Annotated in this window: 32 protein-coding genes and 2 pseudogenes (2 of these 34 running past the window's edge); 11 read left to right on the forward strand and 23 right to left on the reverse strand. The window is 63.1% G+C overall.

The annotated features are described in order from the left end of the window. On the reverse strand, window positions 1–410 hold the 5' end (the start) of the coding sequence (locus M1D99_RS17630; RefSeq protein ID WP_458130517.1) for a HAMP domain-containing sensor histidine kinase. It extends 844 nt beyond the left edge of the window; only the first 410 of its 1254 coding nucleotides appear in the window; its start codon is at window positions 408–410; its stop codon lies off the left edge, out of view. A 402-nt stretch (window positions 411–812) separates the two neighbouring features. Between M1D99_RS17630 and M1D99_RS17635 the strand changes: the two genes are divergently transcribed. From M1D99_RS17635 to M1D99_RS17660, 6 genes are all read left to right on the forward strand, one after another. Then, window positions 813–1979 carry an ABC transporter substrate-binding protein gene (locus M1D99_RS17635; RefSeq protein WP_434570721.1) on the forward strand — a complete coding sequence of 389 codons (1167 nt, stop codon included), beginning with the start codon at window positions 813–815 and terminating at the stop codon, window positions 1977–1979. A gap of 26 nt (window positions 1980–2005) precedes the next feature. Beyond that, window positions 2006–3010, forward strand: a complete 1005-nt coding sequence (locus M1D99_RS17640) for a YVTN family beta-propeller repeat protein (RefSeq protein ID WP_458130518.1) — start codon at window positions 2006–2008, stop codon at window positions 3008–3010. Continuing rightward, window positions 3007–3738 carry an ABC transporter ATP-binding protein gene (locus tag M1D99_RS17645; protein ID WP_458130519.1) on the forward strand — a complete coding sequence of 244 codons (732 nt, stop codon included), beginning with the start codon at window positions 3007–3009 and terminating at the stop codon, window positions 3736–3738. Before M1D99_RS17640 ends, M1D99_RS17645 begins: the two co-directional genes overlap by 4 nt. After that, window positions 3735–4526, forward strand: a complete 792-nt coding sequence (locus M1D99_RS17650) for an ABC transporter permease (RefSeq protein WP_458130520.1) — start codon at window positions 3735–3737, stop codon at window positions 4524–4526. The genes M1D99_RS17645 and M1D99_RS17650 overlap by 4 nt, the downstream gene beginning before the upstream one ends. A gap of 266 nt (window positions 4527–4792) precedes the next feature. Continuing rightward, window positions 4793–5326 (forward strand): PQQ-dependent catabolism-associated CXXCW motif protein, encoded by a 534-nt coding sequence (locus M1D99_RS17655; protein WP_458130521.1) that lies wholly within the window; start codon window positions 4793–4795, stop codon window positions 5324–5326. A gap of 59 nt (window positions 5327–5385) precedes the next feature. Beyond that, entirely contained in the window at window positions 5386–6051 is a 666-nt protein-coding gene (locus tag M1D99_RS17660) for a response regulator transcription factor (protein ID WP_186731030.1), read from the forward strand. Between the two features lie 170 nt (window positions 6052–6221). Here M1D99_RS17660 and nahK read toward each other — a convergent pair whose 3' ends face one another. The 9 genes from nahK to M1D99_RS17705 form a co-directional block, all read right to left on the reverse strand. Beyond that, on the reverse strand, window positions 6222–8864 hold the full coding sequence (gene nahK / locus M1D99_RS17665) for a hybrid sensor histidine kinase/response regulator NahK/ErcS' (protein ID WP_434570731.1): 2643 nt from the start codon (window positions 8862–8864) through the stop codon (window positions 6222–6224). Next, window positions 8794–9951, reverse strand: a complete 1158-nt coding sequence (nosP, locus tag M1D99_RS17670) for a nitric oxide-sensing protein NosP (protein ID WP_411384821.1) — start codon at window positions 9949–9951, stop codon at window positions 8794–8796. The genes nahK and nosP overlap by 71 nt, the downstream gene beginning before the upstream one ends. Window positions 9952–10841: 890 nt before the next feature. Further along, on the reverse strand, window positions 10842–11369 hold the full coding sequence (locus M1D99_RS17675; RefSeq protein ID WP_458130522.1) for a nitrous oxide reductase accessory protein NosL: 528 nt from the start codon (window positions 11367–11369) through the stop codon (window positions 10842–10844). Between the two features lie 32 nt (window positions 11370–11401). Next, a complete protein-coding gene (locus M1D99_RS17680; RefSeq protein WP_434570735.1) occupies window positions 11402–12232 on the reverse strand; it encodes an ABC transporter permease in 831 nt (276 codons plus the stop codon). Further along, on the reverse strand, window positions 12229–13146 hold the full coding sequence (locus M1D99_RS17685; RefSeq protein ID WP_434570737.1) for an ABC transporter ATP-binding protein: 918 nt from the start codon (window positions 13144–13146) through the stop codon (window positions 12229–12231). Before M1D99_RS17685 ends, M1D99_RS17680 begins: the two co-directional genes overlap by 4 nt. Then, window positions 13143–14456, reverse strand: coding sequence for a nitrous oxide reductase family maturation protein NosD (locus tag M1D99_RS17690; RefSeq protein WP_458130523.1), 1314 nt, complete (start codon window positions 14454–14456; stop codon window positions 13143–13145). The genes M1D99_RS17685 and M1D99_RS17690 overlap by 4 nt, the downstream gene beginning before the upstream one ends. A 25-nt stretch (window positions 14457–14481) precedes the next feature. After that, window positions 14482–16401 (reverse strand): TAT-dependent nitrous-oxide reductase, encoded by a 1920-nt coding sequence (gene nosZ, locus M1D99_RS17695; RefSeq protein WP_186710342.1) that lies wholly within the window; start codon window positions 16399–16401, stop codon window positions 14482–14484. Between the two features lie 53 nt (window positions 16402–16454). Continuing rightward, the gene (gene nosR, locus M1D99_RS17700) at window positions 16455–18605 is read right to left on the reverse strand and encodes a transcriptional regulator NosR (RefSeq protein WP_434576531.1); all 2151 of its coding nucleotides are present in this window, start codon (window positions 18603–18605) and stop codon (window positions 16455–16457) included. Between the two features lie 609 nt (window positions 18606–19214). Then, window positions 19215–20693, reverse strand: a complete 1479-nt coding sequence (locus M1D99_RS17705) for a hypothetical protein (RefSeq protein WP_458130524.1) — start codon at window positions 20691–20693, stop codon at window positions 19215–19217. A 192-nt stretch (window positions 20694–20885) separates the two neighbouring features. Between M1D99_RS17705 and M1D99_RS17710 the strand changes: the two genes are divergently transcribed. Continuing rightward, window positions 20886–23540, forward strand: coding sequence for an excinuclease ABC subunit A (locus M1D99_RS17710; protein WP_458130525.1), 2655 nt, complete (start codon window positions 20886–20888; stop codon window positions 23538–23540). 389 nt (window positions 23541–23929) lie between these two features. Beyond that, window positions 23930–24658: a helix-turn-helix transcriptional regulator gene (locus tag M1D99_RS17715; RefSeq protein ID WP_186730805.1), complete on the forward strand. Its 729-nt coding sequence runs from the start codon at window positions 23930–23932 to the stop codon at window positions 24656–24658. 36 nt (window positions 24659–24694) lie between these two features. On the opposite strand, the gene M1D99_RS17720 is transcribed toward M1D99_RS17715, so the two are convergent. Beyond that, entirely contained in the window at window positions 24695–25294 is a 600-nt protein-coding gene (locus M1D99_RS17720; RefSeq protein WP_434570745.1) for a LysE family translocator, read from the reverse strand. A 627-nt stretch (window positions 25295–25921) separates the two neighbouring features. On the opposite strand from M1D99_RS17720, the gene M1D99_RS17725 reads away from it, so the two are divergent. Both M1D99_RS17725 and M1D99_RS17730 read left to right on the forward strand, forming a co-directional pair. Beyond that, complete coding sequence (locus M1D99_RS17725) at window positions 25922–26695, forward strand: acyl-homoserine-lactone synthase (protein WP_434570747.1); 774 nt, start codon at window positions 25922–25924, stop codon at window positions 26693–26695. Between the two features lie 29 nt (window positions 26696–26724). Continuing rightward, window positions 26725–27591: a helix-turn-helix domain-containing protein gene (locus M1D99_RS17730; protein WP_186710335.1), complete on the forward strand. Its 867-nt coding sequence runs from the start codon at window positions 26725–26727 to the stop codon at window positions 27589–27591. 23 nt (window positions 27592–27614) lie between these two features. On the opposite strand, the gene M1D99_RS17735 is transcribed toward M1D99_RS17730, so the two are convergent. From M1D99_RS17735 to M1D99_RS17745, 3 genes are read right to left on the reverse strand one after another with little or no spacing between them, the layout of a single operon-like run. Further along, window positions 27615–30725: an efflux RND transporter permease subunit gene (locus M1D99_RS17735; RefSeq protein ID WP_458130526.1), complete on the reverse strand. Its 3111-nt coding sequence runs from the start codon at window positions 30723–30725 to the stop codon at window positions 27615–27617. After that, the gene (locus M1D99_RS17740) at window positions 30722–31825 is read right to left on the reverse strand and encodes an efflux RND transporter periplasmic adaptor subunit (protein WP_434570750.1); all 1104 of its coding nucleotides are present in this window, start codon (window positions 31823–31825) and stop codon (window positions 30722–30724) included. Before M1D99_RS17740 ends, M1D99_RS17735 begins: the two co-directional genes overlap by 4 nt. Further along, window positions 31822–33216, reverse strand: coding sequence for an efflux transporter outer membrane subunit (locus M1D99_RS17745; protein ID WP_458132150.1), 1395 nt, complete (start codon window positions 33214–33216; stop codon window positions 31822–31824). Before M1D99_RS17745 ends, M1D99_RS17740 begins: the two co-directional genes overlap by 4 nt. Before the next feature lie 294 nt (window positions 33217–33510). Here M1D99_RS17745 and M1D99_RS17750 point away from each other — a divergent pair, with 294 nt between their 5' ends. Continuing rightward, the gene (locus tag M1D99_RS17750; protein ID WP_434570754.1) at window positions 33511–34851 is read left to right on the forward strand and encodes a diaminobutyrate--2-oxoglutarate transaminase family protein; all 1341 of its coding nucleotides are present in this window, start codon (window positions 33511–33513) and stop codon (window positions 34849–34851) included. Window positions 34852–35657: 806 nt separating this feature from the next. Here M1D99_RS17750 and M1D99_RS17755 read toward each other — a convergent pair. The 9 genes and pseudogenes from M1D99_RS17755 to M1D99_RS17795 form a co-directional block, all read right to left on the reverse strand. Further along, window positions 35658–36860 (reverse strand): annotated as a pseudogene (locus M1D99_RS17755) (ABC transporter permease); the annotation flags it as partial. Between the two features lie 62 nt (window positions 36861–36922). Further along, a pseudogene (locus M1D99_RS17760) lies at window positions 36923–37619 on the reverse strand (ABC transporter ATP-binding protein); the annotation flags it as partial. A 2-nt stretch (window positions 37620–37621) separates the two neighbouring features. Continuing rightward, the gene (gene macA, locus M1D99_RS17765; RefSeq protein ID WP_186710323.1) at window positions 37622–38773 is read right to left on the reverse strand and encodes a macrolide transporter subunit MacA; all 1152 of its coding nucleotides are present in this window, start codon (window positions 38771–38773) and stop codon (window positions 37622–37624) included. A gap of 78 nt (window positions 38774–38851) precedes the next feature. Further along, on the reverse strand, window positions 38852–69787 hold the full coding sequence (locus tag M1D99_RS17770; protein WP_458130527.1) for a non-ribosomal peptide synthase/polyketide synthase: 30936 nt from the start codon (window positions 69785–69787) through the stop codon (window positions 38852–38854). Between the two features lie 328 nt (window positions 69788–70115). After that, on the reverse strand, window positions 70116–83291 hold the full coding sequence (locus tag M1D99_RS17775) for an amino acid adenylation domain-containing protein (protein ID WP_458130528.1): 13176 nt from the start codon (window positions 83289–83291) through the stop codon (window positions 70116–70118). Further along, window positions 83288–112408: a non-ribosomal peptide synthase/polyketide synthase gene (locus M1D99_RS17780; RefSeq protein ID WP_458130529.1), complete on the reverse strand. Its 29121-nt coding sequence runs from the start codon at window positions 112406–112408 to the stop codon at window positions 83288–83290. Before M1D99_RS17780 ends, M1D99_RS17775 begins: the two co-directional genes overlap by 4 nt. Then, window positions 112405–112533, reverse strand: coding sequence for a hypothetical protein (locus M1D99_RS17785; RefSeq protein ID WP_434570767.1), 129 nt, complete (start codon window positions 112531–112533; stop codon window positions 112405–112407). The genes M1D99_RS17780 and M1D99_RS17785 overlap by 4 nt, the downstream gene beginning before the upstream one ends. A 246-nt stretch (window positions 112534–112779) precedes the next feature. Then, entirely contained in the window at window positions 112780–114489 is a 1710-nt protein-coding gene (locus M1D99_RS17790) for a cyclic peptide export ABC transporter (RefSeq protein ID WP_186710154.1), read from the reverse strand. Between the two features lie 34 nt (window positions 114490–114523). Further along, window positions 114524–115343: the 3' portion of a TauD/TfdA family dioxygenase gene (locus tag M1D99_RS17795; RefSeq protein WP_434570769.1), read on the reverse strand. It continues 242 nt past the right edge of the window; only the last 820 of its 1062 coding nucleotides appear in the window; the start codon falls outside the window, past its right edge; the stop codon is at window positions 114524–114526.

Below are 115343 nucleotides of genomic sequence, written 5' to 3' on the forward strand. Positions count from 1 at the left end.
ACGTACAACAATTGCACCAATGAATCGAGGATTTCGTCGATTTCATCCCGTGGATCGACGGCAATCCACGCCCGTCGACCGCCGGGCAAATCCACCACCTGGGCCGCCGGGCCGTCGTCCAGCAGCCGGCGGCCGAGCCAGGCCTTCACCCCTTCCTCATCCGCCGGGAACAACTCGCCGGGAACCAACCAACGGACCCGCACATGACGCAGACTGCCGGTCAACCGTGGCTGGAGACTGGCCGGGTCGCGCTCGGCGGTTTCGCGCAGGTAATGCACCACCGACTCGGCCGATTGCAATTCGCGTTTCACATCGGCCGTGGCCTGGTGCAGCAGCAGGACGGCACAGGCCAGGGTTACCAGGGCGAAGAAGGCGCAAACCCAGAGGTTGATTCGCCAGAGGGCTGACATGTTCAGTGGCCCATTTCCGGAATGAACTCGCAATTCATATGCACGCCACAGATCCCTTGTGGGAGCGGGCTTGCTCGCGAAAGCGGTGGATCAGTTAGCATAGGTGTCGACAGTACGGCCCCCTTCGCGAGCAAGCCCGCTCCCACAGGGGGTTGTGGGTGTTTATAGGGTTCAGGCAACCGATCCACCCCGACCAAACTCAGGATCAACAGGAACGGCAGCAGCAGCGCTTTGAGAATCCGCATGGTCTGTCCACTCCTGGTCAATGACGATTGCCTTGCATCCTAAAACCCCGGCCGCCAAGGTGAGTTACTACCTTGGTACTGCCCCGGCGGTACTTTCTGCATATTTCCCCTTGGCCGTGGCCTTCCTATGCTGGCGCTACCCGCAATGGAGGACGTCATGCGCCGGCTCGTCAGTTACGCCCTGGTTTTTCTGCTGGCAGCGACAACCGCTCACGCCGGCGATGCCGCGCCGTTGCAAGTGCGTATCGGCTACCTGGGTTATCGCCCCGACCCGGGCCCGCTGCTCTCCAATGTCATCGCCGAACCGGCCGATGCCGGCTTGCGCGGCGCTGAGCTGGCGATCGTCGACAGCAACAGCACCGGACGCTTCCTCAAGCACGACTACCGGCTGGAAAGCGCAAGCGTCGACACGCCCGAAGCCCTGCTCCAAGCCGCCCGAACCCAACACGACCAGGGCCTGCGGTTGTTCGTGGTCAACGCACCGGCCAGCAGCATGCGCGATCTCAGCGCCGCCCTGCCCGACAGCCTGCTGTTCAATGCTGGCAGCCCCGACGACAGCCTGCGCACCACCGACTGCCTGGGCAACGTGCTGCACAGCCTGCCCGACCGCGCCATGCTCGCCGATGCCCTCGTGCAGTTCAGCGTCGTGCGCAAATGGCAGCGGGCCTTGCTGGTCGTCGGCCAGATGCCCGAGGACCAGGCGTACGCCGCCGCATTGCGCCGGGCCATGAAACGCTTCGGCATGAAGACCGTCGCCGAGAAGGCCTGGCAGTTCGACAACGACCAGCGACGCAGCGCCCAGGCCGACATGCCGCTGTTCACCCAGACCGCCGAGTACGACGTGGTGCTGGTGGCCGACGAACGCGGCGACTTCGGTGAATACCTGCCCTACCAGACCTGGTACCCGCGCCCGGTGGCCGGCACCCAAGGGCTGACGCCCACCGGCTGGCACAAGACCGTGGAAACCTACGGCGCGGCGCAGTTGCAAAAACGCTTCGAAGCCCTGGCCGGGCGCTGGATGAACGACCGCGACTTCGCCGCCTGGATCGCCGTGCGCAGCATCGCCGCCGCCGTGAGCAAACTGCGCCAGGACGACCCGTTCGCCATCCGCCAACTGGCCCTCAGCGACCAATTGCCGCTGGACGGTTTCAAGGGTCGCAAGCTCAGCTACCGGCCATGGAACGGCCAACTGCGCCAGCCGATTCCCCTGGTCCAGCCCCGGGCCCTGGTCAGCACTTCGCCCCAGGACGGCTTCCTGCACCCTTCCAATGAAATGGACAGCCTGGGCTATGACCAGCCCGAAGTGAGCTGCCGTTACCCCTGATCGATAACAACAATAAGGAAACCGCCATGCACCGCGCCTTGATTTACCCGGCCCAGCTCCGCCCGACACGGCTATGCAAAGCCCTCGCCCTGGGCGCTGCGTTGCTCGCCGCCGGCCCCGCCGCCGCCAGCATCGCCTGGGTCTCCAACGAAAAAGACAACAGCCTGAGCCTGATCGACCTGCAGCGCCTGGAAGTCATCGACACCCTGCCGGTAGGCCAGCGTCCCCGGGGCCTGCTGCTGTCCCATGACAATCGCCTACTGTACATCTGCGCCAGCGACTCGGACCGGGTCCAGGTGATGGACGTCGCCACCCGCAAGATCATCAAGGAACTGCCGTCCGGCAAGGACCCGGAGCAGTTCGCCCTGCACCCCAACGACCGCTGGCTCTACGTGTCCAACGAAGACGATGCCCTGGTCACGGTGATCGACACCCAGACCTCCGAAGTCCTGGGCCAGATCGGCGTGGGGGTCGAGCCCGAAGGCATGGCTGTCAGCCCCGACGGCAAGTGGGCGGTCAACACCAGTGAAACCACGAACATGCTGCACTGGATCGACACCAGTACCCAGACCCTGGCCGACAACACCCTGGTGGACCAGCGCCCGCGTTTCGTCGAATTCAATCGCGACGGCACGCAGCTCTGGGCCTCGGCGGAGATCGGCGGCACCTTGACCATCCTCGACGTCGCCACGCGCCAGGTACTCAAGACCTTGACCTTCCAGATCAAAGGCGTGCACCCGGACAAGGTCCAGCCGGTGGGCATCAAGCTCAGTGCCGACGGCACGCTGGCGTTCGTCGCCCTGGGTCCGGCCAACCATGTGGCGGTGATCGACGCCAAGACCTTCGAAGTGCTGGACTACCTGTTGGTGGGCCGGCGGGTCTGGCAACTGGCGTTCACCCCAGACCAGAAGCAACTGCTGGCGACCAATGGCGTCAGCGGCGATGTCTCGGTAATCGATGTAGAGCGCCGCAAAGTCCTGAAGTCGGTGAAAGTCGGACGCTATCCATGGGGTGTGGTGGTGACGCCATGAACGCCCTGGAGGTCAGCGACCTGAGCTTCGCCTATGGCGCACGGGAAGCCCTCAAGCAGATGAGTTTCCGCCTGCCCGCTGGACGTTTCGCCGCGCTGCTGGGACCCAACGGTGCTGGTAAGTCGACGCTGATCGCCCTGCTCACCCGCCTGTACGACCTGCAGCGTGGCGAGATCCGCATCGGCGGTCATTCTCTGCAAAAATCTCCGCATCCGGCCTTGCGCCAGTTGGGTGTGGTGTTCCAACAAAGTACCCTGGACCTGGACCTGAGCATCGAACAGAACCTGCGCTACCACCTGGCGCTGCATGGTTTTTCCCGACGCCAGGGCAGCGTCCGCCTCGACGCCGAACTGACTCGCCAGCACCTGATCGAGCGGCGCCATGAACGGGTGCGCGACCTCAACGGCGGCCATCGGCGCCGGGTGGAAATCGCCCGGGCCCTGCTCCACGAACCGCGCTTGTTGCTGCTGGACGAACCCAGCGTCGGCCTCGATCCGACCAGCCGCCTCGCCCTCGGCCTGCACATCCGGCAACTGTGCCGCGAGCAAGGCATCAGCGTGCTCTGGACCACTCACCTGCTGGACGAAGTGCAGCCCAGCGATGACCTGTTGATCGTGCACCAGGGCCGCGTGGTCGCCAGCGGCCAGGCCGACGCGGTAAGCCAGGAACACGGCGGCACCCTCGGTTCGGCCTTCACCCATTTGACCGCTTCGGGAGCCCGGCCATGAGCGCGTATTGGCACTGTTTCAGCGGCATCGTCATGCGCGAATGGCTGCGCTTCGCGCTGCAACGCACCCGGCTGCTCAGCGCCCTGGTCCGGCCACTGCTGTGGCTGCTGGTGTTCGCCGCCGGCTTTCGCGCGGCACTGGGCATCGCCATCATCGCCCCCTACGACACCTACATCCCCTACGAGGTATACATCGTGCCGGGGCTGGCCTGCATGATCCTGTTGTTCAACGGCATGCAGGGCTCGCTGTCGATGGTCTACGATCGGGAAATGGGCAGCATGCGCGTGCTGCTTACCAGTCCCCTGCCCCGGGCGTTCCTGCTGGCGAGCAAGTTGCTGGCGACCTCGCTGATCTCGCTGTTGCAGGTCTATGCCTTTCTCGCCATCGCCTGGCTGTACGGCATCCAACCGCCGGCCATGGGCCTGCTGCTGGCCTTGCCGGCCCTGCTGTTGGTAGCGCTGATGCTCAGTGCCCTGGGCCTGTTGTTGTCCAATGCCATCCGGCAACTGGAGAACTTCGCCGGGGTGATGAATTTCGTGATCTTCCCGATGTTCTTCCTGTCCTCGGCGCTGTACCCGCTGTGGAAAATGCAGGAAGCCAGCCCGTGGCTGTACTGGCTCTGCGCGGTCAGCCCGTTCACCCATGGCGTGGAGTTGGTGCGTTATGCGCTGTATGAGCAGTTCAACCTGCTGGCGATGGCGGTGTGCGTGGGCTTGACCCTGGTGTTCGCGCTGTTGGCGGTGTGGACGTTCAATCCGCAGCATGCGGCGTTGCGCAAGGCCAGCTGAACTGCTCCGCACAAATCCCCCTGTGGGTGAACCTCCCTGTGGGAGCGAGCCTGCTCGCGATTGCGGTGGTTCAGCAAGTAAAAATGTGACTGGGGGACCGCTATCGCGAGCAGGCTCGCTCCCACAGAGACCGTGCATGACTTCAGGATCACACTTGTCTTAAAGACCGAAATTACTACTTTAGTACCGGTTTTCCTGTCCATGGTCGCATTCACAAGACCTCGACCCTGGCATGTAATGGGCGCATAACAAAAAGGATAAATCCTATGCCCCGTTTGCTGGCGATCCTCCTGCTGGGCCTGGCGCTGAATGTCGCGCAGGCCGAGACCGCGCTGTTTTCAGCCCAGGGCTATCGCATCGCCCAATACCGCAGCCCGACACCCGCCACCGTCGACGGCGCCCAGACCCTCGACACCCAAGCCCTGCAACGCCTGCTCGATCAAGCCCAGCCCCCGCTGCTGATCGACGTCTACCGTCGTCCATGGGTCCAGGGACGTTTCATCGACAACGAACCCCACGCCAACCTCCCCGGCAGCCTGTGGCTGGCCAATACCGGGGATGGCGATCTCGACCCGACCTGGCAGGACTACTTCAGCCATCACCTGCGCACGGCCACCGGCGGGCGGCTGGAGCGACCGCTGGTCTTTTATTGCCGCTCGGATTGCTGGCTGAGCTGGAACGCGGTAAAACGCGCCGCTGCCATGGGCTATAAGCATTTGTATTGGTATCGCGATGGCCTGGACGCCTGGGAGGCGGCGAACCTGCCCCTGCAAGCGGCCCGGCCCGAACCCCTTCCCTGAATGTGCAAGAAATGCGTGCAACTGCCCTGCCCCACACGACAATAACGAGGTGAATGGCCATGTATAAGATCCTGATAGCCGACGATCACCCACTGTTTCGCGAAGCCATCCACAACGTCATCAGCGACGGTTTTCCTGGCAGCGAGGTCATGGAGACCGCCGACCTCGACAGTGCCCTGGCGTTGACCGCCGAGCACGACGACCTGGACCTGATCCTGCTGGACCTGAACATGCCCGGCATGCATGGGCTCAATGGCCTGATCAACCTGCGCAACGAAGCACCAACGATCCCCGTGGTAATTGTTTCTGCCGAGCAGGACAAGCAAGTGGTGTTGCAGGCCATCACCTATGGCGCGGTGGGTTTCATCACCAAATCCTCGCCACGCTCGCAAATGACCGACGCCATCGAACAGATCCTCAACGGCAACGTGTACCTGCCGCCCGACATCATCCGCACGCAAAAAAGCCCGACGGGCCGCCGCCTGAACGAAACCCCGGCGTTCCCACCGGAGCTGCTCCAGGCCCTGACCCGCAAGCAACTGCTGGTGCTCGAACGCATGACCAAGGGCGAGTCGAACAAGCAGATCGCCTACACCCTGGACATCGCCGAAACCACGGTCAAGGCCCACGTCTCGGCGATCCTGCGCAAGCTCAATGTGCACAACCGGGTGCAGGCGATCCTCAGTGCCGGGGATATTGATTTCGGGGCTTATTTGCGGCGTTGATCAGCTGAACACTATAGGGACAGGTGTACACCCCCGTGGCGAGGGAGCTTGCTCCCGCTGGGCTGAAGCAGCCCCATTCTGAACAAGCCTGACACACCGAGGTGTCTGGATTTTGGGGCCGCTTCGCGCCCCAGCGGGAGCAAGCTCCCTCGCCACAAAAGCCGTTCGGTTCAATGGCCCTGGGATTGGCCTAGCAGATGACTCATCGCAATCTTGAGTTTCATCGGCCGCACCGGCTTGTGCATCAGGGTGTGGCCGCGCTCGCGGATCTGCTGCTTGAGTTCGTTGCTGTAGTTGGCGGTGATCATCATGGCCGGGATCGGTGAGGCCCGGCGGGCGTTGATCCGGGCCACGGCGTCCACACCGTTCTGATCGTGGTCCAGGTGATAATCGGCGATCAGCAGGTCGGCCTCGGCGTGGTAGTTGTCCACTTGGCGGGCCAGGTCCTGCTCCGACAACGCCGTCACCACCTGGCAACCCCAGCCCTCCAGCAAGGTGCGCATGCCGGCGCAGATCGCCGCATCGTTATCCAGCACCCAGACCCGTGCCCCCCGCAGTTTTTCCAGCATCGGCTCACTCATGTCCAGGCACGGCAACGGCTTGGGTGCGGTGGCGCTCAGTGGCACGTCGATGGCGAACATCGAGCCCTTGCCCGGCCAGGAGCGCACCTGGATCCGGTGTCCGAGGATCCCGGCGATTTTCTCGACAATCGCCAGGCCCAGGCCCAACCCACGGTCCTGGTTCGGGCGCTGGACGTCGCCGCGCTTGAATTCCTGGAATATTTCCTCCAAGCGATTCTCGGCAATGCCGATGCCGCTGTCCCAGACTTGGATCGACACGCGCTGGCGATACCTCCGGCAGCCCAGCACCACCCGACCGCTGGGGGTGTAGCGAATGGCATTGCTCAGCAGGTTGCGCAGGATCCGCGCGAGCAATTGCATGTCGCTGCGCACCAGCACCGAACAGCCGACATAGTGCAGCTCCAGCCCTTCGCTGCGGGCGATCTGGGCGTATTCGGCGGCCAGGTTGTCCAGCAACTCGCTAAGGCCGAACGGCGCGACATCGGCCTTGATCACCCCGGCGTCCAGCTTGGAAATGTCCACCAGGGTGCCCAGCAGGTTCTCGACGTCCTGCAGCGAATTGCTGACGTTGCGCACCAATTGCGCGTTGGCCACCGGCTCGCGACGTTCGAGCAGGGCACTGGTGAACAAGCGTGCGGCGTTGAGCGGTTGCAGCAGGTCATGGCTGACCGCTGCGAGAAACTTGGTCTTCGACAGGTTGGCTTGCTCAGCCTCGCGCTTGGCCTCCCGCAGGCGCAATTCCACTCGGCTGCGCTCGTCGATCTCCCGCAGCAACTGGTCGTTGAGGGTGGTCAGTTCGGCCGTGCGCTCCTGGACTCGCTGTTCCAGGTTCTGGTAAGCCTGGTGCAATGCCTCGGCGGTGCGGCGGCGTTCGGTGATGTCGCGGATCAGCACGAAGATCCCGACCACTTCGCCGTTGGCCAGGCGGTTCGGCACGTAGGAGCGCAGCATGTAGCGCTCCTGGTTGTTGATGTTGGTCTCGGCGAATTCGAAGGTGACGCTCTCGCCCGCCAATGCCCGGGCCACGTAGGCTTCCAGGCGCTGGTAATGCTGCTCGCTGTGGGCTTCACGCAGGCTCTGGCCGAGCATCACGCCACGGGGCCAGCAATACCACTGCTCATAGACCTTGTTGGTGAATTCGTAGACCAGGTCGGCGTTGAGGTAGGCGATCAGCGCCGGCACATGGTCGGTGATCAGGCGGATCCAGCGCTCGCTTTCGCTCAGTGCCTCGGCGTGCTGGTAGCGCTCGGTGATGTCAGTAAACGTGTTGACGTAGCCGCCGGTGGGCAATGGATGCGTGCGGATTTCCAAGACGCGGCCATCGGACAGGCGCTGCTCGCATTCATGGATCAACCGGCCGTTGCTGTCGCGACTGGCCGGGGTCAGCAGCTGCAGTTCACTGTCGCCGATCACTTCGTTGAAGGGCCGGTGGGCCGCCACCGGGGCCAGGCCACTGAGTTCAAGGAAGCGCCGGTTCCACAGCTCCAGCACACCTTGGGCATTGACCATCGCCACACCCTGGGACAGGTTGTCCACCGCCCGCTGCAACAGGTGGGACTTCTGCGCGATGGCCTGCTCGCGGAGCACGGTTTCGCTGAGCTTGACGTCGGTGATGTCAGTAAACAGGATCACTCGCCCGCCTTCCTGGGTCGGCCGCTCGCTGACTTGCAGCCAGCGTCCGTCCTGCAAGCGATACAACACATGCTCGTCGGCCTGGCCGCGGGGCTCTTCGCTGAACAAGCCGTTGGCGGTCATCAAGCGCTTGACCTCGGAAAGACGCATCCCGGCGATGATGCGCACCCGACTGTTGGCCCAGAAGGCCTTGAAGCGGCTGTTGAACAGGACGATGCGTTGCTGCTCGTCGAACAGCACAAACGCATCGGAGATGCTCTCGATGGCGTCGATCAGGTGCCGGTGGGCAGTTTCCGCCCGCAGTCGCGCCTCGCCCAGCAAGTGATTGCCGGCCTTGAGCTCGGCCATGGCCTGGTTCAGCGCGTCGGTGCGCTCACGCACCTGCTCGGCCAGCACCACCGAGTGCTGGAACGCCGCATAGGGGTCGTTGCCGCGGGTCACGCCGGACTCCACCCGCTCGATCAGCGCCGCGTTGATGCGCCGCAACTTGCGGTTTTCGTGTTGCAGGCTGGCGAGCTGGACCTGCAGGTCAGCGATGGCCGGGAACGCGATGTCGGGCAATGGCAACTCCGGTGAACGTCTGGTTGATGTGCATGCCATTGAACTGTTCTCCATAGGTGTTGAACCCCATCACCCGTTGTTCGCGCAGGAATTCGCCGATCTGTTCCAGGCCGCCGCGGTCTTCCAGCTCCAGGCGCCGCAGGAAGCAATCGCAGCCGATGGTCAGCAGCAAGTCGCCGAGGCGTGCCTGCAAACCGTCGAACAGTGTTTGCAGGTTGTGCAGCAAGGGACCGGGCGTCATCGCGGTGAGGACGATGCCGTTCTCCACCGCACAGTAGAAACTCAGGCTCAGGTCCGGGTGCACCTGCTGGATCGCCCGCACGTAGTACTGGTCGTTGATCCGCACCGCCAGGGGATGGGCGGCGAAGACTCGGTAGTCGAGGGCGCTCACTGGGACGCCGATGTGCCGGGCGTATTCCTCGGCGGCGGGTTCGGCGTTGAGCTCATAGACCCGGCGCGAAGCACTGTCGGCGCCGGTCACCACCAGTTTCTCGTCCCGGGGCAGGATGTGGTGGGTGGTGAAGACCTCGAACTCCAGCCAGGTGTTGATCAGCACCACCACGGCCGCGCCACTGTGGAACTGGCCTTCGAAGTAGACGTGGGTGTGGGTCAGGTAGTTGTCATCGCCGGCCGAGCCGCCGAAATGCGGGATATCCCCCAACGCGGCGCTCAAGGCCGCCAGCACCATTTCCTCGCGGCTGGACAGGCCGTCGAGCAGGGTCAGGGCGAAACTGTGGCCCTTGATCGGCGCCAAGGCGTTGCTGCGACAGCCGCTGGCCAGGCGCTCGACCATTTGCTGGGCGTCGATCAGGCTGAAGTGCTCCATTTCACCGATCAGCTCGGCGGCAATGGAAAAGTGTCGATGATCGAACCCCACCGCCGTCACGCAGTTGCGACCGTAGCCCTGGGCGGTGATTTCCCCGGCGCTGGTGCAGCCCACCAGGCGAATCCCGCCGAAACTCTGGGACAGCGCCTGGCCCAGGGCCGGCAAGTCGTATTCGGCGGAACAGAAAAACAGCACGAAACCCAGGTGCGGGTGCAACAACTGCCGCGCCAGCGCCTGGGCCACCTGCTGGACGTCGGTCGCCTGGGACATGGCGCTCACCACACCTTCGCTCTGCTGCATCATCGCCTCCGGCGGGTGCGTGATAGGAGCCCTGAGTGTACGAAGCCGCGCCGGGGCGACGAATGCTACTTGGGTAGTGGGTGGACACTTCCATGGGATGAGAAGGTGATGCGCACCGCGCGCCCTCCTCCTGGTTTGGAATACCTTTGTGGCGAGGGAGCTTGCTCCCGCTGGGGCGCGAAGCGCCCCCATGAGGCTGACGACACCAGCCCGACACACCGCGGCGCCTGGCCTTGGGGCTGCTGCGCATCCCAGCGGGAGCAAGCTCCCTCGCCACAACAGCCGTTCAGCCGTGTTTCAGGGGCTGTCGATCGTTCCCTCGCTCCTGCGTGGGAATGTCGCCAGGGACGCTCCGCGTTCCACTTCTTCAAAAACTAAACTCCCCATCCGTGAGCACACCCCGACGTCCAGCAAGATGAAGGCCGCTTTTGTGGCGAGGGAGCTTGCTCCCGCTGGGGTGCGAAGCGCCCCCATGAGGCTGACGACACCAGCCTGACACACCGCGGCGCCTGGCCTTGGGGCTGCTGCGCATCCCAGCGGGAGCAAGCTCCCTCGCCACAACAGCCGTTCAGCCGTGTTTCAGGGGCTGTCGATCGTTCCCTCGCTCCTGCGTGGGAATGTCGCCAGGGACGCTCCGCGTTCCACTTCTTCAAAAACTAAACTCCCCATCCGTGAGCACACCCCGACGTCCAGCAAGATGAAGGCCGCTTTTGTGGCGAGGGAGCTTGCTCCCGCTGGGGCGCGAAGCGCCCCCATGAGACTGACGACACCAGCCTGACACACCGCGGCGCCTGGCCTTGGGGCTGCTGCGCATCCCAGCGGGAGCAAGCTCCCTCGCCACAAAAAGCGGTTCGGTGCTGGCAATAGAGCGGTTCGGTACGCGGGCAATATCAGTGGTTCATCGGCGCCATGGCGCTCACCTGCCCCAGCAGTTTCTGGTCGATGTCTTCCAGGCGCAGCACCCGGCCGCCGCTATCGCTCGCCAGTTTTTCTGCCGCCTGGGGATCGGAGAACGAAGCCAATACCACGCCCATGGCGCCTTTGAGCCCGCTGCCAATGACGAAGTACGCAGTACGGGCGTCGATCAGATGGGCATCATCCGGCGCATCCCAATGGCTGCGCCCCATGTCGTGGACATACAGCTTGACGTCGGCCCGATGGTTTTCCGGCTGCAACCACCAACCCAGCATTTCCGCCGGCGAGCAGAACTTCTTCACGCCTCCTGTCCCGACCGCCGCGCCCTTGGGCCCGGGAAAGTCAGTGATGACCATGCCGCACACATGGCACTCATCACTGGAATGGAACGCCAGCGCCGCCTCGCTGGCCGCAAGTGGCTCGGCCTTGTCGCACGCCGCCAACGCCAGGCACATCAATAACCCGGCCAAGAGGCGGCCCGTCTTCAAAGACACTCTATTCATCGTTGCATGCTCCCTTGATCAAGATCAGACATTCACGGGCACCGGCGATTGAACAACCGATAGGCCAGCCACAACGGGATTGCCATCCACAGGCCCAGGCACAACCAGAGCAAAGGCGCCGACACCGGCAAATCGCTGCCCAGGGTCAACACCGCGGCACCGCTGGAAGCCGCATCGAACCCAGTTAGGTTGATCAGCCGATACACGTCCGTAGGATTGAACAGCAGCAACCATGGCAGCAGCTCCGGGCTGAACCGCCCCTCGCTCAGCACCAGCAGCGCCAGCAAGGCCAGGTCGAACACCAGCACGAAGAAAAACCACACCCCGAGCGCCAATCCGGCGGCGGTGGATTTCTCTGCCGACACGCTGCTCAGCACATAGGCCAGCCCGAGGAACACCCAGCCCAGCAGCGTGCTGGACAACATGAACCGGCCGAAGGCCCAGAGCAGCAGGCTCAACTGAACATCGTCCACCAACAGAGCGATGGCCAGCATCGCGCAGCCAAAGCCGATGAAGGTGGCCAGGGCCAGGATCAAGCCGTGCCCGACAAACTTGCCCAGCAGCAATTGACCGCGCCCCAACGGGTAGGTCAGCAACAGCAGCAGCGTGCCGTTCTCGTCCTCGCCGACAATCGCGTCGTAGGCCAGCAGCAAGGCAATCAGCGGCATCAGGAACGTCGCCAGGCTGGACAGGCTCGCCACCGTGGCGGGCACCGAGGTAAACCCCAACTGACCGGATGCCGCCGCGCCGAGCCAGGCGATGCCGATCGCCAACACCGCGAACAACAGGCTGATCGCCAACAACCAGCGATTGCGCAGGCCATCGCTGAATTCCTTGCGGGCCATGTTCCAGACCGGGTTCATAGGCTGGCCTCCTCGGCGGCGGCACAGACCATGTAATGACGGTACAGATCCTCCAGGGACGGCGGCTTGATCTCGACATCCGTCGGGTCGTCCTGGGCCAGCAACTGGCGCAGCAATTTCAGTTTGCTGCCGTCCGGCGCGGACACCTGCACCCCTTCCGCGCCCCAGCCCTGGGTGGCATGCCCTTCGCTGCGCCAATGCTGGCGAAGCCAGTCGGCCCGTGACAGGCCCGAGGCGCGGATCAGCGTCGGCAGCCCGGCGTCCTCCCGCAGCCGGGCCAGGCTGCCCAGGGCCAACAGCCGACCCCGGGTAAGAATCGCGGCGCGGTTGATGTGCGCTTCCACCCCCGGCAACACGTGCGAGCAGAGAATGATGCTGGTGCCCTGCCAACGCAGGCGGTCGAGCAGTTGATAGAGGTCCTGGGTGGCGATGGGGTCCAGGCCCACGGTCGGTTCGTCCAGCAATAACAAACGCGGCTGGCCGAGCAGCGCCTGGGCCAGGCCGAGGCGCTGGCGCATGCCCTTGGAATAGGTCCTCACGCGCCGCCTGGCGGCGCTCGCCAGCCCCACTTCCTCCAGCAGACGCTCCACCTGCTCCGGTGCCGCGCCTTTGAGCCGGGCGAAATGGCGCAAGGTTTCCAGCCCGCTCAACTGCGGGTAGAACATCACGTTCTCGGGCAGATAACCGAGCATCTGCCGCACACTCGGGTCGCTGGGTGCGCGACCGAAGACACGCACCTCCCCCTCGCTGGCCCGCAGCAAACCGAGGATCAACTTCATGGTGGTGGTCTTGCCCGCACCGTTGTGCCCGAACAACCCGAGCACCTCGCCTTGGGCCAGGGTCAAGTCCAGCCCGCGCAGCACGGCGACATTGCCATAACGCTGGCTGACCCCTTCGATCTCGACGACGTTCAAGACGCGTTCTCCTGGGCACTGTTGCGTGGTGGGGGCTGGACAGGGGTTTCCATCAGCGGATGGCTGTCCATCACCCCGGGAGATTTCATCACCGGGAAGGCCCGCTGCACCCAGCGCAGCAGTTCGATCCCCGGACTGTTCATCAACAACCGCACCTGGGGATACAGCCACAGCAGGCGATCGACGTTGTCGTTGGGTTCATAGGCCACATCCCCCAGGCCGTCGCCGTTGCGATCCCAACCCAGGTAATCGCTCCAATAATTGCCGCGCCCGTCCGCCGACCACTCCTGCAACCGCGTGGCCACGTATTTGACCTGGCGCTGGTTGTGGACGAAGGCATTGCCGGCGATGCGGTTGTCCTCCGAGCCGGCCGTCAGGTGGATGCCCACGGCGCTGCGCTCGAAATGGTTGCCTTCGATGCGGTTGAACAACGAGTTGTAGATGAACAGGGCCTTGCCCTCGGCGCCGCTGATCATGGTGTCGCCGGTGGACCCGTCGCGCACGTCGCTGACGAAGTTGTCGCGCAGGGTGGAATAAGTGATGTAGTTCATCAGGATCCCGTAGTTCTGGTCCTGTTCGGAGCGATTGCCGATCACCGTCAATTGGCGGCTTTGCATCAAGGCATAACCGGTGCGGGTACGCCGGGTGACGTTGTCCAGCAGGCGGTTATCGTTGGCGAACATGTAATGCACGCCGTAGCGCAGATCCTCCAGCGTATTGCCCTGGAGCAGGTTGCCATTGGAGGTGTCGATGTAGATGCCGTCACGGGTTTCGCGCACCTGATTACCGATAACCCGGGCGCCGTGCACCGCATACAAATGGATGCCGTTGCCTCGGTCCTGGGAGCGCAGGCTGGGGTCGCCCTGGATGCGGTTGTCGATCAGGCTGACGTCCCGCGTGCCATCGACCCAGATACCGAAGCCCTGGCCTTGCATCCGATTGCCGCGCACCACGGCGCCTGTTGCCCCGGGCTGGATGAACACGGCGGCGTTCATGGCCGTGAGGTCGTGGCCCCAGTCCAGGAAGGTGCAGCCCTGGACCTGCACGTTCGGCGCGCGAATGATCAAGCCATTGCCCTCGCCTTGCGCCTCGAATACCGCCTCTGGCGCGCAAGTGAGCGTCATCGGCTGATCGATACTGAACGAGCCTTGATAGTGCCCCGCAGGCAGGCGCCAATGCTGCTCGCCCTCAGCCTGCAAAGGCAGATTCGTCATCGGTTGCGGCGCGCCGAACGCACCGCCCGACAGCAGGCAGGACACCAGGGCAATGACCGGTCGACGAACGTTTGCATGCTGCGTTTTCCCGGTCATTGCGCCTGTCTCCTTGATGAATGACTCAGGCTTTCTCAACCAGCATGCGGCCGACCATTTCCATGTGCAGGGCGTGGCAGAACCAACTGCAGTAGTACCAATGCAAGCCGGCCTTGTCGGCGGTGAAGGTGATGGATGAGGTCTGTTGCGGGCTGATCTCCATGCTGGCGCCGTGGTTGGTCATGACAAAACCGTGGGACACGTCTTCGATCTGGTCGATGTTGGTGATGGTCACGGTCACCTCGTTGCCTTGCTTGACGGTGAACTCCGTCAGGCCATAGGCCGGCGCCATCGACGTCATGTACACCCGTACCTTATTGCCGTCGCGGATGACCTTGTTGTCGGTTTCGAGGTTGATGCCGTCCTTCTTCGCCAGGGCCACGGTGTCGGCGAAGAACGGATCGTTGCGGTTCCAGATTTTCTGGGTCTTGATCTGGTCGCGCCGCGCGAGAATACAGTCATGGGGTTCGGCGAAGGCCGGGCCGTCGTGCACCAGCTTCATCTCTTCACCGGAAATGTCGATCAACTGATCGTTTTCCGGGTGCAATGGGCCGGTGGGCAGGAAGCGGTCCTTGGAGAATTTGCACAACACCACCAGCCACTTGCCGTCCGCCTCGCTGGTTTCGGTGAGGGACGCATGGTTGTGGCCCGGCTGGTACTGGACGTCGAGTTTCTGCTTGATGTAGTTGACCTTCTCGCCCTTGTAGGCGCGGATGGCCTCGTCCATGTTCCACTTCACCACCTGGCTGTCGATGAACAAGGTCGTGTAGGCGTTGCCGCGCCCGTCGAACGTGGTGTGCAGCGGCCCAAGCCCCAGTTCGGGCTCGGCGACGATCACTTCGCGCGGGTCCTTGTAACGGTCGTTGAACAAATCATCCAGACGGTCGATGGCGATCATCGAGACCGTGGGCGACAGCTTGCCGTTGGCGATGAAGTACTTGCCGTCCGACGAGGTATTGAGCCCGTGGGGGTTCTTCGGCACCGGAATGTAGCGAGTGAACTCAGAGTCCTTGCCGTCGGTCTTGCGGCCATCGACGACCGGCACCTTGGAACCGTCCAGGGTGATGAACTTGCCGGCCTTGATCGCCGCCTCGATCCGCGGGATGTTGAACACCACCACCCAGTCGCGCTCGTTGCGCATCATGCCGCCCAGGTCGTAGGCTTTCTCGGAGTTGTAGCAGGTGCTGGCGGCGTATTTGCCGGTGTAGTCGGCGTCGGAGTTGTCCAGGTTGCCGTCGACGATTACCTGGAAGGCCATCTCCATTTTTTCGGCATCGATGGCGTTGAACATCGTGAAGCTGTTTTTGTCCTGCAGGTCGAAGGTATGGCCGTCGTTGGGGTGCGGGATCACGAACTCGGCGTTGGCGAACACGTACTTGGTGTACGGCACCTTCTGCAGGCGCAAGCCGTGGATGGCCTGGACGTTGGGCACGGTGAGGATCTTGTCGCACTTCATGATGTCCAGGCGAATGCGCGCGACCCGGGAGTTGGCCTTGTCATTGATGAACAGGTATTTGCCGTCGTACTTGCCGTCGGTCATGGAGATGTGCGGGTGGTGGCAGTCGCCGTTCTGGTATTTGGCGCTGTCACCGAGGATGCGCTTGCTCTCGTTGGTCAGCCCCCAACCGGTGGCCGAATCGACGTTGAACACCGGGATGCGCATCAGCTCGCGCATCGACGGCACACCCAGCACCCGCACCTCGCCTTGGTGGCCGCCGCTCCAGAACCCGTAGTATTCGTCCAACTCACCGGGCCCGACGTGGATCTTGGACTTGGCTTCCTTGGCCGCCGCTGCCCAGGACTCGCGGGTGAACGTCCCGGCGCCCAGCGCCGTGGCGCCGGCCAGCACCGCGCCCGTCACCGCACCGGTGCCGAGAAAACTGCGCCGGCTGACACCCCGGGGCGCTTCCACCGCGCCAGGGACTTGGTCTTTTTTGTCGCTCATGCTGTGTGCTCCATGAAGAATGAAACGGTCAAGGGACAGGCCATTGGGGTGCCTCAAGGCGCCGGGTTCACCTGCACCACGGGAATCAGTTGCGCATCGGTCACGGTCGCCTTGCCGCGCTTCTTGCGCTTGTTGATCAGCGGTGGGCATTTGTTTTCGTTGTGCCAGGTCATCTGGCAGTCGAGGCAGTAGTGGCATTCGTTGGCGTTGATCCGGCCATCGGGATGGATCGCCTGGATCTCGCATTCCTTGGCGCACAGTTGGCAGGGGTTGCCACATTCCTTGCGGCGCTTGAGCCAGTCGAACAAGCGCAGGCGGGTCGGCATCGCCAAGGCGGCGCCCAGCGGGCAGACGTAGCGGCAATAGACTTTGCGGGTAAAGACATTGATCACCAGCAGGCCCGCTGCGTATGCCACGAACCACCACTGGCGGTCGAACTTGAGGGTGATGGCGGTCTTGAACGGCTCCACTTCGGCCAGCCGTTCGGCGCTGGACATCGACTCCAGCGAGACGCCGAACAGCACCAGCAAAATGATGTACTTGATCGCCCACAGCCGCTCATGCACGGCGAACGGCAGCTCGTATTGGGGCACCTTGAGCTTGCGCGCCAGTTCGTTGATCAGCTCCTGCAACGCGCCGAACGGACACAGCCAGCCGCAGAACACCCCGCGTCCCCACAACAGAATGCTGCCGGCGGTGAACACCCAGAGGATGAAGATCAGCGGATCGGTGAGGAACAGTTCCCAGCGAAAGCCTTCGAACAGGGCGTGGACGAAGGTCAGCACGTTGACCACTGACAACTGCGCCAGCGCAAAGCCGCCCAGGAACACCACGGTGAATACCAGGTAACCGCGACGTACCCAGTGCAACAACGTGGGCCGCCGGGCCAGTGAATCCTGGAAAAACAGGATCGCGGTGAGGACCAGCAACGCCGCACCCAACACCGAAATCTCCACGTTTTTCTGGTACCAGAGTGTCAACCACATTGGCCGGCTGGCTTCTTCGGCGGCCGCCAGTTGCTCGGCGGTGGGCAATGGCCGTTCCAGGTAGGGTTCGGGCAGTTGATAGGCCAGCTCGAAACTGCTGAAGGTGCCGCTGACCGGACCGGTCTGGCGGCGCACCAGCAGCTCCAGGTTCCAGGGCGAGCCGGGGTCGAAACGGTGGGCGGCACGGATGATGAAAATCGCCATTTCATCGAAGTCCGGCATGTCATCAAGGGCCACATCATTCAGGCGCTGGAAATCCAGGTCGCGAAAACTGATGGTGTCGCCGGACTGACGCAACTGCACCCGGTCGAAAATGCCGCCGCGCACGTAACCCGAGCCCTTGAAGGAATAACGACCACTGCCCATCACTGCGATGGCTTGCTCGCCCGGCTTGAGCTCGGCCATCAGCGTGCGGTATTGCGCCTCGCCCAGCAGGTTTCGGCCAATGGAGGGTGGGTTGAGGTGGGTGGCGTAGAGGTCGATGAAGGTGTCATTCACCTGCTCGCCGCTGGCGGTCTCGACCTGTTCGGCTTCGGTGCCCTTGAAGGACGCATCGACCTGGCCACGGGTCAGGTGCAGGCGACGGACCGCGCCGTTGCCCGCCAAGGTCTTCCAGTCGGCAGCCTCGTAGATATCCGCGCGCACCCGCGCCGGTGCCACGGCCAACCCCGCATCGCCCTTGACCAGGCCGAGGGACACCGCGACATCGTGGGCGGCGCGCATGATCACTTCGTTGACCACCATGGCCGTCACCGTGGCGCCGGCGATCGCATCGACCGTCACCGCATTCGGGTCGCTGGAATGCCCTACCACCACTCGCTGGTTGACCTTGATGCCGCTGTAGCGCGCGCTGAAGCCGTGGAGTTTTTCTTCGGCGATGCCGATCAGCAGGATCGGTTCGTGGTGTTCAAGCACATAGGCGTCGAGAATCACCCCGGTAGGATCGAGAATGACCTGGACGTTGATCGGCTTGCCGGAATACGCCGGAATGTCCACCACATCCAGGCTCTGGAACACGTAGCCCGCGACCTTGCCAGCGGCGGACAGCTTGCGAACCTTGAAGGGACCGTCGGGTTCGGAGATCGAATCGACCGAGCCCAGGACGTGGTGGATGCGTTGTTGCGGGAGGTCACCGTAGTCCTTGGCCTGGACGATTCCAGCGAACATCAGCAGTAGAACGAACAGCCCGGGGAGCCAGGAGCGGGATAGGTGTAACATCACAGAGGAACGGGTCATGAGCGCCAGGGCTTGAAGACAGGATCTTGGCGATCATTGTGGGGCCCGCCCGTGGCTTGGGCCCTTGATTGAAATCAACTCGGGAAAACTAAACGCCGAATCCGAGAGCAGACACGAATGTCCAGCAAATGAAGGCCGCTTTTGTGGCGAGGGAGCTTGCTCCCGCTGGGGCGCGAAGCGCGCCCCCATGAAGCGGCCCACATCAACCTGACACACCGTGGCGCCTGGCCTTGGGGCTGCTGCGCAGCCCAGCGGGAGCAAGCTCCCTCGCCACAACAGCCGTTCAGCTGTGTGTCAGGGGCTGTCGATCGTTCCCTCGCTCCTGCGTGGGAATGTCGCCAGGGACGCTCCGCGTTCCACTTCTTCAAAAACTAAACTCCCCATCCGTGAGCACACCCGGACGTCCAGCAAATGAAGGCCGCTTTTGTGGCGAGGGAGCTTGCTCCCGCTGGGCGCGAAGCGCCCCCATGAAGCTGCCCACATCAGCCTGACACACCGTGGCGCCTGGCCTTGGGGCCGCTGCGCTGCCCAGCGGGAGCAAGCTCCCTCGCCACAACAGCCGTTCAGCTGTGTGTCAGGGGCTGTCTGGGTTCAGCGCAAGCCATAGGAATAGACACGGCCGTCATTGCTGTCGTACCAGTTGCCGTTGGCCCAGATCACCCGGTCCTGGGCCGGTTGAAAACCGAGGATACCCAGGTAACCGCCGATGGCGAGGCGTTGCCAGGAGCGGCCCCAATCCTTGGAATAAAACACCCCGTTGGCAGAGATGTTCGCGTCCGACCACCAATAGAGCCAGCGCGGTGGATGGTGCTCGCTGGTGGTGTTGATCAGCAGGGTGTCTTGTCCCATCCAGAGATTATCGCCACGCACCTGGGTCTGCGACGCCAGGGGTGAAAACACGCTGGGCAGTTCCCCCATGGGCGTCCAGGTCAGCGCGGCGGTGTCCAATTCGGCGACAACAGCTTGCCCGTGGTCGCCCTGGTCAATCAGCCCCATCACCCGCCCGGCGTCGTTCTGCAGCACCTTGTTCACGAACAGGTTGTCGGCACGCTGCACCTCCACGACCCGCCACTGCCCAGCCTTGGCTAGCAGCCGCGCCCGTGTCGTGACGTTAACTGCGATGTTGTCACTGACGCCATCCGGGTGGCTACCCCAGAAGCGTTGGGAGACCCAGATAAAGGCCGTCTGCGCGTCCAATTGCAGGACACTGGTCCGGACGGTCCCTTTTGCGCCTTCGCTGGTGTGCCAGCCAGTGATGTCCGGGCGTTTGCCATGGGCGTATTCGGCAGATACGAGCAGCGACTCGGGTGCCATGATCGGCGAGCTGTGCGCACCGCGATCAGCCGAGTAAAAGACGCCGGTGGAAACGGCAATCGGCTTTGCTTCATCGCCGTCCTCCTTCACCCCGTCCGGCGTGCCCACGGCCCAGACTTCATTCACGCCGTGGAAATAGGGAACGAGGCTCCAGGCCAACGAATCGACCTCGGGAAACCAACCCTGGGTCAACCACGTCCAGCGCTGGCCTTGATCGTCGCTGCGAAAGACCACGGTCTGATCGGGCTCCGGGGCATTCGCCGTCTCAGGTCGACGCAGGCCCGTGAGCAGGAACACACTGGTCCCATCGGGACTGGCCACAAGACAAGCGGCGCCGCTGACATGGGCCACAAGCTGAAACTGCCCCTTGTCATCCAGGCGGGAAATGAAGGAGGTTTCCGTTTCCCCACGAGAGAACAAACGGGAAAAGGTGCTGGGCTCCTCCGGTTCTTCAGTCTCGACGGGCTTGCCATAGACCACCGCATCCAGGTTGACGACGTCCGCGGACGGCTCGAACGTTCGGGCCTCTTCCTCCAGCCGCGCCACCAGCCAAGTCCCCTGCGGTGTCACCGTCACGCCCGTGCAATACTGGGTCATCGCGCGCAAGCGGGTATCCTTCACGGTGCCCACTTGCTGCTGATCAGGGCCGTCGCCGCCCCACTCCAGCTTGGCACTGGCAAGCATCCACATGTACCACAGCGCCGCGCCGACCAGCAGAGCGACAAATAATCTAGAGAGCAGTTTTGAACGAGACATGGGGAGGTCCGTATCCAGGGGAAAACTGCGAAGCTTTTCTCATCTCTTTTGTCCGGAGTAAATTTTTATCGCACGAGAATGGCCAAACCCGGTCGCATAAATGTCAGCGCTGTGATCCAGGTTACATTCTTCGTGACGCCGCCTCACCTGACCGCCCCAGTGCGACAAGCAGATGCCCACAAGGAACGCTCCATGCCCCCACGCTCCGGCCCCGCCGCCTCTTCATTGCCTCAAACCACCGGTTTCGTCCGGGTACGCGGTGCTCGAGAACACAACCTCAAGAACGTCGACGTGGACATCCCCCGTGATGCCCTGGTGGTGTTCACGGGAGTGTCGGGTTCCGGCAAGTCGTCGCTGGCATTTTCCACGCTCTATGCCGAGGCCCAACGTCGTTATTTCGAATCCGTCGCGCCCTACGCGCGGCGCCTCATCGACCAGGTGGGCGTGCCAGACGTGGACAGCATCGAGGGCCTGCCCCCGGCCGTTGCCTTGCAGCAACAGCGCGGCACACCCAGCGCGCGCTCGTCGGTGGGCAGCGTCACCACCCTGTCGAGCCTGATCCGCATGCTCTACTCCCGCGCTGGCAGCTATCCGGCCGACCAACCGATGCTCTATGCCGAGGACTTCTCGCCCAACACGCCCCAAGGCGCCTGCCAGGAATGCCACGGCCTGGGCCGAGTCTATGAAGTGACTGAAGCCTCCATGGTGCCGGACCCGTCGCTGACCATCCGCGAGCGCGCCGTGGCCGCCTGGCCCATGGCCTGGCAAGGCCAGAACCTGCGGGACATCCTCGTGACCCTGGGCTATGACGTCGACATCCCCTGGCGCGACCTGCCGAAAAAACAACGGGACTGGATTCTTTTCACCGAAGAAACCCCGACCGTTCCCGTCTACGCGGGACTGACCCCGGCCCAAACTCGCGAAGCACTCAAGCGCAAGCTCGAACCCAGCTACCAAGGCACCTTCAGCGGCGCCCGACGCTACCTGCTGCACACCTTCATGCATTCGCAAAGCGCCCAGATGCGCAAACGCGTGGCCCAATACATGCGCGCCAGCCCCTGCCCCGTGTGCGAAGGCAAGCGGCTCAAGCGCCAAGCGCTAACCGTGACCTTTGCCGGCCTGGACATCGCCGAGCTGTCGCACCTGTCCCTGCTCGAACTGGCCGAGGTGCTCAAGCGGGTCCAGGCCCCTGACTACCTTGAACAGGCCGAAGAAACAGGGGATGTCCTCAGTCACCAGCAAACCCGAAAGGCCCGGGAACAACGCGCCGCCCGGGGCGAAAGGCCCCACGCCGGTGGACCGGACGCCCGCCACACACCCAACCTCTCCCTGGAAAAGCGCCTGGCCGCCCAACGCATCGCCGCGGAGCTGCTGGAACGGATCACCACCCTGATCGACCTGGGCCTCGGCTACCTCGCCCTGGAACGCAGCACGCCGACGCTTTCCTCCGGCGAACTGCAACGCCTGCGCCTGGCGACCCAACTCAATTCCCAGCTGTTCGGCGTGATCTACGTGCTGGACGAACCCTCCGCCGGCCTGCACCCGGCCGACAGCGAAGCGCTGTTTGGCGCCCTGCAACGCCTCAAGGCAGCGGGCAATTCGGTGTTTGTAGTCGAACACGACCTCGACACCATGCGCCGTGCCGACTGGCTCATCGACGTCGGCCCGGACGCTGGCGAACAAGGTGGCAAAATCCTCTACAGCGGCCCACCGGCCGGCCTTGGCCAGGTCACCGAATCACGCACCCGCGCCTACCTGTTTAGTGAAGAACACGCCACGACACGCAGCCCGCGCGCCCCCAAGGATTGGCTGCGCCTGGAAGGTATCACCCGCAACAACCTCGACAACCTGAGCGCGGCCTTCCCGTTGGGCTGCTTCACCGCCGTGACCGGTATCTCTGGCTCCGGCAAATCGAGCCTGGTCAGCCAGGCCCTGCTGGATCTGGTGGGCGCCCACCTGGGCCAGGCCAGCCCCAACGCCGAGCCCGACGAGCAAAGCCTGGAAGACGAACCCGTGCAAACCAGCGCTGGGCGCGTGACCGCCGGGCTAGACGCGGTCAAGCGGCTGGTCCAGGTAGACCAGAAACCCATCGGCCGCACCCCGCGCTCCAACCTCGCCACTTACACCGGGCTGTTCGATCACGTGCGCAAATTGTTCGCTGCCACTGAGCAGGCAAAGGCGCTGGGGTTCGATGCCGGGCGTTTCTCCTTCAACGTCGCCAAGGGTCGCTGCGAGACCTGCGAAGGTGAAGGTTTCGTCAGCGTCGAATTGTTGTTCATGCCCAGCGTGTACGCCCCCTGCCCCACCTGCCACGGCGCGCGCTACAACCCGCAGACCCTCGAGGTTCGCTGGCAGGGCCTGGACATTTCCCAGGTCTTGCAACTGACCGTGAACCAGGCGCTCGAGGTGTTTGCCGAGCAAGCGGCGGCCAGGCGTTCGTTACACGTGCTGCAGGATATCGGATTGGGTTACCTGCGCCTGGGCCAACCGGCTACGGAGCTGTCCGGCGGCGAAGCCCAGCGGATCAAGCTGGCGACGGAACTGCAGCGCAAGGCCCGGGGCACGACGTTATATGTATTGGACGAACCCACCAACGGGCTGCATCCCCAGGACGTGGACCGCTTGCTGGTGCAGTTGAATCGCCTGGTGGATGAAGGCCATACGGTGGTTGTGGTGGAACATGACATGCGGGTGGTGGCGCAGAGTGACTGGGTCATCGATATTGGCCCGGGCGCTGGAACCCAGGGCGGAAAGGTGGTCGCTTGTGGGGATCCGAAGAGTGTGGCGAAGTCCCGGGAGAGTCGAACAGCAGGGTTCCTGAAAAGGGCTTTTCAGCATGAAAAATAGAGGTTTTTCAATGTTTCTCGCTGTTGCGGAAAAGCTGTCTATACTGTCCCAAGTTAATCGTTTCAGTCGATGTAATTAACTGCAACCTCAGGGGGCAATGGGCTGAGGTTGCACTGGCAAGGACGCAAAATGACATCACCCCAACTGAAAGAACAAACCTTACACTGCGGGATGAGGGGTTATTATCGCGCGCTGAAGCACCCCCCGATGAATTGGATGTGCCCTCCCGATATACCAATCCCCTTCGCAGCTCCGATCGCGGCCACAAAACCGCCAGTGGTGATGGGTGCTGAGGTTGTAAAACTCATCTACTCCGCTTGGCGAATATCAAGGTGACATACCTGACTGTGCAAAGGTATTCACATTAATATTTTTCGAGCGCATCCATTATGCTCAAGCCTATTCCAAGCCACCTGTTCAATTTAATTCAAGAGGTGGAGAATAATATTCCAGGGAAAAGCCACGACGAGTACACCGAGATACTCGGTTGGATGTTCTCGAAACTAGGGCTTGAAAAATTTGCTTATGTTCATCTGGAGGCCGCACCCTTCGATAATGCCAAAGTCTCCATCCACAGCAATTACCCCGCTGAATGGGTGGACACTTACCGCAGAAATTCATTGCATAAATCAGATCCGGTCATGGCCAACACAGCCATTACCGCCACGCCTTTTTTCTGGGATGAAATTCCACAAGAACTGGACAATAACCCGGAAATATTTGATCAATCCGCGTCCTATGGCATCAAGCAAGGGTTCACCATTCCGATTCATGAGCCGGGCAGATCGTTCGGCTCTATTCACTTGTCCTCGGAAGAGAATGATCCTGACTTCCCAACTATTGTCAGGGAGAATATGGTCATTATTCAGACGCTCAGCATCATCGCCAACCAGCACCGCCCGCTTGAGGTCGGTGTAGAAAGCACGCTCAAGCTATCGCCCAGGGAAATAGAATTCTTGCGCTGGCTTGCGCTTGGAAAAAACTATAAGGAAATTGGCTTGATCATGAATATCACCGAACGAACAGTGAAATTTCATGCCAAGCAAATGACTGAAAAAATGGAGTGCACCAACGTCAAGCAAGCCATGTTCAAAGCGGCGCAGTTGAACCTCATCTGACATTCGTCGCCACTCAACTTTAATACCAGAGCACACTCAGGCGAAATTCACCTGGGATGCGATATTGAAAAGCATGCCGCAGGCAAACAACCCAATCACCAGGGAAATGGCTCGATTTAAAAACCGCCCGGATACAATCGCGTGGAACTTTCGACCACAAAAAGCGCCAGCCGCAATCCACACCAACCCTACCGGAAAAATAATGGCTGAGAATAGCAGCATGAACGACAGCCAGCTATCCAGCGACAGGAATGTTCCCGCCGGCGCAACGAAGGAAACAAAAAACAAGCCTTTGGGATTTGTCAGCGTTGCCACGAATAAATCCGGAACGGTAATACCCGTCGTTGCGCCAGGCCCATGGTCTTTTACCGAGAACCAAAGTTTCAAGGAAATATAAAACAGAAAACACACAGCAAAGATTTTGGTGGCGATCACTACCCACGAGTGATCGGCTATCAGTAAGTCAATGAATACTCCCCACATCGTCATCTGAATAACGTATGCCAACCATTCTGCTGCAACGAAGCGCATCGAAAGCGAATTGAGCCCTTTACTTATACCCGCTTGCAACAACAACGAGTTCGTTGGTCCCGGAACCAACAACACGGTCAACAACGAAAGCGCAATATAATTCATAGTATCCATCCATATCAGCAGCCGGTACGGCCAGTTTCCAGGGTCAGATCGATCCATCATCCTTCCGCATGATCTCAGGCAGAGCCATGAAGTCAGCAACTCAGTCATACGAGGTCAGACAACCAACTTAAATAGAGCAATCACACTAGACCACCATCAATGTGCCACACCTCTTCAAACCGCTCGCCAATCCATAATCCTTGGACTCCCTGTCCGTGAGTCAACCCGCGATAGAAAGTCACCGTGCCCACGACTAGATGACCTTTTGTTTACAGGCACTGAAGTTTATTTTCAGCGCGTCAATTTTTTGAACAAAATAATATCAGTCTGTTATGGGTGACATTTTTAGAATCGTCAAAAAAACAAGAGGCCAGATTTATTTCATTTTCAGGCAACACCCTTTAATCAACACCAGTTTGCCACCATTTCGCGCCTATACTTTTTTGGATGCCAAGCAATACAAATCCACAACTAACGAGCACCCCTCTACTTATAAGGTGCCCCGCCAGCGCACCGCCCCCTAATTAGGCTACACACTCTATAAATCAAAGACTGTACTTTAGGACAGTTGAAATACCTTAGTGCAAAGTTAACAGTAGCTTCACCTGCAGCCAAGAAGTCGCACCGATGAACTACTCCCCGTGCACCTATGAATTTTCCGGCGTATCCACCCGCATCGTAAGCTACTCAAACATCCCCCTCGAAACCCTCGAACAAATATTGTCCATTCGAAAACTCGCCTTCATCGATCGAAAGAAATGGGACATTAAAAGTTATCAAGGCAGCGATTATGAGTGGGATGAATACGACGACCCCGACGCGCTCTATCTCTACGCCCATGAAAACGACCGCGTCACCGGCTGTGTTCGACTACGCGCCTCCAGCAAACCCACATTGATGAATGGGTCCCTGAGCTTTATTCTTCCCACCGAAAAAACCAGACCGCCTTTGAATCACTGTTGGGAAGCCACTAGATTTGCACTTTCAGCCAACAATCTTTCCACGAGAAAACTCACCCGAGCTAATGTAGACATTCGCACAGCGGCACTTTTCCTGTCAATGATTAAGTTTGCCCAACAACAAAAAATTCACACATATGAAATTATCGTTGACACCCTGATGGAAAAGATCCTGAAACGTTCTGGCTGGCCAATTGAAAGAATCAACAGCGCATTAGGCTCGAAGGGAGAGCAGATCATTTACGGCACATTGCCATGCACTTTGAAAACTTATGAGGAGGTCCTCAGCAAAAACGCCATCCACCGAGCAACTGTATTTACCCATTCGCACATGACACACCGCTCGTCAGATAGACTCCATAAATCCCTGGACACTCCCCAGCTACTCGCCGATCGAAACATTCCGGCAAAGATACCCATGCACACTGAGCTGCAGCTTTAATCAAATAATTGGATGATTTTGGAGAAAGGATGAACCTACAACGATTATTCCCGCACGTTGGTAAAGTCATTGCCAGTACAGGTAGCCGCCATTTCCCGCGCATGTTGCATGACTTGATACTTACGGAAATCCCCGTGGACGCCACACATATTACCGAGCAACGGATCGGCACAAGTAATATGTCAGAACCCAGCACTTCCAGCCTAGGCTGCGTCGGCATGGACAACGCTTGCGTCGGCGCCCTCATGGACACGCATACCGCCAAGCCATTTTTCCTGGCCGACGACATTCTCTTCGAAGACGCAACGCCGCAAAAAATACCCAACTTCTCCCGATGCTTGCTTAAATGCGAACGCTCGGAAAAAGTGCCTGCCTACAGCACAACGACCCAGTTACACCTGAGCACCCGAAAGAACGGCCGTCGTTATGTACTGTCTATTTACCGTTCGCCTCTTTCAAAAGGATTTACCGCCCAAGAACATGCACTGCTGAAAGATTTTTCCTGTCTTTTATTGCCCATGGTCGAGGAGCATGTAGCGGCGCTTGTTCCACCGGAGTCCACCCGGCAGGATCCGTTCCTGGCGTTGGACGCTTCGGAAAATGGCGGTATGGAAGCACTGCGTCAACGCTTCGCTGATCGACTGCTTCTATCGGGACTGAGTTTGTCCTCTCGTGAAACGGAAGTGTGTGTGGGGCTGCTGGCCGGGCGCACCGCCCCCGAACTTGCCGAGCAACTGAACCTGAAAGTCAATACCGTTGAAAGTTATCTGAAGCGCGCCGCCATAAAGATGGGGATTGGCGGGCGTCGTTCGCTGATCCGTTGGATGCATTCGATGGATGCCACACCGGCTCACATGGAATGGAATGGCAATAACGCGATTCAACAAGCCGTATAAAACTCCCCCCAACGGTTGCTCACTCACTGACCGAGTCGAGTATTTGTTGGGGGAATATGGTTCCCTCCCTCCGCCGTACCGTCCTCCCTTGGCGATCGAGTGCAACGCTTCACCCATTCCAACGCATCGTCCACGTAAGTGAAAATCACCGGTACCACCAGCAAGCTCAACAGTGTCGATGTCAACAAACCACCCATGACCACCACCGCCATCGGCTGTCTGAAGCTCGGGTCCTCGCCCATTCCCATTGCGGTCGGCAACATCCCGGCACCCATCGCAACGGTTGTCATCAGGATCGGGCGGGCACGTTTGTGGCAAGCATCCACCAACGCATCGTATCGACCCAGGCCGTAATCGCGGCGAGCCACGATGGCGTACTCCACCAACAGAATGGAGTTCTTGGTCACGATACCCATCAGCATCAACAAGCCAATGACCGATGGCAGGGAAAAACTGAAATTGCAGATCAGCAAGGCCAATAACGCGCCACCCAGCGAGAGCGGCAGTGCCGAAAGAATCGTGGCCGGTTGCAAGAAGTCGTGGAACAGCAACACCAGGACCGAGTAGATACAGAACACGCCAATGGCCATGGCCAGGCCGAAGCTGGCGAACAGTTCCGTCATCAACTGCAGTTCGCCCTGCTCCACCAGCTTCACTTCGGCTGGCAAGTTGCGCATCACTGGCAGTTGGCGGGCCTCGGCCATGACCTCACCCAGGTTGCGACCATTGAGTTCTACAGACAGGGTGACATTGCGCAGGCGGTCCAGCCGGCTGATTTGCGCCGGCCCGCTGCCCATGCTGATGTCCCCCAACGAGGCCAGGGCGACCTGGCCGTCTCGACCGGTTACTCGCAATTGACTGATCGCCTGCAAGTCGTCGCGCAACAGCGAATCCATGCGCACCCGCACGTCCACCTGGCGCTGGGACAAATTGATCTTGCCCAGTTGCGAGGAGTATTCGCCATAAGTCGCCATGCGCAAGGTATCGGCGATGTCTTGGCTGGTGATGCCCAGTTCCGCTGCCCGGGCAAAATCCGGTCGCATCTGGATTTCCGGTCGTTGCAGGGCGCTGCTTGACGAGACGTTGCCGATCCCGCGCAGCTCCCGTAACTGGGGCTCAAGGGCGCTCGCCGTGCGCTCCAGCAGATCGCCGTCATCACTGGCAAGGACGATATTGAGCTTCTCTCCGCTGCCATCGCCGCCAACGTTGATGCGCACGCCCGGGAGTGTGCGCAACACCTGGCGCATCTGCGCTTCCACCTCCACCTGCTTGCGCTCGCGTGCATCCCGGGGTGCAAGTTCCACCGTCAGGACCGCATCGCCAGCACCGGTGATATCGGCAGGGCTCGAGCCGGAACTGCTGGCGGTCCCCACAGAGCTGAACACATGCGTAACGTCAGGAAGCTCACGCAGCCGCTCGCTGGCCTGCAAGGCCATTGCGCTGGTGTGTTCCAGCGTCGTTCCTGGCGGCAACTCCAATGTGATTTTGCTACGGCCGGTGTCCTGGGCAGGCAGGAAACTGGTGGGCAGCAAGGGCACCAACGCCAGAGCTGCGACGAAGCACAGGCCGGCCAGAGCCATCGTTGTCTTGCGCCGAGTCAGGCTGAGGTGAATCCAGCCCAGGTAACGGGTCATCAAGGCGCTGTCATGGTCGGCTTCGTTCCTCGCCTTGAGGAAATAAGCCGCCATCATCGGCGTCAGCAGCCGCGCCACCAGCAGTGAGAACAGCAGCGCAACCGACGCCGTCACACCAAACTGGCGGAACAGCTTCCCGGCGATCCCCCCCATGAACGCCGTGGGCAGGAACACCGCGACCAGGGTGACCGTCGTGGCGAGCACCGCCAGGCCGATTTCATCCGCGGCCTCGGTGGCGGCCTGGAGCGGGGTCTTGCCCATGCGCAAGTGCCGCGCGATGTTCTCGATCTCGACGATGGCATCGTCCACCAGCACACCGATGACCAACGCCAAGGCCAACAAGGAAACGGAATTGAGGGTAAACCCGGCCAGGTACATCACGCCGAAAGTGGGGATGATCGACAGCGGCAGCGCCGTGGCGACGATGAGCGTGGCGCGCCAGTCCCGCAGGAACCACCAGACCACCAGCACCGCCAGAAGCATGCCTTCGTACAGCAAATTCATCGAGTCGTGATAGTTGGCGAGCACGGCCTTGACCGTGTCACTGACCTCAACGATTTGCACGTTGGGGTGCTGTTCCTCAAACGTGGCCATGGCCTGCCGCACGTCATTGGCGACGCCGACATCGGAGAATCCCAGGGAACGCGTGACCTGGAAACCGATCACCGGCCGGCCATCACGAAACGCCCGCGAGCTACGTTCGGCATGGGTGTCACGAATGTCGGCCAACTGCCCCAGGGCAAGCAGGCGCCCGTCGCCACTGGGAATATCGATAGCGCCGAGGGCCGCCGGATCATCAATGGCGCCCAAGGTGCGCATGGCTTGCTGACCGCTGCCCAAGTTGCCCTGTCCACCGGAGTTGTCCTTCTGCATGGCCCGCAACTGGTTGGCGACGTCCGCGACGCGAATGCCCAGGCCCGCCATCAGCGCAGGGTCGAGATCGACCTGGACTTCCCGATCGACCCCGCCCGTACGCGCGATCATGGCCACCCCGGGCACCGCCAGCAGCTGTTTGCTCAACTCATTGTCGACGAACCAGGACAAGGCTTCTTCATCCAGGTTGTCGGAGTCGATGACATAGGTCAGCAACGCCGAGGCGCTGGTGGTCAGCCGGGCAACCGACGGTGTATCCAGGCTCGCCGGCAGTTGCGCCATGGCACTGTCGACCGCGTTGCGCACTTCGTTGAGCGCCTCGTTGCCATCCTTGTCGATATCAAAGCTAACGTTGATGTTGACTGCACCGTCGGTGATGGTCGTAGTCACGTGCTTGAGCAGGCGCAGGGACGTCAGCTTGTCCTCGATCTTGCGCGCCACTTCCGTTTCCAATTGCTCCGGGGCCGCGCCTTCCAGCGAGGCGCTGATCACCACCACCGGCAGGTCCATGTCCGGAAAGTCCTGGATGGCGAGTCTTTCAAAGCCCGCCAAGCCAAAGAGCGTCAGCAGGATGAACAGCATGACGGCCGGGACCGGATGGCGGATCGACAAGGCTGAAATGTTCATGGCTGGGCGACCTGGGATTGAACGAGGGTCACGCTCGCGCCATCGTTGAGGAACGCACCGCCGGCACGCACGATGCGCGCAGGCTCATCGAGGCCGCTGAGGATCTCCACGGCCTGATGCATGCGTCGGCCGACCACCACCGGCCGCTGGACCACATGCATGTCGTCATTGAGCGTGAACACATAAGAGCGCCCGTCCCGCAGGATAACGGCTGTGTCCGGCACCGTGACGGCCTCCCGCGGCGCCAGTTCGATCTGGCCACTGGCATACATGCCGGCCTGGGCGGCGCTGTCGGTTGGCAGGGAGACATAGATCAATCCCCGGCTGGTCTTGGTATTCAACGTAGGTGATACCAACCGCACCCGCCCTTCCAGGCTCTGGCCATCGGGCAATGTCATGCGGGCGACCTGGCCAGGCTGCACTTGGGCCAGTTGACGGGCATCCAGCTCGGCCTGCCATTCGATGCGGCTGTCGCGCACCATGCGAAACAGCTCGTCGCCAGCGGAGAGCACCTTGCCGAGCAGCGCCGTGCGCGCCGAAATGACGCCATCGTCGACGGCGACGATGCGCGTCTGTCCGAGCCGGATCCGCGTGCTCTGCAGTTCGGCGCGGGCACTGGCGAGATCAGCCTCGGCGAGCGCGACCTTGATGCGATAGTCTTCGCGTTGTTGTTCCGACAGCGCCCCGCCCTGTCCGACGACCCGGGCCCGACGATCATTGGAACGGGCCTGTTCCAGGTTGGCTTCGGCCTGGGCGAGGAGCGCCTTCTGTTTGTTTTCTTCAGCGATCACCGTTTCGCTGGCAAGCGTGGCCAGCAACTGACCTTTCTTTACCCGGCTGCCTACATCGGCCTCGATGCTGGCGATGCGCAGGTTACTGGTCTCGGCATTGATCACCGCTTCCTGCCAGGGTGCGAGCGCGCCAGTGGCAAACAACAATTGCGGCCAGACCTGGCGTTGCGCCTGGACGACTTCCACGCTCAAGCTGCTGACCCGGGGCGCGGCCTCGGCCGGCTCAGTGCCGCGGCGAAAATAGATCAACGCCACCACGAGCGCGCACACAACGATTGCCAACGCGTACTTGCCCGATCTCGACCTCACGCGCCGTCTCCGCTCAATGGCCGATTCCGCGCCAGCGGCTGGTCGGCTTGCCAGCCGCCTCCCAGCGCTTTGTACAGGGCAATCCAGTAGCGCACCTGATTCTGCTGCAAGGTGATCAATTCGATCTCGGCGGTCAGCGCCTGGCGGCGTGCGGTTTCCCGGTCCAGCAGGCTGACGTTGCCAGCCTGCCAACTGCGGTCGATGGCCTCGAAAGACTCCCGGAAACCGGCGGTGGAACGTTCTACATCCGACTCCCGGCGACGGGCCGCATCGAGACGCACCAACGCCTGCTCCACTTCCATCACACTGGTGCGCAAGGTCTGGCGGTAGACCGCGAGGGCTGCGTCATAGGAGGCCTTGGCCCCCTGCGCCGCCGCGCGACGCTTGCCACCGTCGAACAGCGGAATCGACAGTACCGGGCCCAATGACCAGGAGCGGTTGCGCTGGCCGACCATGGTGCCCACGGAAATCGTCCCGGAAAGACTCAAGCTCGGCAGGCGATCAGCCTGGGCGACGCCAATCTCGGCATTCGCCGCTGCCAGCTCGCGCTCACTGGAAGCGACGTCCGGGCGTTGACGCAGCAAGTCGGCCGGAATCTGCTGCACATTGAGTGCTGCCGGTTGCGGCAGTTGCGCCGGGGTGTGGCCGAGCACTTCCAGCAATCGACGTTCATCGCTGCCTGTCAGCGCCACCAGGCTCTTGAGCAGCACCTGGCATTCGCTCTGCTGTTGGACCAGGGTCGCGGCGCTGCTGGCGGCACTGGCATCGGCCAGCGCTGCGTCGGCGGAGGACGTGAAGCCCGCCCCGAACGACTGGTGCGTCATGCGTGCAGTGTCTTGTTGTGACTGGGCCTGGTCACGGTAGGCCAGTGCCAACTTCTGGCAGCCCCGGTATTGCACGTAGTAATCACCGACTTGGGCCGCCAGCGAAACCCGCGCGTCATGCCAGTCATCCACCCGTGCTTCGGCGCGGGAGCTGGCCGCTTCATTGTTGCGGCGCAACTTGCCGAACAGATCGAGTTCCCAAGCGGCATCCATCGTGGCCGAAGAACCTGAGCCCCCCAGGCGTTCAGAACCGGTCTGCTGCCCGCCTCGACCACCGGACAACCTGCCATCGAACTTGGGCAAGGCATCGGCGGCGTCACTGTCGGCGGTCGCACGGGCCAGGGAAATATTGGCCCAGGCCTGGTCCATGGACGGGCTATCGGCTTCGGCCAGACGCAACAGTTCGGCCAACGCCGGGTCATCGAATTGCTGCCACCAGTCAGTCAACCCGGCCACGGACGCACCATGTGGCACCGGTGCCTGCCACTGGGCGGCAATCGGAACGTCTGGCACCCGATAGTCAGGGCCCAATACGCAACCACTCAAGGCCACCGCACACAGTGTCACCCACAATATTCTTCCTGGGGGCTTGATGGCAGGCATAGGGTTCTCAAAGGGCGTCAAAGGTGAAGACAGCAAGGCACCCGGCTCCGGCGCAACTCAGCGGTGTGGCAGGTATTTAACCCCGCGCCCGTTCCGATGTCTGGCGTGGAAATTGGGGACAGCTGCCGGCAGGAAAACTCGCGATAACGGCGGGGGCCTGTTGAAATGAGCTCGACTTGCCAAGTAATGGCTGCACTTGCTGTCGAGCAGCAACCGCCCCCGCTCGGTTCACTTTCCATAGCCAATGGATGATCGAATATGGAAGCACTCAATTACCTCGAAAACATCGAATCGAACGCACGTACCTATGCGCAGACTTTCCAGCGACTGTTCGTCAGCGGCAAAGGCATGCGTATCAAGGATGCCAGCGGCCAGGAGTTTCTCGATTGCCTGTCGAACGCCGGCACACTGGCCCTCGGACACAATCCACCCGAAGTCCGGGACGCGGTGATGCGCTTCCTCGCCAGCGATCATCTGCAGCAGGCATTGGACTTGGCCACGCCGGCCAAGCATGCGTTCGTGCAGGAACTGTTTTCGATGCTGCCGGCGCCAATGCGTGACACCAGCAAGATTCTCTTCTGCGGGCCCAGCGGTTCGGATGCGGTCGAGGCCGCCATCAAGTTGGCACGCCACTACACCAAGCGCTCGCCTTTGATGGCGTTCCACGGCGGCTACCATGGCATGACGGCCGGCGCATTGTCGGCGATGGGCAAGCTGTCGCCCAAATCCGGCGATGGCTTGATCGCCCAAGGCACGCACTTCCTGCCCTTTCCCTATCGGTTTCGATGCCCGTTCGGCACCCATGGCGAGCACACCGATCAACTGTCCATCGACTACATCCGCACCGTCCTCTCAGACCCCGAAGGCGGCGTCGCCAAGCCGGCGGCGGTCATCGTCGAGGTGGTGCAAGGCGAAGGCGGTTGCATCCCGGCCTCGGCCAACTGGCTGCGGGCGCTGCGGGAAATCACCTTCGAGCAGAACATCTTGCTGATCGTCGACGAAGTCCAGACCGGCCTGGGGCGCACCGGCAGCACCTTCGCCATCGAGCACGCCGGCATCGTCCCCGACATCCTGGTGCTGTCCAAAGCCATCGGCGGTGGCTACCCATTGGCGGTGATCGTGTACGCCGAACATCTGGATACCTGGGGGCCTGGCATGCATGCGGGGACCTTCCGCGGCAATCAGGTGGCGATGGTTGCCGGCGCCGCCACCATGCAGCAAATCCGCAGAGACCATCTCGTCGCCCATGCCGCGCGAATGGGCGAGCGGCTGGAGAGCGGCCTGCAGGACATCGCTCGGCGTTGTCCATTCATCGGCGACATCCGTGGGCGCGGGTTGATGATCGGCGTGGAAATCACCCAGCCGGCAGACAACCAGCGCGCCGGCCAGGCTGACGGCGCACGTGCACACGCCATCAAGCTCAACTGCTTCGACAATGGCTTGATGATGGAAACCGGCGGGCGCCATGGCGCAGTGCTCCGGTTCCTTCCGCCCCTGACCATCACCGAGACCGAGGTCGGCATGGTGCTGGACCGCTTCGAACAGGCGGTGAGGAAGGTTGGCGAAACACGCCCCCATGCAACACGCGTGGCGGTATAAGGCGCCAGGCACAATTCCTGTGGCGAGGGAGCTTGCTCCCGCTGGGTCGCGAAGCGGCCCCCAACACGGTCGACTCCATCAACCAGACGGACCGAGCTGCCGGGGTTTAGGGCCGCTTCGCAGCCCAGCGGGAGCAAGCTCCCTCGCCACAGGTTCCATGTCTGGCCTCAGGTTCAATGTCTGGCCTCAGGTTCCATGTCTGGCTTCAGGTTCCATGTCTGGCTTCAGGTTCCATGTCTGGCTTCAAGCTTGACCATCACCGAGACCGAGGTCGGCATGGTACTTGACCGCTTCAAACAGGCGGTGAGGAAGGTTGGCGAAACACGCCCCCCATGCAGCACGCGTGACGGTATAAGGCGCCAGGCACAATTCTTGTGGCGAGGGAGCTTGCTCCCGCTGGGTCGCGAAGCGGCCCCAACACGGTTGGCTCCATCAACCAGACGGACCGAGCTGCCGGGGTTTAGGGCCGCTTCGCAGCCCAGCGGGAGCAAGCTCCCTCGCCACAGGTTCAATGTTTGGCCTCAGGTTCCATGTCTGGCTTCAGGTTCCATGTCTGGCTTCAGGTTCCATGTCTGGCCTCAGGCTCCATGTCTGGCCACAGGTTCTATGTCTGGCCTCAGGCTCCATGTCTGGCCACAGGTTCTATGTCTGGCCTCAGGCTCCATGTCTGGCCACAGGTTCTATGTCTGGCCTCAGGCTCCATGTCTGGCCACAGGTTCTATGTCTGGCCTCAGGTTCCATGTCTGGCCACAGGTTCCACGTCTGGCCACAGGTTCCATGCCTGGGTTCGAGCCCGGCAGCCCGGCTCAATCCCGCGCCAATGCATTAATCGGATCGAGCCGCGCGGCGTTACGCGCGGGCACGAAGCCGAACACGATGCCGATCAGGGTCGAACAGACGACCGCGGTGACGATCGATCCCATCGAGAACACCATCTGCCATTCCTTGACGAAGATCGAAAAGACATAGCCGATACCAAACGACAGCGCGATGCCAATGGTGCCGCCTATCAGGCACACCATCACCGCCTCCACCAGGAACTGCTGGCGGATGTCGGACTGGCGCGCGCCAACGGCCATGCGGATACCAATCTCACGGGTTCGTTCGGTCACCGAGACCAGCATGATGTTCATCACACCGATGCCACCGACCACCAGCGAGATGATCGCAATCAGCGAGAGCAGCAGCGCCAGGGACTGGCTGGTCTTCTGCACCGTCTGCAGCACGCTGTCGAGGTTGTAGGTGAAGAAGTCCTTGAGGCCATGGCGTTGGGTCAGGAGCTTGACCACATTGTCTTCCACGACTTTGCTCGGTTGCCCGTCCTTTATTCGCACCGTGATGCTGTCCAGGAACCGCTGGCCCAGTAACCGGCCGGCCGCCGTTTCATAGGGCATCCATACGTTCAGGCTCTTGGAGGTGTTGAAGACGCTCTTGCGGTCTTCGGTCACGCCGATGACCGTGCAAGGCAGGTTATCGATGAGGATCACCTTGCCCAGCGGATCGGTGTTCGGGCCAAACAATCGCTGGCGGGTATTGTGGTCGATCACCACCACTTGTGACTGTCGCCGGGCATCGTCCTTGCTGAACGCGACACCGGAGCCGATCTTGATCCCGCGAACCTGGAAATAGCTATCGCTGACACCGTTGACGGTCGCGTTGACGTCGATGTTTTCATAGCGCAATAGCAGATTACGACCAACGTTGGGGGTCGCGCTGTCGATGTAATACTGGTCGCCCAGGGCCGTGACGTCGGACAGCACCAGGGTTTCGATCGCGGTTGAGCGACTGTCCCCCCAATCGGCCCCGGGCATGATCTCGATCGTATTGCTGCCAATCGCCTGGATGTCCTTCAGGACATACGCCTTGACCCCTTCGCCGATGGCCACGATCGAGACCACCGAGGTGATGCCGATGATGATGCCCAACATCGTCAGCAGGGTGCGCATGCGATGGGACACCAGCGCCACCCAGGCCATGTTGAACGCTTCGCTGAACAGCCCGAAGCGGGCGAGCAGGCCGTTCGCCGGCTTGACCTTGGCCGGGCGTGTGCCTTGTGGCGACAGGTCCTCCAGCGGTTGCTGCGGATTGGGTCGATCGCTGACGATCTCGCCGTCGCGGATCTCGATGATGCGCTGGGCATGGGCGGCCACCTTTTCATCGTGGGTCACGATGATGACCGTGTGCCCCGCCCGGTTGAGCTCCAGCAGGATCTTCATCACCTCCTTGCCGCTGGTGGTGTCCAACGCACCGGTGGGTTCGTCCGCCAGGATGATGTCACCGCCGTTCATCAGGGCCCTGGCGATACTCACCCGTTGCTGCTGGCCACCCGAGAGCTGGCTGGGCCGATTGCTCAGGTGCCCCACCAGCCCCAGGCGTTTCAACAGTTCCCCGGCACGGCTGTGCCGTTGCGATTCGCCCGCGCCGGCATAAATCGCCGGCATCTCGACGTTGTGCAAGGCACTCAGGTGCGGCAGCAAATGGTAGCGCTGGAAAATGAAACCGAAGTGATCCCGACGCAACACCGCCAGTTCACGGTCGTTCATCGAACCGGTTTCGCGCCCATCCACCTTGTAGCTTCCGGCGCTCGGATGGTCGAGGCAGCCAAGCACGTTCATCAAGGTCGACTTGCCGGAGCCGGACGCCCCGGTGATCGCAACCACCTCGCCGGCATTGATCGTCAGGTTGATGTCCTTGAGGGCGATGAAGGCCTTTTCGCCGGCCTGGAAGCTGCGGGTGATGCCCTTGAGTTCCAGCAATGGTTGGGTCATGGTCAGGCTCCCGCCACGGCCGGGGTCGGCTCGCCGATAACGACCTTGTCACCTTCGGCCAGGCCATCCTTGATCTCGGCCCGGACGTTGTTGTTGATGCCCATGCGCACGTTACGCGGCTGGGCCTTGCCTTCGGCATCCAGCACACGGACCACGAAGCTGCCGTCCTGGTTTTTCGCACCCAGGGCAGCGACGGGAACCGTCAACACGTCCTTGGCCTTGTCGAGGACGATACGGACCTGGGCCGTCATGGAAATGCGCAGGCGATGGTCAGGGTTCGGCACATCGAAGAGGCTGTTGTAGAACACCGCGGTATTTTGCTTCGGCGTCCCGGCGTTCTGGGTTTCGAGGAAGTTCTGCGGCGCCGGCTCAGTGCCGCGCAGCTTGGCGTAATAACGCTTTTCCGACTCGCCCAGGATGGTGAAATACACCTCTTGGCCAGGCACGATGTGGATCACGTCGGCTTCCGACACCTGCGCCTTGACCGTCATGGTGTCGAGGTCGGCGAGCTTGAGCAGGACCGGCGCCAGTTGCTCGGCAATCACGGTCTGGCCTTCCTGCGTGACGATCCCCACCACGTAGCCATCGATCGGCGCAACGATATGGGTGTAGGCCAGGTTGACCCGCGCGGTTTCCACTTGGATGCGGGCGTCCTTGATCTGCGCATTGAGGGAAAGCAGGTTCGCCTCTTCCACCCTGTAGTTGGACTCGGCGGTCTCGTATTCCTGCTTGGAGATCGCGTCGTCCGGCTGCAGTTTCTTGTAGCGATCATAAGTGGCCTTGGCGTCCTTGAGTTGCGCCGCCGTGGCCTGCCGCTTGGCCACCAGGTTCTCCTCGTTGACCAGGGCCTGGCGCAAGGAGTTCTGCGCCAGCATCGGGTCGATTTCCGCCAGCCATTGGCCCTTCTTGACCTTGTCGCCCAACTTGACCTTGAGCGACTTCAGTTGGCCCGACACCTGGGCACCGACATCGACTTGCTTGACGCCCTGGAGCGTGCCGGAGGCCAGCACCGCGTTTTCGATGTCCGTGCGTTCGACCATGGCGGTCAGGTACTCCGGCGGTTTGCCCGGCGATTGCGCGCTGTAGAAAACCAGACCGGCCACCACGACCAGGACGAGCACGATAGCGATTTTGCGAAACTTCGACTTTTCCATAAATAACCATGAGTGCGTTGATTTCAGGCCCGGCCAGCGTGGCGCCGGGTTCCATGGATGTGCGTCAAGGAAGAGCCGTCATACGTAATCACTGGCGGCCTCCTCGTCGAGCATGGGCAGGCCGTCGTGCCACCAGGCTGCCAGGTTGTGTACGTGGGGGGCCTTGAGGATCGTGAAGTGGTTGCCCGGACCGTACCAGATGCTGAGGTCAGGGATATGCTTGCGCCATCCTTCGATCATTTGCTCCTGTTCGCGTTTATTGCCGGCTGTGTCCAGGGTTGGATCATTGGCCAGCACCAACCGCACAGGCCCGGTGTAGCGGTGTTGCGGTTGATAGACCGTGCGCAGTGCCGTACCGAAGGCCCGCGCCGGACCGCGCATGGCATCCACCGCCGAGCGCTGCGGCAACATGCCGGCCCGAACCATGCCGGCATGCAGCAAGCGCATCTGCGCGGTATCGTCCTGGGTACCGAAGACCGTGGCATCGATGCCCAAGGACTTGCCAGACGCCAACTGCATCGCCTCGATCAGCCGATTCAGCACCCCCGTCGCGGTGTAGGGCTTGCCCACCACGCCGTTGCCGCCCGGCGATTCACTGTCGATCAGCGTCAACGAGGCCACCTTGCGACCCCGGGCATTAAGGCGGGCCGCCATCTCGAACACGATCCACCCACCGAAGGAATGGCCGAGCAGATGCACCGGCCCCTCCGGTTGTACCTTGTCGATCGCGTCGAGGTACGCCTGGGCGGCGGTTTCCACGAGACTGAAAGGCTCGGTGCTGCCGTCCAGCCCACGGTGTTGCAACCCATGGATAGGCCATTCCGGACCGAACGCGTCGGTCAGCCCGATAAAACCGGTCACGCTGTCGCCAGCCCCCGGCACGCAGAAGATCGGCGCCCGGTCGGCACGTCCGCCCTGGATCGTCAGCAGCGGCTGGTAACGGCTCCTCGGCGCAGGCGTTGGTCGTGCCGCGACGGTGCCCAGCGCGTCGCTGATGGCGAGGCCCAATGCCTTGACCTGGGGGGCTTGCATCATCGTCTGGTGGTTGCCCGGGACCTTGACGCAGTGCATTTGCGTCGTGGGCAGGACAGCGTCCCAGCCCAGGTAGCCGGAATGCTCGGGCGCATCGTCCTTGCGTTCCTCGGCTATCAACAGGTGCACCGGTACGGAGATCGGATACACCAGATAATGGGCCAGGGCATGACCGTGGGCGACCTCGCGATCCAGGTACTGCCAGAGCTGGGCCGCGCTGTAGCCGGCCAGCTCAGGGGGCAGCAGGCCTTCGTCGCCACACAGTTGCACCAGGTCTTCAAGTGCGAAATCGTTCAATCGGGTCTGCAGATGGGCCAGTTTTTCGAGCACCGACGCCAGGTCAGCCTCAGCCAATATGCCGGTCTTCCAGAACACTTCGCAGCGGTCCAGTAAATGCCGAGCGTGGGCTTCACCCAATGACCAGCGCTCCCGGCCCTGATCCACCAATCGTGGCAGGTAGCTGTCGATCAGGCCGACAAACTCGACCTCTTCGTCCAGGCCAATGAGCTGGATGGCGATCTCGTAGGCCAACACGCCACCGAACGACCAACCGGCCAAGCGATAAGGGCCCTGGGGCTGGACCGAGCGGATGACCCCCACCAGCCGCGAGGCCAGGCATTCCATCGTCTGCAACTGCGGCTCGCCCCACGGGATGGCCGGCAGGCCATAGACCGGAATATCTGGATCGATGTGCTTGCCCAGCATCGGGAAGTAAAGATCCAGGCCGCTGAACTCGTGCACCAGGAACAGCGGGTTCTGCTGGCCGGTGGTGCGCACCGGTACAAAAGCCTCCTGCACCTGGACTTCGGTGCTGCGGGTCTGCAGCAACAACGCCATGGACGCGACGCTTTCGTGCTGGAACAGCTCGGCCAGCGATACCGTCAGGTTGGCTTGGGCCAGCAGCCCCAGCAAACGGACCGCCAGCAACGAATGCCCGCCCAGTTCGAAGAAATTGTCGTGGCGGCCGACCTGTTGCAGGCCCAGCACGTCTTGCCAGATCTGCGCGAGCACGGTTTCGATCTCACCTTGCGGGGCCTCGTAGACACGGCTGAAGACAGAGGCCTGGTCCGGTGTTGGCAAGGCCTTGCGGTCGAGCTTGCCGTTGGCGGTCAACGGCAAGGCATCGAGGCATACGTAGGCCGCCGGCACCATGTAATCCGGCAATTGCCCCTGCAAATGAGTACGCAGGGTCTCGATGTGCGGCGCAACGTCCAGGGCCCGTGGCGTGAAGTAAGCCACCAGGCGTTTCTCGCCCGGGACGTCTTCGCGCACCAGCACCACGGCGTCCTTGACCGCGTCATACTGGGCCAACCGGGCTTCGATCTCGCCCAGTTCGATACGGAAACCACGGATCTTCACTTGGTCGTCGTTACGACCGAGGTAATCCACCGTGCCGTCCGCGCGCCAGCGGGCCAGGTCGCCGGTGCGGTACAACAACGCATCCGGATCGGCACTGAACGGATCGGTGACGAACTTCTCAGCGGTCAGCTCAGGGCGATTCAAATACCCTTTCGCCACGCCGTCACCGCCAATGTACAACTCGCCGGTCACGCCGATGGGCACTGGCTGACGATTAACGTCCAGCACATAGACGCGGGTGTTACCAATCGGACGGCCAATCGGGATACCGCCCTCGCCCACCTGTTCGATTTCGTAGGTGGTGGTGAAGGTGGTGGCTTCGGTCGGGCCGTAGCCGTTGAGCAGGTGCAGCGGCGCACCTTCTTTCAGGACGCGGCCGATCACTGTCGGGTCGAGTACATCGCCACCGACAATCAGGTAGCGCAGTTGAGCGAACACTGACAGCAGTCCGGCGGCGTATTGATGGAACAGACCGGCGGTCATCCACAGCACGCTCACCGCTTGCTCAAGCAACAACGCTTGGAAATCCGCCTGGGACAACAGCACGTCCTGGTCAACCACCACCACGCAACCGCCATTGAGCAATGGCGCCCAGACGTCGAGAGTACTGGCGTCGAAGGCCGGGTTTGAGGCGAAAGCGACCCGATCCTCGGCGTTGAAATCGGCGTAACCGTTATTGATCACCAGTCGGCTGATCGCCCGATGTGGCACCAGCACGCCTTTCGGTGTGCCAGTGGAACCGGAGGTGTACATGATGTAGGCCACCGATTCGCTGCTTTGCACCAGGTCGAGGTTATCAGCGGCCTCGTCGAAGACCAGCGTATCCAGATCCACCCGTAGCGATGCTTCAGGCGCTAGCACGGTGCTCGACGTCAGCACGACTTGCGCCCCGCTGTCCTGCACCATGAATTGCTGACGCTCCAACGGCGCGCTGACATCCAGCGGTACATAGGCGCTGGCACACTTGAGGATCGCCAATTGGCTGACCAGCAGCTCAATGGAACGCTCCAGGGCAATCGCCACCCGATCGCCCGGTTGCACACCCAGGCCGACCAGGTGACGGGCCAGGCCATTGGCCCGGTGGTTCAACTCGGCGTAGCTCAGGCTGTGGGCGTCATGCACGACCGCAATGGCTTGCGGACGCTCCTTGGCCTGCGCCTCGAACAGGCCATGGACGGTCCTGTCCTGGGGATAGCGGCGAGTGGTGGCGTTGAAATCCACCAGTAAGTGGCGACGCTCGGCCGACGGAAGGATCGACACGCGGTTCAACGGTGTCTGCGGCATCTGTTCCAGCGCCTCGACCAGATGCTCCAAGGCGATGTTCATGTAGACACACATCCGTTGCGCACCGATCCGAGGCACCGCCAGTGCCGACACATAAAAACCTTCGCCCAGGTCATCCACCGACAAGGTCAGCGGGTAGTTGGTGCGCTCTTCACTGCCCAGGGCCTCGATGCCCTCCCAGGCGGCAAACGCTTCGCTCGACGCCGTGCCCATTGCGCTGTGCCGGTAATTGAGCAAGGCGCTGAACAACGGCAGCGGCGCGGCGACACCGCTGCAACGCTGGGCCAGGGACAGCGAGGCGTGCTCGTGCCCCAGCAGACCGGTCAAACGCCCGTGGGTGGCTTTCACCCCGTCACGCACGCCTCGGGTATCGACATCCACCCGCAATGGCAGGGTGTTGATGAACATGCCCAGTGCCCGGTCGGCGCCCTCGCCGCCCTGCATCCGGCCCATCAACACCGTGCCAAAGACCACATCCTGTCTTCCGGACACTTTGCTCAGGACTTGCGCCCACGCCAAGTGATGCAGGCTCGCGGCGCTCACCCCCAACTGACGGGCCTGGGCCCGCAGGCGCCGGCTGAGGTCGGCGGCGAGGTTGAGTCCGGCCGCTTCGATATCGCTGCCGTCGCCACGGACATCCAGCAAGCCGAACGGTAACGTGGGTTCCTCGATGTCGCCGAGCATGTCGCGGAAGAACCCTTCATGTTCCTCACGGCTCACGCCCAAGCGGGCCTGGGCCACGTAGTTGCGGAACGGCACCGCTGCGCCCAATTGGCCAGCATGGCCTAGCAGGTGCGCTTGCATCTCGTGTTGCACCACTTCCAGCGCCGTGTGGTCAAGGGCCATGTGGTGGAACAACAGCATGGCGATCCACCGCTGGTTGGCGGCGTCATGGCTGAACACCAGGCGCATCAACGGAGCCTGGCGTACATCGAGGCGCAGGTGCCGCCGGTCGAAGCGTTCGAGCAGTTGCGTGGCGACGTCGTGGCCCGGCTCGAAAACGCACTCGTCCAGAATCAATTGCGCCTGGCGAACGACCACCTGCACCGGCTCGCGCAAGCCTTCCCAGAGCACGGCGGTGCGCAAGATATCGTGTCGGTCGATGACGCCTTGCAACGCGTCGACAAAGGCATCCAGCCGGGCGCGATCCTTGAAGTTGAAGCTGGCCTGCTGCACGTAGAGATCACCCTGCTGCGAAGCCAGGTGGTGATACAGGATCCCTTCTTGCAGCGGCGCCAGGGCATAGATGTCCTGGACATTGCTCACACCGCCCGGCACCGTCGCGACAATCTGCTCGATCTCCTCCTGGGTCAGATCGGCCAGCGGCAGCATGTTCGGTGTGATGCGTGTGCAACCGGGGCTAATACCGTTGACCGGCACCACGACCTCCGTCGCGCCACCGACGGCCGCCGCCAATGCCGCCAGCGTCGGCTGGCCAAACAGCACGCGTACATCGGCGCTCAGGCCCACTTGGCGCATGCGTTCGATCAGCGTGACCGCCAGCAGCGAGTGGCCGCCCAGTTCGAAGAAGTGGTCGTGACGCCCCACCCGCTCAATCTGGAGCAACCCGGCCCACAATTGCGCCAGGGTCGTTTCGACGGTCCCCTGGGGTGCGGCGTAATCGCGGGTAATCACCGCGTCCAGGTCCGGTGCCGGCAGCGCCTTGCGGTCGAGTTTGCCATTGGGGGTCAGCGGCAGTACGTCGAGCCGGATGTAGGCGGTTGGCACCATGTATTCCGGCAGTTGCTCCAGTAGATGAGCCCGCAGGACTTCGATGTCGGCGAAAGCTTCTGGCGCATGATGGGTGAAATAGGCGACCAGGCGTTTTTCCCCCGGTACATCTTCACGGGCCAGCACCACGGCTTCCTTCACCGCCTCATGCTGCGCCAGCCGCCCTTCGATCTCGCCCAGTTCGATGCGAAAACCCCGGATCTTCACCTGGTCATCGTTGCGCCCCAAATACTCGATATTGCCGTCCGCCAGGTAACGACCCAGGTCGCCGGTGCGGTACATCCGGGCATTCGTCGCGGTGCTGAACGGATCCCCCAGGAAACGCTCGACGGTCAATTCCGGACGGTTCAGGTAACCCCGTGCCACCTGCACGCCACCGATGTAGATCTCCCCGGCCACGCCCAGGGGCGCCGGTTGTCGATGGACGTCGAGCAGGTAGATCCGCGTGTTGGCAATCGGCTTGCCGATGGGCGTGCTGTCCGGGGTGTCTGCACCCGCGCAGTCCCACGCCGTCACGTCCACCGCCGCTTCGGTCGGGCCGTACAGGTTGTACAGGCCGGTGCGGGGCAGTTGCGCCTTGAAGCGCCGCACCAGGTGCCCCGGCAACGCCTCGCCGCTGCACATCACCCGCACCAGCCCCGCGCAGACGCTTGCCTCGCCATGGGCCAGGAACACATCGAGCATCGACGGCACGAAGTGCAGCGTGGTGATGCCCTGGGCCTGGATCACTTCGCGCAGGTACGCCGGGTCGCGATGCCCGCCCGGACGGGCCATCACCAGCCGCGCGCCGCTGAACAGCGGCCAGAAGAATTCCCACACCGACACGTCGAAGCTGAACGGGGTCTTTTGCAGCACTGCGTCCGCGGCGCTCAAGCTGTATTCGTCCTGCATCCACAGCAGGCGGTTGACCACCCCGCCGTGTTCGTTCATCACGCCTTTGGGCAGGCCGGTCGAACCCGAGGTGTAGATGACATAGGCCAGGTGATGGGCATGCAAGCCTTCAACCTGCGGATTATGGGTGGGCTGCGTCGAGAACCCTTGCGCCTCATCCAGCAGCAGGGTCCGCGCCTGGGTAGCCGGCAGGCTGACCTGCAACGCGCGCTGGGTCAGCACCACCATGGGCGCGCTGTTTTCCAGCATATAGGCAAGGCGCTCATGCGGATAATCCGGGTCCAGCGGCACATACGCCGCACCGGCCTTGAGAATCCCCAGCAGGCCCGCGACCATGTCCAGGCTGCGATCGGCACAGATCGCCACGCGGTCATCCGGGCGAATGCCCAGTTCCAGCAGGCGATGGGCAATCTGGTTGGCGCGTGCATTGAGTTGCGCGTAGCTCAGCTGCGCCTCGCCAGCCACCACCGCCACAGCGTCCGGGCAGGCGGCGGCCCGCGCCTCGAACAGGCCGTGCAGGGTCAGGCCCTGCGGATAATCGACCGCCGTGCTGTTGAGCGTTTCCAGCAGATGCTGGCGTTCGGTGTCAGCCAGCAGCGGAATCTGCGCCACCAGGGTCTGCTCATCAGCCACCATGGCCCGCAGCACGCCCTCCAGGTAACCGAGGTAGCGCTCCGCCGTGGCAGGGTCGAACAGCGCCGTGGCGTATTCCAGCGAACCAAACAGGCGCCCATCGATCAGGGCCATGTCCAGCAACACGTCGAACTTCGCGGTGCGGCTGGTCACGCCCAGCCCTTGCAGTGACATATCGCTCAGTTCCAACCCCGTGGCTTCGCTGTTCTGCCAGGACAGCATGGCCTGGAACACCGGGCTATGGGACAGGCTGCGCAAGGGCCGGACCACTTCCACCACCTGCTCGAACGGCAGGTCCTGGTGCGCCTGGGCGTCCAGGGTCCGAGCCTTCACGTGTTGCAACAAGGCTTGCACTGTCAGTCCGTCCGCCACATCGACGCGCAGCGCCAGCGTGTTGACGAACAGGCCGATCAAACTCTCGACTTCCGCTTGCATGCGGTTCGCCACCGGCGTGCCGATGACCACGTCGTGCTGGCCGGACAGGCGACTGAGCACCGTGGCCCAGGCGGCCATGACTGTCATGAACAAGGTGGCGCCATGGCGTTGGCTCAACGCCTGGAGGCCTTGGGTCAGGGTTTCGTCGAGGACGATCCCCACCGCCGCGCCGGCGTGATCTTGCTGCGCGGGCCGTGGCCGATCGGTGGGCAACGTCAACAAGGCCGGTGCGTCGGCCAGGGTCTGCCGCCAGAAATGTTCCTGTTCGGCCAGGACCTCCCCGGTGAGCCAGCGCCGCTGCCAAAGGGCATAGTCGGCGTACTGAATCGGCAACACCGGCAATGGATCGTCCTGCCCCTGACGGAACGCTTCGTACAGCACGCCCAATTCATGGGTCAGCAGATCGGCGGACCAGCCATCGGAGACGATATGGTGCAGGGTCACCAACAGCGCGTGATCATCCTCTGCCATCCGCACCAGTCGGCCGCGTACCAGCGGGCCGTGGGCCAGGTCGAAGGCCTGGCGAGCCTCCTCCTCGGCCAGGGCCAGCAGCTCGGTTTCGGCGTCCGCGTGCCCTGCCAAGGCCTGGAACCGCAACGCAAAACCGACATCGGCCAGGGCAATGCGCTGTTCCACGTCCTGCCCCTGCGCCTGTACAAACGTGGTACGCAAGGCCTCGTGGCGGGCGACGATACGATCCAGTGCGCGGGTGAGCGCCGACGTATCCAGCGCGCCACGCAGGCGCAGGCCAGTGGGGATGTGATACGCCGCACTGGTGCCGTCCAGTTGCGCCAGGAACCAAAGGCGCTGCTGGGCGAACGACAACGGCAACGCCTGCTCGCGGGACACCGGCACGATACCGGGCCGGGTGCTGCGCGCCGCCTGGGAAAGCACCTGGGCCAGCGCGCTCAATTGCGGTTGGGCAAAGACATCGCTCAGGTTCAGCTCCATGCCCAATTGCGCGCGTACCTGGGCGATCAAGCGCATGACCAACAAGGAATGCCCCCCCAGTTCGAAGAAGTGATCGTGACGGCCCACCGACTCGACCTTGAGCAGGGTCTGCCAGATCTGCGCCAGGACGATTTCCGTGTGGCCTTGCGGCGCTTCATGGGTGCGGCTGGCGTACGCCTCGGCATCGGGCATCGGCAAGGCCTGGCGGTCGAGCTTGCGGTTCGGCGTCAGCGGCAGCGCCGCCAGGCTGACGAACGCGCCGGGCAGCATGTATTCGGCCAATTGCGTCGACAACTGCGCACGCAAGGTCGCCGCGTCCAGGCGCGTCCCGGCCTGCGGCACCACATAGGCCACCAAGCGTTTGTCGCCCGGGGTGTCTTCGCGCACGATCACCGCCGCCTCCCTGACCCCGGCACAGTCGCCCAGCCGGGCCTCGATCTCGCCCAGTTCGATACGGAAACCCCGCACCTTGACCTGGAAGTCGTTGCGCCCCAGGTATTCAAGGCGTCCGTCCGGACGATAACGGGCCAGGTCACCGGTCTTGTACATGCGCGCATCGGGCTGGTCGCTGAACGGGTCGGCCAGGAAGCGTTCGGCGTTGATGGCGTCCAGGTTCAGGTAACCACGCGCCACACCGTCGCCACCGATGAAGATTTCCCCCGCGACCCCGAACGGCACCGGCTGGCGGTGCCCATCGAGCAGGTAGATACGGGTGTTGGCCATCGGCCTGCCGATGCTGGCATTGCCGAGGATGCCATCGACCGCGTCATGCTCCATGTAGGCGGCCGTGCAGGACACCGTGGCCTCGGTCGGGCCATAGGTATTGACCAATCGGGTATGGGCGGGACGCACCGCGTCCCACATCTGCAATTTCTGCGTCGACAAGGCGTCACCGGTGACGTTGATCAGCCGCACGTCGCGCAGAGGGTCCCGAGCCTGGGCCGGCGTGCTGTGCCACTCGGCCACGAGGGTGTGCCAATGGGCCGCCGTCAGGTGCAGGAAGGTCGGGCGAATATCGCCGTTTTGTTGTAACTCGGCACTGCCGAACAGCTGCCGGGTGGGCGCCAGGGTGGCGCCGGCCAACAACGCCGGGAAGATCTCCTCCACCGACAGGTCGAAGTTCAGGGTGTTCTGCTGCAGTACCGTGTCTGCCGGCGTCAGGCCGAACAAACAGATCGCATCGAGGCAATAGTTGACCAGGCCCCGGTGTTCGATCATCACCCCTTTGGGATGGCCAGTGGAACCGGAGGTGTAGATGACGTAGGCCAGGTGGCGCACGCCCAGGGAGGCAACGAGCGGATTGTCGTCACGACCGCCGGCAATCCCGCGACGCACGCGCTCGGCACGGTCGAGCAGCACCACCGGCACCGTCAACGCCGGCAGACGACCAAGCAGCTCACCTTGGCCCAGCAACGCCACCGGGGCGCTGTCGGCGAGCATGTAGGCCAAGCGTTCGGCCGGAAACGCTGGGTCGAGCGGCACGTAACCGGCACCGGCCTTGAGAATGGCCAACAGGCCGATGAGCATCTCGACGCCGCGTTCGACACAGATCGCCACCCGGTCATCCGGGCGGATGCCCTGCTCGATCAGGTGGTGGGCGACCTGGTTGGCCTGGCGGTTCAGTTCGGCATAACTCAGGCGCTCATCACCGAACACGACGGCGATGGCGTCCGGTCGAGCCTCGACCTGGGCTTCGAACAACCGGTGGATCGTCTGTTCACCCGGGTACGCGGCCTGGGTCGCGTTGAGACCTGCCAGCAAATGCTCACGTTCGCCGTTGTCCAGCAGCGCGATCCGCTCGACCTGGGTCTGGTCACTGGTGACCATGGCCCGCAACAAGCGCTCGAAGTAGCCGAGGTAACGTTGCACCGTGGGCCCGTCGAACAACGCCGTGGCGTATTCGAGGGCGCCAAACATCTGCCCTTGGACCTCGCCCAGCTCCAGGGACAGGTCGAATTTGGCGACGTTGCTTGCCGCCCCCAGGCCTTCGAGTTTCAAGTCCCCCAGCACCAGTTCGGTGTTGTCATGGGTCTGCCACGACAGCATGGCCTGGAACAGCGGGCTGTGGGCCAGGCTGCGCACCGGCTTGACCACTTCCACCACTTGTTCGAATGGCAGGTCCTGATGCGCCTGGGCACCCAGGGCCTGGGTCTTGACCCGGGCCAGCAAGGTGGCCACGGTCGGCGCCCCCGAGAGATCGATGCGCACGGCCAAGGTGTTGACGAAGAAGCCGATCAATCCTTCGACTTCCGAGCGCGTGCGGTTGGCCACCGGCGAGCCGATGACCACTTCATCCTGGCCTGAAAGCCGGCTCAACAACGCGCCCCAGGCAGCCATCATTGTCATGTACAGCGTGACGCCATGGCGCTGGCTCAGGGCCTTGAGGCTCGCGGTGAGGTCAGCGTCGAACACCACCGGCAACGCCGCCCCGGCATAGTCTTGTTGCCCAGGACGTGCACGGTCGGTGGGCAGCATCAGCAACGCCGGCGCATCGGCCAGGGTTTGCCGCCAGTAATCGCTCTGGGCTTGCAGCACCTCGCCACTCAACCAGCGACGTTGCCAGACCGCGTAGTCGCCGTACTGCACCGCCAAGTCTGGCAGCGGATCGTCCAAGCCATGACGGAACGCCTCATAGAGCGCCGCCAGTTCCTTGATCAATACGCCAATGGACCAGCCATCCGAAACGATGTGGTGCATGGTCACCAGCAGCACATGATCTTCGCTGTCGAGACGGATCAGGCGGCCGCGGATCAATGGGCCCTGTTCCAGGCTAAAGGTGTCGGCGGCTTCCTGGGCCGCCAGCGCGTGCAGTTGGCCCTCGGCGTCGGCCTGGCCGCCAAGGTCATGGTGCAGCAGCGCGAAACCAACGTCGGCGGGCGCGATGCACTGCCGAGGTTCCTGGCCCTGGGCCTGAACGAAGGTGGTCCGCAGGGCCTCGTGACGGGCCACGATGCGGTCCAGTGCCCGTTGCAAGGCGGGGCGATCCAGCACACCGCGCAGGCGCAGCCCGGCGGGCATGTGGTAGGCGGCGCTGGCCCCTTCCATCTGCGCCAGGAACCACAGGCGCTGCTGGGCGAACGACAGGGGCAGGTCGTCTCCACGAGAAACCCGGACGATCTCCGGCAACGTACTGCGCCCGGCCCGCGCCACGGCTTGTGCCAAGCCCATGAGCTGGGGCTGGGCGAACAGTTCCGTCAGGCCCAACTCCACACCCAGGCGCAGGCGCACCTGGGAAATCAATTGAATCGCCAACAACGAGTGGCCACCCAGCTCGAAGAACTGGTCATGGCGCCCGACCTGTTGCAGGCCCAGCAGGTCTTGCCAGATCTGCGCCAGGGTGGTTTCGACCTCGCCTTGCGGGGCTTCGTAGCCTCGGGTGATCAGCGCGTCGAGGTCTGGTGTCGGCAGGGCCTTGCGATCAAGTTTGCCGTTCGGTGTCAGCGGCAGTGCGTCGAGGCGAACGTAGGCAGCAGGCACCATATAGGCCGGCAACTGCGCTTGAAGGTGCGTGCGCAGGGCTTCGATGTCGATTGGCGAATGCTGGGTGAAATAGGCCACCAGGCGCTTGTCGCCTGGCATGTCTTCACGGGCCAGGACCACGGCTTCGTTCAAGGCATCGTGTTGAGCGAGCTTGGCTTCGACCTCTCCCAACTCGATGCGGAAACCACGAATCTTCACCTGATCGTCGTTGCGGCCCAGGTATTCGATGTTGCCGTCCGGCAGGTAGCGACCCAAGTCGCCAGTGCGATACATGCGGGCATTGGGAACCTTGCTGAATGGATCGTTCAGGAAGCGTTCAGCCGTGAGGTCGTCGCGGTTCAAATAACCCCGCGCTACCCCGGCGCCACCGATGTAGATTTCACCCGGCACGCCCAGCGGCACCGGTTGTTTGTGTTCGTCCAGCAGGTAGAACTGGGTATTCGCCACCGGTTTGCCGATGTGCGCGGCAAACCCTTCCTCACGGGCCATCGACACCCAACTCGAATAGGTCGTGGTTTCCGAAGGGCCGTAGAGGTTGCACAGGCGCTTGACCTGGGTCTGCTCGAACAACGTCTCAACCAGGCTGCGCTTGAGCGCTTCACCGGCGACGTTGACTGTGTCGACGCCCTCGCCCAAGCCGCCCGATTCCAGCAAGGCCTTGAGGGCCGAGGGTACGGTGTTGATCAGCGTGATGTCGTGCTCACCCTGCTGCAGTTCCAGCACATTAGTGACCACGTCGATGCTGCCGCCGGAGGTCAGCGGCGCGAAGCACTCGTAGACCGCCAGGTCGAAGTTCAGCGAAGTCGAGAACAGGGTTTTAGCCAAGGTCTGCGAATCGAACGAACGATGGGCCCAGGTCAGGAAGTTCACCGTGTTGCGGTGCTCGATCATCACGCCTTTAGGCAGACCGGTCGAACCGGAGGTGTAGATCACGTAGGCCAAGTGCGACGAGGTCAACCCCGGCACCTGCGGATTGGGCGCCGCCTCGTCCTGCCAGACGCCCTTGTCGAGGTCGATCACCGGCACCGACGTCTCGCCCAACAGGTGGCGGGTGCTGCCTTGAACCAGGATCGCCGCCGGGGCACTGTCTTGTAGCATGTAGGCAATCCGATCCAGCGGATACGCCGGGTCCAACGGCACATAGCCGCCGCCGGCCTTGAGGATCGCCAGCAAGCCCACCACCATGTCGATGCCGCGCTCGACACAGATCGCCACCCGCGAATCGGGCTGCACGCCCTGCTTGCGCAGGTAATGGGCCAAGCGATTGGCGAGGCCGTTGAGCTCGCGATAATTGAGCTGTTGCCGGCCGTGACGTACCGCCACGGCATCCGGCGTGCGCTGCACCTGTTCCTCGAACAACCCGTGGAGGGTCTGCTCCCGGGGGTATTCGGCCTGGGTGGCATTGAAGTCCACCAACAACCGTCCGCGCTCGGCCGCCGGCACGATCGACAGTTCCCGCAACGCCAGGTCTGGCGTGTGCTCCAACGCGGCCACCAGGCTGTCCAGTGCCGTGTGCATATACCCGCAGACACGCTGGGCTCCCACTTCGGCCACGGCCTGGGCGGTGAGCCGGAAACCTTCGCCCAAGTCGTCCACGTTAAGGCACAACGGATAGTTGGTGCGCTCTTCCATGCTCAGGGTCTGGATGCCGTGCCAGGCCGAGATGGCCGTACCGGATACGGCTTCAACGGCACTGTGGCGATAGTTCAGCAATGTGCTGAACAACGGCAGCGAGGCCGGTACGCCGCTGCAACGCTGCGCCAGGGACAACGAGGCGTGCTCGTGTCCGAGCAAGGCCGACAACCGGCCATGGGTCGCCCTGACTCCGGCGCGGGCGCCTTGGACGCCGACACTGACGCGCAATGGCAGCGTGTTGATGAACATGCCCAGGGCCCGATCGGCCCCGTCACCGCCCTGCATCCGCCCCATCAGCACGGTGCCGAACACGACCTCTTCACGGCCCGAAACCCGCCCGACCACATGCCCCCAGGCCAAATGGACCAGGCTTGCCGCACTCACGCCGAGTTGACGGGCCTGGGTCCGCAGGCGCCGGGCCAGCGTGGCATCCACGTCCTGATGGGCTTCTTCGATGCCGCTGCCGTCGCCCTGCACATCCTGTAGACCGAACGGCAGCGTCGGTTCATCGATATCGCCGAGCATCTCGCGGAAAAACCCTTCGTGCTGCTCACGACTGACCCCAAGCCGCGCCTGGGCCACATGGTTGCGATACGGCACGGCGGGCGAAAGCAAGTGCGCCTGGTCCAAGAGGCTGGCTTGCATCTCATGCACCACGACTTCCAGCGCCGTGTGGTCCAGCGCCATGTGATGGAACAACAGCATGCCGACCCAGCGCTGATTCGCCACGTCCTGGGCATAGGCCAGGCGCATCAACGGAGCCTGGGCGATGTCGAGGCGGTAATGCCGCGGATCGAATCGCCCGTGCAGTTGCTGCACCACATCGCCCCCCGCCGGGTCCACCTCGACCTCTTCCAGGCCCAGGGTCGCGTGGCGCCAGACCACTTGCACCGGTGCCGCCAGACCTTGCCAGACCATGCTGGTACGCAGGATATCGTTACGCGACACCACGCTCTGCAAGGCGTGGGCAAAGGCTTGCAGCCGTTCGCGGGTGTCAAAGCCGAACAGCACCTGCAACACGTAGGGATCGCCCTGCTCCGCGGCGAGGTGGTGGTAGAGAATCCCTTCCTGCAACGGCGCCAGGGCGTAGATGTCTTGCACATTCGCCACGCCACCCGGCACGGTGGCCACGATCCGGTCGATGGCGTCCTGGTCCAGATCGGCCAGGGGCAGCATGTCCGGGGTGATGCGGGTACAGCCATCCGCAATCGTGTTGGCCGGCACCACAATGTCCCTGACGCCGCCAACCGCGGCGGCCAACGCGCTCAACGTCGGTTGCCCGAACAGCACCCGCACATCGGCGGCCAGGTCGACCTGGCGCATGCGCTCGATCAGTTTCACCGCCAACAGCGAATGGCCGCCCAACTCGAAGAAGTTATCGTGACGGCCGACCTGTTCGAGCTTGAGCAAGTCCTGCCAGATGCGGGCGATGGCTGTCTCGACCTCGCCTTGCGGGGCTTCGTATCCACGGCTGATCACGGCCGACTGATCCGGTGCCGGCAAGGCCTTGCGGTCGAGCTTGCCGTTGGTGGTCAGCGGGAACGCCTCGAGGACCATGAAGGCGCTGGGCACCATGTAGTCCGCCAGCGAAACCAGCAACTGCTTGCGCAGGTCGACAGCCGAGAGCGAGGCACTTTGCGCGGCAATCAGGTAAGCCACCAGGCGCTTGTCGCCTGGCTCGTCTTCACGGGCAATCACCACCGCCTCGCTGACCCCTTCGCAGGCCGCCAGCGTCGCTTCGATCTCGCCCAATTCGATACGGAAACCGCGGATCTTCACCTGGTCGTCATTGCGGCCCAGGTACTCGATGCTGCCGTCCGCCAGCCAGCGACCGAGGTCGCCCGTCTTGTACATTCGCGCGTTCGCCTCGGGGCTGAACGGGTTGTCGAGGAAACGCTCGGCGGTCAGTTCGTCACGGTTCAAGTAACCGCGACTGACACCCGCGCCGCCCACGTACATTTCGCCGACCACCCCCACCGGTACCGGCTCGCGCTGGGCGTCGAGCACGTACAGTTGCAGGTCGGGGATGCGTTTGCCGATCGGGCTAACGCCGGCCAACTGGGCGTCAGCCGCTTCAAGGGGGCGATAGGTCACGTGCACCGTCGTTTCGGTGATGCCGTACATGTTCACCAATTGCGTCCCAGCATTGGCGACACGGGCATACCAGGGCTTGAGCATCCCGGTTTCCAACGCTTCACCGCCAAAGATTACCTGGCGCAGGCTGTGGCGCAGCTCGCTTTCGCCCTGGGCCGCGATCAACTGCCGGAAGGCGCTTGGCGTCTGGTTCAGCACGGTCACACCGGCCTCGCACAACAACGCATAACAGTCTTGCGGAGAACGACTGACCAGTTGCGGCACCACCAACAGGCGACCGCCATGGGTCAAGGCGCCCCAGATTTCCCAGACCGAGAAGTCGAAGGCAAAGGAATGAAACAGCGCCCACACGTCCTGCGGGCCAAACTCGAACCACGGTTGGGTCGCCGAAAACAGCCGGGCGACATTGCGGTGCTCGACCATCACGCCCTTGGGCAAGCCAGTCGAACCCGAGGTATAGATCACATAGGCCAGGTGATGGGCGCCCAGGCCAGGCACTTGCGGGTTGGCGACGGATTCGTCCTGCCAGCCGCCGTCATCGAGTTGCAGCACCGGCACCGAGACGCCAGCCAACAACGGGTGCGTAGCGGCTTGGGCCAACAGCGCAACCGGCGTACTGTCACGCAGCATGTAGCCGATGCGTTCCGCCGGATAGGCCGGGTCCACCGGCACATAACCAGCGCCGGACTTCAAGATGCCCAGCAGGCCGACGATCATGTCCAGGCCGCGCTCGACACAGATCGCCACCCGGTCATCCGGACGAATACCCAGCGCCAGCAGGCGATGAGCGACCTGGTTGGCCCGGGCGTTGAGCTCGCCGTAAGTCAGTGCCTGATCCTCGAACATCACCGCCAACGCGTCGGGTTGCGTCGCGACCTGGGCCTCGAACTGGCGATGGATCAGCGCGTCATGGGCATACGTCGCCTCTGTTGTATTCCAGCCTTCGAGCATTGCTCGGCGCTCGGCCGCTGGCAGAATCTTCAACCCGCTCAATGGGGCCAAGGGAGACTGCTCCAGCGCCTGCACCAGGTTCTCCACGACGCATTGCACGTAGCCGCACACACGCTCGGCGCCAATCGGCGCCTGAGCCATGACCGTCAGGTTGAAGCCCTCGCCAAAGTCATCCACCGACAACGTCAGCGGATAATTGGTGCGTTCTTCACCTTCCAAGGGCTGGATACCGTCCCAGGCGGCAATGGCCTCGCTGGAAGCCGTCTGCGCACCGAGGTGGCGATAGTTGAGCAGCGCGCTGAACAGCGGCGCCGGCGCGGCCACCCCACTGCAGCGTTGCGCCAATACCAGCGAGGCATGCTCGTGCCCCAGCAACGCGGTCAAGCGCGCATGGGTCGCCTTGACGGCGGCGCGCACACCGTATGCGCCCAGGCTCACCCGCAGCGGCAAGGTGTTGATGAACATCCCCAGCGCCCGGTCGGCCCCTTCGCCGCCCTGCATGCGCCCCAGCAACACGGTGCCGAAGACCACGTCATCCTGGCCCGAGACCTTGCCCAGCACCTGCGCCCACGCCAGGTGATACAAGCTTGCCGCGCTGACGCCGAGCTGGCGCGCCTGTGTCCGCAGGCGCTCACCCAGCCGGGCATCGACCCGTTGGCGGACTTCCTCGATACCGTGCCCGTCACCTTGCACGTCCTGCAGACCGAAGGGCAGCGTCGGTTCGGTCACATCCCCCAGCATCTCGTGGAAGAAGGCCTCGTGCTCCTCGCGACTAACCCCCAGCCGCGCCTGTGCCACGTAGTTTCGATACGGCACTGATGCCGCCAATTGTTGCCCCCGCCCGGCCATGTGCGCACCTATTTCCGCCGTGAGCATGCCCAGGGAGGTCGCGTCATCGACCATGTGGTGGAACAGCAGCATGCCGACCCAGCGATTGTTCGCCACGTCCTGGGCATAACCGATCCGCATCATCGGCGCCTGGCGAATGTCCAGGCGATGGTGACGCGGATCCAGGTGTTCGCGCAGTTGCTCGGCGATATCCCCCGCCGCCGCGTCCAGGGCAATTTCATCGAGGCCCAGTTGCGCCTCGCGCCAGACCACCTGGACCGGTTCCTCCAGGCCTTCCCAGACCACCCCGGTGCGCAGGATGTCATGCCGGGACACCACGCTTTGCAGGGCCTCGGCGAAAAGGTCCAAGTGAGCGCGGCTGTCGAAAGCGAACAGCACGTATTGCAAATAGGGGTCGCCTTTGGCGGCGGCAAGGTGGTGATACAAGATCCCCTCTTGCAGCGGCGCCAGGGCGTAGATGTCCTGCACATTGCCCACGCCACCCGGCACTGTCGCCACGACGCGGTCGATCTCGTCCTGGCTCAACGCGGCCAGGGGCAACAGGTCCGGCGTGATCCGCGAACAGTCGTCCGGGATCAGGTTGGCCGGCACCTGGACTTCCTGGCTGCCACCCACCGCACTGGCCAGCGCCGCCAGCGTCGGCTGGCCGAACAGCACGCGTACGTCAGCGGCCAGGCCGAGCTGACGCATGCGCTCGATCAATTTCACTGCCAGTAACGAGTGACCACCCATTTCAAAGAAATGATCGTGGCGGCCGACCCGCTCCACGTGTAGCAGGTCCTGCCAGATAGCGGCAATCGCGATCTCGACCTCGCCCTGAGGGGCCTCGTATTCACGGGTCACTACCGACGACTGGTCCGGCACCGGCAAGGCCTTGCGGTCCAGCTTGCCATTGGTGGTCAACGGGAACACCGTCAACATCACGAATGCGTTGGGCACCATGTATTCGGCCAGCGAACCGAGCAATTCATCGCGCAGTTCGGCGGCCGACGGCGACTCGCCCTCCTCGGCAATCACATAGGCCACCAGGCGCTGGTCGCCCGGCGTATCCTGGCGCGCCACCACCACGGCTTCTCGCACACCGTTGCACGCGGCCAACTTGGCTTCGATCTCGCCCAATTCGATACGGAAACCACGGATCTTCACCTGGTCGTCATTGCGGCCCAGGTATTCGATGCTGCCGTCGGCCAACCAGCGGCCAAGGTCGCCCGTCTTGTACATCCGCGCGTTCGCCTCTGGGCTGAACGGGTTATCGAGGAAACGCTCGGCGGTCAGTTCGTCACGGTTCAAGTAACCGCGACTGACACCCGCGCCGCCCACATACATTTCGCCGACCACCCCCACCGGTACCGGCTCGCGCTGGGCGTCGAGCACGTACAGTTGCAGGTCGGGGATGCGCTTGCCGATCGGGCTGACACCGGCCAACTGCGCGTCGGCCGCTTCGAGCGGACGGTACGTCACGTGCACCGTCGTTTCGGTTATGCCGTACATGTTGACCAGTTGCGTCCGGGCATTGGCCTGGCGGGCATACCACGGTTTGAGGATGCCGGTTTCCAGGGCTTCGCCACCGAAGATCACCTGGCGCAGGTGGTGGCTCAGGTCGCTTTCGCCTTGAGCGGCAATCAACTGGCGGAAGGCACTCGGCGTCTGGTTGAGAATGGTCACGCCCGCTTCGCACAACAAGGCATAGCAGTATTGCGGAGAACGACTGACCAGTTGCGGCACTACCAGCAAGCGACCGCCGTGGGTCAAGGCGCCCCAGATTTCCCAGACCGAGAAGTCGAAGGCAAAGGAATGGAACAGCGCCCACACGTCCTGCGGACCAAACTCGAACCACGGTTGGGTCGCCGAAAACAGCCGTGCGACGTTGCGATGCTCGACCATCACGCCCTTGGGCAGGCCGGTGGAACCCGAGGTGTAGATCACGTAGGCCAGGTGGCTGGCGTCCAGGCCCGCCACGTCGGGATTGTGCCGCGGCTGCTGGCTCATTTCGCCGGCATTGGCCGGGTCGAGCAGCAAGGTGGGCACCGGCAATACCGGCAGGCTGTCGCGCCATTGCGGCTGGGTCACCATCGCCACGGGGCCGCTGTCATCCAGCATGTAGGCGATGCGCTCGGGTGGATAAGCCGGGTCCAGCGGTACATAGCCCGCACCGGCCTTGAGGATGCCCAGCAGGCCAACGATCATGTCCAGACCGCGCTCGACACAAATCGCCACGCGGTCATCCGGACGAACACCCTCGGCCACCAGGCAGTGGGCCAGTTGGTTGGCGCGGGCATTGAGCTCGCCGTAGGTCAGTGCCTGGTCTTCATGCACGACGGCCACGGCGTCGGGTTGAGACGCGGCCCAGCCCTCGACTTGCCGATGGATCAGGGCATCGTCGGCATACGCGGCATCGGTGGCGTTCCAGGTTTCCAGCAACTGCCGGCGCTCGGCCGGTGGCAGGATCGCCAAGGCGTGCAGCGGAGTTTGCGGTGCCTGCTCCAGGGCCACGACCAGGTTTTCCAAAGCCACCTGCATGTAATCGCAAATACGTTGCGCACCGATGGCCGTGTCGACCATCGCGGTGAGGAAGAAGCCGTCACCCAGGTCATCGACATTGAGGGTCAACGGATAGTTGGTCCGCTCGTCACCACCCAGTGCGTTGATCCCGCTCCACGCCGACAGGGCGTCCTGGGTCACCTGGACCGCACTGTGGCGGTAGTTGAGCAAGGCGCTGAACAGCGGCGTCGGCGCGACCACGCCACTGCATCGTTGCGCCAGGGCCAGCGACGCATGTTCGTGGCCGAGCAACGCACTCAGTCGCCCATGAGTGGCCTTGACGCCGCTGCGCACGTCCTGGGCGCCCACGTCCACCCGCAACGGCAGGGTGTTGATGAACATGCCCAAGGTACGGTCGGCGCCGTCGCCGCCCTGCATCCGGCCTAGCAGGACCGTACCGAACACCACCTCCTGCTTGCCGGAGACCTTGCCCAACACCTGGGCCCAGGCCAAGTGCACCAGGCTGGCGGCACTCACTCCCAGGTGGCGTGCCTGTGACCGCAGGCGCCGGGACAACGCCAGGTCCACCGACTGGCGGACTTCATCGATGCCCTGCCCCTCACCTTTCACGTCCTGCAAACCAAAGGGCAGCGTCGGCTCGTCGATATCGCCGAGCATGTCGCGGAAGAATGTTTCGTGTTCCTCTTCGCTGGCCCCCAGGCGGGCCTGGGCCACGTAGTTGCGATAAGGCATCGCTGCGCCCAACTGGCCGTCCTCGCCCAGCAGGTGCAGTTGCATCTCGTGCTGCATCACGTCCAGGGCGGTGTGGTCCAGGGCCAGGTGATGGAACAACAAAATCGCGACCCAACGATCCTGGGCCTCGTCCCGTGCGTAAGCCAGGTGCAACAGCGGCGCCCGGCCCAAATCCAGGCGACTGTGCCGCGCATCGAAACGGCTGGCCAGCTGCGTGACAACGTCGCCAGCCGTGGCATCGACAACAATGCACTGCGGTTCCAGCATCACCTGGCGCCAGACCACTTGCACGGGCTCATCCAACCCTTCCCAGACCACGCTGGTGCGCAAGATGTCGTGGCGATCGATCACCACTTGCAGCGCGCCGATGAACGCGTCGAGGCGTTCACGGTTGTCGAAGGCGAACTGGGTTTGCAGCACATAGGGGTCGCCCTGTTCGGCGGCCAAGTGGTGGTACAGAATCCCTTCCTGCAACGGTGCCAGGGGGTAGATGTCCTGCACGTTGCGCGCGCCGCCGGGCACGCTGGCAACGACTTGGTCGATGGCGTCCTGGGACAGATTGACCAGCGGCAACAGCTCGGGGGTGATGCGCTCGCAATCCGAGGGAATCAGGTTCGCCGGCACGCTGACTTCCCTGCCGCTGCCAACCGCCGCGGCCAGCGCGGCCAGGGTCGGCTGGCTGAACAGCACGCGCACGTCGGCACTCAAGCCTGCCTGGCGCATGCGTTCGATCAGCGTCACCGCCAGCAGCGAATGGCCGCCCAGTTCGAAGAAGTGATCGTTACGCCCCACCTGCTCGACCTTGAGTACCTCGGCCCAGATCCGCGCCAACGTCTGCTCCACCTCGCCCTGCGGCGCTTCATATTCGCGAGAGGCATAGGCCTCGGCATCCGGCGCCGGGAGCTCACGGCGATCCAGCTTGCCGTTGGCGGTCAGCGGGAAGGCTGGCAGCACCATGAAGGCGCTGGGCAGCATGTAGTCGGCCAGCACGCTCGACAACTGTTCGCGCAAGTCACGCACCGACAAGGTCACGCCCGGTTCGGCAATCACATAACCGACCAGGCGCTTGGGACCGGCATCGTCTTGCCGCGCCAGCACCACCGCGTCTTTCACACCCGGGCATTGGCCCAAGCGGGCTTCGATCTCGCCCAGTTCGATACGGAAACCACGGATCTTCACCTGGTCGTCGTTACGACCCAGGTAATCCACCGCGCCATCCGCGCGCCAGCGGGCCAGGTCACCGGTGCGGTACAGCAACGCATCGGGATCGGCACTGAACGGGTCGGTGACGAATTTTTCGGCGGTCAGCTCAGGGCGATTCAGATACCCTTTCGCCACGCCGTCGCCGCCGATGTACAACTCGCCGGCCACGCCGATAGGCACCGGTTGTTGATTGGCGTCCAGCACATAGACGCGGGTATTGCCAATCGGACGACCGATGGGAATACCGCCCTCGCCCACCTGCTTGATTTCGTAGGTGGTGGTGAAGGTGGTGGCTTCGGTCGGGCCGTAGCCGTTGAGCAGATGAGCCGGTGCGCCTTCCTTCAGGACGCGGCCGATCACGGCTGGGTCGAGTACATCGCCACCAACGATCAGGTAGCGCAGTTGGGCGAACGCCGTCATCAGCCCGGCGGCGTATTGATGGAACAGGCCGGCGGTCATCCACAGCACGCTGACCGATTGCTCTTGCAGCAAGGCCGCAAAACGTTCTTGCGTCAGCAACACGTCCTGGTCGACCACCACCACGCAACCGCCATTGAGCAACGGCGCCCAGACGTCGAGAGTGCTGGCATCGAACGCCGGATTGGAAGCGAAAGCGACCCGATCCTCAGCGTTGAACCCGGCGTAACCGTTGTTGATCACCAGGCGGTTGATCGCCCGGTGCGGCACCAACACGCCTTTCGGCGTACCGGTGGAACCGGAGGTGTACATGATGTAGGCCGCCGATTCGCTGCTTTGTATCAGCCTCAGGTCGTGATCCGCCTCGTTATCCAGGGCCACGGTGTCCAGGTCCACACGGGCCGTCCCCTCCGGTGCGGTCATCGTGCTCAGCGTCAGAAGCGTCCGGGCACCGCTGTCGCGCACCATGAAGTCCTGCCGTTCCAGCGGTGCGCTGACGTCCAGCGGCACGTAGACCGCGGCGCACTTGAGGACCGCCAGTTGGCTGACCAGCAGCTCGATGGAGCGTTCCAGCACAATCGCTACCCGGTCACCCGGTTGAATTCCCTGGCCAATCAAATGGCGGGTCAGGCAATTGGCCCGGCGGTTCAGCTCGGCGTACGTCAGGCCGTGCCCGTTGTGCACGACCGCCGTTGCCTCCGGACGCGCCTTGGCCTGGGCTTCGAACAGGCCATGGACGGTTCTGTCCTGGGGATAGCTGCGGGTGGTGGCGTTGAAATCCACCAGCAATTGCCGACGCTCGGCCGATGGCAGGATCGACAGGCTGTGCAACGGCGCCTGCGGGGCCTGTTCCAGCGCCTCGACCAGATGCTCCAGAGCGATATTCATGTAGACACATATGCGCTGCGCACCGATTTGCGGCACCGCCAGCGCCGACAAGTGAAAATCTTCGCCCAGGTCGTCCACCGACAAGGTCAGCGGGTAGTTGGTGCGTTCTTCGTTGCTCAGCAGTTGGATGCCGTCCCAAGCCACCAAGGCTTCGCTCGAGGCAACCCCTGCGGCGCCGTGCCGGTAATTGAGCAAGGCGCTGAACAATGGCAGCGGCGCGGCCACGGCGCTGCAACGCTGGGCCAGGGCCAGCGAGGCGTGTTCGTGCCCCAGCAGGCCGGTCAAACGCGCGTGGGTGGCTTTCACCCCGTCACGCACACCTTGGGCCCCAACCCCCACCCGCAACGGCAAGGTGTTGATGAACATGCCCAGTGCCCGGTCAGCGCCGTCGCCGCCCTGCATCCGTCCCATCAGCACGGTGCCAAACACCACGTCCTGTTTGCCGGACACCTGCCCTAGCACCTGCGCCCAGGCCAAGTGATGCAGGCTCGCGGCGCTCACGCCCAACTGCCGTGCCTGGGCCCGCAAACGGCGGCTCAACTCGGCAGGCAGGCTCAGCCCGGCCTCTTCGATATCGCTGCCATCGCCACGGACGTCCAGTAGACCGAACGGCAATGTCGGTTCGTCGACATCACTCAACATGTCACGGAAGAACCCTTCGTGCTCCGCGCGACTCACGCCCAAGCGGGCCTGGGCCACGTAATTGCGGAACGGCACCGCTTCGCCCAACTGCTCGGCCTGGCCCAGCAGGTGCGCCTGCATCTCGTGCTGTACCACTTCCAGCGCCGTGTGATCGAGGGCCATGTGATGGAACAGCAGCATCGCCACCCAGCGCTGATTGGCCGGATCGTGGGCATATGCGATGCGCATCAACGGCGCCTGTTGCATGTCCAGGCGGTAATGCAATGTGTCGAATCGCTCGCGCAACTGCTCGGCGACATCGCCCGCCGCCGCGCTCAGCACCAGTTCCTCCACCGCCAGTTGCGCTTTACGCCAGACCACTTGCACCGGCTCGTCCAGGCCTTCCCAGACCACCGAGGTGCGCAGGATGTCATGGCGGTCGATGACGCCTTGCAGGGCCAGGGCAAACGCCTCCAGCCTCTCGCGATCGGCGACGATGAACGTGGCCTGCAACACATAGGGATCGCCCGTGTGCGCAGCGATGTGGTGATAAAGAATGCCCTCCTGCAACGGCGCCAACGGGTAGATGTCCTGCACGTTGCGCGCACCGCCGGGCACCGTTTCCACGATGCGATCGATGTCCAGCTGGTCCAGCGCCACCAAGGGCAGCATCGACGGCGTGATCCGGGTACATCCCAGCAAAATGCCGTTGTCCGGCACCACGATCTCGCCGCCACTGCCGACCGCGGCGGCCAGTGCGGCGAGGGTTGGTTGGCTGAACAGCACGCGCACGTCCGCCGACAAGCCGAGTTGGCGCATCCGGCCAATCAGGCTGACGGCCAGCAGCGAATGCCCACCCAGTTCGAAGAAATGGTCGTGCCGACCCACGCGCTCGACCTTGAGCAGGTCTTGCCAGAGCTGCGCCAGGGTGGTTTCGACTTCGCCTTGCGGGGCTTCGTAGCCTCGGGTGATCAGCGCGTCGAGGTCTGGTGTCGGCAGGGCCTTGCGATCAAGTTTGCCGTTCGGTGTCAGCGGCAGCGCGTCCAGTCGGACGTAGGCCATGGGTACCATGTAGTCAGGCAGTTGTGTTTGCAGGTACGTGCGCAGGGTTTCGATGTCGACGGCTTCGTCCGGCGAGTGTTGGGTGAAATAGGCCACCAGGCGCTTGTCGCCCGGTATGTCTTCGCGGGCCAGGACTACGGTTTCTTTCAGCGCTTCGTGGCGGGCGAGCTTGGCTTCGATCTCGCCCAACTCGATGCGGAAACCACGGATCTTGACCTGATCGTCGTTGCGGCCCAGGTATTCGATGTTGCCGTCCGGCAGGTAACGGCCCAGGTCGCCGGTCTTGTACAGGCGGGCATTTGGCGTGGCGCTGAACGGGTCCCTGAGGAAACGTTCGGCGGTGAGGTCATCCCGATTGAGATACCCACGGGCTACGCCTGCCCCGCCGATGTAGATTTCACCCGGCACGCCCAGTGGTACCGGTTGCTTGTGTTCATCCAGCAGATAGAACTGCGTATTCGCCACCGGTTTGCCGATGTGCGCGGCAAACCCTTCCTCACGGGCCATCGACACCCAACTCGAATAGGTCGTGGTTTCCGAAGGGCCGTAGAGGTTGCACAGACGCTTGACCTGGGTCTGCTCGAACAACGCTTCCACCAGGCTGCGCTTCAAGGCTTCACCAGCGACGTTGACCGTGTCGACGCCCTCGCCTACACCACCGAACTCCAGCAACGCCTTGAGCGCTGACGGCACGGTGTTGATCAGGGTGATGTCGTGTTCGCCCTGTTGCAGTTCCAGCACATTAGTGACCACGTCGATGCTGCCACCCGAGGTCAGCGGCGCGAAGCACTCGTAGACCGCCAAGTCGAAGTTCAGCGAAGTCGAGAACAAGGTTTTCGACAATATCTTTGAGTCGAACGAACGATGGGCCCAGGTCAGGAAGTTCACCGTATTGCGGTGCTCGATCATCACGCCTTTAGGCAGGCCGGTCGAACCCGAGGTGTAAATCACGTAAGCCAGGTGCGAGGACGTCAGCTCGGCGACCACGGGATTCTGGACGGATTCGTCCTGCCACAAACCGCTGTCGAGATTGATCACGGCTATCGAGGCATCGCTCAACAGCCCAACCGTAGCGTCCTGCGCCAACACCGCTGCTGGCGCACTGTCTTCCAACATGTAGGCAATCCGATCCAACGGATACGCCGGATCCAACGGCACATAACCGCCGCCGGCCTTGAGGATCGCCAGCAGTCCCACCACCATGTCGATGCCACGCTCGACACAGATCGCCACTCGCGAATCCGGCTCCACGCCGTGCTTGCGCAGGTAATGGCCCAGGCGGTTGGCCCGTTCGTTCAACTCGCGGTAGCTCAGGCGCTGCTCGCCACGGATCACCGCGACGGCATCCGGCGTACGCTGCACCTGCTCCTCGAACAACCCATGAATCGTCTGCTGCCGCGGATAGTCAGCCTCGGTGGCGTTGAACGTCACCAACAATTGCTCAAGTTCCGTCGCAGGCAAGATCGACAGACGATACAAGGCTGCCTGGGGCGTCTGTTCCAATGCCTGCACCAGTGTTTCCAGCGCCGTATACATAAAGGCGCAGATCCGTTGCGCGCCGATCTGTGGCGCAACCAGCACGGTCAGGTTGAAACCGTTGCCCAGGTCATCGACGTTCAATGTCAGCGGGTAATTGGTGCGTTCCTCACCGTCCAGTACATGGATCCCATGCCAGGCGTCCAACGCCTGGGTCGAGGCCGTACCCGTGACGCTGTGGCGATAGTTGAGCAAGGCGCTGAACAGCGGCAATGGTGCCGCCACGCTGCTGCAACGTTGCGCCAGTGCCAGCGAGGCATGTTCATGGCCCAGCAGCTCCGTCAACCGTGCATGGGTCGCCTTGACGCCGGCCCGTACGCCTTGCAGGCCGACATCCACGCGCAACGGCAAGGTGTTGATGAACATGCCCAGTGCGCGATCGGCTCCGTCGCCACCTTGCATGCGGCCCATCAGGACCGTACCGAACACTACGTCCTGCTTGCCGGACACCTTGCTCAGCACCTGTGCCCAGGCCAGGTGCACCAGGCTCGCGGCACTGACCCCAAGCTGACGCGCCTGCGCCCGCAGACGCAGGTCAAGCGCGGCATCTATCGGTTGCCTGGCCTCCTCGATGTCGAGGCCATCGTTCTTCACGTCCTGCAGGTCGAAAGGCAAGGTGGGCTCGTCGATATCTCCAAGCATTTCCCGGAAGAACACTTCATGTTCTTCGCGACTCACCCCCAACCGCGCCTGCGCCACATAGTTGCGATACGGCACCGCGTCGCTCAGTTGCCCGGCTTCACCCAACAGGTGTGCCTGCATTTCCTGCTGCACCACCTCCATGGCCGTGTGGTCCAGGGCCATGTGATGGAACAACAGTGTCGCGACCACGCGCTGATTGCTGTCGTCCTGCCCGTAGGCCAGGCGCATCATCGGTGCCTGGGTGACGTCCAGGCGGTGATGCCGTGGGTCGAAGCGCTGGCGCAGTTGCGCCGCGGCATCGCCAGCGGCAGGATCGAGGTCGACCGCTTCCACAGGCAGCTTCGCTTTACGCCAGACCACCTGGACCGGTTCGTCCAGGCCCTCCCAGACCACGCTGGTGCGCAAGATGTCGTGTCGATCGATCACCACTTGCAAGGCCTGGATGAACGCATCGAGGCGTTCACGGTTATCGAAGGCGAACTGGGTCTGCAACACGTACGGGTCGCCCTGTTTGGCAGCCAGATGGTGATAGAGGATGCCTTCCTGCAACGGTGCCAGCGGGTAAATGTCCTGCACGTTGGGTGCGCCGCCAGGCACGCTCGCGATGAGTCGGTCCAGGGTTTGCTGGGGCAGGCTAAGCAGCGGCAAGAGGTCGGGGGTGATGCGCTCGCAGCCCAGGGGAATCAGGTTCCCAGGGACACTGACTTCCTTGCCACTGCCGATGGCCGCCGCCAGTGCGGCCAGGGTTGGTTGGCTGAACAGCACACGCACGTCGGCGCTCAAGCCAGCTTGACGCATGCGCTCGATCAGCGTGACCGCCAGCAGCGAGTGGCCACCCAGTTCGAAGAAATGGTCGTGGCGACCCACCTGCCCAACCTTGAGCACTTCGGACCAGAGCTGCGCCAGTGTCTGTTCGATCTCGCCCAAGGGGGCTTCGTATTCGCGACTGGCATAGGCCTCGACGTCTGGAGCCGGCAGCGCACGGCGATCCAGCTTGCCATTGGCGGTCAGCGGGAAGGACGCCAACAACACAAACGCACTGGGTACCATGTACTCGGCCAGGGCTGCTGCCAGCTCAGCGCGCAGTTCCTGCGCTGACAAGCTGACACCTTCGTCGGCTACCACATAACCCACCAGGCGCTTTGCCCCCGGCTCGTCCTGTCGCGCCAGCACTACCGCGTCTTTCACGCCGGCGCACTGGCCAAGGCGAGCTTCAATTTCGCCCAATTCGATACGGAAACCGCGGATCTTCACCTGGTCGTCGTTACGCCCCAGGTAATCCACCGTGCCATCGGCGCGCCAACGCGCCAGGTCGCCAGTGCGGTACAGCAGGGTTCCTGGATCGGCATTGAATGGGTCGCTGACAAACTTCTCGGCGGTCAGCTCGGGGCGGTTCAGGTAGCCTTTCGCGACGCCGTCGCCACCGATGTACAACTCGCCCACCACGCCAATGGGCACTGGCTGCTGGTTGGCGTCCAGCACGTAGACGCGGGCGTTGCCAACAGGACGGCCAATCGGGATAGCCCCTTCGCCCACTGTTTCGATTTCATGGGTGGTGGTAAAGGTGGTGCCTTCGGTCGGGCCGTAACCATTGAGCAGATGAACCGGCGCGCCCTCCTCCAAGACGCGGCTGATCACCGCCGGATCCAGCACATCGCCGCCGACGATCAGGTAACGCAGCTGCGCGAACACAGCCATAAGGCCAGCAGCGTATTGATGGAACAGACCGGCCGTCATCCACAACACGCTGACCGACTGCTCGGCCAATAGCGCGGCAAAACGTTCCTGGGACAGCAACACCTCCTGCTCGACCACCACCACGCAACCGCCGTTGAGCAACGGCGCCCAGACGTCCAGGGTACTGGCGTCGAAGGCCGGGTTGGAGGCGAAGGCGACCCGGTCCCGGGCGTTGAAATCGGCATAGCCGTTGTTGATCACCAACCGATTGATCGCCCGGTGCGGCACCAGCACGCCTTTGGGGGTACCGGTGGAACCCGAGGTGTACATGATGTAGGCGACCGATTCGGCGTTCTGCATCAAGTTCAAGTCATCAGCGGCTGCGCCAGTCAGGTCCAGCGTATCCAGGTCCACGCGCGCGGTGTCCCCAGGCGTGGCCTGGGTGCTCAGGGTCAGCAGGACCCGCGCCCCGCTGTCCTGCGCCATGAAATGCTGACGTTCCAGGGGGGCACTGACGTCCAGCGGTACGTAGGCAGCGGCGCACTTGAGGATCGCCAACTGGCTGACCAGCAGCTCTATCGAACGCCCCAGAAGGACCGCTACCCGATCACCCGGCTGCACCCCAAGGCCGACCAGATACCGGGCCAGGCGGTTAGCCCGGTCATTCAACTCTGCGTAGGTCAGGCTGTATTCGTCATGCACCGCCGCCAGTGCCTGCGGGCGGGCCTGGGCCTGGGCCTCGAACAGGCCATGAACGGTCCTGTCCCGGGGATAGCGGCGAGTGGTGGCGTTGAAATCCACTAGCAATTGCCGACGTTTGTCCTTCGGCAGGATATCGAGTCGACACAGCGGTAACTCCGGCGTTTGCTCCAGTGCCTGGACCAGGCTTTCAAGCGCCATCAGCATGTAGTCGCCCGTGCGCTGCGCGCCGATCTCGGCCAAGGCCAGTACGCTCAGGCTGAAGCCTTCGCCCAAGTCGTCCACTGACAAAGTCAACGGGTAGTTGGTGCCCTCGGCACCGCCCAGCACATGCAGCCCTTCCCAAGCGGCAAAAGCCTCGGTGGTAGGCGCTTGCGCAGTGCCGCTGTGCCGGTAATTGAGCAATGAACCAAACAGCGGAGCCGGCGCTGGCACACCGCTGCAACGCTGGGCCAGGGCCAACGATGCATGCTCATGCCCGAGCAAAGCCGTCAGGCTCGCGTGGGTCGCTCTCACCCCCTCGCGCACATCCTGCCCGGTCAGTTTCACCCGCAGCGGCAGCGTATTGATGAACATGCCCAGCGCGCGGCCGGCACCGTCACCACCCTGCATTCGCCCCATCAGCACGGTGCCGAACACCACATCCTGCCGGCCGCAAACCCCGCCCACCACCCGCGCCCAGGCCAAGTGGTGCAGGCTGGCCGCACTGACACCCAACTGACGGGCCTGTATGCGCAAGCGACGGCTCAACGAGGCCTCGACCGGCAGGTGCGCTTCCTCGATCACCGGTTCACGTTCGGGGACCTCGGCAAAACCCAGTGGCAGCGTCGGTTCATCAACGTCGGCCAACATGTCGCGGAAAAACGTCTCATGGGATTCAGGGCCCTCGCCCAGCCGGACCTGTGCCACGTAGTTACGATACGGCACAGCGGCGGGCAGCCCCTCGGACTTTCCGAGCAGGAACGCCTGCATCTCATGCTGCACCAGCTCCAGTGCCGCATGGTCCAGCGCCATGTGGTGGAACAACAGGATCGCCACCCAGCGTGCGTTGACCGGGTCCTGCGCACAGACCAGGCGCATCAGCGGCGCTCGTCCCACGTCCAGGCGGTGATGCCGGGTGTCGAAGCGCTGTTGCAGTTGCCAGACAATGTCGCCATCGGCAGGATCAAGCGCGAGTGGTTCCAGCGCCAACTGCGCTTTGTGCCAGACGACTTGCAGCGGTTCGTCGAGCCCTTCCCATACCACCGAGGTGCGCAGGATGTCATGGCGGTCGATCACCCCTTGCAGCGCCTGGGTAAAGTCATCCAGCCGCGTGCGTTGATCCGCGCCGAACAAGGCTTGCAACACATAGGGATCGCCCTGTTCTGCGACGAGGTGATGGTAAAAAATGCCTTCCTGAAGCGGTGCCAGGGGGTAGATGTCCTGCACATTGCCGGCCCCACCAGGCACGCCGTCGACAATCCGGTCGATTTCCTCCTGCGTGAGGCTGACCAGCGGCAGCATGTCCGGAGTGATACGGAATGCCGGACTCAGCCAGTCGCCACCATTTCTCTCCACCAGGTCGAGCAATTCATGCTTATGGACAATGAGGCTGTCCCACAGCGCGTTGTCCAGTCCTTCGTCGTCGCCCAGGATCACAAGGTTGTCGTCGTCCTGTTGGAGACGGATCGGGTGCTGGGACAGAGCTGTCATCAATTCGCTGAATTGCATCGAAGGACCTGCTTTTCTAGTTCGGAGTGGTTGACGATAAAAACGTGTTTTTCAGGTACGGCGCGGCGCCTGGACGGCGGTTGGGCCGACCTCGGCGCACGGGCCAAAGCGCTGGATAATCGTCACGTTCAACCGAAGGCGGCGGTTTGCGAACCGCGCCTTACAGGCCAAAAAAAATTAGAGCATTCGGTAGGTGATGTCTGTCATGGGAAGCAGGGACAAGCCCCGACGTCGGCCAGACAGGGCATACAGATGCGCGGGATCAAGGGCGAGCGCCCTGCCCGGAAGCCCGGGACAGGGCATTCATCCCTCAGGTGAAGCGGCCGATTCAGATACTGCGTTTGCGCGTGAGCGCGGGAATTGTCGTCATCGGTACTTCGATAGGCCGTACCTCGCCCACGGCGGCAGCCACCAGGGCCAGGGTGGGCTGGCCGAACAGCACACGGATATCGGCCTCCATGCCGTCCTGGCGCATGCGTTCGATCAGCGTCACGGCGAGCAACGAGTGGCCACCCAGTTCGAAGAAGTGGTCATGCCGACCCACTCGTTCGACCTTGAGCAACTCCGCCCACAACGCTGCGAGCTTGATCTCCATGTCGTCCACCGGGGCTTCATACAGACGCGTGGTGTAGGCATGGCTGTCGGGGGCCGGTAGCGCCTTGCGGTCGAGCTTGCCGTTCGGCGTCAGGGGCAATGCATCCAGGCGCACGTAGGCGGCGGGCACCATATACGCTGGCAACTGCGCTTGCAGGTGCGTGCGCAGGGTTTCGATGTCGACGGCTTCGTCCGGCGAGTGCTGGGTGAAATAGGCCACCAGGCGCTTGTCGCCCGGGGCGTCTTCACGGGCCAGGACTACGGTTTCTTTCAGCGCTTCGTGGCGGGCAAGCTTGGCTTCGATCTCACCCAACTCGATGCGGAAACCACGGATCTTGACTTGGTCGTCGTTGCGACCCAGGTATTCGATGTTGCCGTCCGGCAGGTAGCGACCCAGGTCGCCAGTACGATATATGCGGGCGTTTGGAGCCGTGCTGAACGGATCTTTCAGGAAGCGTTCAGCCGTCAGGTCATCGCGGTTCAGATAGCCGCGAGCGACCCCGGCCCCGCCGATGTAGATTTCACCCGGCACGCCCAGTGGCACCGGTTGTTTATGTTCGTCCAGCAGGTAGAACTGCGTATTCGCCACCGGTTTGCCGATGTGCGCGGCAAAGCCGTCTTCGCGGGCCATCGACACCCAACTCGAATACGTCGTGGTTTCCGAAGGGCCGTAGAGGTTGCACAGGCGCTTGACCTGGGTCTGTTCGAATAAGGTCTCCACCAGGCTTCGCTTCAAGGCCTCACCGGCGACGTTCACCGTGTCGATGCCGTCGCCTACACCACCGGACTCCAGCAACGCCTTGAGCGCTGACGGCACGGTGTTGATCAGGGTGATGTCGTGTTCGCCCTGTTGCAGTTCCAGCACATTAGTGACCACGTCGATGCTGCCGCCGGAGGTCAGCGGCGCGAAGCATTCGTAGACGGCCAGGTCGAAGTTCAGCGAAGTCGAGAACAGGGTTTTAGCCAAGGTTTCCGAATCGAACGAACGATGGGCCCAAGTGAGGAAGTTCACCGTGTTGCGGTGCTCGATCATCACGCCTTTAGGCAGGCCGGTCGAACCCGAGGTGTAGATGACATAGGCCAGGTGCGAGGAGGTCAGCTCGGCGACCTTGGGATTCTGGACGGATTCGTCCTGCCACAGTCCGCTGTCCAGATCGACCACTGGCATCGATGCGCCTGCCAGCAATTCAAGGGTCGCCGTCTGCGCCAACACCGCTGCTGGCGCGCTGTCTTCCAACATGTAGGCAATCCGATCCAGCGGATACGCCGGATCCAGCGGCACATAACCACCGCCGGCCTTGAGGATCGCCAGCAGTCCCACCACCATGTCGATGCCACGCTCGACACAGATCGCCACCCGCGAATCCGGCTCCACGCCCTGCTTGCGCAGGTGATGGGCCAGGCGGTTGGCCCGTTCGTTCAACTCGCGATAAGTCAGGCGCCGCTCGCCACGAACCACCGCCACGGCATCCGGCGTACGCTGGACCTGCGCTTCGAACAACCCATGGATCGTCTGCTGCCGCGGATAGTCGGCCTCGGTGGCGTTAAATGTCACCAGCAGTTGCTCGCGCTCCGAATCCGGCAGGATCGACAAGTGCTGCAAAAGCAAGTCCGGCTGCTGCTCAAGCATGCCGACCAGGTTCTCCAGCGTGTGTTGCACATAATTACAAAGCCGTTGCGCACCAATGCGTGCCGGGGTCATGACGGTAAAGCTGAACCCTTCGCCCTGGTCATCCACCGACAACATCAGCGGGTAATTGGTCCGCTCCTCGCCACCGAGGATCTGGATACCGTTCCAAGCCGACAAGGTCTCGCTCGACACTGTGGTGCCGGTGTGGCGATAGTTGAGCAAGGCACTGAACAACGGCGTCGGCGCCTGCACACCGCTGCAGCGTTGCGCCAGCGCCAATGCGGCGTGTTCATGGCCCAGTAACGCGGTCAGGCGAGCATGGGTTGCTTTCACCCCCGCACGAACCCCGGTTTGCCCGACACTGACCCGCAACGGCAGGGTATTGATGAACATCCCCAGCGCCCGGTCGGCCCCCTCGCCGCCCTGCATCCGCCCCACCAGCACCGTACCGAACACCACATCGTCCTTGCCCGATATCTTGCCCAGTACTTGCGCCCAAACCAGGTGGTACAAACTCGCCGCGCTCACCCCAAGCAGACGTGCCTGGGCCCGCAGCCGACGACTGAGGTCGGCCGCGACGTCCTGGCGCACCTCTTCGAGGCCGCTGCCATCGCCTTGCACATCCTGCAAATCGAACGGCAGCGTCGGCTCGTCGATGTCACCGAGCATTTCGCGGAAAAAGGTTTCGTGCGCCTCACGGCTCACACCCAAGCGAGCCTGGGCCACGAAGTTGCGGTACGGCACCGACGCCGACAGCCGCTGCGCCTGACCGAGCATGTGCGCCTCGATTTCCGCCGACAGCACCGCCAGTGACGTGACGTCGTCCACCAGGTGGTGAAACAACAGCATGCCCACCCAACGTTGGTTCGCCGGGTCTTGCGCATGGACGAGCCGCATCATTGGCGCCTGGCGAATGTCCAGGCGATAGAACCGCGGGTCGAAACGCTGGTGCAACTGCGTGGCGATGTCACCCTGGCTCGGATCCAGCGCAACCGACTCGACACTCAGTGGCGCGTCTCGCCAGACCACCTGCATGGGTTCGGGCAGGCCTTCCCAGAGTACGGCGGTGCGCAGGATATCGTGGCGGTTAATGACGGCTTGCAGCGCATGGGCGAAATCTTCCAGGCGCGTGAACTGGTCGAAACCGAATATCACCTGTTGCAGATAGGGGTCGCCTTCGGCGGCAGCCAGATGGTGATAGAGGATGCCTTCCTGCAGCGGTGCCAAGGCATAAATGTCTTGGACGTTACTGACGCCGCCCGGCACCGCCGCGACGACCTGCTCGATCTCCGCCTGGGACAGATCGGCCAGCGGCAGCATGTCCGGTGTGATGCGTGTGCAACCGGCCGGGATCCCGTTGGCCGGTACGACAACTTCCCGATAACCCCCGACGGCGGCGGCCAACGCGGCCAACGTCGGCTGGCCGAACAAGACCCGCACATCGACGCTCAGCTCGACCTGGCGCAGGCGTTCGATCATTTTCACGGCCAATAACGAGTGACCGCCCAGTTCGAAGAAGTTGTCGTGGCGACCGACCTGTTCGAGCTGGAGCAGGTCTTCCCAGATCCGGGCAATACTGGCTTCCACTTCGCCTTGTGGCGCCTCGTATTCACGAACAATCACTGCCGAATGATCCGGTGCCGGCAGCGCCTTGCGGTCGAGTTTGCCGTTGGGGGTCAGCGGCAGTGCGTCGAGCCGGATGTAGGCGGTTGGCACCATGTACTCAGGCAGTTGCTCTGATAGATGAGTACGCAGGGTTTCGATTTCCGCCATCTCATCCACCGAATGAGTGGTGAAATAAGCCACCAAGCGTTTTTCGCCCGATGCATCTTCACGGGCCAGCACCACGGTTTCCTTCACCGCGTCATGTTGCGCCAGCCGCGCTTCGATCTCGCCCAACTCGATGCGGAAACCACGGATCTTCACCTGGTCATCGTTGCGCCCCAGGTAGTCGATGTTGCCATCCGGCAGATAACGACCCAAGTCACCGGTGCGGTACATCCGGGCATTCACCAAGTCGCTGAACGGATCCCCCAGGAAACGCTCGACGGTCAACTCCGGACGGTTCAGGTAACCCCGCGCCACCTGCACGCCACCGATGTAAATCTCACCGGCCACACCCAGGGGCACCGGTTGTCGATGGGCGTCGAGCAGGTAGATCCGCGTGTTGGCAATCGGCTTGCCGATCGGTGTGCTGTCCGGGGTGTCTACCCCCGTGCAGTCCCACGCCGTCACGTCCACCGCCGCTTCGGTCGGGCCGTACAGGTTGTACAGACCGGTCTGCGGCAGTTGCGCCTTGAAGCGCCGCACCAGGTGCCCCGGCAACGCCTCGCCACTGCACATCACCCGCACCAAGCCTTCGCACTGACCCGCCTCGCCATGGGCCAGGAACACGTCCAGCATCGACGGCACGAAGTGCAACGTGGTGATGCCCTGGGCCTGGATCACTTCGCGCAGGTACGCCGGGTCGCGATGCCCGCCTGGACGGGCCATCACCAGCCGCGCACCGCTGAACAGCGGCCAGAAGAATTCCCACACCGACACGTCGAAGCTGAACGGGGTCTTTTGCAACACCGCGTCTGTGGCGGTCAAAGCGTATTCGTCCTGCATCCACAGCAGCCGGTTGACCACCGCGCCGTGCTCGTTCATCACGCCCTTGGGCAGGCCGGTCGAACCCGAGGTGTAGATGACATAGGCCAGATGATGGGCATGCAGGCCCTCGACCTGCGGATTGTCGGTTGGCTGCGTCGAGAACCCTTTTGCCTCATCCAGCAGCAGGGTCCGCGCCTGGGTAGCCGGTAGGCTCGCCTGCAAAGCGCGCTGGGTCAGCACCACCATGGGCGCGCTGTTTTCCAGCATGTAGGCCAGGCGCTCGCGGGGATAATCCGGGTCCAGCGGCACATACGCCGCGCCGGCCTTGAGAATGCCCAGCAGGCCCGCGACCATGTCCAAGCTACGATCGGCACAGATCGCCACGCGGTCATCCGGGCGAACGCCCAGTTCCAGCAGGCGATGGGCAATCTGGTTGGCGCGCTCATTCAGTTGTGCGTAGCTCAGTTGCGCCTCGCCAGCCACCACCGCCACCGCGTCCGGGCAGGCCGCGACCCGCGCCTCGAACAGGCCGTGCAAGGTCAGGCCTTGCGGGTAGTCAACCGCAGTGGCATTGAACATTTCCAACAGCTGCTGACGTTCGGCCTCTGGCAGACTCGTGAGGGCCTGCAGTGGCGTATCCGGCGCCTGCTCCAGTGCGCTGACCAGGCTTTCGAGCGTGGTCTGCACGTATTCGCCGATACGTCGCGCGCCGGTCCCCACCAACGCTTGCACCACCAGGCTGAAGCCCTCGCCTTCATCGTCCACGGCCAGCGCCAAGGGGTAATTGGTCCGTTCTTCACCGCCAATCGACTCGATGCCTTGCCACGCCGTCAGCGCCTGCGCGGTCACCTCGACCCCGCAATGACGATAGTTGAGCATCGAACTGAACAAGGGTGTTGGCGCAACCACGCCACTGCAACGCTGGGCCAGTGCCAACGGAGCATGCTCATGGCCCAGCAGGCCGGTGAGTCGCTTGTGGGTGGCCTTCACCGCTGCGTATACGCCTTGCCCAGCCAGGCTCACCCGCAATGGCAGGGTGTTGATGAACATGCCCAAGGCCCGGTCGGCCCCATCGCCGGCCTGCATGCGACCCAACAGCACGGTGCCGAAGACCACGTCGTCGCGACCGCTGACACGGCCCAGGACGTGCGCCCAGGCCAAGTGCATCAAGCTGGCCGCGCTGACGCCCAACTGTCGGGCCTGGGCGCGAAGCCGACGGCACAGGCCCGCCTCCACGGTCAGTTTCACCTCTTCCACGCCAGTGCCATCGCCTTGCACGTCCCGCAGGCCGAACGGCAGCGTCGGCTCGTCGATGTCGCCGAGCATCTCGCGGAAAAACGCTTCATGGGCCTGTTGGTCGACACCCAGGCGCGCCTGGGCCACATAGTTGCGATAAGGCACCGACTCTCCCAGTTCATGCACCTTGCCCAGCAACTGCGCCTGCATTTCACGTTCAAGCACTTCCAGGCCGGTATGGTCCAGGACCATGTGGTGGAACAGCAGCATGGCGACCCAGCGCCGGTTCGCGACGTCTTCGGCGATGGCCAGGCGCAACATCGGTGCCTTCCGCACGTCCAGCCGATAATGCCGGGCATCGAAACGCTCATACAGCCGGGCAACGGCATCGCCGCCGCTCGGGTCCGCGTCCAACTCGTCTACGCTGAGCCGAGCCTGTCGCCACACCACTTGCATCGGTTCGTCGAGGTGTTCCCAGACCATCGAAGTCCTGAGAATGTCGTGCCGGTCGATCACCCCCTGCAAAGCCTGGGCAAAGTCATCCAGGCGGGCCTGAGTGTCAAAACCGAACAACGTTTGCAACACGTACGGATCGCCCATTTTTGCCGTCAAATGGTGATACAGGATGCCTTCCTGCAGCGGCGCCAGCGGGTAGATGTCCTGCACGTTGCGCGCCCCTCCCGGCACGCTCGCCACGATCCGATCGATGGCCTCCTGGCTCAACGCCGCCAGCGGCAACATGGCCGGCGTGATGCGCTCACAGCCTTCGACGATGGCGCAGGCCGGCACCACAACGTCCCGGTGCCCGCCCACCGCAGCGGCCAGTGCCTGCAGCGTTGGCTGACTGAACAGCACCCGCACATCCACCGACAGTTCGGCCTGGCGCATGCGCTCGATCAGCCTCATCGCCAGCAGCGAATGCCCGCCCAATTCGAAGAAGTTGTCGTAGCGACCAACCCGTTCCACTTTCAACAGCTCGGCCCACAGGTCGGCCAAGACCTGCTCGATCTCGCCCTGCGGCGCTTCGTAGGCCTGGCTGGCGTAGGCCTCGGCATCCGGTGCCGGCAGCGCCTTGCGGTCGACCTTGCCGTTGAGGGTCAATGGGAACGCCGGCAACACCACGAACGCCGCGGGCACCATGTAGTCCGACAGGGTCGCGGACAATTGCTCGCGCAACCCGGCCACGCTCAGCTCGACCTGCGGCTGGGCGATGACATAGGCCACCAGGCGCTTCTCGCCCGATTCATCGGCCCGCACCAGTACCACCGCGTCCTTCACACCCACGCAAGCCACCAGCTTGGCTTCGATCTCGCCCAGTTCGATGCGGAAACCGCGGATTTTCACTTGGTCGTCGTTGCGCCCCAGGCATTCCAGGCTGCCTTCGGGCAACCAGCGGCCGAGGTCGCCGGTGCGATACAGCAGCGCGTCGGGTTCATGGCTGAACGGGTCGGCGATGAATTTTTCCGCGGTCAGGTCCGGCCGGTTCAGGTAACCCTTCGCCACCCCTTTGCCGCCGATGTACATCTCGCCGACGACACCCAACGGCGCCAACCGCTGGCGTGCATCGAGCACATAGACCTGGGTGTTGCCAATGGGGCCGCCGATCGGTACGCACTCGGCATCCGCCGCCACGGCCTTCACCTCAAGGGTGGTGGCGTAGGTGGTGGTTTCGGTCGGGCCATAGCAGTGCACCAGGCGCAGGTCCGGCGCCAGGTCCAGCAAGCGCCGGAACGACGCCACGTCGGCCCGTTCGCCGCCGCACAACAGGATGCGCAGGCCGCCGATAGCCCGGGGAATCAGTTGCACGTACCGGTTGAAGATCGCCGTGGTCACGAACAGCACGGTGATGCCCGCATCCTCCAGCACCTGGGCAAACCTCGAAGGTTCAAGCAGGGTGTCATGGTCGATCACCACCACTTGCCCGCCATTGAGCAAGGCGCCCCAGACGTCCATGGTGCTGGCGTCGAACGCCGGGTTGGAGGCGAAGGCAATGCGATCGTTGGCGTTGAAATCGGCGTAACCGTTGTTGATCACCAGGCGGTTGATCGCCCGGTGCGGCACCAGCACGCCTTTCGGAGTGCCGGTGGAGCCCGAGGTGTACATGATGTAGGCAATCGATTCGCTGGACTGCGCCAATGCCGGGTTGTGCAGCGGCCCCTCGTGGTCCAGCGTGTCCAGGTCGATGCGCGAAACGTCCTCGGGCACGGTCTCGGTACTGAACGTCAGCAGGCACTTGGCCTGGCAGTCGTCGAGCATGAAGCCTTGGCGCTCCAGGGAGGCGTTACGGTCCAGCGGCACATAGGCCGCCGCGCACTTGAGGATCGCCAGTTGACTGGCCAGCAGCTCGATGGAGCGTGGCAGCAGGATCGCCACGCAGTCATCCGGCTGCACGCCGAGGCCGATCAGGTGATGGGCCAGGCGGTTGGCGCGCTCGTTCAGCTCCGCGTAAGTCACTTGCCGCTGCCCGTGCACCGCCGCAATCGCCTGCGGCAGGTACGCGGCCTGGGCTTCGAACAGCGCCAGGACCGTCTGCTCGTGGGGATAGGCGCGCTGGGTGGCGTTGAAGTCCACCAGCAGTTGGTTACGTTCGCTTTCCGGCAGGATCTCCAAGCGGTTGAGGGGCGTCTGGGGTGCTTGCTCAAGGGCTTGCACCAGGCTTTCCAGGGCCGTGTGCATGTAGGCGCAAATGCGCGCCGCACCGATGCCTTGCGACACCAGGGCACTCAGCATGAAACCGTCGCCCAGGTCGTCCACCGACAGGGTCAGCGGGTAGTTGGTCCGCTCTTCGTTGCTGAGGATTTCCATGCCCTGCCAGGCGCTTACGGCCTCGGCTGAAACGGTGCCGGTCGCGCTGTGCCGGTAGTTCAGCAGCGCACTGAACAACGGAGCCGGTGCGGCCACGCGGCTGCACCGTTGCGCCAGGGCCAGCGAAGCGTGTTCGTGACCGAGCAAGGCGGTCAGCCGTTCATGGGCAGTCTTGACCCCGGCGCGGGCGCCCTGCTCGTCCAGCTTGACCCGCAGCGGCAAGGTGTTGATGAACATGCCCAGGACCCGGTCGGCGCCCTCGCCGGCCTGCATCCGTCCCATCAGCACCGTGCCGAACACCACGTCCTCCCGCGCGGACAAACGTCCCAGTACCTGCGCCCAAGCCAAATGGTGCAGGCTGGCCGCACTCACCCCGAGCTGCCGCGCCTGGGCCCGCAAGCGATGGCTCAAGGCAGCGTCCACTTCCAGCTTGGCCTCCTCGATGCCGCGACCGTCACCCTGCACCTGTTGCAACCCCAGCGGCAGGGTCGGCTCGTCGACATCACCCAGCATCTCGCGGAAAAACGCCTCGTGCGCTTGCTCGCTGACACCCAGGCGCGCCTGGGCCACATAGTTGCGGTACGGCAGCGCAGCGGCCAATTGGCCGGCCTGGCCCAGCAGGTGCGCCTGCATTTCCTGCTGCACCACCTCCAGCGCGGTATGGTCCAGGGCAATGTGGTGGAACAGCAACATCGCCACCCAGCGCTGGTTGGTCGAGTCATAGGCATAACGCAGGCACATCAGCGGCGCCTGGCGAATGTCCAGGCGATGATGACGGGAGTCGTAACGGGCATGCAGTTGGGTCACGGCATCGACGTCCGCCGCGTCCAGTTGCAGTTGCTCGACGCTCAACAGTGCCTTGCGCCAGACCACCTGTACCGGTTGCTCCAACCCCTCCCACATGATCGAGGTGCGCAGGATGTCGTGCCGATCGATGACACCTTGCAATGCCTGGGCAAAGGCCTCGAGGCGCGCCTCGTCCTGGAAGGCGAACAGCGCCTGCAGCACGTAGGGATCGCCCTGCTGCGCCGAGACATGGTGATAGAGGATACCTTCCTGCAACGGCGCCAGCGGGTAGATGTCCTGCACGTTGGGCGCCCCGCCCGGCACCGTAGCGACGATCCGGTCGATCGCCTCCTGGGTCAATGTCGCCAGCGGCAGCATGGCCGGGGTGATCCGCGCACAATCGGGAGTGATGCCATTGGCCGGCACCTCGATCTCATGGCCGCCCCCCACCGCCGCGGCCAGTGCCGCGAGGGTCGGCTGGCCGAACAGCACGCGGACATCGGCACTCAAGCCGACCTGGCGCATCTGCTCGATCAGGTTGACGGCGAGCAAGGAATGGCCGCCCAGCTCGAAGAAATGATCGTGACGCCCCACCCGCTCGACATTCAGGACTTGCTGCCACAGTCGGGCCAGGGTGATTTCGGTTTCACCTACCGGGGCTTCGTAGCCCCGGGTGATGATCGACGCCTGGTCCGGTGCCGGCAAGGCCTTGCGGTCGAGCTTGCCGTTGGGCGTCAGCGGCAAGGCATCCAGGCGCACGTAGGCGGCCGGCACCATGTAGTCCGGCAAGCGGCTTTGCAGGTGCGCGCGCAGGGCTTCGATGTCCGCGCGGTCATCCGTTGAATGCAAGGTGAAATAGGCCACCAGGCGTTTTTCGCCGGGAACGTCTTCACGCACCAGCACCGTCGCCTCTTTCACCGCAGCGTATTGAGCCAGGCGGGCTTCAATCTCCCCCGGTTCGATGCGGAAGCCACGGATCTTCACTTGGCCGTCGTTGCGGCCCAGGTATTCGATATTGCCGTCCTCCCGGAAGCGCCCGAGGTCGCCGGTGCGGTACATCAGCGCCTGGGCGTCCTGGCTGAACGGGTCGAGGAGGAACTTCTCGGCGGTCAGGTCCGGGCGGTTCAAGTAGCCGTTGGCGACCCCCAGGCCGCCGATGTAGAGCTCGCCGGCCACACCTTGGGGCACGGGTCGCTGTTGCGCATCGAGGAGGTAGACCCGGGTGTTGCCCAAGGGCCGGCCAATCGGGACGCTGCCATCGCCGACGGCCTTGATTTCATAGGTGGTCGAAAACGTCGTCGCTTCCGTCGGGCCGTAGCCGTTGAGCAAATGGGCCGGCGCGCCCTCTTTGAGGACGCGGGCGATTACCGCCGGATCCAGCACGTCGCCGCCGACAATCAAGTAGCGCAACTGGGCGAACACGTCCATCAGGCGGTCGGCGTATTGGTGAAACAGCCCCGCCGTCATCCACAACACATTCACCGCTTGCTCGAGCAACAGCCTGTGCAAGCGTTCCTGGGACAACAGCACGTCCTGGTCGACCACCACCACGCAACCGCCGTTGAGCAACGGTGCCCAGACTTCCAGGGTGCTGGCGTCGAAAGCCGGGTTGGAGGCGAAGGCCACCCGGTCCTGCTCGTTGAAATCGGCGTAACCGTTATTGATCACCAGTCGGCTGATGGCCCGATGCGGCACCAGCACGCCTTTGGGCGTCCCCGTGGACCCTGAGGTGTACATGATGTAGGCCGGCGCTTCGCTCGATGCCGGTTGCTGGCGGCAATGGGCCGCCAGCTCGGGAAGCTCGACACTGTCCAGGTCCACCCGACGCATGCCCGGCGCCAAGGCTTCGCGGCTGTGGGTCAAGGCCAGCACGGCGTGGCTGTCCTCGATCATGAACTGCTGGCGCTCGGCGGGCGCGTTGACGTCCAGCGGCAGGTACACCGCCGCGCACTTGAGGACGGCCAACTGGCTGACCAGTAGATCGAGCGAACGTGGCAGCAGGATCGCCACGGTTTGACCCGCGTGCAGGCCAAGGTCGAGCAGATGCCTGGCCAAGCGCTCGGCCTTGCTGTCCAGTTCGCGGTAAGTCAGGACTTGCCCACCCTGCACCGCTGCCGGTGCGTCCGGACGTGCCTCGGCCTGGGCCTCGAACAAGGCATGAATCGATTGTTGCCGCGGATAGTCACGGTCGGTGTCATTGAACGACACCAGCACCCGTTCGCGCTCCGATTCCGGCAGGAACGACAGGCTGTTGAGCCTCGCGCCAGGCGCAGACTCCAAGGCGCAAACCAGGCTTTCAACGGCGGCCTGCATGTAGTCGCCGATGCGTTGCGCGCCAATCAACGCAGTGGCTTGCACCGACAAGGCGAAGTCATCGGAAAAATCGTCCACCGAAAGAATCAGCGGATAGTTGGTGCGTTCTTCCGCGCCCAGGGCTTGCATACCGTCCCAGGCCAGGCTGACCTCGGCCGGGAGCGCTTGGGCGCTGCTGGCGCTGTGGCGGTAGTTCAGCAACGCGCTGAACAGCGGTGCCGGTGCCGCCACGCCGCTGCAACGTTGCGCCAGGGCCAGGGATGCGTATTCGTGACTGAGCAGGCTGCTCAACCTGGCGTGGGCGCTTTTCACCCCATCGCGCACGTTCTGTGCACCTACCCCCACGCGCAACGGCAAGGTGTTGATAAACATGCCCAGGGCCCGGGTCATGCTTTCGCCGGCCTGCATGCGGCCGAGCATCACCGTGCCGAACACGACGTCCTCACGACCCGAGACGCCGCCGAGCACCTGTGCCCAGGCCAGGTGAAAAATGCTCGCCGCGCTCACGCCGAGCTGACGTGCCTGCGCGCGCAGCCGGCAACTGAGGTCTGGTGCCAGGGTCAGATGACTTTCTTCGATGGCACTGCCGTCGCCCAGCACATCCTGTTGGCCAAAGGGCAGGGTCGGCTCCTCGACGTCACCCAGCATCTCGCGGAAGAACCTCTCGTCAGCCTGGCGCTGGCCGGCCTGGCGGGTCCGAACGACATAGTCGCGGTAAGGCGCGGCGGGCTGCAATTGCCCGGCCTGCCCCATCAGGTAGGCTTGCATTTCACTCTGCACAACCGCCAGGGCCGCGTGGTCAAGGGCCATGTGATGGAACAGCAGCATGGCGGCCCAGCGCTGGTTGGCCGGGTCCTCGGCGACCACCAGCAGCAACAGCGGTGCCTGGCTGATGTCCAGGCGATAGTGACGAGGATCGAAGCGTGCCTGCAATTGCGCCATGACGTCGCCCTCGGCGAGGTCGGCGCTGATGTCCTTGACCCCCAGCCGGGCCTCGCGCCAGACCACCTGCACCGCCTCTTGCAACCCCTCGCGGACGATGGCGGTGCGCAGGATGTCGTGGCGGTCGATCACGCTTTGCAAGGCGTCGACAAAATCCGTCAGGCGCTCCTGCCGGGCGATGCTGAAGTGTGCCTGCAACACATAGGGATCGCCCTGGGTGGCGGTCAGGTGGTGATAAAGAATCCCCTCCTGCAACGGCGCCAGCGGGTAGATGTCCTGCACATTGGCCGCGCCGCCCGGCACGGTGGCCACGATGCGGTCGATGGCCGGCTGGTCGAGGGTCACCAGTGGCAGCATGTCCGGCGTGATCTGCCCACAGCCGACGGGGATGGCGTTGGCTGGGATGTCGACTTCGCCAGCCTTGCTGTCATCGTATTGCCCGGCCTGGATCAACTCGATCAGCGCGGCTTTGTGCTCACGCAGCAAGGCCAGCACCGCCGGCTCGCCCAGGGACTGTTTACGGCCGCGTACCACGAGCTGATCGCCCTTGACCGAAAGCTGTACGTCTTTTTCTTTTAGTGTCGCCAACAGTTCGATCACACTCACAGGACAATCTCCATTTTTTCTGTCGTTGCCGCGTATTCCGAGAGCGTGGGCTGCTCGAACAACGCCCGCACATCCGCTTCCATGCCTTCCTGGCGCATCCGCTCCATCAGGCTGACGGCGAGCAAGGAATGCCCGCCCAGTTCAAAGAAATGATCGTGACGGCCAACGCGTTCCACGTTGAGGACTTCAGCCCACAGTTGGGCCAGTGTGATTTCGGTTTCGCCGATGGGGGCTTCGTAGCCTCGGGTGATGAACGCCTCCAGGGCCGGTGCCGGCAGCACCTTGCGATTGAGCTTGCCGTTGGGTGTCAGCGGCATGGCGTCGAGGCGTACATAGGCCGCCGGCACCATGAAGGCCGGCAAGTGAGCTTGCAGGTAGGCACGCAGCGCCTCGATGTCCAGCACATCGTCTGACGGATATTGGGTGAAATAGGCCACCAGGCGTTTTTCCCCGGGTGCGTCTTCACGGGCCAGCACCGCGGCCTTCTTCACCGCCTCGTGCCGGGCGAGCCGGGCTTCGATCTCCCCCAGTTCTATACGGAAACCGCGGATCTTTACCTGATCGTCGTTACGCCCCAGGTACTGCAACGTGCCGTCAGGCAGCCAGCGACCGATGTCGCCAGTCTTGTACAGCCGCGCATCACTTTTGCCGTAGAACGGGTCGGCAATGAAGCGTTCGGCGCTGAGTTGCGGCAGGTTGAGGTAACCGCGGGCCACCCCCACGCCGCCGATGTGAATCTCGCCCGGAACGCCCACCGGCAACAATTGCCCGTGGCTGTCGAGCACATGCAATTGCATGTGGCGGATCGGCCGGCCGATGGGAATCGACTGATGGCGGTAGGTTTCCAGGTCGCTGTCCACCGTGTGCCAGGCGACGATGTCGCTGCACTCGGTCGGTCCGTAGCTGTTGATGATCGCGGGCCTTGGCAGTGGGAGTTTTTCCAGCATGGCGAGCTGGATCGGCTCGCCGCCCAACACCACTCGCTTCAGGCAGGCCAGGGCCTGCTGATGATCGGCGTCCACCAGCGCATGGAAGGCGCTGGGGGACATGCACAGGAGAGTGATGCCGGCCTCGACGATCTGGGCAACGATGGCGCCGGGGTTGAAGGGTTCTTCGGCCAGGTGCAGCGTGGCACCGACCATCAGCGGCGCCAGGATGTTTTTCTGGGTCAGGTCGAAGCTATAGGAGGACGCGAGCAACACCGCGTCGCCGGCATGGAACGTCACGTCGTAGAGGTACCAGTCCAACAGGTTGCGCAGGCCGCGATGCTCGACCATCACGCCCTTGGGCAGTCCGGTGGAGCCGGAGGTGTAGATCACGTAGGCCAGGTGGGCCGGGGTCAGGCCCGTGATATCCGGGGTGTGCTCCGGCTCGTCTTGCCATGGACCGCCATCCAGGTCGATCAATGGCACCTGGACGTTGGCCAACAGCCCTCGGGTGCCCGCCTGGACCAATACCGCAGCCGGCTCGCTGTCGGCCAGCATGTAGGCAAGGCGGTCCGCCGGGTAAGCCGGGTCCAGCGGCACATAACCGCCACCGGCCTTGAGGACCGCCAGCAGCCCGATCACCATCTCGGCACTGCGCCAGACGCAGATGGCCACGCGCGAATCCGGTTGCACACCTTGCTTGCGCAGATAATGCGCCAGCCGATTGGCTCGCGCATTCAACTGGCGATAGCTCAGCGGTTGTCCGCCGTCCAGCACCGCCACGGCGTCCGGTGTGCGTTGAACCTGGGCTTCGAAGAGGCCGAGGATAGTCTGCTCCCGCAGGTCATCGGTGTCGTCGGTATTGAACTCGGCCAGCAGTTTTTGCCGCTCGCCGGGTGGCAGTATCGACAGCTGATGCAGCGGAGCGTCAGGCGTCTGCTCAAGCATCCGGACCAGATTTTCCAGAGCCTGTCGAACATAGCCGCAAAGGCGCTGCGCACCAATGCGCGCAGGGGTCATAATGCTGAAGCTGAACGCCTCGCCCTGGTCGTCCACCGACAGCGTCAGCGGATAGTTTGTGCGTTCTTCGCCGCTGAGCAGCTGTATACCGTCCCAGGCCGACAGCGCCTCGCTTGAGTTCAGCGCGGCGGTGTGGCGATAGTTGAGCAAGGCACTGAACAATGGCGTTGGCGACTCCACACCGCTGCAGCGTTGCGCCAGCACCAGCGAGGCATGTTCGTGGCCGAGCAACGCGGTCAGGCGTGCATGGGTCGCTTTCACGCCGGCACCGACCGCGGTTTGCCCCACACTCACCCGCAACGGCAAGGTATTGATGAACATCCCCAATGCGCGGTCGGCGCCCTCGCCGCCTTGCATCCGGCCAACCAGCACGGTGCCGAACACCACGTCGTCCTTGCCCGACACCTTGCCCAGCACCTGAGCCCAGACCAAGTGATACAGGCTTGCCGTGCTCACGCCGAGCTGACGGGCCTGGGCCCGCAGCCGAAGGCTGAGCTCAGCATCGACGTCCTGGCGAACCTCCTCGATGCCGCTGCCATCGCCCTGCACATCCTGCAAGCCGAACGGCAGCGTCGGCTCGTCAATGTCGCCGAGCATGTCGCGGAAAAACTGTTCGTGGGCCTCACGACTCACCCCCAACCGGGCCTGGGCCACGTAGTTGCGGTACGGCACCGAGGCCGGCAAGCGTTGTGCCTGGCCCAGCATGTGCGCTTCGATCTCCGCCGACAGTGCCGCCAGCGACGTGGCGTCGTCCACCAAGTGATGGAACAGCAGCATGCCCACCCAACGCTGGTTCGCCGCATCTTGCGCATAAGCGACCCGCATCAGCGGTGCCTGGCGGATGTCCAGGCGATAGTGCCGGGGGTCGAAACACTCATGCAGCTGCGTGGCGATATCGCCGGCCGCCGGGTCCAGCGTCACCGCCTCGACTGCCAGCCGGGCTTCACGCCAGACCACCTGCATGGGCTCGGCCAGGCCTTCCCAGAGCACGCCCGTGCGCAAAATGTCATGGCGGGCGACAACGGATTGCAACGCCTGGGTGAAAGACTCCAGGCGTGTGAAGCTGTCGAACGCGAACATCATATATTGCAGATAGGGATCGCCTTTGGCCGCCGCGAGGTGATGGTAAAGAATTCCCTCCTGCAACGGCGCCAGTGCATAAATATCCTGCACGTTGGCCACGCCGCCCGGCACCTTCGAAACGATCCCATCGATTGCCCATTGGTCCAGCTCAGCCAATGGCAGCATGTCCGGGGTAATCCGCGTGCAGCCATCCGGGATGCCATTGGCCGGTACCACGACTTCCGAATACCCACCGACCGCAGCGGCCAGCGCCGCGAGCGTCGGCTGGCCGAACAGCACCCTCACGTCGGCGCTCAAACCAGCGTGACGCATGCGTTCGATCAGTTTCACCGCCAGCAGCGAGTGACCGCCCAGTTCGAAGAAGTTGTCGTGACGACCGACTTGCTCAAGGTCCAGCAAGTCTTGCCAGATCGCGGCGATGACGGTCTCGGCCTCGCCTTGCGGGGCTTCGTATTCGCGAGTCGCCACCGACGACTGATCCGGTACCGGCAGCGCCTTGCGGTCGAGCTTGCCGTTGGTGGTCAGCGGGAACGCGCCAAGGACCACGAACGCGCCCGGTACCATGTACTCCGCCAGCGACCCCAGCAATTGAGCACGCAGGTCGGCAGCCGATAGCGATGCACCGTTGGCAGCGATCACATAGGCCACCAGACGCTTGTCGCCCGGTTCGTCCTCGCGAGCGATGACCACCGCGTCGCTGACGCCCTCGCAGGCCGCCAGGGTCGCTTCGATCTCGCCCAGTTCGATACGGAAACCGCGGATCTTCACCTGGTCGTCGTTGCGGCCCAGGTACTCGACGCTGCCGTCCGCCAACCAGCGGCCGAGGTCGCCGGTCCGGTACAGGCGCGCGCCTTCGCACCCGCTGAAGGTGTCGTCGATAAAGCGTTCCCGGGTCAATTCGGGACGGTTCAGGTAACCCCGCGCCACGCCCGCCCCCCCCACATACATCTCACCCACCACCCCCACCGGTACCGGCTCGCGCCGGGCATCGAGCACGTACAGTTGCAGGTCGGGAATACGCTTGCCGATCGGACTGACACCCGCCAACTGCGCGTCGGCCGCTTCCAGGGGGCGATAGGTCACGTGCACCGTCGTTTCGGTGATGCCGTACATGTTCACCAGTTGCGTCCCGGCATTGGCTGCACGGCCGAACCAAGGCTTGAGCATCCCGGTTTCCAATGCTTCCCCGCCAAAGATCACCTGGCGCAGGCTGTGGCGCAGATCGCTCTCGCCTTGCGCGGCAATCAATTGGCGGAAAGCACTTGGCGTCTGGTTGAGGACAGTGACCCCGGCCTCGCACAACAGCGCATAGCACTCTTGCGGAGAACGGCTGACCAGTTGCGGCACCACCAGCAAGCGGCCACCATGGGTCAACGCGCCCCAGATTTCCCAGACCGAGAAATCGAACGCAAAGGAATGGAACAACGCCCAGACGTCTTGCGGACCAAAATCGAACCAGGGCTGGGTCGCCGAGAACAGCCGGGCGACGTTGCGGTGCTCGACCATCACGCCCTTGGGCAACCCGGTCGAACCCGAGGTGTAGATCACGTAGGCCAACTGCGACGACGTCAGGCCCGGCACTTGCGGGTTGACGGTGGACTGGCTGCGCAACGTCGGGCTATCGAGTTCGATCACCCGTACGGACTCTTCGGCCAGCAGCCCATGGGTGGCGGCATGCACCACGATGGCCACGGGGGAACTGTCCTCGAGCATGTAGGCGATACGTTCCGCCGGAGAAGCCGGATCCAGCGGTACGTAGCCAGCGCCCGCCTTCAAGATGCCCAACAGGCCGACAATCATGTCCAGGCCACGTTCGACACAGATCGCCACCCGGTCATCCGGGTTAACGCCCAGCGACAGCAGGCGATGGGCGAGTTGGTTGGCCTGGGCGTTGAGTTCGCCGTAGGTCAGTGCCTGATCCTCGAACACCACTGCCACCGCGTCGGGTTGCGTCGCGACCTGGGCCTCGAACTGGCGATGGATCAGCGCGTCATGGGCATACGTCGCTTCTGGCGCATTCCAGGTTTCCAGCAGTTGCGTGCGTTCGGCCGACGGCAGCACCGTGAGGTTGCGCACCGCCGTTTGCGGCGCATGTTCCAAGCTATCGACCAGGCGCTGCAGGGCCACCTGCACATAATCACAGATACGTTGCGCACCGACCCGGGACTCGACCTGCACCGTCAGGCTGAAGCCTTCACCCAGGTCATCGACGTTCAACGTCAGCGGATAGTTGGTGCGTTCCTCGCTGGACAATATTTGCATGCCGTTCCAGGCCGACAGGCCCTCATCGGTCACCTGCAATGAACTGTGACGGAAATTCAGCAACGCGCTGAACAGCGGCGCTGGCGAGGCCACGTCGCTGCAGCGTTGGGCCAAGGCGAGGGAAGCATGCTCATGCCCCAGCAGCCCGGTCAGGCGCGCGTGGGTGGTCTTCACCGCGTCCCGCACGCTTTGCCCATTCACCGGCACGCAGATCGGCAAGGTGTTGATGAACATGCCCAAGGCCCGGTCAGCACCCTCACCGCCCTGCATCCGCCCCATCAGCACCGTACCGAAGACCACGTTTTCCTGGCCCGAAGCCACTGCCAGGACCCTGGCCCAGGCCAGATGGATCAGGCTCGCGGCACCCACGCCCAGTTGGCGAGCCTGAGCCCGTAGACGCAGGCTCAGGTCCTCATCGACCGGCGCCGAGACTTCCTCGATGTCGCGCCCGTCGCCCTGGACCTGCGTCAAGCCGAATGGCAGCGTCGGCACATCGACGTCGCCAAGCATCTCGCGGAAGAACCCTTCGTGCTCCTGCGCGCCGACCCCCAGGCGCGCCTGGGCCACATAGTTGCGATACGGCACCGCGGCGCCCAACTGGTCGGCCTGTCCCAGCAAATAGGCCTGCATCTCGTGTCGCACCACCTCCAGCGCCGTGTGATCGAGCGCCATGTGGTGGAACAACAGGGTGGCCACCCAACGCTGGTTGACTGCATCTTGCGCAAAGCGGATGCACATCAGCGGCGCCTGGCGGATATCCAGGCGATGATGCCGGGCGTCAAAGCGCGCCTGCAGTTGGTGAGCGATGTCACCGTCTTCGGGCCGCAGACGCATTTGCTCGATACCCAGCACGGCCTCACGCCAGACCACTTGCACCGGCTCATCCAGTCCTTCCCAGGCCATGGACGTTCTCAGGATGTCGTGGCGGTCGATCACGCCTTGCAAGGCCTGGGTAAAATCATCGAGGCGCTCGCGACTGTCGAAAGCGAACTGCGTTTGCAGCACATAAGGATCGCCCTGTTCAGACGAGAGGTGATGGTAAAGGATGCCCTCCTGCAACGGTGCCAGCGGATAAATGTCCTGCACGTTGCGCACCCCACCCGGTACCGTCGACACGATCCGGTCGATGGTTTCCTGGTCCAGCGTGACCAATGGCAGCATGGCCGGGGTGATGTGTTCGCAGCACGAGGGAATCCGGTTCTGCGGAACACTTACCTCATGACCACCGCCGACGGCTGCCGCCAGCGCGGCCAGGGTGGGTTGACTGAACAACGCACGCACATCGGCACTCAATCCGGCCTGACGCATCCGCTCGATCAGCGTCACGGCCAACAGCGAATGCCCGCCCAGTTCGAAAAAGTGGTCATGACGCCCGACGCGTTCAACCTTGAGCAGCTCAGACCAGACTTGTGCCAGAGTGGTTTCGATTTCGCCTTGCGGCGCTTCGTAGCCACGGGTGATCAGCGCGTCGAGGTCTGGTGTCGGCAGGGCCTTGCGATCAAGTTTGCCGTTCGGTGTCAGCGGCAGTGCGTCGAGGCGAACATAGGCAGCGGGCACCATGTAGGCCGGTAACTGCGCTTGCAGATGCGTGCGCAGGGCTTCGATGTCGATTGGTGAATTCTGGGTGAAATAGGCGACCAGGCGCTTGTCACCCGGCACGTCTTCACGGGCCAGGACCACGGTTTCCTTGATGTTTGGCGCCTGGGCGAGCTTGGCTTCGATCTCCCCCAGTTCGATGCGGAAACCACGAATCTTGACCTGATCGTCGTTGCGGCCCAGGTATTCGATGTTGCCATCCGACAGGTACCGGCCCAAGTCGCCCGTCTTGTACATGCGGGCATTTGGCGTGGTGCTGAACGGGTCCCTGAGGAAACGTTCGGCGGTGAGGTCATCCCGATTGAGATACCCACGGGCTACGCCTGCCCCACCGATGTAGATCTCCCCCGGCACGCCCAGTGGTACCGGTTGTTTGTGTTCATCCAACAGATAGAACTGGGTGTTCGCCACCGGTTTGCCAATATGCGCGGCAAAGCCGTCTTCGCGGGCCATCGACACCCAACTCGAATACGTCGTGGTTTCCGAAGGGCCGTAGAGGTTGCACAGGCGCTTGACCTGGGTCTGCTCGAACAACGCTTCCACCAGGCTGCGCTTGAGCGCTTCACCGGCGACGTTCACCGTGTCGACGCCCTCGCCCAGCCCTCCGGATTCCAACAAGGCCTTGAGGGCAGACGGCACGGTGTTGATCAGGGTGATGTCGTGTTCGCCCTGTTGCAGTTCCAGCACATTAGTGACCACGTCGATGCAGCCGCCGGAGGTCAGCGGCGCGAAGCACTCGTAGACCGCCAGGTCGAAGTTCAGCGAAGTCGAGAACAGGGTTTTAGCCAAGGTCTGCGAATCGAACGAACGATGGGCCCAAGTCAGGAAGTTCACCGTGTTGCGGTGTTCGATCATCACGCCTTTAGGCAGGCCAGTCGAACCCGAGGTGTAGATGACATAGGCCAGGTGCGAGGACGTCAGCTCAGCGACCTCCGGATTCCGGGCGGACTCGTCCTGCCACAGCTCGCTGTCCAAATCGATCACTGGCATCGAAGCACCGGCCAATAACCCGACCGTTGCAGCCTGCGCCAACACCGCCGCCGGGGCACTGTCTTCCAGCATGTAGGCAATCCGATCCAGCGGATACGCCGGATCCAGCGGCACATAACCGCCGCCGGCCTTGAGAATTGCCAGCAAGCCAACAACCATGTCGATACCGCGCTCGACGCAGATCGCCACTCGCGAATCCGGTTGTACACCCTGCTTGCGCAGGTAATGGGCCAGGCGGTTAGCCCGCTCGTTCAACTCGTGATAAGTCAGGCGCTGCTCGCCGCGAATCACCGCCACCGCATCCGGCGTACGCTGCACCTGCGCCTCGAACAACCCATGGATCGTTTGCTGCCGCGGATAGTCGGCCTCGGTGGCGTTGAACGCCACCAGCAGTTGTTCGCGCTCCGCTGCCGGCACAATCGACAGCTCACGCAATGCCGAGTCAGGCGCCTGTTCCAACGCATCCGCCAGACTTTCCAACGCCGTGTGCATATAGGCGCACACCCGTTGCGCGCCGACCGGTGATGTCACCAACACAGACAAGGTAAAACCTTCGCCCAAGTCATCGACGTTCAATGTCAGCGGGTAGTTGGTGCGCTCTTCGCCACCAAGCCCCTCGATACCGGACCATGCGGCTTGATACTGCGCCGATGAGTCGGCCACAACGCTATGGCGGTAGTTCAACAGCCCACTGAATAGCGGCAGGGGAGCCTCCACGCCACTGCAGCGTTGTGCCAGCACCAGCGGTGCATGTTCATGCCCCAACAATGCGGTCAACCGTGCGTGGGTTGTTTTCACTCCCGTGCGTACCGTTTGCTCACCCACATCAACGCGCAGAGGCAAGGTGTTGATGAACATGCCCAGTGCCCGGTCAGCACCATCACCACCCTGCATCCGGCCCATCAGTACCGTGCCGAACACCACGTCCTGCTTGCCGGACACCTTGCCCAACACCTGCGCCCAGGCCAGGTGCACCAGGCTCGCGGCACTCACGCCGAGCTGACGCGCCAGGGCTCGCAGACGCAAGCTCAACGCCGCATCCAACGGTTGCGAGGCGTGTTCGATATCCCGTCCATCGCCCTGCACATCCTGCAAACCGAACGGCAGTGTTGGCTCATCCATGTCGCCAAGCATCTCGCGGAAAAACGCTTCGTGCGCCTGTTGGCCCGCTCCCAACCGGGCCTGGGCCACGTAGTTGCGATACGGCACCGCGGCACCCAATTGATCCGCCTCACCCAGCAGGTGTGCCTGCATTTCGTGCTGCACCACCTCCATGGCGGTGTGATCCAGCGCCATATGGTGAAACAACAGCACCGCCACCCAGCGCTGGTTGGACGCATCTTCGGCGAAGGCCAGCCGCATCATCGGCGCCTGAGTGATATCCAGGCGGTAATGCCGCGGGTCGAAACGGCTCTGCAACCAGGCGGCGACATCGCCTGCGGCGCCGTCAAGGGCGACCTCCTCCAGGTGCAGTTTCGCCTCGCGCCACACCACTTGTATCGGCGAGTCGAAGCCTTGCCACACCACGCTGGTGCGCAAGATGTCATGCCGGTCGATGACGTGTTGCAAGGCGTCCACGAACGCCGTCAGCCGCTCTCGACTCTGCAACTCGAACGACGCCTGCAAGACATAGGGATCGCCCTGCCCGGCGACCAAGTGATGATAGAGAATGCCTTCCTGCAATGGCGCCAGCGGATAGATGTCCTGCACGTTGCCAACGCCGCCCGGTACCGTTGCCACGATCCGGTCAATCGCCTCCTGATCGAGATCCATCAATGGCAACATGGCCGGGGTGATCCGTGCGCAGCCCGCGACAATCAGGTTCGCCGGGACGTGCACCTCGCTCCCGCCGCCCACCGCCGCGGCCAGCGCCGCGAGGGTCGGCTGGCTGAACAGCACCCGCACATCGGCGCTCAAGCCGAGCTGACGCATCTTCTCGATCAGCTTGACCGCCAACAGCGAATGGCCGCCCAGTTCGAAGAAGTGATCGTGGCGACCGACCCGCTCCACATCGAGCAGCTCCGCCCACAGCAACGCCAGCGTCGCTTCGACTTCGCCTTGCGGGGCTTCATAGTCGCGGGTAACGAGCGCATGCACATCCGGTGCAGGCAGTACCTTGCGATCCACTTTGCCGTTCGCGGTCAACGGCAATACATCAAGGCGCACATAAGCCGCCGGGACCATGTAGTCCGGCAACTGCGCTTGCAGATGCGCGCGCAGGGCCTGGATATCCGTAGCCTCGCTCTGCTCGCGCAGCGTGAAGTATGCCACCAGGGTCTTCTCGCCCGGGACGTCTTCGCGCACCAGGACCACAGCATCCTTGACGTCGTCATGCTTGGCGAGCCTGGCTTCGATTTCGCCCGGCTCGATGCGGAAACCACGGATCTTCACCTGGTCGTCGTTACGCCCCAGGTACTCGACCGTACCCTCCGGCAACCAGCGCGCCAGGTCGCCGGTGCGGTACAGCAAGGCATCCGGATCGGCACTGAACGGATCGGCGACGAACTTCTCAACGGTCAGTTCGGGGCGGTTCAGATAACCTTTTGCGATGCCATCGCCACCAATGTACAACTCGCCCGCCACGCCGATGGGCACTGGCTGCTGGTATGCATCCAATATGTAGACCCGGGTGTTGCCGAGCGGCCGACCGATCGGGATGCTGCCCGCGCCCACGGTCTTGATTTCGTGGGTGGTGGAGAACGTCGTGGCTTCCGTCGGGCCGTAGCCATTGAGCAGATGAGCCGGTGCCCCTTCTTTCAGGACATGATCGATGACCGCCGGGTCGAGTACATCGCCACCTACGATCAGATAGCGCAATTCCCGGAAAACATCCGTCAGTCCCGAAGCGTATTGATGGAACAGACCGGCCGTCATCCACAACACGCTGACCGACTGCTCGGCCAATAGCGCGGCAAAACGTTCCTGGGACAGCAACACCTCCTGCTCGACCACCACCACGCAACCGCCGTTGAGCAACGGCGCCCAGACATCCAGGGTACTGGCGTCGAAGGCCGGGTTGGAGGCGAAGGCGACCCGGTCCCGGGCGTTGAAATCGGCATAGCCGTTGTTGATCACCAACCGATTGATCGCCCGGTGTGGCACCAGCACGCCTTTCGGCGTGCCGGTGGAGCCAGAGGTGTACATGATGTAGGCCGGCATTTCGCTCGACTGTGGCAGTTGCGGGTCATGGGCTGGCAGGCTGTCGAGGGCGACCCTGTCCAAGTCCACACGCCGAGTGCCAGGCTCCAGCGCTTTGCCACTGACGGTCAGTACCACGCCCGCGCCGCTGTCGCGCACCATAAACTGCTGACGTTCCGTTGGCGCGTTGATGTCCAGTGGCACATAGACCGCCGCGCACTTGAGGACAGCCAACTGGCTGACCAGCAGGTCAAGCGAACGCTCCAACAGGATCGCCACATGCTGACCCGGTTGTACGCCCAGTTCGATCAAATGATGAGCCAGGCGGTTCGCCCTGGCATTGAGTTCGCGGTAAGTCAGGCCTTGCGCGCCCTGTACCGCGGCCGTGGCATCTGGACGGGCGAGGACCTGCGCCTGGAACACGGCGTGAACGGTGCTATCGCGCGGATAGTCGCAAGTGGTCGTGTTGAAGCCTGTCAGCAGTTGCTGGCGCTCGGCTGACGACAATATATCCAGACTGTACAGTGGTGATGCGTAGCTGGATTCCAATGCCGTGGCAAGGCTTTGCAGCGCGGCATTCATGTAGTCGCAGACCCGCCCGGCGCCAACGCCGGCGACGGCAAGAACGGTCAGGGCGAAATCTTCACCCAAATCGTCTACCGACAGCGTCAGCGGGTAATTGGTGCGCTCTTCGCTGCCCAGGGTCTCGATGCCCTGCCAAGCCGACAGGGCATCTTCCGCACCGGGCTGTTCGCTGGAGTGACGGTAGTTCAACAAGGCACTGAACAAGGGTGTGGGTGCACTGACCGCGCTGCAGCGCTGGGCCAATGCCAACGAGGCATGCTCATGCCCCAGCAAAGCGCTCAATCGCCCGTGGACCGCCTTCAAGCCGGCCTTGACGTCCCGGTCATCGACAGCGACGCGCAGCGGCAAGGTGTTGATGAACATGCCCAAGGCATGGTCGGCACCTTCGCCGCCCTGCATCCGGCCCATCAGCACCGTACCAAACACCACATCGTTCTTACCCGAGACACGCCCCAACACCTGAGCCCAAGCCAAATGGTGCAAGCTGGCAGCGCCCACGCCCGACTGACGCGCCAGGCGACGCAGGCGACGGCTCAGACCGCTGTCGAGAACCAGCCTGGCTTCCTCGATATCAGAGCCATCACCCTGGACATCCTGCAAGCCGAACGGCAGCGTCGGCTCGTCGATGTCACCGAGCATATCGCGGAAAAACGCCTCGTGCTCTTCACGGCTGACGCCCAGGCAGGCTTGGGCCACATAGTTGCGATACGGCACCGCCTCGCCCAACTGATCGGCCTGGCCCAGCAGGTTCGCCTGCATTTCGTTTCGCACCACTTCCAGCGCCGTGTGATCGAGGGCCATGTGGTGAAACAGCAGCATCGCGACCCAGCGCTGGTTGGGTTTGTCCTCTGCAAATGCCAGACGGATCAGCGGCGCCTGGGTAATGTCCAGGGCATAGCGCCTGGCGTCAAAACGGCTATGTAGCTGCTGAATGATATCCCCGGCTTGCGGATCCAGGACGAGTTCCTCCAGCCCCAGCCGGGCTTCACGCCAGACCACTTGCAGAGGCGCGTCGAGGCCTTGCCACAGCATGGCGGTACGCAGGATGTCATGGCGGTCGATGACACCTTGCAGGGCCTGGACGAAATCGTCGAGACGCTGCCTGCCCTGCAAGGCAAACCGAGCCTGCAACACATAGGGATCGCCCTGTTCGGCTGAAAGGTGGTGATAGAGGATGCCTTCCTGCGACGGTGCCAGCGGATAGATATCCTGCACATTGCGCACACCACCCGGTACCGTCGACACGATGCGGTCGATGGTTTCCTGGTCAAGGATAACCAGTGGCAGCATATCGGGGGTGATCGTCGCGCAGTCGCGCGGGATCCGGTTGGCCGGCACGACGACTTCGCGGCCCCTGCCCACTGCTGCGGCCAACGCCGCGAGGGTGGGTTGGCCGAATAGTACGCGCACGTCGGCGCTCAGCCCGGCCTGGCGCATCCGCTCGATCAGGCTGACGGCCAGTAGGGAATGCCCGCCCAGTTCGAAGAAATGGTCGTGGCGACCGACTTGCTCCAGGCCCAGCAGGTCCTGCCAGATTTGCGCCAGGACGGTTTCGGTTTCGCCTTGCGGGGCTTCGTAGCCTCGGGAGATGACGGCATCGAGGTCCGGTGCCGGCAGGACCTTGCGGTCGAGTTTGCCGTTCGGTGTCAGGGGCAGTGCGTCCAGTCGGACGTAGGCCATGGGTACCATGTAGTCAGGCAGTTGTGTTTGCAGGTGCGTGCGCAGGGTTTCGATGTCGACGGCTTCGTCCGGCGACTGTTGGGTGAAATAGGCCACCAGGCGCTTGTCGCCCGGTATGTCTTCGCGGGCCAGGACTACGGTTTCTTTCAGCGCTTCGTGGCGGGCGAGCTTGGCTTCGATCTCCCCCAACTCGATGCGGAAACCACGGATCTTCACTTGGTCGTCGTTGCGGCCCAGGTATTCGATGTTGCCGTCCGGCAGGTAGCGACCCAAGTCGCCAGTGCGATACATGCGGGCGTTTGGAGCCGTGCTGAACGGGTCTTTCAGGAAACGCTCGGCCGTGAGGTCGTCACGATTGAGATAACCGCGAGCGACCCCAGCGCCACCGATGTAGATTTCCCCCAGTACGCCCAATGGCACCGGTTGTTTGTGTTCATCCAGCAGATAGAACTGGGTGTTCGCCACCGGTTTGCCGATGTGCGCGGCAAAGCCGTCTTCGCGGGCCATCGACACCCAACTCGAATACGTCGTGGTCTCCGACGGGCCGTAGAGGTTGCACAGGCGCTTGACCTGGGTCTGCTCGAACAACGTTTCCACCAGGCTGCGCTTCAAGGCTTCACCGGCCACGTTCACCGTGTCGACGCCCTCGCCCAATCCGCCCGATTCCAGCAGCGCCTTGAGCGCCGAGGGCACGGTATTGACTAGGGTAATGTCGTGCTCGCCCTGTTGCAGTTCCAGCACATTAGTGACCACGTCGATGCTGCCGCCGGAGGTCAGCGGCGCGAAGCACTCATAGACGGCCAGGTCGAAGTTCAGCGAGGTCGAGAACAAGGTTTTCGACAATATCTTTGAGTCGAACGAACGATGGGCCCAAGTGAGGAAGTTCACCGTGTTGCGGTGTTCGATCATCACGCCCTTGGGCAGGCCGGTCGAACCCGAGGTGTAGATGACATAGGCCAGGTGCGAGGAGGTCAGCTCGGCAACCTCCGGATTCCGGACGGACTCGTCCTGCCACAGCTCGCTGTCCAAATCGATCACTGGCATCGAAGCACCGGCCAACAACCCGACCGTTGCAGCCTGCGCCAACACCGCTGCTGGCGCACTGTCTTCCAACATGTAGGCAATCCGATCCAACGGATACGCCGGGTCCAGCGGCACATAACCACCACCGGCCTTGAGGATCGCCAACAGCCCCACGACCATGTCGATACCGCGCTCGACGCAGATCGCCACTCGCGAATCCGGTTGTACACCCTGCTTGCGCAGGTAATGGGCCAGGCGGTTAGCCCGCTCGTTCAACTCGCGATAAGTCAGGCGCTGCTCGCCGCGAATCACCGCCACCGCATCCGGCGTACGCTGCACCTGCGCCTCGAACAACCCATGAATCGTCTGTTCCAGCGGGTAATCCGACTGCGTGACGTTGAACGCCACCAGTAGTTGCTCATACTCCGAAGCGGGCAGGATCGACAGCCGATGCAGCGGCGCCTCCGGCGTCTGCTCCAACATCTGGATCAGCCCCTCCAGCGTTCGCTGCACGTAACCACAAAGGCGCTGGGCGCCGATCCGTGCCGGGGTCATGACGGTGAAGCTGAATGCTTCGCCCAGGTCATCCACCGACAATGTCAACGGGTAGTTGGTCCGCTCTTCGCCACCGAGCACCTGGATACCGTTCCAGGCCGACAATGCCTCGGTCGAGGTCGTCGAGCCAATGTGGCGATAGTTGAGCAAGGCACTGAACAACGGCGTCGGCGCCTCCACGCCACTGCAGCGTTGCGCCAGCACCAACGAGGCGTGCTCGTGGCCCAGCAACTCAGTCAGCCGTGCATGGGTTGCTTTCACAGCGGCATGAACACTGGTTTGTCCCAGGCTCACTCGCAACGGCAAGGTATTGATGAACATCCCCAGCGCACGGTCGGCCCCCTCGCCGCCCTGCATCCGGCCCATGAGCACCGTGCCGAACACCACGTCTTCGCGACCGGCTACCTGACCCAGCACCTGCGCCCAGACCAGGTGGTACAGGCTCGCCGCGCTCACACCGAGTTGACGCGCCTGGGCCCGCAACCGGCGACTCAGGTCCACCTCGACGTCCTGGCGGACCTCCTCGATGCCGCTACCATCGCCTTGCACATCCTGCAAGCCGAACGGCAGCGTCGGCTCGTCAATGTCGCCGAGCATGTCGCGGAAAAACTGTTCGTGAGCCTCACGACTCACCCCCAACCGGGCCTGGGCCACGTAGTTGCGGTACGGCACCGAGGCCGGCAAGCGTTGCGCCTGACCGAGCATGTGCGCCTCGATTTCGGCCGACAGCACCGCCAGCGACGTGGCATCGTCCACCAGGTGGTGGAACAGCAGGATGCCCACCCAACGCTGGTTCACCGTGTCTTGCGTATAAGCGACCCGCATCAACGGTGCCTGACGGATGTCCAGGCGATAGTGCCGGGGGTCGAAACACTCATGCAGTTGCGTGGCGATATCGCCGGCCACCGGGTCCAGCACGACCGACTCAACCGCCAACCGGGCATCACGCCAGACCACCTGAACGGGTTCGGCCAGGCCTTCCCAGAGCACGCCCGTGCGCAGAATATCGTGACGGGCGATGACAGCCTGCAACGCCTGGGTGAAATCGTCCAGACGGCTGAAGCTGTCGAAGGCGAACATCACATACTGCAGGTAGGGGTCGCCCTGGGCAGCGGCGAGGTGATGGTACAAAATCCCTTCTTGAAGAGGCGCCAGGGCGTAGATGTCCTGAACGTTCGCCGCGCCACCGGGCACTGTCGCGACAATGTGCTCAATCTCATCCTGAGACAGCTCGGCCAGCGGCAACATGCCCGGGGTAATCCGTGTGCAGCCATCCGGGATGCCATTGGCCGGTACCACGACTTCGGTGTGCCCGCCGACCGAAGCAGCCAGCGCGGCCAGCGTTGGCTGACTGAACAGCACCCGCACGTCAGCACTCAAGCCAGCGTGGCGCATGCGCTCGATCATTTTTACGGCCAACAGCGAGTGGCCGCCCAGCTCGAAAAAGTTGTCGTGACGACCGATTCGTTCCAGGTCCAGCAGGTCTTGCCAGATCGCGGCGATGACGGTCTCGGCCTCGCCTTGCGGGGCTTCGTATTCGCGAGTCGCTACCGACGACTGATCCGGTGCCGGCAGCGCCTTGCGGTCGAGCTTGCCGTTGGTGGTCAGCGGGAACGAGGCCAATGTCACGAAGGCGCTCGGTACCATGTATTCCGCGAGCGAACCCAACAATTCAGTGCGCAGCTTGGCGGCCGACAGTTGCACGTCTTCGTTGGCAATCACGTAAGCGACCAGACGCTTGTCGCCCGGCTCGTCTTCACGGGCAATCACCACCGCCTCGCTGACCCCCTCGCAAGCCGCCAACGCCGCTTCGATCTCGCCCAACTCGATACGGAAACCACGAATCTTCATCTGGTCGTCATTGCGGCCCAGGTATTCGATGCTGCCGTCCGCCAGCCAGCGCCCCAGGTCACCGGTCTTGTACATCCGCGCGTTCGGCTCGGCGCTGAACGGGTTGGCGAGGAAACGCTCGGCAGTCAGTTCGTCACGGTTCAAGTAGCCGCGACTGACACCCGCGCCGCCCACATACATTTCGCCGACCACGCCCACCGGTACCGGCTCGCGCTGGGCGTCGAGGACGTACAGTTGCAGGTCGGGAATGCGCTTGCCGATCGGGCTGACACCGGCCAACTGCGCGTCGGCCGCTTCGAGCGGACGGTACGTCACGTGCACCGTCGTTTCGGTGATGCCGTACATATTGACCAGTTGCGTCCGGGCATTGCCCTCGCGGGCATACCACGGCTTGAGGATGCCGGTTTCCAGGGCTTCGCCACCGAAGATCACCTGGCGCAGGCTGTGCTGCAGGTCGCTTTCACCCTGGGCCGCGATCAACTGGCGGAAGGCGCTCGGCGTCTGGTTGAGAACGCTCACCCCTGCTTCGCACAACAAGGCATAGCAGTCTTGCGGTGAACGGCTGACCAGTTGCGGCACCACCAGCAAGCGGCCGCCATGGGTCAATGCGCCCCAGATTTCCCAGACCGAGAAATCGAAGGCGAAGGAATGGAACAGCGCCCACACATCCTGCGGGCCAAACTCGAACCATGGCTGGGTCGCGGAAAACAGCCGTGCGACGTTGCGGTGCTCGACCATCACGCCCTTGGGCAATCCGGTGGAGCCGGAGGTGTAGATCACGTAGGCCAGGTGCGACGAAGTCAGGCCTGGTACTTGAGGATTGGCCACGGCCTGGCTGTGTAGCGTCGGGCTGTCGAGGTCGATGACGCGCACCGCCTCCTCGGCCAGCAGGTCCCGGGTTGCGGCGTGTACCACGATTGCCACGGGAGCGCTGTCCTCGAGCATGTAGGCGATGCGTTCGGCCGGATAGGCCGGGTCCAACGGCACATACCCTGCACCGGCCTTGAGGATGCCCAGCAGGCCAACGATCATGTCCAGGCCACGTTCGACGCAAATCGCCACCCGGTCATCCGGGCGAATACCCAGGGACAACAGACGATGGGCGACCTGGTTCGCTCGAGCGTTGAGTTCGCCGTAGGTCAGCGTCCGATCTTCGAATGTCACTGCCACCGCGTCAGGCTGCGCCGAGGCCTTGGCCTCGAACTGCCCATGAATCAAGGCGTCATGGGCATACACCGCCTCCGTCTCATTCCAGCTTTCAAGTAATTGCTCGCGTTCGACCGACGGCAATATTGCCAGGCTGTGCAATGGCGCCTGCGGCGCATGCTCCAACGCATCAACCAGGTTTTCCAACGCCACCTGCAGATAGCCACAGACGCGTTGCGCACCGATCCGGGGCTCGACTTGCGCCGTCAGGCTGAAATCTTCCCCCAGGTCATCGACGCTCATCGTCAGCGGATAATTGGTGCGTTCTTCGCCGCCCAGGGTCTCGATCCCTTGCCAGGCTGACGACGCTTGCAACGCAATGGGCTCGGCGACCGAATGGCGGTAGTTGAGCAACGCACTGAACAGCGGCGTCGGTGCCATGACGCCACTGCAACGCTGGGCCAACGCCAGGGAGGCGTGTTCATGGCCCAACAGGCCGGACAGCCGTGCGTGGGTCGCCAGGACACCGTCGCGCACGCTTTGCCCACCGACCTGCACGCCAATCGGCAAGGTGTTGATGAACATCCCCAAGGCCCGGTCGGCGCCTTCGCCGCCCTGCATTCGTCCCATCAGCACCGTGCCAAACACCACCTCGTCGCGCCCCGAGACCCGGCCCAATACCTGGGCCCAGGCCAAGTGATGCAAGGCCGCCGCGCTCACCCCCAGGCGGCGGGCCTGGGTGCGCAGGCGTCGGCTCAAATCAGTCGCGAGACCCTGCCGGGCTTCCTCGACATGGCTGCCATCGCCGCGTACATCCTGCAGGCCGAACGGCAGCGTCGGCTCGTCGATGGCACCGAGCATGTCGCGGAAAAAAGCCTCGTGCGCTTCACGGCTCACGCCCAGGCAGGCCTGGGCCACGTAGTTGCGATACGGCACCGCCTCGCCCAACTGGCCGGCCTGGCCCAGCAGGTGCGCCTGCATCTCGTGTCGCACCACGTCCAGCGCCGTATGGTCCAGCGCCATGTGGTGGAACAGCAAGCTCGCCACCCAACGCTGGTTGAGCACATCCTCGGCAAACCGGATGCACATCAACGGCGCCTCACGGATATCCAGGCGATGCTGGCTGGCGTCAAAACGCGCCTTCAATTGACCGGCGATGTCGCCACCCCCGGTACCGAGGAGCACTTGCTCCACGCCCAGCGATGCCTTGCGCCAGACCACCTGCACTGGCGCGTCCAGGCCTTCCCAGGCCATGGCGGTGCGCAGGATGTCATGGCGGTCGATCACCCCCTGCAGGGCCTGGGTGAAAGCGTCGAGGCGGTCACGACTGTCAAAGGCAAACTGTGCCTGCAAGACATAGGGATCGCCCTGCCCGGCCGACAGGTGATGGTAGAGAATGCCCTCCTGCAATGGCGCCAACGGATAAATATCCTGCACATTGCGCGCACCACCCGGTACGGCCGCCACGATGCGGTCGATGGCCTCCTGGCTCAACGCGGCCAGCGGCAGCATCGCCGGAGTAATGTGGGTGCAACCCAGTGGAATCAGGTTGGCCGGGACGTCGACTTCATCACCGTCATCACCCACCGCGGCGGCCAGCGCAGCCAGGGTCGGTTGATTGAACAGCACGCGCACGTCGGCGCTCAGCCCGGCCTGGCGCATCCGCTCGATCAGGCTGACGGCCAGTAGCGAATGCCCGCCCAGTTCGAAGAAATGGTCGTGGCGACCGACTTGCTCCAGGCCCAGCAGGTCCTGCCAGATTTGCGCCAGGACGGTTTCGGTTTCGCCTTGTGGGGCTTCGTAGCCTCGGGAGATGACGGCATCGAGGTCCGGTGCCGGCAGGACCTTGCGGTCGAGTTTGCCGTTCGGTGTCAGGGGCAGTGCGTCCAGTCGGACGTAGGCCATGGGTACCATGTAGTCAGGCAGTTGTGTTTGCAGGTGAGCGCGCAGGGTTTCGATGTCGACGGCTTCGTCCGGCGAGTGTTGGGTGAAATAGGCCACCAGGCGCTTGTCGCCCGGTATGTCTTCGCGGGCCAGGACCACGGTTTCTTTAAGCGCTTCGTGGCGGGCGAGCTTGGCTTCAATCTCGCCCAACTCGATGCGGAAACCACGGATCTTGACCTGATCGTCGTTGCGGCCCAGGTATTCGATGTTGCCGTCCGGCAGGTAGCGGCCCAGGTCGCCGGTGCGATACATGCGAGCGTTTGGAGCCGTGCTGAACGGGTCTTTCAGGAAACGCTCGGCCGTGAGGTCGTCACGATTGAGATAACCGCGAGCGACCCCAGCGCCACCGATGTAGATTTCGCCCGGAACGCCCAGTGGCACCGGTTGTTTGTGTTCATCCAGCAGATAGAACTGGGTATTGGCCACCGGTTTGCCGATGTGCGCGGCAAACCCGTCTTCGCGGGCCATCGACACCCAACTCGAATACGTCGTGGTTTCCGAAGGGCCGTAGAGGTTGCACAGGCGCTTGACCTGGGTCTGCTCGAACAACGTCTCCACCAGGCTACGCTTCAAGGCTTCACCGGCCACGTTCACCGTGTCGACGCCCTCGCCCAATCCGCCCGATTCCAGCAGCGCCTTGAGCGCCGAGGGCACGGTATTGACCAGGGTAATGTCGTGTTCGCCCTGTTGCAGTTCCAGCACATTAGTGACCACGTCGATGCTGCCGCCGGAGGTCAGCGGCGCGAAGCACTCGTAGACGGCCAAGTCGAAGTTCAGCGAGGTCGAGAACAAGGTTTTCGACAATATCTTTGAGTCGAACGAACGATGGGCCCAAGTGAGGAAGTTCACCGTGTTGCGGTGTTCGATCATCACGCCTTTAGGCAGGCCGGTCGAACCCGAGGTGTAAATCACGTAAGCCAGGTGCGAGGACGTCAGCTCGGCGACCTCGGGATTCTGGACGGACTCGTCCTGCCACAGCCCGCTGTCCAGATCGACCACTGGCATCGATGCGCCTGCCAGCAATTCAAGGGTCGCCGTCTGCGCCAACACCGCTGCTGGCGCGCTGTCTTCCAACATGTAGGCAATCCGATCCAGCGGATACGCCGGATCCAGCGGCACATAACCACCGCCGGCCTTGAGGATCGCCAGCAGTCCCACCACCATGTCGATGCCACGCTCGACACAGATCGCCACCCGCGAATCCGGCTCCACGCCCTGCTTGCGCAGGTGATGGGCCAGGCGGTTGGCCCGTTCGTTCAACTCGCGATAAGTCAGGCGCCGCTCGCCACGAACCACCGCCACGGCATCCGGCGTACGCTGGACCTGCGCTTCGAACAACCCATGGATCGTCTGCTTGCGCGGATAGTCAGCCTCGGTGGCGTTGAAATCCCGCAACAACTGCCAACGCTCGTCACCCGGCAGGATATCCAGCCCGTTGACCGGTGCCCGAGGCGCGAATTCCAGCGCCTCCACCAGGCTCGCCAGGGCTGTCTCCATGTAGGCGCCGACCTGCCGGGCATCGACGGCGCCAGCGGTCTGCACAGTCAACAAGAAGCCTTCGCCCTGGTCATCGACCGACAACATGCACGGATAATTGGTCCGTTCCATGACCGCCAGCACCTGCGCCCCCGCCCAACGCTCGATGCCGTCGTTGTCCTGGAGCGGGCTGTGGCGGTAGTTCAGCAAGGCGCTGAACAACGGCAACGCAGCCGGCACGCCGCTGCAGCGCTGGGCCAGCGCCAGCGAGGCGTGTTCATGACCGAGCAACGCGGTCAGGCGCTCATGGGTCGCCTTGACGCCCGTGCGTACGTCCTCGGCGCCCACTTTCACCCGCAGCGGCAAGGTATTGATGAACATGCCCAGCGCACGGTCAGAGCCCTCGCCGCTCTGCATGCGGCCCAACAACACGGTGCCGAAGACCACATCTTCGCGCCCGGACAAGCATCCAAGAACCCTGGCCCACGCCAGGTGATGCAGGGCCGCCGGGCTCACGCCCAACTGGCGCGCCTGCTGGCGCAGGCGCAGGCTCAATGCGCTATCGAGGTTCAGCTTGGCCTCGTCGACGCCGCGGCCGTCGCCCTGTACTTCACGCAGCCCGAACGGCAACGTCGGCTCCTCGACATCACCGAGCATGTCGCGGAAGAAACCTTCGTGTTGCTCGCGGCTGACGCCCAGCAGGGTCTGCGCCACATAATTGCGGTACGGCATGGCGGCGTCCAGGCGTTCGCCCTCACCGTTGAGGCACGCCAGCATTTCGTCCTGCATCACGTCCAGGGCCGTATGGTCCAGGGCGATGTGATGGAACAGCAGGATCGCCACCCAGCGCTGCTGGGCACTGTCCCAGGCACACGCCAGGCGCATCAGCGGCGCCTTGCCTAAATCCAGGCGACAATGCCGAGGGTCGAAAAGCGCTTGTAGTTGCGTGGCGATGTCGCCCTGGGCCGGGTCCAGCAGCGGTTCTTCGAGCAGCAGCTCGGTACGGCGCAAAACCACTTGCAAGGGCTGGTCGAAGCCTTCCCAAAGCACGGCGGTCCGGAGGATGTCGTGCCGATCGATCACCGCCTGCAACGCTTGGACGAACCCATCGAGCCGGGCACGGCTGTCCAGGGCAAACGTGGCTTGCAGCAAGTACGGGTCGCCCGCTTGCGCGGCAATGTGGTGGTAGAGAATCCCCTCTTGCAGCGGGGCCAGCGGATAGATGTCCTGTACGTTGGCGACTCCGCCGGGCACCGTGGCGACAATCCGGTCGATGGCGGGCTGGTCCAGCGACACCAGCGGCAGCATGGCCGGCGTGATCCGCTGGCAACCGGCGACGATGCCATTGGCCGGCACCACGATGTCAGCGCGACCGCCGACCGCCGCGGCCAGGGCCGCCAGGGTCGGCTGACCGAACAAGACGCGCACATCGGCGCTCAGGCCGGCCTGGCGCATGCCTTCGATCAGCTTCACGGCCAACAGTGAATGCCCGCCCAGCTCGAAGAAGTGGTCATGGCGGCCCACCCGCTCCACGCCGAGGACCTCGGTCCACAGCCGCGCCAACACGGTCTCCACCTCACCCAGCGGTGCTTCATAGGCCCGACTGGCAAAGGCGTCCGCCTCGGGTGCCGGCAGCGCCCGTCGGTCCAGTTTGCCGTTGGGCGACAGGGGTAGTTTTTCCAGGCGCACATAGGCCGCCGGGACCATATAGTCCGGCAACAGTGCTTGCAGATGGGCGCGCAGCGAATCGGCGTCGGGCCAAAGATCCGCGACCGCAGGCGTGAAATACGCCACCAGGCGTTTGTCGCCAGGGCTGTCTTCACGGGCGATGACCGCCGCCTCCTTGATCCCGGCCTGCTGGCAAAGCCTGGCCTCGACTTCTCCCAGTTCGACACGGAAACCGCGGATCTTGATCTGATCGTCGTTGCGCCCCAGGTATTCAATGCAACCGTCGGGCTGGTAGCGTCCCAGGTCACCGGTCTTGTACAGGCGCGCCTGGCCACCCACCGCAAACGGATCGCGGATGAAACGCTCGCCGCTGAGGTCGTCGCGGTTCAGGTAGCCACGGGCAACGCACACGCCGCCGATGTGGATCTCGCCCGCCACGCCGGCCGGAACCGGACGCAGGTGTTCGTCCAGCAGATAGATGCGCGTGTTGGCCACCGGGTGCCCGATGGCCGGCAGCGTAGGCCAGGCGCCGACATCGTCCGGCAAGGTCAGCGCGGTGGCGACGTGGGACTCGGTCGGCCCGTAGTGGTTGTGCAGGCGGCAGCCCTCCAGGCGGGCGAAAAACTCACGGATCTGTGGCGTGATGCGCAGTTGCTCGCCCGCGGTGATGACATCCAGCAGTGGACAGGCCAGCGGCCCGCGCTCACCGTCGCCCACCACCGCTTCGGCCAACGCCTGCAAGGCGACACAGGGCAGGTAGAGGCGCTCGATGCGCTGTTCGCCGATGTGCTGGAACAAACGGTGGAAATTCAGCCGGACATCGGCATGGATCAACGACAATTCGCCACCGGCGCACAGGGTGCTGAACATCTCCTGGAAGGCAACGTCAAAGCCCAGGGCCGCGAACTGCAAGGTGCGGGCGCTCGCGCGTCCCTGCTGGCGGGCCTGTTCGATTTGCCACTGCATCAGGTTGACCAGGGCCCGGTGCGGCATGGCAACGCCTTTGGGCTGACCGGTAGAACCCGAGGTATAAATGACATACGCCAGGTTGTCGGGGCCCAGGCCGCTCACATGCGGATCGGTTTGCGGCTGGGCGCTGATGCCGGCACCATCGCGCTCCTCGGCGTCGAGCAGCAACACCGGCACGCTCGGTTGCGCGAAGCGCGCCTGCAAATCGCGCTGGGTCAGCAGTGCCTTGGGCGCACTGTCCTCCAGCATGTAGGCCAGGCGTTCGCTCGGATAGGCCGGGTCCAGGGGCACATAAGCGGCGCCGGCCTTGAGAATACCCACCAGCCCCGCGACCATTTCCAGGCTGCGGTCCACGCAGATCGCCACACGATCATCGGCACCGATTCCCTGCTCGATCAGGCGATGGGCAATCTGGTTCGCCAGCCGATTCAGCTCACCGTAGCTCAGGCACGCGTCCTGATAGGTCAGCGCCACAGCATCCGGCCGGGCCTGGACCTGGGCTTCGAACAACTGATGGATCAGCAAACCCGCCGGGTAGGCAGTATCAAAGGCATTGAAGTCCTCGACCAACTGCCGACGCTCGTGAGCGGGGACAATATCCAGGTCATGCAGTGGCGTGTCCACAGTCTGATCGAGGGCATCGGCCAGCGCTTCGAGTACCGTATTCATGTAGGCGCAAATACGCTGCGCGCCGATGCCGGCCACGGCTTGCACCGTCAACCCGAACGACTCGCCCAGATCGTCTATCGACAGCGACAGTGGGTAGTTGGTCCGCTCTTCGCCGCCGAGGATCTCGACCCCGGCCCAGGTTCGCGCCTGACCGGCGTCCTTGGGTGCCTGCGCGGCCACCGCGGTCTGCCGGTAATTGAGCAATGCGCTGAACAGTGGCGTCGGTGCGGCGACCCCGCTGCAACGCTGCGCCAGGGACAATGGCGCATGCTCGTGGCCGAGCAACGCCGCCAGGCGCTCGTGGGTGGTTTTCAGCGCAGCCAGTACCCCCTGCCCTCCGGCCTCGACACGCAACGGCAGCGTGTTCACGAACATGCCCAAGGCATGCCCGTCATCCTGGCTGCTGTGCAGGCGCCCCATCAACACCGTCCCGAACACCACATCCTGTCGACCGGACAAACGCCCCACCACCTGGCCCCAGGCCAAATGGTGCAGGCTCGCCGTGCTAACCCCCAGGCGTCGTGCCTGGGTGCGCAGGCGCTGGGTCAAGTCGGCAGCCAGGGCCAGCGAAGCTTCTTCGATACCGGTGCCGTCGCCCTGCACATCCTGCAAGCCGAACGGCAGCGTCGGCTCGTCCACGTCACCGAGCATTTCACTGAAGAACGCTTCATGTTGGCCAGGATCACTGCCCAAGCGCACCTGCGCCACATAGTTGCGATAAGGCACGGACCTGGGCAGCTCACCCGCACGGTTTTCCAGGTGTGCCTCGATTTCCTTGCCCAGCATGCCCAGGGACGTGGCATCGTCGATCAGATGATGAAACAGCAACACCGCGACCCAACCGCCATTGGCGAGGTCTTCGGCCACGTGGATGCGCATCATCGGCGCCTGGCGCAGGTCGAAGCGGGTATGACGAGGATCGAAGCGGACCCGCAACTGCTCGGCGATGTCGCCATCGGCGGCATTCAAGGCGAGTTCTTCCACCCTCAGCCGAGCCTGGCGCCAGACTACCTGCACCGGCTCACCGAGGTCTTCCCACATCACCGACGTACGCAGGATGTCGTGCCGTTCGATCACCGCCTGCAAGGCCTGGACGAACGCATCCAACTGTTCGCGACTGCCCACGCGCAACAGCGCTTGCAGCAGATAGGGGTCGCCCTGGGTGGTCGCCAGGTGATGATAAAGAATGCCCTCCTGCAACGGCACCAACGCGTAGATGTCCTGGACGTTGCTCACCCCGCCCGGCACCGCCGCGACAATACGATCGATCTCGCCCTGGGTCAGCGTTGCCAGTGACAGCATGTCCGGTGTGATGCGCTGGGCATCGTGGGCAATGGCGTTGTCCGGTACGACGATGCCGCCGCGGGTCCCCGTGACGGCCGCCAGTGTCGCCAGGGTTGGCTGGCCGAACAGCACCCGCACATCGGTGTCCAGATTGACCTGGCGCATGCGCTCGATCAGCTTGACCGCCAGCAGCGAGTGGCCGCCCAGTTCGAAGAAGCGGTCATGGCGCCCCACCTGTTCGACGCCGAGCAGTTCAGTCCAGAGCCCGGCCAGGGTGATTTCCACGTCGCCTACCGGCGCTTCGAAAATGCGATGGACATACGCCTGCGCATCGGGCGCCGGCAGGGCCTTGCGATCGAGCTTGCCGTTGGTGGTCAACGGGAATGCCTCAAGAACCACGAAGGCACTGGGCACCATGTAGTCCGTCAACGAGCCCAGCAGCTGCGAACGCAGTTCGACCGCCGACAGTTGTGCGCCTTCGTTGGCGATCAGATAGGCCACCAGGCGTTGGTCGCCCGGCGTGTCTTCACGGGCGATGACCACCGCTTCGCGTACACCCTCGCATGCCGCCAGCTTCGTCTCGATCTCGCCGAGCTCGATACGGAAGCCACGGATTTTCACCTGTTCGTCGTTGCGGCCCACGTAATGCAGCTCACCGTTCTCCTGCCAGCGACCGAGATCGCCGGTGCGATACATCCGGGCCCCGGCAGTGCTGTCGAACGGATCGGCGATGAAACGGCTGTCATTGAGTTCGGGCCTGTTCAGGTAACCCCGCGCCACCCCCGCGCCAGCGACATACAACTCGCCTTCCACGCCCACCGGCACGGGCTGGCCGTACGGGTCGAGCAGGTACAGGCGCAGATCAGGGATACGCTTGCCGATCGGGCTGACCCCTCCCCACTGAGCGTCCGCCGCTTCAAGGGGACGATACGTCACGTGCACCGTCGTTTCGGTGATGCCATACATGTTCACCAACTGCGTCCCGGCATTGGTTGCACGGGCATACCACGGCTTGAGAATGCGAGTGTCCAGCGCTTCCCCGCCAAAAATCACCTGGCGCAAGTTGTGGCGCAGGTCGCTTTCGCCCTGGGCCGCGATCAATTGCCGGAAGGCGCTTGGCGTCTGGTTCAGTACCGTCACACCGGCCTCGCACAACAGTGCGTAGCAGTCTTGCGGGGAACGGCTGACCCATTGCGGCACCACCAACAACCGGCCGCCGCGGATCAACGCCCCCCAGATTTCCCAGACCGAAAAATCGAAAGCGAAGGAATGGAACAGCGCCCACACATCCTGCGGGCCAAAATCAAACCAGGGCTGGGTCGCCGAGAACAGCCGCGCGACGTTGCGGTGCTCGACCATCACGCCCTTGGGCAAGCCGGTGGAGCCCGAGGTATAGATCACGTAGGCCAGGTGGTGCGACGTCAGCGCCGCGACGTCGGGGTTATGCAACGATTGCTCGGCGATCCCCGCGCTGGCGGGCTGATCGAGCCATAACACCGGGGCAGACAGCGCCGGCAGTTGCGCCTCCAGCGCCGACTGGGCGAGCAACGCCACCGGGGTGCTGTCCTCGAGCATGAAGGCCAGGCGCTCCGCTGGATAGGCAGGGTCCAGCGGCACGTAACCGGCGCCGGACTTCAGGATCCCCAACAAGCCGACGATCATGTCCAGGCCACGCTCGACACAGATCGCCACCCGATCATCCGGGCGAACGCCCAGCGCCAGCAGGCGATGGGCAACCTGGTTCGCCCGGGTATTGAGCTCGCCGTAGGTCAATGCCTGGTCTTCATGCACCACCGCCACCGCATCGGGCTGCGCGGTTGCTTGCGCTTCGAACAGGCCGTGGATCGTGCGGTCATGCGCATAGTGCTGCCCATCGTCGGCGTTCCAAGCCTGTAGCTGGCGGGCTTCGGCCGGCGTCGGCAGCACAAACCCACGGATCGGCAATGCGTCATTGCTCAAGCCTTGCTCCAGCACCTGCATGAAGCGCTCGGCCATTGCCTCGATTTCACCGTCCTGGAAAAATGCCGCGTTGTAGATCCAGTGCAACCAATCGTTATCGTCGTGCGGGTTGCTCCGGATGTGAATGGCCAACGGCATCTGTTCGTGACCGTTCGAGTACTTCACCGAACGGGCCGGGGCTTGCCCGAACATGAATTGGTGGTCGTCCAGTTCATAAGAGAACGATATGTCGAACAACTGCCCGCGGTTACCCTGCAGCAGCTCCAGTGATCGGTTCATGTCGCTCAGGGGGAAGCGCTGGTGGCGATAGTCTTGCTTGAGCGTGCGCGCCACCTCGTGGACCAGCTCGCCGAATGACAGGTCGGCGCCAAAGCGCAACCGCACGGCGCTCACCTGGGTGAACATGCCCATGGTTTTCTTGAAGGACGCGTTGGACCGGTTCAGGATCGGCAAGCCGATCACCAGCTCTTCACGGCCAGTGGTGCGAGCAAAATAAACATACAGCGCAGCCAGCAACACAGCCGAGCGGGACGACTGGTGCAGTTGCGCCAAGGCATCGATTCGCTCGTTCAGCGCCTGGGTGTAGGGCCATACGGCATGGCGACTGGGGGCCATGCGACCAGGGTAGCGATCACGGTGGCGGGCCACGAACAAGGGCGGTGGGACTTCCTGATATTTTTCCAGCCAGTACGCTCGTTCACGGGCAAACCGTGGAGAGTCGCGATAGCGGGCATCGTCCTCGATGAACGCCACGTAGGACGGCGCCGATACGTCTGGCGCCTGGTTGCTTTCCAGCGCGCTGTAGAGCTCGCCGAGTTCCTTGAACATCAAGCCGATGCTCCAGCCATCCAGGACAATGTGATGCACCTGGATGACGAAATAAAACGAAGCGTCATTGAGCTTGAGCAGCGCCAGGCGCAACAGCGGCCCCCCGTCCAGCGGGAACGCCATCGCCATCCGCTGCTGGACCCAGGCCTGTGCCGATGCCTGCGGATCGGGCTGATCAGACAAATCATGCACGGGCACCTGCACCACCAGCGTATCGACCAGCGTCTGCATCGGCACGCCACCTGCGTCAGCTTCACAGAGCAATACCGTGCGCAGGGCATCATGTTTTTGCACCAGCAAGTCGATCGCCTGCTGGAACCGCTCGGGGTCAACCGCGCCCTCGATGTGCAGGTAACCGCCGATGTTGTACAACGGGGAATCGCCCTGGACCATTTGCTCCAGCCAGATGTCTCGCTGGGCGGCCGTCAACGGGTAGGTTTGCGAAAATGACAGGGACTGGTTCATACCCGCCCCTCCGACACCCGAACGCTGGCCGACAGCAGACGGCCCTGTTGCTGCTCATGGCAGCGCTTGGCCGGACGGCCGGTTGCAACAACGTCACCCACCACACGCGCAAAGATAAATTTCATACGATCCTTCTCAGAGATTTGTCAGTGCTGCCCGGTTGAATGCAACAGGCACGCCTGGCGTTGATGCAATCCGCGCAGGTAGCCGGCGCGGCATGGGGTCGGTCGAACGGTCAGACGTTCGTGCATGGCATCGCCACCCGGCGGCGGATACGCGCCTGCCGGGTGGGTTGATGCCAAGCGTTTTCACAGGGGTCCGGCAGTGCTGTCGCGACACCGCAAGCCGAACGACAGGGCCTGGAGGGTCATTCAGGCTCGCTTGTCGCGCAGGGCGCAGTTGATGTCGGAAATGATCTGGCCATCCGACAACTTGATGATGCGATCCGCCAGTTGGAAGTACTGGTCGTCGTGAGTAATGATCAGCACCGTCTTGCCACGACGCTTGAGGTCGGGCAGCAGCTCCTCGTAGAAGAACTTCTTGAACGGCGGATCCTGGTCCGCGGCCCACTCGTCAAGTACGTAGACCGAGCGGTCCTCCATGTAGGCGCACACCAGCGCCAGGCGTTTTTGCTGGCCATAGGACAAGGCCTTCAGAGTGGAATACCCCTGCCCTTCGATCTTGATCTTGTCGGCCAGCCCCAGGGTTTCCAAGTACTTGCGCGCCAGCGTCGGGCTGCCGTCCTCTTCGTCGGGGCCGATGAGGCGGTTGAACAGGTGGAAATCGGAAAACACCGCGGAGAACAGGTCGCGATAGTCGTTGCGACTTTCATCCGTGACCGGCTTGCCATCGAGCAGGATCTCACCCTCCTGGGGGATGTAGAGCCCGCAGAGAAGTTTGGCCAAGGTGCTTTTGCCGCAACCGTTGCCACCGACGATGTAGATCAACTCGCCGGCCTGCACCGTCAGGTCGATGGGCCCCAGGGAGAAACCGCTCTCGGCGTGCAACTCCTGGTAGTGCATGCGCACGGCCTTCAGTTCGATGCGATTCCACGGTTTCTTGTGCTCCAGCAGATGCACCTTGGGCGCGTCGGTCTCGATGGGTTCCGGGTGCGGGCCGTTGATTGAGAAACCGAATTCCGCAAGACGGGTAGAAGCCACCCGGCCCGCCGCCAGCAAGGGCATCGCCCCGACCAGCAACGACAGCGGGCCCATGATGTACAACACGGCCAGGACGCTGGCGGTCATGATTTTCGGATCGACGGCACCGACCAGGGGGGCGGCGAACAGCAGGCAACCGATCAGCAACGACAGCGTGAATTGCCCGACGTTGTCGGCGGCGGTGTACCAAAGGCGCTCAACGAAGTTGTAGCGCGCCACGCGGGTGGAAGACGCCTCGATGGCCGAGCGACCGAACCAGCGGCGCCGCACGCCATTGAGCTTGAGTTCCTTGAGGCCGAACACCAGGGCGTGGGTGTATTCATTGAACGCGGTGTATTCATCCCGTACCCGGGACGTGTTCCTGACGCCACAGGAGAAGAAGAACAGATACAGACCCACCCCCAGGATCATCAGTGAAACCGTCAAGGCCAGCACGACCCACGACAGGTAGGCCAGGTAGCCGATGCCGAACAGAAAGACCGTCGTCTCCACCAGGATCGTGGGCATGATGATCAGCGTCGTATTCAATTGCGGGATGTCGTTGGTCAACATCGTCAGCACATTGGGCGGGCCGCGCCGGTCCACTTCTTCCAGCGGCGTGGCGAGAATCTTGCGACACAGCGCAATGCGCAAGCGCGTCATGATCCGCATGCTGGCGTAGGCCGGAAACAATGCCGCACCGTTGCGCAAGATCAGCGCCGTGGCACTGAGCCCGATGAACCAGTACAGCGCCTGCAGGCGAGAGCCGTCATTGTGGATAGCCTCGTTGATCACGCTCACCACCGCGATGGACGCCACCCCGCTGATGACCCCGCAGATCAACGTAAAGAGCGTGAGCCAGGGATGGTTACGCCACAACAGGCGCATGACCGAGCCCGGTTTTGGCTTCTTCTCTTTCTTCGCGTTCTGCTCGTTTTTCATGGGTTGCTATCCTCGAATGGAGTCACGAAAGGGCTCACGCCGGTCGCCATACGTCGCCCTGGGCGGTCATTTCGCCCATCGCCACAACGATGAGGCGTGGCTCCTCGTAAGGGTCGCGAGCGTGGGCGACCAACATGTTGTCGAGCATCACCACATCGCCCTTGCGCCAGGCGAACCTGACCGCACAGGCCTCATAGGCCTCGCCGAGCAACGCCATGACGTCGTCTTCTATCGGCGTTCCATCGCCGTAACTGACCATGCGCGGCAGACGATCGGCGCCGAACATATCGAGCAGGTCTTCGCGCATTTCCTCGCCGAGACAAAACGGATGGTGCAGCTGTACCTGGTTGAAAAAAGCCCGCTCCCCGGTTACCGGATGCTGGATAACCGCCGGACAAAGGGTGCGCACTTGCAGGGTTTCGTCGTCGAGCCATTCGAACTCGGTGCCCTCTTCCCGGCAACGCTGTTCGACGACGGCGCGCTCGGTGGTGCCGAAGAACGACGCCCAGCTCGGCTCGACACCGGCGGTGAAGGTGCGGCTGTAGCTCAGGCCTTTTTGTTCGAACCGGGCGACCACCTGCAGCGGCAGGCATTGCAGGACTTGGCGGATGTCGGCCAGCGGCGTCGCACCGCCCATCCGTGAGGGCTGCTCGCAATAGAACCATTGCTTGCGCGGCCAGCTTTGCAGATGTGAGCTCTCGTTGTGATACAGGATCATTTCGCGTTCGGGATACGGCGTGGAACGGTAGACGTTGCGTCCGCCCTCTTTCTTCGGCAGGTCGCCGTAGCTGCCGTGCAGCCCGGGCGACAAGGCTTCAGCGAACGCCTCGAAGGCTGGCACCGAGCCGAGATCG

This window comes from Pseudomonas sp. R3-41, assembly GCF_054161485.1.

What these genes read in the sequence shown, in the direction of transcription:
- M1D99_RS17635 (WP_434570721.1), top strand. Translation starts at nt 813, where the DNA reads ATGCGCCGGCTCGTCAGTTACGCCCTGGTTTTTCTGCTGGCAGCGACA.
- M1D99_RS17640 (WP_458130518.1), top strand. Translation starts at nt 2,006, where the DNA reads ATGCACCGCGCCTTGATTTACCCGGCCCAGCTCCGCCCGACACGGCTA.
- M1D99_RS17645 (WP_458130519.1), top strand. Translation starts at nt 3,007, where the DNA reads ATGAACGCCCTGGAGGTCAGCGACCTGAGCTTCGCCTATGGCGCACGG.
- M1D99_RS17650 (WP_458130520.1), top strand. Translation starts at nt 3,735, where the DNA reads ATGAGCGCGTATTGGCACTGTTTCAGCGGCATCGTCATGCGCGAATGG.
- M1D99_RS17655 (WP_458130521.1), top strand. Translation starts at nt 4,793, where the DNA reads ATGCCCCGTTTGCTGGCGATCCTCCTGCTGGGCCTGGCGCTGAATGTC.
- M1D99_RS17660 (WP_186731030.1), top strand. Translation starts at nt 5,386, where the DNA reads ATGTATAAGATCCTGATAGCCGACGATCACCCACTGTTTCGCGAAGCC.
- nahK (WP_434570731.1), bottom strand. Translation starts at nt 8,864, where the DNA reads ATGGCATGCACATCAACCAGACGTTCACCGGAGTTGCCATTGCCCGAC.
- nosP (WP_411384821.1), bottom strand. Translation starts at nt 9,951, where the DNA reads ATGCAGCAGAGCGAAGGTGTGGTGAGCGCCATGTCCCAGGCGACCGAC.
- M1D99_RS17675 (WP_458130522.1), bottom strand. Translation starts at nt 11,369, where the DNA reads ATGAATAGAGTGTCTTTGAAGACGGGCCGCCTCTTGGCCGGGTTATTG.
- M1D99_RS17680 (WP_434570735.1), bottom strand. Translation starts at nt 12,232, where the DNA reads ATGAACCCGGTCTGGAACATGGCCCGCAAGGAATTCAGCGATGGCCTG.
- M1D99_RS17690 (WP_458130523.1), bottom strand. Translation starts at nt 14,456, where the DNA reads ATGACCGGGAAAACGCAGCATGCAAACGTTCGTCGACCGGTCATTGCC.
- nosZ (WP_186710342.1), bottom strand. Translation starts at nt 16,401, where the DNA reads ATGAGCGACAAAAAAGACCAAGTCCCTGGCGCGGTGGAAGCGCCCCGG.
- nosR (WP_434576531.1), bottom strand. Translation starts at nt 18,605, where the DNA reads ATGTTACACCTATCCCGCTCCTGGCTCCCCGGGCTGTTCGTTCTACTG.
- M1D99_RS17705 (WP_458130524.1), bottom strand. Translation starts at nt 20,693, where the DNA reads ATGTCTCGTTCAAAACTGCTCTCTAGATTATTTGTCGCTCTGCTGGTC.
- M1D99_RS17710 (WP_458130525.1), top strand. Translation starts at nt 20,886, where the DNA reads ATGCCCCCACGCTCCGGCCCCGCCGCCTCTTCATTGCCTCAAACCACC.
- M1D99_RS17715 (WP_186730805.1), top strand. Translation starts at nt 23,930, where the DNA reads ATGCTCAAGCCTATTCCAAGCCACCTGTTCAATTTAATTCAAGAGGTG.
- M1D99_RS17720 (WP_434570745.1), bottom strand. Translation starts at nt 25,294, where the DNA reads ATGAATTATATTGCGCTTTCGTTGTTGACCGTGTTGTTGGTTCCGGGA.
- M1D99_RS17725 (WP_434570747.1), top strand. Translation starts at nt 25,922, where the DNA reads ATGAACTACTCCCCGTGCACCTATGAATTTTCCGGCGTATCCACCCGC.
- M1D99_RS17730 (WP_186710335.1), top strand. Translation starts at nt 26,725, where the DNA reads ATGAACCTACAACGATTATTCCCGCACGTTGGTAAAGTCATTGCCAGT.
- M1D99_RS17735 (WP_458130526.1), bottom strand. Translation starts at nt 30,725, where the DNA reads ATGAACATTTCAGCCTTGTCGATCCGCCATCCGGTCCCGGCCGTCATG.
- M1D99_RS17750 (WP_434570754.1), top strand. Translation starts at nt 33,511, where the DNA reads ATGGAAGCACTCAATTACCTCGAAAACATCGAATCGAACGCACGTACC.
- macA (WP_186710323.1), bottom strand. Translation starts at nt 38,773, where the DNA reads ATGGAAAAGTCGAAGTTTCGCAAAATCGCTATCGTGCTCGTCCTGGTC.
- M1D99_RS17770 (WP_458130527.1), bottom strand. Translation starts at nt 69,787, where the DNA reads ATGCAATTCAGCGAATTGATGACAGCTCTGTCCCAGCACCCGATCCGT.
- M1D99_RS17780 (WP_458130529.1), bottom strand. Translation starts at nt 112,408, where the DNA reads ATGAACCAGTCCCTGTCATTTTCGCAAACCTACCCGTTGACGGCCGCC.
- M1D99_RS17785 (WP_434570767.1), bottom strand. Translation starts at nt 112,533, where the DNA reads ATGAAATTTATCTTTGCGCGTGTGGTGGGTGACGTTGTTGCAACCGGC.
- M1D99_RS17790 (WP_186710154.1), bottom strand. Translation starts at nt 114,489, where the DNA reads ATGAAAAACGAGCAGAACGCGAAGAAAGAGAAGAAGCCAAAACCGGGC.